General features: G+C 73.7%; 100 protein-coding genes and 1 pseudogene (2 of these 101 only partly in view). 49 read left to right on the top strand and 52 right to left on the bottom strand.

Translation table 11 applies throughout. The annotated features are described in order from the left end of the window. From ACZ4VT_RS01410 to ACZ4VT_RS01400, 3 genes are all read left to right on the top strand, one after another. Positions 1-68, top strand: partial view of a Tm-1-like ATP-binding domain-containing protein gene (locus tag ACZ4VT_RS01410; RefSeq protein ID WP_467945549.1) — the end only. Its footprint begins 1,186 nt before the window's first position; the window shows 68 of its 1,254 coding nt (coding positions 1,187-1,254); its start codon lies off the left edge, out of view; the stop codon is at positions 66-68. Between the two features lie 136 nt (positions 69-204). Beyond that, entirely contained in the window at positions 205-1,821 is a 1,617-nt protein-coding gene (locus ACZ4VT_RS01405; RefSeq protein ID WP_467945547.1) for a serine/threonine-protein kinase, read from the top strand. Continuing rightward, positions 1,818-2,420 (top strand): hypothetical protein, encoded by a 603-nt coding sequence (locus ACZ4VT_RS01400; protein WP_467945545.1) that lies wholly within the window; start codon positions 1,818-1,820, stop codon positions 2,418-2,420. The genes ACZ4VT_RS01405 and ACZ4VT_RS01400 overlap by 4 nt, the downstream gene beginning before the upstream one ends. 226 nt (positions 2,421-2,646) lie before the next feature. Here the strand turns inward: ACZ4VT_RS01400 and ACZ4VT_RS01395 are convergent, their stop codons facing one another. Further along, positions 2,647-3,936: an ATP-binding protein gene (locus ACZ4VT_RS01395; protein ID WP_351286772.1), complete on the bottom strand. Its 1,290-nt coding sequence runs from the start codon at positions 3,934-3,936 to the stop codon at positions 2,647-2,649. 160 nt (positions 3,937-4,096) lie between these two features. Here ACZ4VT_RS01395 and ACZ4VT_RS01390 point away from each other — a divergent pair, with 160 nt between their 5' ends. Then, positions 4,097-5,551 (top strand): glycosyltransferase family 39 protein, encoded by a 1,455-nt coding sequence (locus ACZ4VT_RS01390; RefSeq protein ID WP_467945543.1) that lies wholly within the window; start codon positions 4,097-4,099, stop codon positions 5,549-5,551. Positions 5,552-5,778: 227 nt separating this feature from the next. Continuing rightward, a complete protein-coding gene (locus tag ACZ4VT_RS01385) occupies positions 5,779-6,555 on the top strand; it encodes a trypsin-like serine peptidase (protein ID WP_467945541.1) in 777 nt (258 codons plus the stop codon). Between the two features lie 16 nt (positions 6,556-6,571). On the opposite strand, the gene ACZ4VT_RS01380 is transcribed toward ACZ4VT_RS01385, so the two are convergent. The 3 genes from ACZ4VT_RS01380 to lnt form a co-directional block, all read right to left on the bottom strand. Continuing rightward, positions 6,572-7,789, bottom strand: a complete 1,218-nt coding sequence (locus ACZ4VT_RS01380; protein ID WP_467945539.1) for an acyltransferase family protein — start codon at positions 7,787-7,789, stop codon at positions 6,572-6,574. Between the two features lie 128 nt (positions 7,790-7,917). Then, on the bottom strand, positions 7,918-8,403 hold the full coding sequence (locus ACZ4VT_RS01375) for an NUDIX hydrolase (protein ID WP_467945537.1): 486 nt from the start codon (positions 8,401-8,403) through the stop codon (positions 7,918-7,920). A 37-nt stretch (positions 8,404-8,440) separates the two neighbouring features. Next, positions 8,441-10,087, bottom strand: coding sequence for an apolipoprotein N-acyltransferase (gene lnt / locus ACZ4VT_RS01370; protein ID WP_467945535.1), 1,647 nt, complete (start codon positions 10,085-10,087; stop codon positions 8,441-8,443). Positions 10,088-10,362: 275 nt separating this feature from the next. On the opposite strand from lnt, the gene ACZ4VT_RS01365 reads away from it, so the two are divergent. Then, complete coding sequence (locus tag ACZ4VT_RS01365) at positions 10,363-12,468, top strand: PIG-L family deacetylase (protein ID WP_467945534.1); 2,106 nt, start codon at positions 10,363-10,365, stop codon at positions 12,466-12,468. A 242-nt stretch (positions 12,469-12,710) separates the two neighbouring features. Continuing rightward, complete coding sequence (locus ACZ4VT_RS01360) at positions 12,711-13,199, top strand: hypothetical protein (RefSeq protein WP_467945532.1); 489 nt, start codon at positions 12,711-12,713, stop codon at positions 13,197-13,199. A gap of 7 nt (positions 13,200-13,206) precedes the next feature. Here ACZ4VT_RS01360 and ACZ4VT_RS01355 read toward each other — a convergent pair whose 3' ends face one another. Then, positions 13,207-14,595, bottom strand: coding sequence for a glycoside hydrolase family 15 protein (locus tag ACZ4VT_RS01355; RefSeq protein WP_467945530.1), 1,389 nt, complete (start codon positions 14,593-14,595; stop codon positions 13,207-13,209). A 211-nt stretch (positions 14,596-14,806) separates the two neighbouring features. On the opposite strand from ACZ4VT_RS01355, the gene ACZ4VT_RS01350 reads away from it, so the two are divergent. Beyond that, entirely contained in the window at positions 14,807-16,345 is a 1,539-nt protein-coding gene (locus ACZ4VT_RS01350) for a hypothetical protein (RefSeq protein ID WP_467945528.1), read from the top strand. Between the two features lie 22 nt (positions 16,346-16,367). Here ACZ4VT_RS01350 and ACZ4VT_RS01345 read toward each other — a convergent pair whose 3' ends face one another. Both ACZ4VT_RS01345 and ACZ4VT_RS01340 read right to left on the bottom strand, forming a co-directional pair. Then, positions 16,368-16,883, bottom strand: coding sequence for a hypothetical protein (locus ACZ4VT_RS01345; RefSeq protein ID WP_467945526.1), 516 nt, complete (start codon positions 16,881-16,883; stop codon positions 16,368-16,370). A 76-nt stretch (positions 16,884-16,959) separates the two neighbouring features. Then, positions 16,960-18,009, bottom strand: a complete 1,050-nt coding sequence (locus ACZ4VT_RS01340) for an FAD-dependent oxidoreductase (RefSeq protein WP_467945911.1) — start codon at positions 18,007-18,009, stop codon at positions 16,960-16,962. A gap of 212 nt (positions 18,010-18,221) precedes the next feature. On the opposite strand from ACZ4VT_RS01340, the gene ACZ4VT_RS01335 reads away from it, so the two are divergent. Then, the gene (locus tag ACZ4VT_RS01335) at positions 18,222-18,812 is read left to right on the top strand and encodes a TetR/AcrR family transcriptional regulator (protein ID WP_467945524.1); all 591 of its coding nucleotides are present in this window, start codon (positions 18,222-18,224) and stop codon (positions 18,810-18,812) included. Continuing rightward, on the top strand, positions 18,809-19,753 hold the full coding sequence (locus tag ACZ4VT_RS01330) for an ADP-ribosylglycohydrolase family protein (RefSeq protein ID WP_467945523.1): 945 nt from the start codon (positions 18,809-18,811) through the stop codon (positions 19,751-19,753). The genes ACZ4VT_RS01335 and ACZ4VT_RS01330 overlap by 4 nt, the downstream gene beginning before the upstream one ends. Here the strand turns inward: ACZ4VT_RS01330 and ACZ4VT_RS01325 are convergent. Further along, complete coding sequence (locus tag ACZ4VT_RS01325) at positions 19,705-21,333, bottom strand: ABC-F family ATP-binding cassette domain-containing protein (protein ID WP_467945521.1); 1,629 nt, start codon at positions 21,331-21,333, stop codon at positions 19,705-19,707. The genes ACZ4VT_RS01330 and ACZ4VT_RS01325 overlap by 49 nt on opposite strands. A gap of 148 nt (positions 21,334-21,481) precedes the next feature. Continuing rightward, entirely contained in the window at positions 21,482-22,273 is a 792-nt protein-coding gene (locus ACZ4VT_RS01320; protein WP_467945520.1) for a glutamate racemase, read from the bottom strand. 362 nt (positions 22,274-22,635) lie between these two features. On the opposite strand from ACZ4VT_RS01320, the gene ACZ4VT_RS01315 reads away from it, so the two are divergent. The 5 genes from ACZ4VT_RS01315 to ACZ4VT_RS01295 all read left to right on the top strand — a co-directional run bounded on the left by ACZ4VT_RS01315 (position 22,636) and on the right by ACZ4VT_RS01295 (position 28,836). Next, a complete protein-coding gene (locus tag ACZ4VT_RS01315; RefSeq protein WP_467945518.1) occupies positions 22,636-23,814 on the top strand; it encodes a glycosyltransferase in 1,179 nt (392 codons plus the stop codon). 246 nt (positions 23,815-24,060) lie between these two features. Further along, entirely contained in the window at positions 24,061-24,570 is a 510-nt protein-coding gene (locus ACZ4VT_RS01310; RefSeq protein WP_467945516.1) for a DUF6643 family protein, read from the top strand. Between the two features lie 51 nt (positions 24,571-24,621). Then, positions 24,622-25,449: an MOSC domain-containing protein gene (locus tag ACZ4VT_RS01305; protein ID WP_467945514.1), complete on the top strand. Its 828-nt coding sequence runs from the start codon at positions 24,622-24,624 to the stop codon at positions 25,447-25,449. 186 nt (positions 25,450-25,635) lie between these two features. After that, entirely contained in the window at positions 25,636-26,250 is a 615-nt protein-coding gene (locus tag ACZ4VT_RS01300; protein WP_467945512.1) for an Rv1733c family protein, read from the top strand. Positions 26,251-26,370: 120 nt separating this feature from the next. Continuing rightward, positions 26,371-28,836, top strand: a complete 2,466-nt coding sequence (locus ACZ4VT_RS01295) for a right-handed parallel beta-helix repeat-containing protein (RefSeq protein WP_467945510.1) — start codon at positions 26,371-26,373, stop codon at positions 28,834-28,836. On the opposite strand, the gene ACZ4VT_RS01290 is transcribed toward ACZ4VT_RS01295, so the two are convergent. Beyond that, a complete protein-coding gene (locus ACZ4VT_RS01290; protein ID WP_467945508.1) occupies positions 28,778-31,177 on the bottom strand; it encodes a hypothetical protein in 2,400 nt (799 codons plus the stop codon). The genes ACZ4VT_RS01295 and ACZ4VT_RS01290 overlap by 59 nt on opposite strands. Before the next feature lie 243 nt (positions 31,178-31,420). Here ACZ4VT_RS01290 and ACZ4VT_RS01285 point away from each other — a divergent pair, with 243 nt between their 5' ends. Then, positions 31,421-31,909, top strand: a complete 489-nt coding sequence (locus ACZ4VT_RS01285; protein ID WP_467945507.1) for an SRPBCC family protein — start codon at positions 31,421-31,423, stop codon at positions 31,907-31,909. Positions 31,910-32,174: 265 nt separating this feature from the next. Here ACZ4VT_RS01285 and ACZ4VT_RS01280 read toward each other — a convergent pair whose 3' ends face one another. Beyond that, the gene (locus ACZ4VT_RS01280) at positions 32,175-33,320 is read right to left on the bottom strand and encodes a PLP-dependent cysteine synthase family protein (RefSeq protein WP_467945505.1); all 1,146 of its coding nucleotides are present in this window, start codon (positions 33,318-33,320) and stop codon (positions 32,175-32,177) included. A 199-nt stretch (positions 33,321-33,519) separates the two neighbouring features. Between ACZ4VT_RS01280 and ACZ4VT_RS01275 the strand changes: the two genes are divergently transcribed. Next, positions 33,520-34,083: an ATP-binding protein gene (locus ACZ4VT_RS01275; protein WP_467945503.1), complete on the top strand. Its 564-nt coding sequence runs from the start codon at positions 33,520-33,522 to the stop codon at positions 34,081-34,083. Between the two features lie 100 nt (positions 34,084-34,183). On the opposite strand, the gene ACZ4VT_RS01270 is transcribed toward ACZ4VT_RS01275, so the two are convergent. Together ACZ4VT_RS01270 and ACZ4VT_RS01265 are read right to left on the bottom strand one after the other, a co-directional pair. Further along, on the bottom strand, positions 34,184-35,443 hold the full coding sequence (locus tag ACZ4VT_RS01270; RefSeq protein WP_467945502.1) for an ROK family protein: 1,260 nt from the start codon (positions 35,441-35,443) through the stop codon (positions 34,184-34,186). Positions 35,444-35,486: 43 nt separating this feature from the next. Then, entirely contained in the window at positions 35,487-36,167 is a 681-nt protein-coding gene (locus ACZ4VT_RS01265) for an alpha-ketoglutarate-dependent dioxygenase AlkB family protein (RefSeq protein WP_467945500.1), read from the bottom strand. A gap of 38 nt (positions 36,168-36,205) precedes the next feature. On the opposite strand from ACZ4VT_RS01265, the gene ACZ4VT_RS01260 reads away from it, so the two are divergent. Together ACZ4VT_RS01260 and ACZ4VT_RS01255 are read left to right on the top strand one after the other, a co-directional pair. Beyond that, positions 36,206-36,949 (top strand): maleylpyruvate isomerase family mycothiol-dependent enzyme, encoded by a 744-nt coding sequence (locus ACZ4VT_RS01260; RefSeq protein WP_467945498.1) that lies wholly within the window; start codon positions 36,206-36,208, stop codon positions 36,947-36,949. Between the two features lie 97 nt (positions 36,950-37,046). Continuing rightward, on the top strand, positions 37,047-37,298 hold the full coding sequence (locus tag ACZ4VT_RS01255; RefSeq protein WP_467945496.1) for a DUF6332 family protein: 252 nt from the start codon (positions 37,047-37,049) through the stop codon (positions 37,296-37,298). Between the two features lie 28 nt (positions 37,299-37,326). Here ACZ4VT_RS01255 and ACZ4VT_RS01250 read toward each other — a convergent pair whose 3' ends face one another. Further along, the gene (locus ACZ4VT_RS01250) at positions 37,327-37,608 is read right to left on the bottom strand and encodes a hypothetical protein (protein WP_467945494.1); all 282 of its coding nucleotides are present in this window, start codon (positions 37,606-37,608) and stop codon (positions 37,327-37,329) included. 77 nt (positions 37,609-37,685) lie between these two features. Between ACZ4VT_RS01250 and ACZ4VT_RS01245 the strand changes: the two genes are divergently transcribed. Continuing rightward, the gene (locus ACZ4VT_RS01245; protein WP_467945492.1) at positions 37,686-38,054 is read left to right on the top strand and encodes a VOC family protein; all 369 of its coding nucleotides are present in this window, start codon (positions 37,686-37,688) and stop codon (positions 38,052-38,054) included. Positions 38,055-38,067: 13 nt separating this feature from the next. On the opposite strand, the gene ACZ4VT_RS01240 is transcribed toward ACZ4VT_RS01245, so the two are convergent. Both ACZ4VT_RS01240 and ACZ4VT_RS01235 read right to left on the bottom strand, forming a co-directional pair. After that, positions 38,068-39,018 (bottom strand): spherulation-specific family 4 protein, encoded by a 951-nt coding sequence (locus ACZ4VT_RS01240; protein ID WP_467945490.1) that lies wholly within the window; start codon positions 39,016-39,018, stop codon positions 38,068-38,070. 179 nt (positions 39,019-39,197) lie between these two features. Next, complete coding sequence (locus ACZ4VT_RS01235) at positions 39,198-39,896, bottom strand: TetR/AcrR family transcriptional regulator (protein WP_467945488.1); 699 nt, start codon at positions 39,894-39,896, stop codon at positions 39,198-39,200. A gap of 158 nt (positions 39,897-40,054) precedes the next feature. Here ACZ4VT_RS01235 and ACZ4VT_RS01230 point away from each other — a divergent pair, with 158 nt between their 5' ends. Beyond that, entirely contained in the window at positions 40,055-40,513 is a 459-nt protein-coding gene (locus tag ACZ4VT_RS01230; RefSeq protein ID WP_467945486.1) for a nitroreductase/quinone reductase family protein, read from the top strand. 63 nt (positions 40,514-40,576) lie between these two features. On the opposite strand, the gene ACZ4VT_RS01225 is transcribed toward ACZ4VT_RS01230, so the two are convergent. Further along, positions 40,577-40,948 carry a hypothetical protein gene (locus ACZ4VT_RS01225; RefSeq protein WP_467945485.1) on the bottom strand — a complete coding sequence of 124 codons (372 nt, stop codon included), beginning with the start codon at positions 40,946-40,948 and terminating at the stop codon, positions 40,577-40,579. An 87-nt stretch (positions 40,949-41,035) separates the two neighbouring features. Beyond that, positions 41,036-42,271, bottom strand: a complete 1,236-nt coding sequence (locus ACZ4VT_RS01220) for a geranylgeranyl reductase family protein (RefSeq protein ID WP_467945909.1) — start codon at positions 42,269-42,271, stop codon at positions 41,036-41,038. Between the two features lie 315 nt (positions 42,272-42,586). Between ACZ4VT_RS01220 and ACZ4VT_RS01215 the strand changes: the two genes are divergently transcribed. After that, entirely contained in the window at positions 42,587-43,951 is a 1,365-nt protein-coding gene (locus ACZ4VT_RS01215; protein ID WP_467945483.1) for a M20/M25/M40 family metallo-hydrolase, read from the top strand. A 106-nt stretch (positions 43,952-44,057) separates the two neighbouring features. Further along, complete coding sequence (locus ACZ4VT_RS01210) at positions 44,058-44,756, top strand: MBL fold metallo-hydrolase (protein WP_467945481.1); 699 nt, start codon at positions 44,058-44,060, stop codon at positions 44,754-44,756. 63 nt (positions 44,757-44,819) lie between these two features. On the opposite strand, the gene ACZ4VT_RS01205 is transcribed toward ACZ4VT_RS01210, so the two are convergent. Beyond that, entirely contained in the window at positions 44,820-45,875 is a 1,056-nt protein-coding gene (locus ACZ4VT_RS01205; RefSeq protein WP_467945480.1) for an NUDIX hydrolase, read from the bottom strand. A 170-nt stretch (positions 45,876-46,045) separates the two neighbouring features. Here ACZ4VT_RS01205 and ACZ4VT_RS01200 point away from each other — a divergent pair, with 170 nt between their 5' ends. Beyond that, the gene (locus ACZ4VT_RS01200; protein ID WP_467945908.1) at positions 46,046-47,035 is read left to right on the top strand and encodes a LacI family DNA-binding transcriptional regulator; all 990 of its coding nucleotides are present in this window, start codon (positions 46,046-46,048) and stop codon (positions 47,033-47,035) included. On the opposite strand, the gene ACZ4VT_RS01195 is transcribed toward ACZ4VT_RS01200, so the two are convergent. Beyond that, a complete protein-coding gene (locus tag ACZ4VT_RS01195) occupies positions 47,025-47,225 on the bottom strand; it encodes a hypothetical protein (protein ID WP_467945478.1) in 201 nt (66 codons plus the stop codon). The two genes, ACZ4VT_RS01200 and ACZ4VT_RS01195, sit on opposite strands and share 11 nt — an antisense overlap. A gap of 179 nt (positions 47,226-47,404) precedes the next feature. On the opposite strand from ACZ4VT_RS01195, the gene ACZ4VT_RS01190 reads away from it, so the two are divergent. Continuing rightward, the gene (locus ACZ4VT_RS01190; protein ID WP_467945476.1) at positions 47,405-49,699 is read left to right on the top strand and encodes a hypothetical protein; all 2,295 of its coding nucleotides are present in this window, start codon (positions 47,405-47,407) and stop codon (positions 49,697-49,699) included. 31 nt (positions 49,700-49,730) lie between these two features. On the opposite strand, the gene ACZ4VT_RS01185 is transcribed toward ACZ4VT_RS01190, so the two are convergent. The 5 genes from ACZ4VT_RS01185 to ACZ4VT_RS01165 all read right to left on the bottom strand — a co-directional run bounded on the left by ACZ4VT_RS01185 (position 49,731) and on the right by ACZ4VT_RS01165 (position 54,419). Further along, entirely contained in the window at positions 49,731-51,029 is a 1,299-nt protein-coding gene (locus ACZ4VT_RS01185) for a DUF6986 family protein (protein ID WP_467945475.1), read from the bottom strand. 182 nt (positions 51,030-51,211) lie between these two features. Beyond that, on the bottom strand, positions 51,212-52,174 hold the full coding sequence (locus tag ACZ4VT_RS01180) for an electron transfer flavoprotein subunit alpha/FixB family protein (RefSeq protein ID WP_467945474.1): 963 nt from the start codon (positions 52,172-52,174) through the stop codon (positions 51,212-51,214). A gap of 58 nt (positions 52,175-52,232) precedes the next feature. After that, positions 52,233-53,018 carry an electron transfer flavoprotein subunit beta/FixA family protein gene (locus ACZ4VT_RS01175; RefSeq protein WP_257557862.1) on the bottom strand — a complete coding sequence of 262 codons (786 nt, stop codon included), beginning with the start codon at positions 53,016-53,018 and terminating at the stop codon, positions 52,233-52,235. A gap of 200 nt (positions 53,019-53,218) precedes the next feature. Beyond that, the gene (locus tag ACZ4VT_RS01170; protein ID WP_467945473.1) at positions 53,219-53,830 is read right to left on the bottom strand and encodes a flavin reductase family protein; all 612 of its coding nucleotides are present in this window, start codon (positions 53,828-53,830) and stop codon (positions 53,219-53,221) included. Positions 53,831-54,119: 289 nt separating this feature from the next. Beyond that, complete coding sequence (locus ACZ4VT_RS01165; RefSeq protein WP_467945906.1) at positions 54,120-54,419, bottom strand: TlpA family protein disulfide reductase; 300 nt, start codon at positions 54,417-54,419, stop codon at positions 54,120-54,122. A gap of 368 nt (positions 54,420-54,787) precedes the next feature. Here ACZ4VT_RS01165 and ACZ4VT_RS01160 point away from each other — a divergent pair, with 368 nt between their 5' ends. Continuing rightward, entirely contained in the window at positions 54,788-55,510 is a 723-nt protein-coding gene (locus tag ACZ4VT_RS01160) for a lysophospholipid acyltransferase family protein (protein ID WP_467945471.1), read from the top strand. 158 nt (positions 55,511-55,668) lie between these two features. Here the strand turns inward: ACZ4VT_RS01160 and ACZ4VT_RS01155 are convergent, their stop codons facing one another. From ACZ4VT_RS01155 to ACZ4VT_RS01130, 6 genes are all read right to left on the bottom strand, one after another. Continuing rightward, positions 55,669-56,868 carry an alginate lyase family protein gene (locus ACZ4VT_RS01155; protein WP_467945470.1) on the bottom strand — a complete coding sequence of 400 codons (1,200 nt, stop codon included), beginning with the start codon at positions 56,866-56,868 and terminating at the stop codon, positions 55,669-55,671. A 136-nt stretch (positions 56,869-57,004) separates the two neighbouring features. After that, entirely contained in the window at positions 57,005-57,604 is a 600-nt protein-coding gene (locus ACZ4VT_RS01150; protein ID WP_467945468.1) for a transglutaminase-like domain-containing protein, read from the bottom strand. Positions 57,605-57,702: 98 nt separating this feature from the next. Continuing rightward, complete coding sequence (locus tag ACZ4VT_RS01145; protein WP_376616905.1) at positions 57,703-58,797, bottom strand: threonine aldolase family protein; 1,095 nt, start codon at positions 58,795-58,797, stop codon at positions 57,703-57,705. Continuing rightward, positions 58,776-59,537, bottom strand: a complete 762-nt coding sequence (locus ACZ4VT_RS01140; RefSeq protein ID WP_467945466.1) for an SDR family NAD(P)-dependent oxidoreductase — start codon at positions 59,535-59,537, stop codon at positions 58,776-58,778. The genes ACZ4VT_RS01145 and ACZ4VT_RS01140 overlap by 22 nt, the downstream gene beginning before the upstream one ends. Positions 59,538-59,563: 26 nt before the next feature. Further along, the gene (locus tag ACZ4VT_RS01135; protein ID WP_467945464.1) at positions 59,564-60,970 is read right to left on the bottom strand and encodes a DUF6421 family protein; all 1,407 of its coding nucleotides are present in this window, start codon (positions 60,968-60,970) and stop codon (positions 59,564-59,566) included. Positions 60,971-61,205: 235 nt separating this feature from the next. Next, entirely contained in the window at positions 61,206-62,327 is a 1,122-nt protein-coding gene (locus ACZ4VT_RS01130) for an LLM class flavin-dependent oxidoreductase (protein ID WP_467945462.1), read from the bottom strand. Between the two features lie 49 nt (positions 62,328-62,376). On the opposite strand from ACZ4VT_RS01130, the gene ACZ4VT_RS01125 reads away from it, so the two are divergent. After that, the gene (locus ACZ4VT_RS01125) at positions 62,377-63,072 is read left to right on the top strand and encodes a PadR family transcriptional regulator (RefSeq protein WP_467945460.1); all 696 of its coding nucleotides are present in this window, start codon (positions 62,377-62,379) and stop codon (positions 63,070-63,072) included. Positions 63,073-63,262: 190 nt separating this feature from the next. Continuing rightward, on the top strand, positions 63,263-63,949 hold the full coding sequence (locus tag ACZ4VT_RS01120; RefSeq protein ID WP_467945458.1) for a glycerophosphodiester phosphodiesterase: 687 nt from the start codon (positions 63,263-63,265) through the stop codon (positions 63,947-63,949). Between the two features lie 23 nt (positions 63,950-63,972). Here ACZ4VT_RS01120 and ACZ4VT_RS01115 read toward each other — a convergent pair whose 3' ends face one another. After that, positions 63,973-64,512 (bottom strand): GNAT family N-acetyltransferase, encoded by a 540-nt coding sequence (locus ACZ4VT_RS01115; protein ID WP_467945456.1) that lies wholly within the window; start codon positions 64,510-64,512, stop codon positions 63,973-63,975. 176 nt (positions 64,513-64,688) lie between these two features. Between ACZ4VT_RS01115 and ACZ4VT_RS01110 the strand changes: the two genes are divergently transcribed. The 4 genes from ACZ4VT_RS01110 (at position 64,689) to ACZ4VT_RS01095 (ending at position 67,765) form a co-directional block, all read left to right on the top strand. After that, positions 64,689-65,219 (top strand): DUF5134 domain-containing protein, encoded by a 531-nt coding sequence (locus ACZ4VT_RS01110; protein ID WP_467945904.1) that lies wholly within the window; start codon positions 64,689-64,691, stop codon positions 65,217-65,219. Positions 65,220-65,300: 81 nt separating this feature from the next. Continuing rightward, positions 65,301-66,236: a M56 family metallopeptidase gene (locus tag ACZ4VT_RS01105; protein WP_362809965.1), complete on the top strand. Its 936-nt coding sequence runs from the start codon at positions 65,301-65,303 to the stop codon at positions 66,234-66,236. A gap of 115 nt (positions 66,237-66,351) precedes the next feature. Beyond that, complete coding sequence (locus tag ACZ4VT_RS01100) at positions 66,352-67,032, top strand: phosphatase PAP2 family protein (protein ID WP_467945454.1); 681 nt, start codon at positions 66,352-66,354, stop codon at positions 67,030-67,032. Between the two features lie 103 nt (positions 67,033-67,135). After that, positions 67,136-67,765, top strand: a complete 630-nt coding sequence (locus tag ACZ4VT_RS01095) for a TetR/AcrR family transcriptional regulator (RefSeq protein WP_467945453.1) — start codon at positions 67,136-67,138, stop codon at positions 67,763-67,765. Between the two features lie 11 nt (positions 67,766-67,776). Here the strand turns inward: ACZ4VT_RS01095 and ACZ4VT_RS01090 are convergent, their stop codons facing one another. Further along, positions 67,777-69,261 carry an LVIVD repeat-containing protein gene (locus ACZ4VT_RS01090; protein WP_467945451.1) on the bottom strand — a complete coding sequence of 495 codons (1,485 nt, stop codon included), beginning with the start codon at positions 69,259-69,261 and terminating at the stop codon, positions 67,777-67,779. Positions 69,262-69,343: 82 nt separating this feature from the next. Between ACZ4VT_RS01090 and ACZ4VT_RS01085 the strand changes: the two genes are divergently transcribed. Genes ACZ4VT_RS01085 through ACZ4VT_RS01075 form a run of 3 tightly spaced genes read left to right on the top strand, consistent with a single transcriptional unit; the run spans position 69,344 to position 71,875 of the window. Further along, positions 69,344-70,027, top strand: a complete 684-nt coding sequence (locus ACZ4VT_RS01085) for a DUF305 domain-containing protein (RefSeq protein ID WP_467945902.1) — start codon at positions 69,344-69,346, stop codon at positions 70,025-70,027. A gap of 52 nt (positions 70,028-70,079) precedes the next feature. Next, positions 70,080-71,438 carry an FAD-dependent oxidoreductase gene (locus tag ACZ4VT_RS01080; protein WP_467945450.1) on the top strand — a complete coding sequence of 453 codons (1,359 nt, stop codon included), beginning with the start codon at positions 70,080-70,082 and terminating at the stop codon, positions 71,436-71,438. Positions 71,439-71,467: 29 nt separating this feature from the next. Then, positions 71,468-71,875 carry a hypothetical protein gene (locus ACZ4VT_RS01075; protein ID WP_467945448.1) on the top strand — a complete coding sequence of 136 codons (408 nt, stop codon included), beginning with the start codon at positions 71,468-71,470 and terminating at the stop codon, positions 71,873-71,875. Here ACZ4VT_RS01075 and ACZ4VT_RS01070 read toward each other — a convergent pair. The 3 genes from ACZ4VT_RS01070 to ACZ4VT_RS01060 all read right to left on the bottom strand — a co-directional run bounded on the left by ACZ4VT_RS01070 (position 71,872) and on the right by ACZ4VT_RS01060 (position 74,888). Next, positions 71,872-72,228 carry an ArsR/SmtB family transcription factor gene (locus ACZ4VT_RS01070; RefSeq protein WP_467945446.1) on the bottom strand — a complete coding sequence of 119 codons (357 nt, stop codon included), beginning with the start codon at positions 72,226-72,228 and terminating at the stop codon, positions 71,872-71,874. The genes ACZ4VT_RS01075 and ACZ4VT_RS01070 overlap by 4 nt on opposite strands. Before the next feature lie 149 nt (positions 72,229-72,377). Then, positions 72,378-73,487, bottom strand: coding sequence for an NADH:flavin oxidoreductase/NADH oxidase (locus ACZ4VT_RS01065; protein ID WP_467945445.1), 1,110 nt, complete (start codon positions 73,485-73,487; stop codon positions 72,378-72,380). Positions 73,488-73,565: 78 nt separating this feature from the next. Further along, positions 73,566-74,888: a wax ester/triacylglycerol synthase family O-acyltransferase gene (locus tag ACZ4VT_RS01060; protein ID WP_467945443.1), complete on the bottom strand. Its 1,323-nt coding sequence runs from the start codon at positions 74,886-74,888 to the stop codon at positions 73,566-73,568. Between the two features lie 235 nt (positions 74,889-75,123). Between ACZ4VT_RS01060 and ACZ4VT_RS01055 the strand changes: the two genes are divergently transcribed. Together ACZ4VT_RS01055 and ACZ4VT_RS01050 are read left to right on the top strand one after the other, a co-directional pair. Then, a complete protein-coding gene (locus ACZ4VT_RS01055; RefSeq protein WP_467945441.1) occupies positions 75,124-76,215 on the top strand; it encodes a WD40/YVTN/BNR-like repeat-containing protein in 1,092 nt (363 codons plus the stop codon). A gap of 47 nt (positions 76,216-76,262) precedes the next feature. Further along, positions 76,263-77,273, top strand: coding sequence for a MerR family transcriptional regulator (locus tag ACZ4VT_RS01050; RefSeq protein ID WP_467945439.1), 1,011 nt, complete (start codon positions 76,263-76,265; stop codon positions 77,271-77,273). Here ACZ4VT_RS01050 and ACZ4VT_RS01045 read toward each other — a convergent pair. From ACZ4VT_RS01045 to ACZ4VT_RS01030, 4 genes and pseudogenes are all read right to left on the bottom strand, one after another. Beyond that, a pseudogene (locus ACZ4VT_RS01045) lies at positions 77,271-77,882 on the bottom strand (sigma-70 family RNA polymerase sigma factor); the annotation flags it as partial. The gene ACZ4VT_RS01050 and the pseudogene ACZ4VT_RS01045 sit on opposite strands and share 3 nt — an antisense overlap. A 138-nt stretch (positions 77,883-78,020) precedes the next feature. Further along, the gene (locus tag ACZ4VT_RS01040; protein ID WP_467945437.1) at positions 78,021-79,391 is read right to left on the bottom strand and encodes a cryptochrome/photolyase family protein; all 1,371 of its coding nucleotides are present in this window, start codon (positions 79,389-79,391) and stop codon (positions 78,021-78,023) included. A 76-nt stretch (positions 79,392-79,467) separates the two neighbouring features. Next, a complete protein-coding gene (locus ACZ4VT_RS01035; RefSeq protein WP_467945435.1) occupies positions 79,468-81,057 on the bottom strand; it encodes an SDR family oxidoreductase in 1,590 nt (529 codons plus the stop codon). Positions 81,058-81,204: 147 nt separating this feature from the next. After that, a complete protein-coding gene (locus tag ACZ4VT_RS01030; RefSeq protein ID WP_467945433.1) occupies positions 81,205-81,882 on the bottom strand; it encodes a uracil-DNA glycosylase in 678 nt (225 codons plus the stop codon). 153 nt (positions 81,883-82,035) lie between these two features. Here ACZ4VT_RS01030 and ACZ4VT_RS01025 point away from each other — a divergent pair, with 153 nt between their 5' ends. Next, complete coding sequence (locus tag ACZ4VT_RS01025) at positions 82,036-82,950, top strand: sirohydrochlorin chelatase (RefSeq protein WP_467945432.1); 915 nt, start codon at positions 82,036-82,038, stop codon at positions 82,948-82,950. A 172-nt stretch (positions 82,951-83,122) separates the two neighbouring features. Here the strand turns inward: ACZ4VT_RS01025 and ACZ4VT_RS01020 are convergent, their stop codons facing one another. The 4 genes from ACZ4VT_RS01020 to ACZ4VT_RS01005 all read right to left on the bottom strand — a co-directional run bounded on the left by ACZ4VT_RS01020 (position 83,123) and on the right by ACZ4VT_RS01005 (position 86,546). After that, positions 83,123-84,187, bottom strand: coding sequence for a lactonase family protein (locus ACZ4VT_RS01020; RefSeq protein ID WP_467945430.1), 1,065 nt, complete (start codon positions 84,185-84,187; stop codon positions 83,123-83,125). A gap of 55 nt (positions 84,188-84,242) precedes the next feature. Then, complete coding sequence (locus ACZ4VT_RS01015) at positions 84,243-85,379, bottom strand: nitric oxide synthase oxygenase (protein ID WP_467945428.1); 1,137 nt, start codon at positions 85,377-85,379, stop codon at positions 84,243-84,245. Between the two features lie 196 nt (positions 85,380-85,575). Beyond that, a complete protein-coding gene (locus tag ACZ4VT_RS01010) occupies positions 85,576-86,157 on the bottom strand; it encodes a GNAT family N-acetyltransferase (protein WP_467945426.1) in 582 nt (193 codons plus the stop codon). 143 nt (positions 86,158-86,300) lie between these two features. Then, positions 86,301-86,546 (bottom strand): hypothetical protein, encoded by a 246-nt coding sequence (locus ACZ4VT_RS01005; RefSeq protein WP_467945424.1) that lies wholly within the window; start codon positions 86,544-86,546, stop codon positions 86,301-86,303. Positions 86,547-86,594: 48 nt separating this feature from the next. Between ACZ4VT_RS01005 and ACZ4VT_RS01000 the strand changes: the two genes are divergently transcribed. Next, the gene (locus tag ACZ4VT_RS01000) at positions 86,595-88,595 is read left to right on the top strand and encodes a HelD family protein (protein WP_467945423.1); all 2,001 of its coding nucleotides are present in this window, start codon (positions 86,595-86,597) and stop codon (positions 88,593-88,595) included. On the opposite strand, the gene ACZ4VT_RS00995 is transcribed toward ACZ4VT_RS01000, so the two are convergent. The 4 genes from ACZ4VT_RS00995 to ACZ4VT_RS00980 form a co-directional block, all read right to left on the bottom strand. Further along, complete coding sequence (locus tag ACZ4VT_RS00995; protein WP_467945901.1) at positions 88,585-90,087, bottom strand: FUSC family protein; 1,503 nt, start codon at positions 90,085-90,087, stop codon at positions 88,585-88,587. The two genes, ACZ4VT_RS01000 and ACZ4VT_RS00995, sit on opposite strands and share 11 nt — an antisense overlap. 298 nt (positions 90,088-90,385) lie before the next feature. After that, complete coding sequence (locus ACZ4VT_RS00990) at positions 90,386-90,814, bottom strand: universal stress protein (RefSeq protein ID WP_467945421.1); 429 nt, start codon at positions 90,812-90,814, stop codon at positions 90,386-90,388. A 9-nt stretch (positions 90,815-90,823) separates the two neighbouring features. Continuing rightward, entirely contained in the window at positions 90,824-92,332 is a 1,509-nt protein-coding gene (locus ACZ4VT_RS00985) for an APC family permease (protein WP_467945419.1), read from the bottom strand. A 50-nt stretch (positions 92,333-92,382) separates the two neighbouring features. Beyond that, entirely contained in the window at positions 92,383-92,976 is a 594-nt protein-coding gene (locus tag ACZ4VT_RS00980) for a histidine phosphatase family protein (RefSeq protein WP_467945418.1), read from the bottom strand. A gap of 70 nt (positions 92,977-93,046) precedes the next feature. Between ACZ4VT_RS00980 and ACZ4VT_RS00975 the strand changes: the two genes are divergently transcribed. The 5 genes from ACZ4VT_RS00975 to ACZ4VT_RS00955 all read left to right on the top strand — a co-directional run bounded on the left by ACZ4VT_RS00975 (position 93,047) and on the right by ACZ4VT_RS00955 (position 97,842). After that, the gene (locus ACZ4VT_RS00975; RefSeq protein WP_467945416.1) at positions 93,047-93,805 is read left to right on the top strand and encodes a YoaK family protein; all 759 of its coding nucleotides are present in this window, start codon (positions 93,047-93,049) and stop codon (positions 93,803-93,805) included. A 25-nt stretch (positions 93,806-93,830) separates the two neighbouring features. Beyond that, positions 93,831-94,310 (top strand): Lrp/AsnC family transcriptional regulator, encoded by a 480-nt coding sequence (locus ACZ4VT_RS00970; RefSeq protein WP_467945414.1) that lies wholly within the window; start codon positions 93,831-93,833, stop codon positions 94,308-94,310. 45 nt (positions 94,311-94,355) lie between these two features. Continuing rightward, positions 94,356-95,033 (top strand): HAD family hydrolase, encoded by a 678-nt coding sequence (locus tag ACZ4VT_RS00965; protein WP_467945413.1) that lies wholly within the window; start codon positions 94,356-94,358, stop codon positions 95,031-95,033. 119 nt (positions 95,034-95,152) lie between these two features. After that, positions 95,153-96,541, top strand: a complete 1,389-nt coding sequence (locus ACZ4VT_RS00960) for a cytochrome P450 (RefSeq protein ID WP_467945412.1) — start codon at positions 95,153-95,155, stop codon at positions 96,539-96,541. A 206-nt stretch (positions 96,542-96,747) separates the two neighbouring features. Continuing rightward, on the top strand, positions 96,748-97,842 hold the full coding sequence (locus ACZ4VT_RS00955; protein ID WP_467945410.1) for an FAD-dependent oxidoreductase: 1,095 nt from the start codon (positions 96,748-96,750) through the stop codon (positions 97,840-97,842). Positions 97,843-97,878: 36 nt separating this feature from the next. Here the strand turns inward: ACZ4VT_RS00955 and mltG are convergent, their stop codons facing one another. Together mltG and ACZ4VT_RS00945 are read right to left on the bottom strand one after the other, a co-directional pair. Beyond that, positions 97,879-98,742, bottom strand: a complete 864-nt coding sequence (gene mltG, locus ACZ4VT_RS00950; protein ID WP_467945408.1) for an endolytic transglycosylase MltG — start codon at positions 98,740-98,742, stop codon at positions 97,879-97,881. Positions 98,743-98,805: 63 nt separating this feature from the next. Further along, on the bottom strand, positions 98,806-100,668 hold the full coding sequence (locus tag ACZ4VT_RS00945) for an ABC transporter ATP-binding protein (protein ID WP_467945407.1): 1,863 nt from the start codon (positions 100,666-100,668) through the stop codon (positions 98,806-98,808). A gap of 157 nt (positions 100,669-100,825) precedes the next feature. Between ACZ4VT_RS00945 and ACZ4VT_RS00940 the strand changes: the two genes are divergently transcribed. The 4 genes from ACZ4VT_RS00940 (at position 100,826) to ACZ4VT_RS00925 (ending at position 108,058) form a co-directional block, all read left to right on the top strand. Then, positions 100,826-101,278, top strand: coding sequence for a MarR family winged helix-turn-helix transcriptional regulator (locus tag ACZ4VT_RS00940; protein WP_362810640.1), 453 nt, complete (start codon positions 100,826-100,828; stop codon positions 101,276-101,278). A gap of 40 nt (positions 101,279-101,318) precedes the next feature. Then, positions 101,319-104,255, top strand: coding sequence for an FAD-binding and (Fe-S)-binding domain-containing protein (locus tag ACZ4VT_RS00935; protein ID WP_467945405.1), 2,937 nt, complete (start codon positions 101,319-101,321; stop codon positions 104,253-104,255). Positions 104,256-104,414: 159 nt separating this feature from the next. After that, positions 104,415-106,280: an ABC transporter transmembrane domain-containing protein gene (locus ACZ4VT_RS00930; RefSeq protein WP_467945403.1), complete on the top strand. Its 1,866-nt coding sequence runs from the start codon at positions 104,415-104,417 to the stop codon at positions 106,278-106,280. Further along, positions 106,277-108,058 carry an ABC transporter ATP-binding protein gene (locus ACZ4VT_RS00925; RefSeq protein ID WP_467945402.1) on the top strand — a complete coding sequence of 594 codons (1,782 nt, stop codon included), beginning with the start codon at positions 106,277-106,279 and terminating at the stop codon, positions 108,056-108,058. Before ACZ4VT_RS00930 ends, ACZ4VT_RS00925 begins: the two co-directional genes overlap by 4 nt. Positions 108,059-108,091: 33 nt before the next feature. Here ACZ4VT_RS00925 and ACZ4VT_RS00920 read toward each other — a convergent pair whose 3' ends face one another. After that, complete coding sequence (locus ACZ4VT_RS00920) at positions 108,092-109,480, bottom strand: (2,3-dihydroxybenzoyl)adenylate synthase (protein WP_467945400.1); 1,389 nt, start codon at positions 109,478-109,480, stop codon at positions 108,092-108,094. Between the two features lie 582 nt (positions 109,481-110,062). Then, the gene (locus tag ACZ4VT_RS00915; RefSeq protein WP_467945398.1) at positions 110,063-110,854 is read right to left on the bottom strand and encodes a metal-dependent hydrolase; all 792 of its coding nucleotides are present in this window, start codon (positions 110,852-110,854) and stop codon (positions 110,063-110,065) included. Between the two features lie 145 nt (positions 110,855-110,999). Between ACZ4VT_RS00915 and ACZ4VT_RS00910 the strand changes: the two genes are divergently transcribed. Continuing rightward, on the top strand, positions 111,000-111,259 hold the start of the coding sequence (locus ACZ4VT_RS00910; RefSeq protein ID WP_467945396.1) for a DEAD/DEAH box helicase. The gene runs 2,263 nt beyond the window's last position; 260 of the gene's 2,523 nt are visible here — the first part of the coding sequence; the start codon lies at positions 111,000-111,002; its stop codon lies off the right edge, out of view.

Below are 111,259 nucleotides of genomic sequence, written 5' to 3'. Positions count from 1 at the left end.
CGGCCTTCGGACGGGCGGCCGCCGACCGGTTGCACGACATGATCGGTGCGATGGCGGCCGCGGCCTGAGAGCCGCGGCCCGAGACACCCCGCACGGCTCGGAACCGGCCGTGCCGGAAACCGTGTCCCAGGGGGTGGCCGGTCACCGGCCGGCCACGGGGACACGGTGCGGCACGGCGGACAGCCGGACAGGGGGGCGGGAACGGTGAAGGACACACGGACGGCATGGTCGGTCCCCGGTTACACGGAGGTCCGGGAGCTCGGCGCGGGCGGCAGCGGCCGCGTGGTGCTCGCCGTCCACGACGCCACGGGCACGGCGGTCGCGGTGAAGTACCTCAGCGACCGGCTGCGCGAGGACCCGGCGTTCGTCGGGGAGTTCCGGGCCGAGGCCCGCCTCCTGGGCGGGCTCGGGACCCCGTACGTGGTGAGGCTGTACGAGTACGTGGAGTCGCCCGCCGGCGCGGCCATCGTGATGGAGCTCGTCGACGGCATCTCCCTGCGCGCGCTGCTCAAGCGGTCCGGGCAGGCCGACGCCGAGGCCGCGCTGGTGGTCCTCAAGGGATCGCTGCTCGGGCTCGCGGCGGCGCACCGGGCCGGCGTCGTCCACCGGGACTACAAGCCGGAGAACGTGCTGGTCGCGGCCGACGGCTCCTCGAAACTGGTGGACTTCGGGATCGCGGCGAACCGCGGCACCACGCCCGGTGTGGCCGGAACCCCCGCCTACATGGCCCCCGAACAGTGGCAGGGCCGGCCGGCCTCGCCCGCGGCCGACGTGTACGCGGCGACGGCGACCTTCTTCGAGTGCCTCACCGGCCGCAAGCCGTACGACGGGGAGAACTTCGCGGAGCTCGCCGTCCAGCACATGGAGGCGCCGGTCCCGGAGACCGAGGCCCCGGAGACTGTACGACCGCTGATCCGGCGCGGCCTGGCCAAGCAGCCCGAGCAGCGCCCGGAGAACGCCGAGGCGTTCGTGGCGGAGCTGGAGGGCGTGGCCCTGGCCGCGTACGGGCCCGAGTGGGAGGAGCGCGGGCAGCGCAAGCTGGCGGCGCTGGCCGCGCTGCTGCCCCTGCTGTTCCCCTCGGCGGGCGCCCCGGCGGCGGGCACCACGGCGGTGGCCACCACCACCCTGAGCAGTGGCTCGGGCTGGGCACCCGGCCGCAGCGGCTGGCTCGCGGCGGGGGTGGCGCTGGTCCTGGGCGCGGTCGTGATGCTGACCACGGACGCGATCGGCGCGTCCCCCGGCGGGGCCTCCGCGGTGAGTGCCTTCGCCACGACGAGCGCGGCCCCGCCCGGATCGGCGTCCCCGACCCCGGCTGCCACGCTCTCTCCTTCCGCCTCGCCGAGTCCCAGCGCCTCGGCGTCCCCGAGCCCTTCGCCGTCCACCTCCGCGTCCGCGTCCGCATCGCCGTCCGCGTCGCCGTCCGCGTCGCCGTCGTACTCGCCGAGCCCCACCCCGAAGCCGACGGTGAGCTGGTCGCCCACGCCGACGCCGACCCTGGTGGTCACGAAGGTCGACGTGTCGCTGAAGACGGGCGTGTACCGGGGCGACGCGACGGTCTCCGTCGCCGCCCAGGGCACCGGGCCGGTCACCGTGGTGCTGGAGTGGTTCCTCGGCGGTGCGCAGGGCTCCTACTCCGTCGCCGACGGCACGGAGTCGTTCACGGTCCAGGCCGGCTCGCCGGTCACCGTGGTCAGGTCCCACACCTTCACCCGCGACCGCGGCTGCTACGGAGGCGTCCGGGTGACCACGAAGCCGGCCGCCGGGAACAAGTCGGCGTCGGCCTCCCAGTACCTGCTGCGCTGCCAGGACGTGCCCCGATGACCGATCCCCGCGCCCCCGAGGGCGAGGACTACAGCGCCACCGTCCTCGGGAGCCACTGGTTCTCCGGTCCCCAGGCGGCCCCGGAGGTGACCCCGGACCGGGTCGAGGGATCCGTGCTCCGGTTCGGGCCCGGGGTGACCGCGGCCATGCCCGCGCCGTTCCCCGTGGTGGTGGCCTCCGTCGCCGCGCCGCGGCGCCGCCGCCTCGTCGGCCTGCGGCGGTACGCCCTGGCCGCGGTGGTGCTGGCCGCCGTCCTCGCGTACCTCGGGTGGCAGCGGTTCGGGCCCGGCATCGAGGCCCGGGACGTGGCCGTGAGCACCGATCCCCAGGGCCCGCCCTGTGACGCGACGGCCGACGTGGTCGCCGTCGTCGGGACCAACGGGCGCCCGGGGACCCTCACCTACCGCTGGGTCCGCAGCGACGGCACGCAGTCGGAGGAACTGACCGAACGGGTGCCGCGCGGACAGCGCGAGGCCCGACTGCACCTGCTGTGGACCTTCCAGGGCACGGGGAACTACCCCGCGCGGGCCGAACTGCGCCTGCTGTCCCCGCAGCAGCGCACGGCCGCGGTGGACTTCACGTACCGCTGCTCGCCGTAGCGGGCGGCCGCGGGCGCTCTGCCGAAGCCCCTGGCCCGGATGCCCTCAGGCACCGCTGCGTGTCACGTTCCAGCCGGCGACACCCCAAACCGGAATGTGGCCGTCCCGCGCGGATGCCACGTCCGCGCGGGAGGCCCGCGGCCGCTTTGGGAAGTGGCCGCGGGCCGTTCCGCGTTCCCTCCCCCGCCGCAACCGGGGGACGGAAGTCATGGGGGCAGGGCGCCGGTCAGAACCGGGCGTGCGCCGTGATGTCCGCCTCGAACTCGCCCGTCATCGCCGGGGTCACCGTCGGCCGGCACTGCCGGACCGCCGCCAGGTAGTCCTCCGTCGTCGCGCCCAGCTGCGCGGCGGCCGCGCCCCGCGCGCCCACGGCCTCCAGGTCCCGCTCGAAGGACACCTGCGCCGCGATCCGGGCCGCGTGCTCGATGTCGGCCGGTGTGAACAGCTCGGTCGCCGCCACCAGGGCCGCCACGTCGACGTCCGCGCGCCCCGCCGTGTAGCGGGACCAGATCGCGGCGCGCGCCCCGGCGTCCGGGGTGCCGATCGGGATCAGGTAGTCGAAGCGCCCGGGCCGCAGGAAGGCCGGGTCGAGGGAGCGGATGGAGTTGGTTGCGCACACCAGCAGCCGTTCGTCGCCCTCCCGGAAGCCCGGTATCAGCTTGAGCAGCTCGTTCGTCACGCCGTGGATCCCGCCGGGCTGCGCCGGCTCGGTGCGCACCGGTGCGATCTCCTCGACCTCGTCGATGAAGACGAGCACGCGCTCCAGCTCGGCTATCCGGGCGAAGGCGTCGCGCAGCGCGGCGGCCAGGTTGCCCTCGTCGGCGAGGCGGGAGGGCAGCAGTTCCACGAAGGGCCAGCCGAGCCGGGAGGCGATGGCCCGGGCGAAGGTGGTCTTGCCGGTGCCGGGCGGGCCGAAGAGGGTGATCGCGCGCGGCGGCCGCACCCCGTGCGAGGCGGCCCGCTCGGGCTCGGCGAGCGGCAGCACCACGCGCCGCTCGATGAGGTCCTTCTCCTTCTCCATCCCGGCGACCTTGGCCCACAGGTCGTTGGGGAGGAAGCGGCCGCCGAGGTCGTCGAGGAGGCCGGCGGCCGGTCCGTGCAGGGGCTCCGTCTTCTCGAAGTAGGCGACGGCGGGCTGCCGCGTGTAGCCGGCGTTGAGCAATCCCTCGCCGAGCAGGTCCTCTTCGGGCAGGACATAGGCGATGCGGCCGACGCGCGCGGCGATGAGCCGTCGTTCCAGCTCGACGAGCAGGGCGCTGGCCAGGCCGCGGCCGCGCCAGCCGGCGGCGATCGCGATGCGCATCACCCAGGCCCGCTCCCCGGTGACGCAGGCCAGTGCCGCGCCGATCGGGACTCCCTGGTGGACGGCGACCACGCAGGGCTGGCGGTCGGTCAGCGCGCTGATGCACTCGGCGAGCGAGAAGACGGACTCCTGGCCGAGTTCGGCCGTGGTGTCGATCAGGTGGACCACCGCTGCGAGATCGCTCTCGCGGTAGTCGTGGATGAGCCAGTTCACCGGGTACCGCCCCTCGTTCGTGCTCCTGCGGCGAGGCTAGGGGCGGCAGCGCCGGGCGATCACGCTCCTTCGTGCACAACAGGCGGTCCGGAAACCGTCCGTGTCGTCCATAGACTGGTGTCTTCCGCCCGAACATCAGACCGAGGATCCCAGCGCCTTCATGCTTTGCCACATATCCGCGGCCCGACGCGGGCTCCTCCTCTGGCTCGTTCCGTTCCTGTGGACCGTGGCGTTCGGTCTGTGGGGGCTGTCGCGGCAGGACAGCGTATGGCGGGACGAGGCGGCGACCTGGCAGGTGGCGGGCCGGCCTGTCGGCGAGATAGGGCGCATGCTCGGGAACGTCGACGCCGTGCACGGGCTCTACTACCTGCTGATGCACGGGCTCTTCGAGGTCTTCGGCGCGAGTACGACGACCCTGCGGCTGCCGTCGGTGCTGGCGGTCGCCGCCGCCGCGGCCTGCGTGGCGCTGATCGGGAGCCGGCTGGCGGGCTTCTGGGCCGGGCTCGGCGGCGGGCTGGCCCTCGGGCTGCTGCCGGCCGTCCAGTTCTACCTGCAGGAGGGCCGGCCGTACGCGCTGGTCGCGGCCGGGGCCGGGCTGTCGACCCTGCTGCTGGTCTCGCTCGTGGAGGGCGGGCCCGGGCGGCGGGCCTGGCCGCGCTGGACGGCGTACGGGGTCACGGTGCTGGCGTGCGCCCTGCTCAACTGGCTGTCGCTGCTGGTCCTGCCGGCGCACGCGGCGACCCTGTGGTGGGTACGGGCCGGGCGCGGGATCCTGCTGCGCTGGGCCGCGTACGGTTCGGCCGCGGCGGCGGGGGCGCTGCCGCTGATCCTGTTCAGCCGGGACCAGTCGGACCAGGTGTCCTGGATTCCGCCGCTGACGTGGCACATGCTGATCGGCCCTGGGATCCTCCTCGCCGTCGGCGGGCTCGGCGCGTGGGCGGACCGGCCCGACCGCAAGGGCCTCTCGGCGGCGGCGGTGGGACTGCCGCTGCTGGCGGTGCCGCAGCTCGGGCTGATCGGTCTGTCGCTGGCCCAGCCGCTGTTCCTGGACCGGTACGTGCTGTTCTCGATGGTGGGTCTGGCGCTGCTGATCGGCGCCGCGCTGGGCGCGGCCGTACGGGCGTGCGCGCCCCGGTTCCCGCGGGCGGCGGGCCTCCTCGTGCCGGGTGTGGTCGGGGTCGCGGTGGTGGCGCTGCTGCCGGTGGAGCTGGGCAAGCGGGCTCCGGCCAGCCGGGTCGACGACGTCCTGGCGGTGGCGGGCGAGGTGGAACAGCTGAAGCGGGACGGGGACGCGGTGCTGTTCGTGCCGGCCGCACGGCGGGACACCGCACTGGTCTCCCCCGGCGCCTTCACCGGCCTGACCGACCTGGCGCTGGCCCGGACGCCGGTCGATTCGGCCACGCTCAAGGGCGAGGAGGCGGAACCGGAGCGGATCCGGGCGGCGCTGCTCGGGCAGCGGCGGGTGCTGCTGGTGACGGACTCGGCGAAGGTCGCGAAGCCCCCGTCGGCGGAGCGGGACAAGGCGAAGGCCGCGGTCCTGCGGGAGCACTTCGCGGTGGTGGAGGACCGGCAGGTGCGGGGACGCCGCGTGACGGTCTACGAGCGCCGGGGCTAGGCCGCGCCTGAGTACGCCCTTCGCGTAGCAGGCCGAAGCCTGTGCGGACGGGCCGGGTCCCTGTTGCGCGTTCTGATCAGACACGTTCAGGACGCCCATCGTGCTCCGGCGGGCCGCCGGCGGGCCGGGCCCGCGGGTCCGGGTTTCACACCGGGCCCACGGGATTCACAGCAGATTCATACGGAACACCGGGCTCCGGACATAGGTTCGGCGGGCAGGGTGGAAGCATGATCCACCGCATGCTCCCCCGGCCGGCCCGGCGCATCCGTGCGCGGCGGGCGTCACGGATCCTGCTCGCGCTGACCGCGATGGCGGCGCTGCTCGGCGTGGACGTGCCCGACGCCGCGGCCGGACCGCCGCTCGGGATCACCGCGCGGGCGGTGCCGGACGCCACGGCGGACCGGGTGGGCGCGCTCTTCGCGGACGGGCTCGACGGCGGGCACTTCTGCACCGCCGCCGTCGTGCGCAGCGACGACCGCGATGTGATCGCCACCGCCGCGCACTGCCTGGAGAGCCCGTACACCACCGTCTTCGCACCGGGCTACCGGGACGGCGAGGCCCCGTACGGCCTCTGGAAGCTCACCGGGGTGTACCTCGCCCCGGGCTGGACCGAGGGCCAGGACCCGGACGACGACATCGCCTTCGCGACGGTGGCCCCGGTGGACGGCGGGCAGAGCGGGGCCGTCGAGGACCTCGTGGGCGGCTTCCGGGTCGCCGCCGAGCAGCCGGACGACGCCGCGGTGACGGTCATCGGGTACCCGCGGACCCTGGAGGCCCCGCTGCGCTGCGCCAACACCACCGACCTGTTCTCCGAGACCCAGCGGCGGATCGGCTGCCCGGAGCTCAGCGGCGGCACCAGTGGCAGCCCCTGGCTGGTGGACGGCGCGCTGGCCGGGGTGCTCGGCGGCCACGAGGGCGGCGGGGCCGTGCCGGAGATCTCGTACAGCGCGGTGATGGGCGACCAGGCGGTGGAGCTGTACCGCGAGGCGGCCGACGCGGGTTAGGTGGTCGGACGCGCATCTAGCGGACGGCCGGGAGGCGTTCCGCCTCGGGCGCGGAAGGCTGCGCGGGCAGCCCTCGGAGCGGGGGCGTGGCCGGGGTGCCCGAGCGGATGTCCTGGATGCCGCGCCGCAGCCGGTCGCGCAGGAACCGGCCCAGCGGGCGCTCGACGAACCGGTGGATGAGCCAGGCGAGCAGCGCCATGAGGACGGTGACGCCGATGGCCAGGGGTACGGGAGCCACCTCGTGGCGGAAGTGGTGGATGAGCGTCAGCCCGGCCAGCATGTGGATCAGGTAGAGCGGGTACGTGATCGCTCCGGCGTGCGCGAGCCAGCGCCACCGGATGCCGTCGAGGGCGCCCAGGGCTATCGCCGCCATGAGGAGGAAGCCGAGCAGGATGATCAGGTGGGCGGGCCAGACGGGCGTCTGCTGGGTGACGCCCGGGCCCAGGCTGGCGGTCATGCGGTCGTGCACGTGGTGCTGCGCGAGGAGGAACTGGAGGCCGACGACGGCCCACAGGACGGCGTTCGGGCCGAAGCGCCGCATCAGGTGGAAGGCGATGCCGGCGATGAAGTACGGGGAGGCGGACGACGCCGCGAAGAAGGACAGCACGCCGCTGTCGACGGCGGGGGCCACCACGCCCGCGAGGGTCCAGGCCCCGCAGAAGAGGACGCAGTTGCGGTAGGTCACGCCGCGCATGACGACGACGGCGAACAGGACGTAGAACTTGAGCTCGACGAAGAGGGTCCAGTACACGTCGTCGATGTGGGGGACCCCGATGCCGCCCTGCATCATCGACAGGTTCACCACCACGTCAGCGGCCCTGATCCGCCTCACCTCGGGCCAGTTGAACAGCACGAGGGAGGTGAAGGCCACGGCCGCCCAGTAGGCGGGGAACAGCCTGGATATCCGGGACACCGCGAAGTCGCCCACGGTCCGGCCCCAGGCGCTCATGCAGATGACGAACCCGCTGACCAGGAAGAAGATCTCGACGCCGAGCCAGCCGTACACGGCGAACCCGTGGGCGGCCGGGAAGACCCCCTCGGTCGGTTCGCCCCAGGCGCTGTCGAGGACCACGTAGTGGTAGAAGAGCACGGAGAGAGCGGCGAGGACCCGGACGCCGTCGAGGACCGCCAGGCGTCCGCCCGCGGCTCCCGTGCGCGTACCGCCGTCACGTGCGGCACCGGCCCGCGTGACGCCGCTCGTTCGCGGCCCTCCGGCTGAACTGCCCGCGCCCATCCCTCGGCCACCCCTTGTAAAACGTACGACTGTCCGATGACCGCCGTTGGATCTGCGGAACCTTACAGCGCACTACCGGCGATCCCCAGGTGAGCCGGGCCACACCCGACCGGTTTGCCGGACGCGTCCTATTCCGGGAGCTCCGCGGGCGCCGCGAACCAGGTGGGCTCGTCGCGCAGGGCCCGGTGGATCCGGTCCAGGGCGAAGGGCTCCAGCGGCGGCAGCGCGTCCACCTCGAACCAGGCCACTTCGAGGGACTCGTGGTCATTGGCCCGCGCCTCGCCGCCGGTCGCACGGCAGCGGAAGGTGATGTCCTGGAACTGGCAGACGTCGCCGTTGGGGTAGGTGATCGGCTCCAGCATCTGGACGAGCACGACCCGCTCCGGGACGCAGCGCACCGCCGTCTCCTCGTACACCTCGCGCACGGCGGTCTCGGCGGGCTGCTCCCCCGGTTCGGCGATCCCGCCGACCACGGACCAGCGCCCGGTGTCGGTGCGCCGGCCGAGCAGCACCCGGCCCAGGTCGTCGAGGACGATGGCCGTGACCCCGGGGAGCAGGAGCAGCTGGTGCCCGGCGGTGGCTCGGATGGCGCGGATGAAATCGGGTGTGGTCATCCCCCGACCCTACGAGGCCGGGGCGCCGGCTCCGGTCTCAGGCCGCCTGGCGTGCGCGGATCCTTCGGGTCAGGAGCAGGCCGAAGCCGCCGGCGGCGAGGAGGAGGAGCGCGTACTCGGGCAGCGGTCCGAGGACGGTGGCCGGGGTACGGGTGGAGCGCAGCGGGATCTCGGCGACCAGGGCGTCCGCGGTGAACATCTTGGTCTCCGCGGTGATCCTGCCGTCGGGGCGGATGACCGCGCTGACTCCGCTGGTGACGGGGACGAGGACGGTCCGGCTGTGTTCGACGGCGCGGATCCGGTCCATGGCCAGCTGCTGGTAGGTCATCTGGGTCCGGCCGAAGGTGGCGTTGTTGCTCGGCACGGCGATCACCTGGGCACCGTCCTGGACGGTGGAGCGGACGGCGTCGTCGAAGGCGGCCTCGAAGCAGGTGACCATGCCCACGCCGCTGCCGGCCATGTCGAAGACGCCGGGGTCCTTGCCGGGGCCGAAGTCGCGGCGCACCCGGTCCACGTCGGAGCTGAAGAGCCGGACGAAGGAGCGCATCGGGATGCGCTCGCCGAAGGGCTGGATCTTGCGCTTGTCGTAGGTCGCGGTGGGGCCGGCGACCGGGTCCCAGAGGATCATCGTGTTGCGCAGCGGGCCCGTTTCCGGAGACACGACGGCGCCGATCGCCACGGGCACGCCGATGGCCTTGACCGCCTGGTCGATGACGGCGCGGGCGTCGGGTTCGGCGTACGGGTCGAGGTCGGAGGAGTTCTCCGGCCAGACGACGAAGTCGGGCTTCGGGACGCGGCCGACCTTGACGTCCTCGGCGAGCTGGAGGGTGCGCTTGGCGTGGTTGTCGAGGACGGCGCGGCGCTGGGAGTTGAAGTCGAGGCCGAGGCGCGGCACGTTGCCCTGGATGACGGCGGCCACGACGGTGCCGTCCTCGGCCGCGTCGGAGACCAGCGGGCGCGCGGCGAGTCCGGCGCCGATCGGCGCGGCGATGGTGAGCGCGGCCAGCGCGGCGGTGGCGCGGGTGGGGTGGCGGCGGGCGATGCGCACGGCTTCGTAGAGGCCGAATCCGCAGAGGGCGACGCCGAAGGAGAGCAGGGGGGTGCCGCCGAGGGCGGCGAGCGGGGTGAGGACGCTGTCGGCCTGCCCGAAGGCGAGCTTGCCCCAGGGGAACCCGCCGAAGGGCGCCCGGGCGCGCAGGGCCTCGCCCGCGACCCAGACGACGGCGGCGAACAGCGGCCAGGCCGGGAGGCGGCTGACGAGGGCGATGCCGAGCCCGGTGAGGCCGATCAGGAGGGCTTCGAGACTGACCAGCGCCAGCCAGGGTACCGGGCCGACCTCCTCCCCGGTCCATACGAGGAGCGGCAGCAGGAAGCCGAGGCCGGCGAGGAAGCCGAGGCCGAAGCCGGCCCGGGCGCGGCGGCCGTGGAGGCAGCCGGCGAGCAGGGCGATGCCGAAGGGGGCCAGCCACCACAGGGGGCGGGGCGGGAAGCTGAGGTAGAGCAGCACGCCGGAGACGACGGCGAGCAGGGAGCGCACCAGCCAGGCTCCCTTGCGCGGCGCGGGGGCGGGGGCCGCGGCGGCGTTGCCGCGGGCCGTGGCGTGGGGCGGCGCGGCCTCGGCCGGGGCTCCGCCGGCGGGCTGCGGGGGCTCGTTCCCGGCCGCGCGGGTGACACTGCTGCTCATCTGGCGGAGTGTACGTCCCCCCGCCTCGGACACAGGTAAGCGCCCGGGCTGATCCCGGCCCGTCACGACCGCCACCCAAGTAATGACAAATGGGATATGCGGCACATACGCCGCATTCAACTCTACTTATTCCATATGCCGTTTGAGGGTGTGTCAGTCGCAAACGCGCGGGGCATAATCGGGGCCGGTCGTCTCCGGAAGCGGTGGAGCCATCGGGACACCGACTCACCCCCTCGGCGGAATTCCGCACCGGACCGATCCTCAAGGCGTCGTACATGTCCCTGGCCAGCCGCACCCGCCTCGCGGCCCTGCTCACCGCGCTCACCATCGGCGCCGCCGGCGTGACCACCTGGGCCTACGGATACGGGAACGCACCGGAGCCGGCGGCTCCCGGGGCGGTCGTCCGCCCGAGTGTGACGGAAGGCACGGTCCTCCACGTCGTCGCGCACCCCGACGACGACCTCTTCTTCATGAACCCCGACCTGAGCCGCTCCATATCCACGGGCGTGAAGGTCGCCACGGTGTACCTGACCTCGGGCGAGTCCGACGGCAGGAACGAGGCCCACAGCCCGCACCTGGAGGACCCGGCGCGCCCCGCCGACCACGCCGCCTACGCGGAGGCCCGGCAGAACGGCATCCGGGCCGCCTACGCGCAGATGGCCACCGGCAACCGCACCAGTGCCTGGCAGCGCACGTCCATACCCACCGCCGGCGGCGGGAGCGCCGAAATCGACGTGCTCGTCGCCCGGCCCGAGGTCAGCCTCATATGGATGCAGCTCCGTGAGGCCCGCAGCATCTCCGGCGACAACCCGGACAGCCTGCGCGGCCTCTGGGACGGCAAGGTGCCCGCCCTGGGCTCCCAGCTGACCTCCGGGACACCGGTCAAGAGCGGGTTCTCGTACACGAAGGACCAGGCCGTCGAGGCCATCGCGGACGTCTTCGCGCGGTTCCGGCCGACCACGATACGGACGCAGGACCCCACACCCGGCCGGGCGCAGGGCGGCGGGGCCTTCCTCGACCACCAGGACCACATGTACGGGGCCCGCTTCGTACAGGCCGCGGCCGAACGCTACGCGCGGTCCGCGGACCGGCCGCACTTCTCGGTGCAGAACTACGTGAGCTACCCCAACAGCTCCCTGCCCCCGACGCTCGACCCGCAGGCCGCCGAGGAGAAGCTCGGCTACCTCAAGACCTACGCCTGGACGGACCACCAGGACTGGTGCGGCAGCGCCGCCGGCTGCGGCGACCGCAAGACCGCGACCCGGCCCACCGGCGCCGGCTGGAACCAGACCATCCGCTACAGCCGGGGCGACGGCACCTCCTGGATGACCGAGGGCGCCTCGGGCCGGCTGTGGGCCTTCGCCGTCCTGGACGGCCGGATGGCGTACTGGTCGCGCAGCGGCCCCAAGGCCCCCTGGCAGGGCCCCGAGTTCCTCCCCGGCACCGGGATCGACGCGGGCGCGACCTCCGTCCGGCTCCCCGACGGCAGGATCGCGGTCTTCGGCACCCGCACCACCCTGGGCACCGCACCCCAGGAGTACGGACGCGACCTCGTGTACGCCGTCCAGAGCGCGCCCGGCGGCGCGTTCGGCCCGTGGCAGTCGCTGGGCACCCCGGACACGGATGACATATCCGGCACCTCGGCGATCAGCGCACCGGCCGTGGCCGTGGACCGCACGGGCCGGATGACCGTGTACGTACGCGACTCCCGGCGCACGCTGCGTGCCCGTGCGCAGGACACCCCCGGCGGCGCCTTCGGCGCGTGGCGGTCCATGGGGGGCGCCGCCCTGCAGGGCGACCCGGTCACCGCGACCGACGCGGCGGGACGGCGCCACGTGTACGCGGCCACCGCCCAGTCCGTACTGGCCTGGGTCCAGCCGGCGCCGGACGCCCCGTTCGGCGGCCCCCTCCCGACCGGCCTGCCGGCGACCACCGGTCCGCTCTCCGCGAGCCCGCAGGGCAACGGCGTCCGCCTGTGGTTCCGCCGCCCCGGCACGGGCACCGTCGGTACGAGCCTGGCCACCGCGGGCGGTCCCGCGCCGGTGTTCTCCCCGGTCACCGAGGCGGGCGGCGAGGGCGGCTACGGCGCCGTCGGTGTCACGGGCGGCCTGCTCGCCGGCCGGGCGGGCACGGGCACGATCGGCGTGTCGGGCCCGGGCGGCGCACCGTCCTGGTACGAGTCCCGGATGCTCTACACGGGCGCACCGGCGGCCGTGGCCGAGCCGGACGGCACGGCCCTCGCCGCGGCCCTCGGCCTGGACGCCGGTCTCCACGTGACGACGGCTCCCCCGGCCGGATCCGAAGCCGCCGGCAGCCGCCCGCCCTCCTCCCCGTGGCACCGCGCGGTCCAGCCCTCGACGGTGGTGCAGGCCGGGCGCTAGGCAGGCCGTCCCCTTCGAATCCCGCTCCCCCGGCTACCGCTGGGAGGTGCCCCCAGACCCGCGCCGCCTGGCACCGCACTTCGCCGCGTTGTCGGGGCACCCGAGTACCTCCGGTACTCGGCTCCGGGTGGCAGCGCCGACCGGTGCGGGCGACGATGGCGGGCACCACGTCGGGAGGCGGCCGGGCCGGATCCCGACGGGCTGACCGGCCGACCGGCCCAGGGCCGGTGATCGGAGCTCCCATGACCGCTTGCTCCACCGCGCGCGGGAGCGCGGGACCGGGAAGGGTCCGCGCCGTGGCCTGCGCCGCCGTACTGGTGGCCCTCGCCACCGGGTGTCGGGCCGACACAGCACCGGCCTGGGGGTACCCGGAGCTCGGCGCGACCCTCGGATCGCTGTCCCGGGCCCTCGACGAAGGCTGCGTCGGGCAGGCCCCCGCGAGCTGCGGTGACGACCTCGACCGGCTCGACGCCCTGGCGGAGCGCGCCTTCGCCGAGGTCCTCGACCACCGGCTCCTCGACGACGCGTACCTCGCGGCCAGGAACGAGGTGGACCGGGCGAGGGCGCTCCGGCTCGCGGCCGCGGCGCGGGCCCGGTCGCTGCGCGATCCGCACCACCCGCCGCTCGGCCGGGCGGTGGCGGCCGAACGGCTCGCCTACCGGCACCTGCTGGCCGCGCTGGAGCGGCTCCGCACCGCACCGCCGCCGGGTGACGGGACGGACCCGGTCTGATCCGGCCTCAGGACCTCAGCGGCGGGGTGGGGAGCACCGTGCCGTCGAGCGCCAGGAGGGCAAGGAGCGCGATCGATCCCGTCCACGCGAGCGGCGCGACCGAGGCGGGCCTGCCCTCCTTGTCCACCTTCTCCGGCAGTTCACCGAGCGCGTTCCGCTTGGCCAGCACCCAGTCGAGCACCGGTCCGGCCTTCGCCGGGCTCCCGGTGGCGGCCCAGGCGAGCGCGAAGAGCGCCGTACTGGGCGTCCAGGCGTTCCCGCCCCAGGGCGCCGTGGCGTCGTTTCCGGGGGTCAGGCCCCCGTTGGGCAGGAGCAGTGCCCGGTACGTGGTGTCCAGCGCCCCGGGCAGGCCGGCGGGGGCAGCGTTGAAGGGCGGCGCCATGAACGTCACCGCGCTGTCGCGTCCGTGCCGTCCGTCGACGGTGCGCTGGTACCCCAGGGGAGCGAACCGCGCCGAGATCCCGGCCGAGAGCCGCCGCGCCGCCCGGGCCCAGCGCGCCGCGTCGTCCGGCCGGCCCGCCTCCCGGGCGAGGTCGGCGGAGGCGTTGAGCCCGGCGAGCAGCGGCGCGGCCGTACCGATGTTCGTGGTGGCCGTCATCAGCTCCCAGTAGTCGGGGGAGGCCGGCGGCAGCCCGTCCGCCCGCAGGGAGGCCGCCGCGCGGTCGGCCGCCTTGCGGATCATCGGATAGAGGGGGGCCAGCCGGAGGTGGCGGGTGTCCGAGGGCGCCGTCCGGTACCACTGCCAGGTGGCCCACGGAACCCAGCCGTTGGCGTCGAGCTGCCACCACCTGCCGTCGGGCGGGCCGGAGGCGTCGAGCTTCGTCCGCGCCTCCCACGTGCCGTCCGTGCGCTGGGTCGCGGCGCTGTAGCGCAGGATCCGGTAGGCCTCCGCGTCGTGGCCGGTGTGCGCGAACGCGGCGGAGGCGAAGCTGGAGTCGCGCGGCCAGGAGTACTGCCAGCCGGGGCTCCAGCCCGCAGCCACGGCGCCGTTGGGCCGCAGCAGGGCGCGCAGGGCGAGGAGGGCCCGCTCGGCCGCCGCGCGCTGGGCCGGCGACCTGCCCGGGACCCGGCCGGAGGCCAGCCAGGCGCGGCTCTGCGCGATCTGCCGCACGGCCGGCGGATGGCCGTCGGCGACCACGAGCGACGCCTTCCGGCCTGCGGGCAGGTACTTCCACCGGCCTGACGCCAGCCGCAGGACGTTGCTCCCCTCGACGTACCGCGCGCCCTCGGCGACGGCCGGCGGAACCCCTTCGGCGGCGGTCGTGTTGGAGAGGAGGCCGACGGTGGGCGCGACGAGGGCCGACAGGGGCGCGTGACTGCCCGCGGGACACAGGGGGACGCCGAAGCTCGCGAAGGCAGCCGTGGCGACCGCCCAGCAGCCGAGGACACCGGGCATGGCCACTCCCTCCGCCCCAGGCCCGTGCGGACCCGGCTTCCCCATCCTGGGAGAACCGGGCGGAGGCTGCCACGGAACGCCCGCCGCCCGGGTGAGCGCGGGACGCGAGGAGCCTCGTGGGTCCCCACCCGTCCTGGCGCACCCGGGATGCAGGGGGCGGCGGGCCGTGCACACGATGGGTGCTCGCGGGCCCGCTGCGAAGAGGTGGTCGATGAGCACTGCTGCGATGGAGGACGAGGACGTCCGCGCCCCCGGTCACGCGGCTGGCGGGCGAAGGGGCGGCCGCCCCCTCCTGCGCGGGCTCCTCCCCGCGGCCGGGGCCACGCTCGTCGCGGCGGCCGGAGGCCTGATCGCCGTCGGATGCTTCCTCGGTCTCTACGTGCGGCCCGCGTCCGACGACTGGTGCGCCGCGTGGAAGGCCCGTGACCTGGGAGTCCTCGGCATCACATCCGATTTCTACCTGACCCAGAACGGCCGGGTCACCAACGCCTTCCTCAGCGGTGTCGTCTACGGCGACGGCCTCGCCGGGATCAAGATCCTGCCGACGGTGATCGTCGTCTGCTTCACCGCCGGGCTGGTCCTGCTGGGGCGTGAACGCGTCCGCCTCCTCGGCGGCCGGCCCAGGCCGCTGGTCCTGACCGCCTGCGCCCTGGTCGTCCAGGCGCTGGTCTACTTCGCGGGCACGCGCAGCTACCAGGTGCTGTTGTGGGCGCCTGCCACGATCTCGCACACCGTGCCGAGCGTCATCGGCGTGTGGGCGCTCCTGTTGGCCCTGTGGACGGTCCGAGGGCCGCGGTCCCCCGTCCGCGCGGCCGGTTTCGTCTCGGCGTTCCTCATCGGCTTCGCGCTCGGCACCCTGAGCGAACCGTTCGCGCTCGTCAGCGGGCTGCTGGCCGGCCTGGTCGGGCTGCTCTGCGTCCCCCGGTTCGGCCTGGCGCGGAACTGGCGTCCGTTCACCTGGTGCCTGCTCTGGTGCTCCGGCCTCGTCTGCGGTCTGGTCGTGCTCTACACCTCGCCCGGCGCCCGGTGGCGGCGGGCCCAGCAGCCGGACAAGGAGTCCCTGCTGTCCCCGGGTGAACTCCGGGGCACCGTCGCGGACTGGCTGCGCGTGTGGGACTCCGTCACCGGCCAGTGGGCCTACCTCGGAGCCGCCGCCGTCGGGGTCCTCCTGGGGCTGGCGTGCGGGCTGCGCGGACGGGCGTCCGGGAAGCGGGAGCCCCGGCGGGCGATCCCGCGCCCGACACTGATCGCCGCGCTGCTGCTGCCGGTGCCCGTGGTGCTGCTGGGGTCGTTCGCGGTGGTGGTGGGCCTGCGCAGCGGCTACGGCCCGAGCGGGTGGACGTACGCCCGTACGTGGACGAACTTCCTCGTACCGATGGAACTCGCGCTCTGCGGCTACGGCGCCCTGCTGGGAGCCCGGGGCGGCCGGCGGCTCGCGGGCCGCCGCTCCGCCGACGCGTCCCTCGCGACCGCCGCCGTCGCGGCGGGCTGCCTGGCCCTGGCCTCGGTGGCCGCGCTCGTCCCGGGCGTCCGCCAGCTCACCACCACCACGGTCGCCCGCTCCGTCGCCTGGGACGCCCAGAACGCCCGCATCCGCGCCGAGGCCGCCCGGGGCGCCGCGGACGTCGGCTACCGGCCCCTCTACATCGGCGCCCTCGCCGAGCCCTTCTTCACGGCGGACTACGACCGGGACTGGGTCGCCACCTGCGTCTCGAACTGGTACGGCGTCCCCCGCATCCACCCCCGCTGACGCCCGGGCAACCGGACAGGGGCTAGCGGGCGAGGGCGCGCAGGTGGGTGCGGATGACGCGGACGGCGTCTTCCGCGTCGTCGACGGTGACCGTGAAGAGCTTGCCGTCGCCGAGGCGCAGTTCGACGCCCTCGCCTCGGCGGACGATCACCGCGGTGCCCTTCTCGGGGCGCCAGCGGTAGCCCCAGCCGCCCCACTGCTGCGGGGTGATCCACGGGAGGAACTCGGCGGAGGTCACCTCGGTGAGCCGGATGGTGCGGCGCGGCAGCCCTATGTGGCCGCAGCGCACGATGAGGGCCTCGGAGTCGATGGTGACGGCGACGTGCACGAAGGCGAGCGTGCCGTAGAGGATGAGCAGCCCGGCGGCGAGGCAGCCGGCCACGGCCATGAGGAGCGGGACGAAGCCGGAGGTCCAGGCGTTGTCCACGGCGAGCTCGATGCCGAGCGCCAGACAGGCCGCGCCGGCCGCTGCGAGCAGCCACTGCGCGCGGTTGGAGGCCCGGCCCGTCCAGAACGGACCCGGGGGGTGAGCCGTCATGTGTAGCAGCGTACTCACGTTGCGCTGGTGCGCCACTGCCCCCGCCCGGTCGGATCAGCGCGCCCGCGGTGGTTCCTCAGCCGGGGAGCAGGCCGACGAGCGCGTCGCGCAGAGCGGGCCGGCGGGCGGTCATGAAACGGTGCAGGTTCCGGGAGCCGAAGGCCACGCGCTGGGCGCTGCGGCGGCGCTCGGTGTCGTACGCGCGCAGGGCGCCGGGCAGCCCGGCCGGTCCGCCGGCCGCGCCTGTGGCGCCGATGGCGGCGACGGCGCGGGTCAGCGCCTCGGCGTCGAGGAGGGCGGTGCAGGCGCCCTGTCCGAGGTTGGGTGTCATGGCGTGGGCGGCGTCGCCGACGAGGGCGATCCGGCCGTCGGCGACGAAGGTCGGGAGCGCCGGGTGGAGGTGGCGCATCTCGTACCGGATCCAGGTCGCCGGGTCGGTCTCGGCCAGGACGCGCGGGACGGGGTCGTGCCAGTCGGCGAAGGCGTCCCGTAGCTCGCGGGCGGTGGTGGCCTCGGGGACGGTGGCGTACCAGTTGGTGCGGCCGGGCTCGACGGGGGTCATGCCGAAGAAGCGGCCGGTGCCCCAGGTCTCGCCGTACACGCCGGTCTCGAAGCCGGCGATGCCGATCCAGGCGACCGTGCCGATCGGGCGCGGCCCGCTGCGGTGCCCGAAGTACGCCGTACGGACCACGCTGTTGATGCCGTCGGCGCCGACGACCAGGTGGTCCGGGTCGGCGGCGAGTGCCGCCGCGTCGGTGAGGCGGTGCCCGTACTCGATCCGTACGCCGCCGAGCCGGTCGAGCTCGGCGAGCAGCGCGTCGATCAGGTAGGGGCGGGAAATGAGCAGCTCGGGCCTGCCCGCCTTGCGTTCGATCCGTTCGAGCGGGAGGGCGGCCAGCACCGTGCCGTCGGGGCGCCGGACATGGGCGTCGCGGTACGGGACCGCCCGCGCCCGCAGCGCGTCGCCGAGGCCGAGGCGGTCGAGGGCGGCCTGGGCGGTGGGGTGGATGCCGAAGGCGGTGCCGTAGCGGTCGGGCGCGGTCCGGCGCTCCAGGACGGTCACCGTCCAGCCCGCGCGGCGCAGGCCGATGGCGGTGGCGAGCCCGCCGACCCCCGCCCCGACCACGACGGCCGTGCCCCCGCCGGGCCCCCGGCCGCCCCCGGCTCCCGCCTCGGTCCCGGGGTCAGCCCCGATGCCGGCCCCGGTCTTGGCCCCGGCGTCGGCCCCGGTCTTGGTCTCGCTGCCCATGGCGCGTCCCCTCACCTCTGCCCCAGCCCTCTGCTACCACATCCGTGGTACTACATCTGTGGTACCACGGATGTAGTTAGGGTGGCAAGGTGAATCAGGACCGGAGGGACCGGCTGCGGGACGCGGCCATCGCCGTACTGGCGGAAGCGGGCGGGCGCGGGCTCACGCACCGGGCCGTCGACGCGGCCGCCGCCGTGCCCACGGGCACGGCCAAGAACTACTTCCCGACCCGGGACGCCCTGCTGCGGGCCGTGGCCGAACGCTGCGTGGAGCAGTACCGGGCCCTGGCCGCCTCCCTCGCCGGGGCCGGGCCGGGGCCCGCCGACGCGCAGCAGCTCGCGGCCCTGCTCGCCGGGCTGCTGCGGAACGTCGCCGGGCCCGGCCGGCCGCGCGTCCTCGCGTACCTGGAGCTCCAGACCGAGGGGACGCGACGGCCGTGGCTGGCCGCGCTGCTGGACCCGATCGCCGCGGCGGACTTCGCCGCGCACGCGCACCTGCTGCGCGCGGCCGGGCTGCCGGCCGGACCGGAGCGGGCCCGCGCCCTCACCCTGGCCCTGCACGGCGCCATCCCCCACCTGCTGTCGGGCGCTCCGGCCACCCTGGCGGCGGCCGGCCTGGACGACCTCGACCGCTTCGCCGGCACCCTGCTGGCCGCCGTCTGCCCCGAGGAGACTCCGTGACCACCCGTCTCGACCGCGCCGTGGGCGCCGTCCTCGGCTCGGCGGCGGGCGACGCGCTCGGCGCGCCGTACGAGTTCGGCCCGGCCGGACAACTGACCGCCCGCGGGGAGGAGATGCGCGGGGGCGGCGGCTGGGATCCGGGCGAGGCGACCGACGACACGCAGATGGCCGTGCTGGTCGGCGAGTCCCTGCTGGAGCGGGGCGGTCTCGAACTCCCGGACGTCTTCGGCCGGTTCCAGCGGTGGGCGGCCGGGCACCCCAAGGACATCGGCCTCCAGACCGAGGACGTACTGACGAACGGCGAGCCGTGGGACCTCGCGGCCGCCCTGCACTTCCAGGTCAACACCCGGGCGGCGGGCAACGGTTCCCTGATGCGGGCCGCCACCTCGGCGGTGTATTTCGCCGCCGCCGGGCGGGAAGGGACCATGGACGCCGCGCGGCGGATCGCGGCGCTGACGCACGGCGACCGGGCCGCCTGGGAGGGGACGGCGGTCCTCCACGAGCTGGTGCGCGTCGCTCTGGACGGAGCCGATCCGCTCGCCGCCCTCCCGGCGACGCTCGCCGCGGTGCACCCGGCCCACCGCGAGCGCTACGGCCGCGTACTCGCCCCCGACTGGCACCCCGGCCTGGCCACCGAGTTCAACGGGGCGGTGTGGCCCTGCCTGGGCTCCGCGGTGTGGGCCCTGCGGACCACCACGGGGTTCGCTGAGGCCGTACGGGCCGCGGTGGACCTGGGCGGGGACACCGACACGGTGGCCGCGGTGACGGGGACCCTGGCCGGGGCCCGGTACGGCCAGGAAGCGGTCCCGGAGTCCTGGACGGCCGCGCTCCACGTGCCGCTGCCCGGGTTCGGGGAGCGGATCCTGGACGCGGACGACCTGCGGGCGCTGGCTCAGCGGCTGGCGGCGGCCGGCCGGATCACGGCCGCCGGCTCCCGCTGAAGCTCCAGGCGGCGGCCCCGGAAGGCCGCGCGCAGCCGCCGGTCGTGCGTGACCAGAACCAGGGTCCCGCCGAAGTGGGCCAGGGCCGCCTCCAGTTCCTCCACCACGGCCGGGGCCAGGTGGTTCGTCGGCTCGTCCAGGAGCAGCAGGTCGAGCGGGCGGGCCACCAGCCGGGCCAGGTCCAGCTTGCGCCGCTGACCGGCCGAGAGGGCGCGTACCGGCCGGTTGAGGTCGTCCGGGGCGAGCAGGCCGTGCCGGGCCGCCTGCTCGGCGCACTCCTCGCCGAACGTCTCCACCGCTGACCGGGGTTCGCGGCCCCACCGGTCGTCCTGCCGCAGCAGTCCCACGCGCGGAGGTGTCCGTACGAGGCCTTGGGCGGGCTCCAGTTCACCGGCCAGCAGGTGCAACAGGGTGGACTTCCCGGTGCCGTTGGGCCCGGTCACCAGGAGCCGCTCCCCGGGCGCGAGCGTGAGCGAGAGGGGGTCGAGCCGTCCCGGCACGGCCGCACCGGCCAACTCCACCACCCCGGCGGCGCCTTCGGTGAACCGGCCGGTGAAGACGAGGGGCCGCGGGGGCGGCGGTACGGGGTTTCCGGTCAGCCGGTGCAGCCGTTCGCGGGCCGTACGGATGCGGCCGGCGGCGCCATGGGTCCGGGAGCGGGCACGGAAGGCGCCGGCTCCGCTGAAGCCGCGGGGCAGCTTGCGCGGGATGGCGGCGAACCGCCCGATGTTGGTGTCGGCCAGCCGCTCGGCGCTGCGCACCTCCTCGCGCCAGTCCTCGTACTCCCGTTCCCAGCGGGCCCGTTCGGCGGCGCGGGCGGTCAGGAACCCGGCGTAGCCGTTGCCGTAGCGGCGGACCGTCCGGCGACCCTGGTCCACCTCCAGGACCGCGGTCGTGACGCGGTCGAGGAACACCCGGTCGTGGGTGACGGCGACGACGGTTCCGCGGTGGGTGCGCAGGCGGTCCTCCAGCCAGCCGACCGCTTCGTCGTCGAGGTCGTTGGTCGGCTCGTCGAGCAGGAGCAGCTCCGGCTCGGCGGCGAGGGCCGCCGCGAGGGCGAGGCGGGAGCGCTGGCCGCCGGACAGGCTGCCGAGCCGGCGGGCCGGGTCGAGCGCGTGGCGTTCGCCGAGGTGGCGCAGGGTGGTCGCGACACGGCGTTCGGCATCGCGGCCGCCGCGCGCCTCGTAGGCGGTGAGGAGGTCCCCGTACGCGATCAGTTCCTCGGGACCGGCCCGGTGCAGGCGGGACTCGGCGGCGCGGATCCGGCGTTCGAGGGCGCGCAGGTCGGCGAGGGCGAGGTCGACCGCGTCGCCGACGCGCGCGGAGGGCGGGAGGTCGAGGGTCTGGGCGAGGTGCCCGAGGCCGCCGGGGGCGGTGACGGTGACCTCGCCGTGGTCGGGGCGCTCCCGTCCCGCGAGGAGCCGGAGCAGGGTGGACTTGCCGGAGCCGTTGTCGCCGACGACGCCCACCCGCTCGCCGGGCCGGACCGTACAGCTCACGCGGTCCAGGACGACGCGGGTGTCGTAGCTCTTGGTGACCTCGGACAGGACGATCTGGGTGGAGGCGAGTGGAGCACGCAAGGGCGATCCCTTCGGGGGCGACGAGAAGTGCCGTAAGGAGACGAAGCGTTTCGTCTCGCGACGCGATCAATCGTAATCGACGTCCGCGCCTCACGCAAGACGGTCCGTCTCGTTACGCTCTTGTCAGTCCCTCACCAGTCGGCGACCGTCAGCCGACGGGCGCGCCCTGGCCCGCGAGCAGCCGGCCCTCGGCGTAGGCGAGCGCCGCGGCGGGCAGGGAACCCTCACGTCCGCTGCGCAGCACGGTCAGTCCACCCGTGCGGGGCAGAGCGGGCTCCGGCCCGGCTCCGAGGCGGCGCAGCGCCTGGACGGCGACGGGCTCGGCGGAACCGTGGAAGACCAGCTCGGCTCCCCCCGTCCGCGCGGCGAGCGCGGTCCGGATGGCGCTCTCGACGAGCTCGTAGTGCGTGCAGCCGAGCACCACGTCGGTGACGTCGGCCGGGGTCAGCGCGGCCGCCGCGGCCACGGTGGCCGCCACGGCGGCGTCGTCGGCGCCTTCCACGGCGTCGGCCAGCCCGGGGCACGGCACCTCCGTGACCCGGGCCCCGTCGGCGAAGTCACGGATCAGCCCGCGCTGGTAGGCGCTGCCGGTGGTGGCGGGGGTGGCCCAGATCGCGACGCGTCCGCCGGCGACCGCGGCGGGCTTGATCGCCGGCACGGTCCCGATGACCGGGATGGCGGGCTCCAGCTCCGCGCGCAGGGTGTCCAGGGCGTGCACGGTGGCGGTGTTGCAGGCCACGATCAGCGCGTCCGGGCGCCGCTCGGCGGCGGCCCGGGCGACGGCGAGCGCGCGCCCGGTGAGGTCGGCGGGGGTCCGCGGCCCCCAGGGCATCCCGTCGGGGTCCGAGGACAGGACCAGGTCCGCGTCCGGCCGCAGCCGGCGCACCGCCGCGGCCGCCGCGAGGAGGCCGATTCCGGAGTCCATGAGCGCGATCTTCACCGGGCCACCTTAGTCGACCCCCACCCCACCCGAGCCCTCCACCGCCGACACCCATCCCGCGCAGCGACCCCCGGCCCGCCGCACGGGACCACCCGGCACGGCGGCCCGGCCGCCCTGATCACCCCGCTCACTCCGCCACCGAGCCGACAGCCGGGCCGCCCGACCAGCCCGGTCACGGGGAGCGTCCAGCCCGGCCCGGCCGCATGGCCACGCGGGCACGCGCCCCGCGGGTCACCGGCCGGCTGGGGCGGGGGCGGGGGCCGTTCGCCCGCCCGGCGAGGGCCGCCGCACCCGGCGGGGGCCGCCGCACCCGGCGCGGGAGGATGCGCGACACGTCCGCCCGGGCCCGGCACACTGCCGCCATGGGCCTCTTCACCGCCGCCTGCGCGGCCTACGCCTCCCTCGCCGCCTGGCTCTGGCTCACCTTCGCCCAGGGCATGTTCTGGCGGACCGACGTCCGCCTCCCCCGGCGCACCGCCCCCACCCACTGGCCGTCCGTCGCGATCGTCGTCCCCGCCCGGGACGAGGCCGAGGTGCTGCCCCGCACTCTGCCCTCGCTCCTCGCCCAGGACTATCCCGGCGAGGCCGAGGTCATCCTCGTCGACGACGGCAGCACCGACGGCACCGGCGCCCTCGCGCTCCGGCTCGCCGCCGCGCAGCCCGGGCTCCCGCTCACCGTCTCCTCCCCCGGCGACCCGGCCCCCGGCTGGACCGGCAAGCTCTGGGCACTGCGCCACGGCATCTTCCTCGCCCGCACCGCGCACGCCACCGAGCCCGAGTTCCTGCTCCTCACCGACGCCGACATCGCGCACGAGCCCGACAGCCTGCGCGAACTCGTCGCCGCCGCGACCTCCGCCGACCTCGACCTCGTCTCGCAGATGGCCCGCCTGCGCGTAGCCGGCCTCTGGGAACGGCTCGTCGTACCCGCCTTCGTGTACTTCTTCGCCCAGCTCTACCCGTTCCGCCGGATCAACCGGCCCTCCGCCCGCACCGCGGCGGCCGCCGGGGGCTGCGTGCTGCTGCGCACCGAGGCCGCCGTGCGCGCCGGGGTCCCCGACGGCATCCGCCAGGCCGTCATCGACGACGTCTCCCTCGCCCGCGCGGTCCACCGCTCCGGCGGCCGGATCTGGCTCGGACTGGCGGAGCGGGTGGACAGCGTGCGCCCGTACCCGGAGCTCGCCGACCTGTGGCGGATGGTCTCGCGCAGCGCCTACGCCCAACTGCGCCACCAGCCCCTCCTGCTGGCCGGGACGGTCGCCGGGCTGGTGCTCGTCTACCTCGTGCCCCCGGCGGCCCTGCTGACGGGACTCGCGGCCGGACAGCCCGCGACCGCCTGGGCCGGGGGCCTCGCCTGGCTCCTGATGACGGGCACGTACCTGCCGATGCTGCGCTACTACGGGCAGCCCGCCGCCCTCGCTCCGCTGCTTCCGTTCACGGCCCTGCTGTACCTCCTGATGACCGTCGACTCGGCCGTTCAGCACTACCGGGGCCGCGGCGCCTCCTGGAAGGGCCGTACCTATGCCCGTCCCAGCGACGCCTGAAACGGCGAACTGCTGCCCGACAGGGCGTCATCCGAGGTCACCGCGTTGTGACGATGCGTCAGCACGAAGTCGGTGCAACACCCAACCGGTGAGTACGAGTAGGAACAAGGTGGGGTGGAAGTGGCGAATCGTGCACGTGAACGTCAAGTGAAAGGTGAGGCTCTGACCTGGGAAGATGCAGGTCAGGGCGGTGTTGACGGCACCTCGCTATGGACCCCGTGAAGTCGTGGGCTTAACTTAGGTCCCATGACCTCCCCCCGCTCCACTTATGGCGGCGGTTACTACTCCGCGCCCTCCTTCCCGGACACCCCCATCTACGACTCCCTCGTCGCCGAACGCGGCACTCCGCAGATCGCCCCGATCCGCGTTCCGGCTGCCTACGAGTCCCCGAGTGCCGGCTATTCGAGCGGTGGGTACCTGCCGGCCCTGGCGTCGGCGCTGCCCGCGCTGCCGCCCGCGGCTCCCCAGCACCAGAACGCACCCGCGTACGGGTATCCGTACCAGCAGCAGGCCGCTCCGCAGCCGATGCCGCTGCAGCACGCGCCCGCCCCGTACATCCCCCAGCAGCAGCCGGTTCCGGCGCGTACCGGATACGTGCCGCAGCCCCAGCCGCAGCAGCCCCGCCCGGCCGCCATGGCCACCGGGTACGAGGCCATGCGCCCGGCCGCGCCGCGGCCGATGCAGGTGCCCGCGCCGGTGCCGGCGGCCTCCTACGAGGACCCGTACGGCCGTCAGTACCAGGGGCGTGGTTACTGACCGGGCCACCGGGAGGCGCCGGGGCAGCGGAGGGGCTGGCAGTATTCCCCCATGTCGAACTTGCACGTCCAGGCGCTCCACATCCATCCCGTCAAGTCGGTAGCGGGGACCGCTCCCGACGAGGTGGCCGTGGAGCCCTGGGGTCTGTCCGGGGACCGGCGCTGGGCGCTGGTCGACACCGAGGGCACCGTCCTCACCCAACGCCGCCATCCGCAGCTGGCCTTGGCGGCGGCCCGCCCGTTGCCCGGCGGCGGCCGGATCGCGGTGACCGCGCCGGGCATGGCGGAGCTGGTCGTGGAGGTGCCCGAGCCGGGTCCGCTGGAGCCGGTCGTCCTGTTCGGGAAGAAGGTCGAGACCGTGGTCGCGGCGAGTACCGCGGCCGACTGGTTCAGCGCGTATCTCGAAGAGCCGGTCCGTCTGGTGCATCTGGACGACCCGGCCGTACGGCGTCCCGTGGATCCGGACTACGCACAGCCCGGCGAGACGGTGAGCCTCGCCGACGGCTATCCGCTCTTGATCACCACCCTCGCCTCGCTGGACGCGCTCAACTCGCTGATCGCACAGGGGGACCATCCCGAGGAGGGTCCCCTTCCGATGAACCGTTTCCGCCCCAATGTGGTGGTATCGGGGGCGGAGGCGTGGGCGGAGGACGGCTGGCAGCGCATCGCGATCGGCGACGCCGTCTTCCGCGGGGCCCGCGAATGCGGCCGGTGCGTCGTCACCACCACCGACCAGGGGACGGCGCGGCGGGGCAAGGAACCCCTGAAGACCCTGGGGAAGCACCGGCGGATCGGCAAGTCGCTGGCGTTCGGGCGGCTCCTGGTGCCGGTGCGGCTGGGCACGGTGCGCGTCGGCGACGAGGTCCGCGTCCTCGCATGACCGCACGGCACGCATTGACACGCGCGGCGCGGATGACACGGATGCCCCGGCACTGACCAGCCGGCCCTGAATGACACCTTCGGGGGGCTCCGCGTCCGCGCTGGAACCAACAGGCACGACCGCGCCGTTGGATCAGTCAGGACACATGGGCAGAGGGAGACTGGCACAAGTTGGGGGAGCCGGACCGTGCGGACAGCAATGGGTGTGTGGCGTTGGCGGCGCAATCCGCTGCGCCGGCCGACCGATCTCTTCGAGGCGTGGGTGGCGTTCGCCGCGCTGGTGTGTGTGCTGGTGGTGGCTCCGGCCACCGGCTGGGCCGCGGGCGTCCGGGTGGACGGCACACTGCAGCGGGCCGCGCAGAAGCAGCGGCAGGAGCGTCATCTCGTACCGGCGGTGGTGGTCCGGCCCGCGCCGGTGCCGGCGCAGGAGGTGTCCGCCGCCGGCTCGTCGGCCCAGCGGACCGCCCCGCACCGTACGCAGATCGTGGCCTCGTGGACCGCGCCGGACGGCACCAGCCACGAGGGGACCGTGCCGGCCGCGGAGGAACCGCCGCGCGCCGGCGACCGGTTCCGGATATGGACCGATGCGCACGGCCGGCTGGTCGGGCAGCCGCTCGACCCGTCCGCGGCCGCCTTCCACGCGGGGATGGCCGGCCTGGCCGCCGCGATCGGGGTGGCCGCGCTGGGCGAGACGGTCCGGCGCCTGGTCGTACGACGGCTCGTGCATCGGCGGTACATACGTCTGGACCGGGCCTGGGCGGCCGCCGGACCGGACTGGGGTCGAGCGGGCGCGGGCAGTTGACCTGGCACCCCTTCGGCTCCGCGCGCGCTACGGTGACTCCAGTGGTTCCGGTGGCTTCCGACTTCAGTGGCTTCGGTCGCATCGGCAGCGCGAGTACGAGGGTGGGGGCACGACAGCACCATGGTTCAGGGCACGGTCCAGGTGACGCACGGCGGGTCTTCGCGGTGGCGGCGCCGCTCCGGTGAGTATCCGACGCTGACCGCCGCGCTCGCCGCCGCGGGCGACGGGGACGTGCTGACCGTCGCCCCCGGCACCTACCGGGAGAACCTGGTGCTGCACCACGCCGTCACCCTGCGCGGACCCGAGGGCGGGCTGGGGTCGGTGCGGATCGCCCCGCTCGACGGGGTCGCGCTGACCGTGCGCGCCTCGGCCGTGGTCCAGGACCTGTACCTGGAGGGCCAGGACCGGGCGGCGCCCGCGCTGCTGGTGGAGGACGGCTTCCCCGAGCTCACGGATCTGCGGGTCAGCACCCACTCGGCGGCCGGCATCGAGGTGCGCGGCCCCGGGGCCCGGCCCCTGGTGCGGCGGTGCACGGTGGAGAATCCGGCCGGCGTCGGGATCTCCGTGCTGGACGGCGGCGGCGGGGTGTTCGAGGAGTGCGAGGTCGTCGCCGCCGGGCAGACCGGTGTCTCGGTGCGCGGCGGGGGCCGGCCCCGGCTGGAGCGCTGCCGCATCCACCACGCCACGGGCGCCGGCATCGGGGTCACGGGCGAGGGTTCGGGCCTGGAGGCGCTGGGATGCGAGGTGTACGAGGTCAAGGGCGCCGGGGTGCAGATCGCCGCCCGTGCCACGGCCCGGCTCACCGACTGCGCGGTGCACCGCACCTCGGCCGACGGGGTCACCCTCGACACCGACGCGGTCCTCACCCTGGCCGGCTGCGACATCCACGACATCCCGGAGAACGCCGTCGACCTGCGGTCCCGTTCGGTGCTCACCCTCAGCCGCACCACGGTCCGCCGCTTCGGCCGCAACGGTCTGTCCGTGTGGGACCCGGGCACCCGGGTGGACGCCGAGTCCTGCGAGATCCACGACAGCACGGGTGACTATCCGGCGGTGTGGATCAGCGACGGCGCCACCGTCGCCCTCGATTCCTGCCGGGTGCACGACGTGCCGGACGCACTGTTCGTGCTGGACCGGGGCTCGCGCGTCGACGTGGTCGACAGCGACCTGTCCCAGGTCCGCAACACCGCCGTCTCGGTGAGCGACGGGGCCACCGCGCAGCTCGACGACTGCCGGATCCGCGAGGCGGCCACGGGGGCCTGGTTCCGCGACCACGGCAGCGGCGGCACCCTCGCCAACTGCACCATCGACGCCGTGCAGACCGGTGTGATCGTCACCAAGGGCGCCGACCCGACGCTGGAGCGGTGCACGGTCACCTCCCCGGCCGAGGCCGGGTACTACGTGTCGGCGGGCGGCCGCGGCACCTTCACGGCCTGCCGGGTGACGGGCAGTTCCGGTTTCGGCTTCCACGTCATCGACGGCTGCCGCACCACGCTGACCCGCTGCCACACCGAGCGATGCGCACGCGGGGGCTACGAGTTCGCGGAGGACGGCCCGCTCGCCGAGGAGTGCACGAGCGACGAGTCGGGCCCGCGCCTGGTCGCCCAGTCGGCCTCGGGCGGCGGGTACGCGGGGGCGCAGGCGGGGATCCGTACGGTCACGGCGGCGCAGAGTTCCGTACCGCAGCCGGCCCAGGCGCCCTCGGCCGTACCGGGGCCCGCGTCGGAGCGGCCGGAGGACGGCGCGGCGGCGGCCGCGCGGGGTTCGGGCGAGGTGCTGGGCCAGCTCGACGCGCTGGTGGGCCTGGACAGCGTCAAACGCGAGGTGCGGGCGCTCACCGACATGATCGAGGTGGGCCGGCGGCGGCAGCGGGCGGGCCTCAAGGCCGCCTCGGTGCGCCGGCACCTCGTCTTCACCGGCTCCCCCGGCACGGGCAAGACCACGGTCGCCCGGCTGTACGGGGAGATCCTCGCCTCCCTCGGGGTGCTGGAGCGCGGTCACCTGGTCGAGGTGTCCCGCGTGGACCTGGTCGGCGAGCACATCGGCTCCACGGCCATCCGTACGCAAGAGGCCTTCGAGCGGGCGCGCGGCGGGGTGCTGTTCATCGACGAGGCGTACGCGCTGGCCCCGGAGGACTCGGGCCGGGACTTCGGGCGCGAGGCGATCGACACCCTGGTGAAGCTGATGGAGGACCACCGGGACGCGGTGGTGGTGATCGTCGCCGGGTACACGGCGGAGATGGACCGCTTCCTGACCGTCAACCCCGGTGTGGCCTCGCGGTTCTCCCGGACCATCACCTTCGGCGACTACGGGCCCGGGGAACTGCTGCGGATCGTCGAGCAGCAGGCGGAGGAGCACGAGTACCGGCTCGGGGAGGGCACCTCCGAGGCCCTGCTGACGTACTTCACGGAGCTGCCGAAGGGGCCGGCCTTCGGCAACGGCCGCACCGCGCGCCAGACCTTCGAGTCGATGGTGGAGCGGCACGCGGGCCGGGTGGCCCAGCTGTCGGAGCCCAGTACGGACGAGCTCACCCTGCTGTTCCCGGCGGACCTCCCGACCCTGCCGGCCCTGCCCGCTCCTTGCTGACACGGGCCTGCTGAGCGGGTAGGGCCCCGGCTCCCCCGGCTGCGGCCGGGCGGGGCTCCCCGCCGCGGGCGGCCGCGTCCAACCGGGCGAGCAGGGCGTCGCGTTCGGCGGCGAAGGCCGGATCGGCCTGGTAGTCGGAGTGGCCCAGGATCGGCGCGGGCAGCGGATGGCGGACGCTGCGCCCGTAGGCGACCGGGTCGGCGAGCGGGCCGCGGTCCACGTCCTGACCCGCACCGGGCAGAGCCGGGCCGCCGATGGGGTCGGTGGCCCGCCACAGGTTGCGCCAGCAGTCGACCTCGTCGTGCAGGGCGGCGAGCGGCCCGGGGCCGAAGTAGCCGGGGAACCAGCGGCCGTAGAGCCGGCCGAGCGGGGATCCGTACGTGAGCAGGGCGACCCGGCGGCGGGCGGGCGGCGGGAGCTGCCAGACGGCCGCCGCGGCGAGCACGCTGCCCTGGGAGTGGCCGGAGATCACCAGGCGGCCGCCGGTGCGGCCGGTCCAGCCGGCCATCCGCCAGGTCAGGTCGGGGACGGCGCGCTCGGCGTAGCAGGGCGGCGCGAAGGGGTGGGCGGCGCGCGGCCAGAAGGTGCCGACGTCCCACAGGATGCCGATGGTCCGGCGGGCGGAGGGGTCCCGGTAGGCGCGGCGGCCCCAGGTGACGAAGACGGCGATGCCGAGGCCGATGAGCCAGGACCCGGCGTCCTGCGCGGCGCGGGCGGCGCCTTCCAGCAGCGGCTGGGTCCCCCGGGCCGCCTCGCCCGGGACCTTCCCGCTGAGCCAGGCCCCGGCGAGCGCGCCCGCGCCGAGCACCAGGGTGATCCCGGAGACCGCCGCGACGAACCAGGGCGCGGAGTCGGTGAGCGCGGCCGCGGTCCGCGCCCCGGCGATCCGGCGGCTGCGGGCCCCGTCCGGCGCCTCCCCCGGGTATTCGGCGGCCACGGTCTCGGCCAGGCGGCCCCGGGCACGAGCTCCGCGCACCGCGAACCAGACACCGAGCAGGGCCAGTACGAGGAGCATCGGCGGTAATACGGCGGCCTGCCACGACAGCAGCACGGGAGGCCCGGCCAGCGGGGTGCCGGCCATCCCGGGCTTGGCCCCGCCGTCCAGCCAGTCGGCGACCCGCTGGGCGACCCCGCCGGACATCACCCCGCCGAGCGCGCAGCCCAGCATGGCGACGGCGGGTCCGCCGAGACCGTGCAGGGCGGCCGACGGATCGGGGGCCCGCCGGTGCAGGGACCGGGCGACGGCGGCGAGGGCGAGCACGCAGCAGCCCTGGCCCAGCATGAGCACCCCGAAGGCGAAGTCCCCGGGGAGCCGCCCGGTGGAGGCCCAGCCGGGGCGCGACCAGCAGGCGTGGACGACGACGGCGGCGAGCAGGGCGAGGGCCGCGCCGGGCAGCAGCGTGACGGCGGCCCGGTCGAGCCGGTGGTCCGCGCGGACCTCGGAGCGGCCGCGCCGGCAGACGACCCAGACCACGGAGGCGGCCCCGGCGGCGAGCAGGGCCAGGATGACCCAGCCGAGCGCTTCGAGTACGGGGACGACGGCCCGCCGGTCGTGGCGGGCGGTGGGGACGGCGACGGCCACCGCCACGGTGAGCAGCCCGGCGGCGGTGTGTGCGGCGCGCAGCCGGGCCACGATCCGGCGGCCGTACCAGAATCCCGGGCGGCCGAGCGCGGGCGCCGTCCCGGAGGCGGCGTCCGGGTCGGCGGAGCCGGCGGGCGGCGGCTGGGACTCGTAGGCGCTCCAGGTGCGGTTCGACAGGAACCAGAGCAGCCCGGTCAGCGCGGCGGGGACCAGCGCTCCGAGGGCGAGGCGGCGCCCCGGCTGGGCCCACCAGCCGCCGCCGGGCGCGAGGAAGCCGAGCCAGGAGCGGGAGCCGGTACAGGTGCCGGATCCCGCGCACTGCCAGGCGAACAGGTCGAGCGCGACCTCGCAGGCGGCCGCGATCAGCAGCACGGTCAGGCTCAGCGCGAGGATCCGTACGAGCACCCCGTACGTGCGCACCGCGCGCGGGGCGGGGTCGGCGGCGGGCGTGGCCGGCCGGGCCCAGTGGGCGAGGTTCGCAACCATGAAGGGCAGGAGCAGCAGCCACAGGGCGCGGGCGCCGTTGCCGGAGGTGAGCCGGGACCAGCAGTAGGCCTCGGGGACGGGCCGGCCGGCGTACCGCTCGGGGTGCGCTTCGGCGTCGGCGTCCTCGGTGCGGCGGAAGACGGCGGCGGTGGAGTCGCCGGTGACGCGGACGGTGCGCGGGTCGCCGAGCAGTTCGGCGGGGGCGGCGCCGGCGACTCCGTGGACGAGGAGTTCGAGGGCGAGGGGAGGGCCGGGGGTGGGACGGTCGGGCACAGCGGCCTCCGCTCGCGGTGCGGGATCGGCGCGACTCCAGCATCCCGCGCGCCGCCTCGCGTGCCCAGGCCCCGCGCCGGGGAATCCCCCACGCGGGGCGAATCCACAGAGAGCGGAACGGGGCCGGGAATCCGTCCGGGAATCCGTTCGGGAATCCGTTCGAGATGGCGGCGGACTTCTCGGGGCCGCCCGGCTATGGTGACGCCCACGCAGATCCCGCACCTCGTCCCAGGGGGTACCGCCATGGCTCGCCGACTCCGTCCGGTGGGGCTGGACTTCATCGACGACGCACCGATCCGGCTGGTCTTCGCCACCGAGGCGGCGGCGCCGCCCGAGGCCGTGTACCAGGCGCTCGCCGAGGAAGTGGCGGGCTGGCCGAGCTGGTTCAAGGCGGTGACCCTGGCCCGGCCCACGCACGGCGGCGCGGGCCGCGAGGTCAGGTTGATGGGCGGGGTGCGCTTCCAGGAGACGATCATGGCCGCGGATCCCGAGCAGCGCTACGCGTACCGGGTCGACACCACCAACGCCCCCGGTATGCGGGCCCTGTTGGAGGAGTGGCGGCTGACACCGGCCGGCTCCGGCACGCACGTCCGCTGGACCTTCGCCGCGGACGGCTCGGCTCCGTTCCGTCTCGGCCTGACCGCCGCCCGCGCCGGCCTGGGCCACTCCTTCCGCACGGCCGTCCGCACGCTGGACGGGCGGCTCACCGCCCGGCGCGCGGCGGATCAGTAGCCGGATCCGCCACCATGCCGGTCTTGCGGTGCACTTCGGCCAGTTCCTCGTAGCCGCCCGCACCCCAGACGGCCGCGCGTCCCGTTCCGGTCCGTTGTACCCGATGCCCGCCACGGCTCCCCCGATGTGCCGGCCCGCGCGAAAGTCCGCACGGCGTAGCCAGCCGACTCGGCTGCGCCCAGGGCGTTTTCGTCCCCGGACCGTCACCGTCGCGCCACGGATCCGGTCAGGCAGGTCAGGCCACCGGCCTCGTGCCTCGGGCCGGTCAGGCCACCGGCTCGCGCCAGACCCCGGTCGTCAGCAGGGTGTCGATGGTCTTCGCGTACGGGGCGATGTCGAGCCGCTGCGCCGCCAGCCACTCGTCGGAGTAGTACTTGTCCAGGTAGCGCTCGCCCGGGTCGCACAGCAGGGTGACGACGCTGCCGGTACGGCCCTCCGCCACCATCTCCGAGATGATCTTCAGGGCGCTCCACACGCCGGTGCCGGTCGAGCCGCCCGCCTTGCGCCCTATGGCCGTTTCCAGCGCGCGGCAGGCGGCGATGCTCGCCGCGTCCGGGACCTTCATCATGCGGTCGATGGCACCGGGTACGAAGCTCGGTTCCATCCGCGGCCGGCCGATGCCCTCGATGCGCGAGCCGCAATCGCTGCTCGCGTTCGGGTCGTTGTTGGTCCAGCCGTCGAAGAAGCAGGAGTTCTCCGGGTCCGGGACACAGATGCGGGTGTCGTGCTGCATGTAGTGCACGTAGCGCGCGATGGTCGCCGAGGTGCCGCCGGTGCCGGCGGTCGCCACGATCCAGGCGGGCTCGGGGAAACGTTCCAGCTTGAGCTGCTGGTACATCGATTCGGCGATGTTGTTGTTGCCGCGCCAGTCGGTGGCCCGCTCGGCGTACGTGAACTGGTCCATGTAGTGCCCGCCCGTACGGGCGGCGAGCCGCGCCGACTCCTCGTACATCTTCATCGAGTCGTCCACGAAGTGGCATGCGCCGCCGTGGAATTCGATGAGCCGGCACTTCTCCGGGCTGGTCGTGCGCGGCATGACGGCGATGAAGGGGACGCCGATCAGCTTGGCGAAGTACGCCTCGGAGACGGCGGTGGAGCCGGACGAGGCCTCGATCACCGGGCGGCCGGGGCGGATCCAGCCGTTGCAGAGCGCGTAAAGGAACAGCGAGCGCGCGAGGCGGTGCTTGAGGGAGCCCGTCGGGTGGGTGGACTCGTCCTTGAGGTAGAGGTCGATGCCCCACTCCTCGGGGAGCGGGAAGCGCAGGAGGTGGGTGTCCGCGGAGCGGTTCGCGTCGGCCTGGACCTTGCGGACGGCTTCCTTCAGCCAGGCGCGGTACTCCGCGTCGCTGCGGTCGACGTCGATGGTGGTAGCCGTCGTACCGGTGCTGTTGGTGGTGCCGGTGGTGCTCATGCGCCGCGCTCCTTCATGGGTGCAATTCGCCCCCTCCTTTCGCAATGTACCTCGCCCACCTGCACAAACGTTCGCTTTGGGTTTCCATGCACATCGCTTTCGATGGCGTTCGGTTGCACTGCGCGGCACCGTGGGTGACCCTGGTGGAGCATTACCGAGGGTGCAGCACCCGTAACACTCATGTCGGGGAGTCGCAGCCGTGATCAGTCATTCCCGCAGGCACTGCGTCGTCGAACTGCAGGCCTTGCCGTCGCGGATCGGCCAAATCCGCAGAATCGTTTCTGCACAGCTGCGCCACTGGCAGCTCGATCCGCTCATCGACCGGGCTGCGCTCGGCGTGACGGAACTGCTCACGAACGTCCACCGCCACGCGCAGCCGGACAAGACCTGCATCGTCGAGATCGAACTCCGCCTCGGGCGCCTCACCGTCTCGGTGATCGACAGCGATCCCCGGCTCCCGGTGCTCCACGAGACACAGGCCGGCGCGCTGGAGACCTGCGGACGCGGCCTCGCCCTCGTGGCGGCGCTCAGCGAGTCCTGGGGCGCGCGGCAGCGGCCCGACGGGCCGGGCAAGGCGGTGTGGTTCTCGCTCGCGGCGGCCCCCGCCCAGGCGGCGCCCGCGCAGCCGGTACGGATCGAGACCAGGCCCGTACGGGAACCCGCACGGACGGTGGTCGTCTCCGTCGACCCGGGAGTCCTCGACCCGAGCACGGCCGGGACGGGCGTGCCGGTGGCCTCGCCGGTGGGCGCCGGGCCGGGATGACCCCGGCCGCCGACGCCCCGCCCCGGGCCCCCGAAGTCCCGCGCGGGTCTGGGGGCACCTCCCAGCGGTAGCCGGGGGAGCAGGATCCGAAGGAGACGGCCTAGACCAGGGCCCCCAGCGGGTCGTCGAGCACCGGCTGCCAGGCCAGCTCCGCCGCGCCGACCAGGCTGTTGTGGTCCAGGGTGCACGGCAGGATCGGCACGCCGCCGCTGCGCCCCCAGAGGCTGCGGTCGGCGACCACCGCACGCAGCCGTTCCGGGTCGGCGTGCAGCAGTTCCCGGTGCAGGCCGCCCAGGATGATCCGGTCCGGGTTCAGGATGTTCACCAGCCCGGCGAGGCCGAGCCCGAGCCGGTCGATCAGTTCCTCGGTGGCGGCCCGTACCGCCGGCTCCGCGGGTTCGTCGCGCAGCAGGTCGCGGGCCTGCTGGAGCAGGGACACCTCGGGGCCGGGGCTGCGGCCCGCCGCGGTGAGGAAGGCCAGCGGGTCCGCCTCGACGTCCAGGCAGCCGCGGCCGCCGCAGTGGCAGGCCCGCCCCTCGGGGTTCACGGTGAGGTGACCGACCTCCAGGGCCAGGCCCGAACTGCCGCTGTGCAGGCGGCCGTCCAGCACCAGCGCCCCGCCGACGCCCCGGTGCCCGGTGGCCACGCACAGCAGGTGCTGCGCGCTGCGCCCCGCGCCGTGCCGGTGCTCGGCCAGGGCCGCGAGGTTGACGTCGTTCCCGGTCAGGGCCGGGCCGTCGATACCGGCCTCCTTCACGCACTCCGCGAAGATGGCCCGTACGGGAGAACCTGCCGGCCAGGCCAGGTGCAGCGGATTCAGCGCGGTGCCCTCCGGCTCGGCGACGGCCGAGGGGACCGCGAGGCCCGCGCCGACGCAGCGGCGGCCGCTGTCCGCGAGCAGTTCGGCGCCGGCCTCCACGACCGCGCCGAGCACCTGGGCCGGGTCGGCGGAAACGGTGACCTTGCCGGGGGCGGTGGCCACGATGCGGCCGCCGAGGCCGACCAGGGCCGCCCGGAAGCCGTCCGAGTGCACCTGGGCCGCGAGCGCCACCGGGCCGTCCTCGGCCACGGAGAGACGGTGCGAGGGGCGGCCCTGGGCTCCGCCGGCCCCGCCCGGGCGGGAGTCCACGCGGATCAGCCCGAGCGCCTCCAGCTCGGCGGCGACGGCTCCGGCGGTGGCGCGGGTGACCCCGAGCTCGGCCGTCAGCACCGCGCGGGTCGGGGCGCGGCCGGTGTGCACGAGCTCCAGCGCCGGCCCGAGCGCGCCGCGACCGCGTTCCAGTCTGGTCCGCGTGGCGCTGGTGGACGCGGAGGGCGTGGTCACATCCCCCACCCGCGGCGGGGCCCCGTTGCCGTTCATGCCATCGATCCTCGCATGATCGGAGGGTGCCGGACGCCGCCGCTCAGCCCAGCCCGCCGACCCGCAGTGTGATGTTCAGCCGCCCGGTCAGCCCGAGGTCCCGCGGACCCGTGCCCGGCAGGACCTTCGGCACGCCGTGGTAGGCCGGCCGGCTCTCGCCCCCGAAGACGAAGAGATCCCCGCTGCGCAGCTCCACGTCCCGGTACGGGCGCCCGCGCGAGGCGGTGTTCCCGAAGCGGAAGACACAGGTGTCGCCGAGGCTGAGCGAGACCACCGGGGCCGTGGACTTCTCCTCGGCGTCGCGGTGCATGCCCATGCGGGAGTCGCCGTCGTAGAAGTTGATCAGCGCGATGTCGTAGGCCGCGGCCGGGTCGGACGGGTCGGGCAGGCCGGGCGGATCCGGCACGTCCGCGTACGCGGCGGCCACCGCCTCCCGCCCCAGCTCTGCGAGCCACCCCGGCATCGGCTTGACCGGCGCCCCGTCCCCGTCGACGACGGTGCGGGCGTACCCGTACGGATACCAGTGCAGCCCGAGGCACACCTGCCGGGCGGTCATCACCCCGCCGCCCGGGGTCCGCACGGTGCGCAGGCCGGCCGGCGGGCGGGCCCACGCACGGCAGGCCGCCAGCAACTCGCCCTGCCGCCCGGCCCCGAGCCAGTCGGGCACGTGCACGGCGCCGGGAGCGATCAGGGTCCGCTCGCGCGGGAAGAGTTCCCCATCCATGTCCCCATTGTCGCGGGCGGGCTGATAAGACTCCCGGTATGGAGATCACCGAACTTGTGAAGACCCTGGCACGAGAGGGCGAGCTGCTCGCCGACGTGGCCGAACAGGCCGGGACGAACGCCCCGGTCCCCACCTGCCCGGGCTGGCACGTCACCGATCTGCTGCGCCACACCGGGTCGGTGCACCGCTGGGCGGCCGGGTACGTGGCGGAGCGGCGGCTGGAGCGGGTGGGCTTCCCGGACGCGCCGGAACTGGCCGACGGCGAGTTGCTGGCGTGGTTCCGCCAGGGCCACGCGGACCTGGTGCGCACCCTGACCGAGGCCCCGGCCGACGTGCAGTGCTGGACCTTCCTCCCGACGGCCCCGCCGTCGCCGCTGGCGTTCTGGGCGCGGCGGCAGGCCCACGAGACGACCGTGCACCGGATGGACGCGGAAGCCGCTCGGGGCGTGGCGTTCTCCCCGGTGGAGCCGGAGTTCGCGGAGGACGGGGTGGACGAGCTGCTGACCGGCTTCCACGCGCGGCCGCGCAGCCGGGTGCGTACCCCGGAGCCGCGGGTGGTGCGGGTCCGGGCCGCCGACACGGGCGCGGTGTGGACCGTGCACCTGTCGGCGGAGCCGGCCCGCACGGTCCTGGGTGACACGGGCGAGCCGGCCGACTGCGAACTGACCGGGGAGGCGGCCTGGCTGTACGCGGCCCTGTGGAACCGGCTCCCGCTGGCAGGTCCGGGCGTGACGGGCGACGTGGCGCTGGCCCGGCTGTGGAGCGAGACGGCCGGAATCTGAACCGGGCGGCGGACGCGGGGTCGGGCGGCGGGCGCGGGGTCGGGCGGCGGGCGCGGGCCTCCTTGTGGCACGCGGCGGGCGCTGTGAGACTGCACGCATGGAGCGGCGTACGCAGGCGGACCGGGACGCGATCACGATCGAGATCGGCTATGCCCTCGTCAGCGGCTGCTTCGCGGCCGCCCTCGTCTTCGGCGCGGCGTACGGGCCCGCGCTGGCGTTCTCCCTCTCCCCCGCGGCCGACCGCGCCCTGGCGGTGGCCGGAGGAATCGCGGCGGGCGCGGTCTTCCTCCTCCGGATCGCCCACGTCCTGTGGCGCTTCGCCCGCCGCCCGGAGAACGACGGCCGCTGAATGGCCAGGCCGCCAGGCCGCCGGACCTCTAGGCCGCCGGGCCCACGGCGGCCCACCAGGCGACCAGCCTGTCGGCCATCGCGTCGGTCCGGTGGTCGACGGGATCCAGACCGAAGTGGTCCTCCAGCTCGTACCAGAGGAACTCACCGATCTCCGCCCGGGTGGTGCCGCGCTGGAGACGCCGGAACAAGGGGACGAGCATGCAGTCGTACTCGTCCTGCGAAAGATCGGCCACGCCGATCGGATCCCACTCGTTGAGCAGGTACCGCAGGTTGTCGAACAGCACCGGCGACGGGGTCCAGGTAGACATCGGGCCAGCCTGCCACCCGCCGCCCCGTGCCGCCGCCGAATATCGCGGGTACGGCTGCAGGCACCATACTCAGTGGGATGATCGGAAAACTGTGCACCATCGTCATCGACTGCCCCCATCCATCCGAGCTCGCCGACTTCTACGGGAAACTGCTGTCACTCCCACGGCTGGAGGACACTCCGGAGTACGTCGTGCTCGGCACCACGGCAGGTACCGCATTCGTGGCATTCCAAAGGGTCGACGACTTCCGGCCGCCGCAGTGGACCGTCCCCGACCACCCTCAGCAGATGCACATCGACGTGAGCGTCGCGGATCTCGACGTGGCCGAGCCACAAGTCCTGGCCTTGGGCGCGACCTTGCTCGAAGGGTCGGACAAGCCCATCGGGTACCGGGTGTACGCCGACCCCGTCGGCCACCCCTTCTGCCTCGTCACGCCACTGGAGTGAACGGCGGAGCGCGTCAGCCGAGGGTGGCCGCGTAGGTGGTCTGGGCGCGGTACTTCCATGTCGGGCCCGTGTTCCAGGGGTTGGGCATGACCGTGCTGGTGGCGTAGGCGTAGCCCGCGCCGCGGTCGAAGGCGGTGCGCAGGGTGGCGCGCATGGCTTCGGCGTCGGGGACGTCGTGGACCAGGTGCCAGAACGCCGTGCCGCTCGGGTCGAGTTCGGCCCCGGAGCGGTAGCCGGCGAGGGGGCCGAAGACGTTGCCGCCGAGCCAGCCGGCGCCGGTGTACGCGGCGTACGTGTCCTCGAAGGTGACGAAGACGTCCGCGGTGCGGCGGCCCGGTTCCAGGTAGCAGTCGGCCATGGCGGTGCCGGGGTTGTTGACGACGAGGTCGGGGGCGGCCGGGTCGGCGGCGTTCATGGTGTCCTGGACGTACCGGCGCAGTTCCGCGTAGTGGTCGCGGGTGGCGTTGGCGGGGCCGCAGTCGCGGCTGACCACGTCGAAGAAGATGCCGTCGACGTGGAGGCGGCCGTCGGGACTCTTGAGGTAGTTGTCGACGGAGGCCTTGACGGCGGCGATGTCGCGGTTGCCGTGGTCGGTGTGGACGTAGCCGAGCACCTTGGTCTTCTCGCCGGTGGAGGTGGTGCGTTTGCGCAATGCGTCGGCGCGGGTCCGCCAGGGGGCGTCGAACGGGGCGTCGCCGTTGCCCGGGTTCAGCACCACCACCGAGGCGGCCGGACCGGTGGCGGTGAGGTCGGTCAGCATGCGGTCGTTCGCCGAGACGTACGCGGGAACGCCGATCTCCAGGCCCCGTACGCCGGGCATCCGGGGCATGGGGGGTGGGCTGGGCGTCGGGGCGTCGGCCGCTGCCACGGGCGCGTCGCGCGCCGAGGCGGTGACGGCCGGCGCCGGCGCGGCCAGTAAGAGGATGGCCAGGACGGCATACAAGGCCTTTGCGGCGCGAGGCATGAACGTTCCTCCGGCGGCGGCAGGGGGGGCGACCTCAGGAACACTAGACGGGCGGCCCCTCGTTCAAGGGTGAACCGCCCGCATTGGTGTGAGGAACAGAAGAGCGAGTCATCGCCTCAGCATGTGAATCTCCGGAACCGGCCGTGCCCCGCCCCCACCCTTCCCTCGCCGCCCTCCCGTCACACGGCAGGCAGGCCGACCCCGTGCGCCAGTTGGTCGGCGGCGTGCGCGAAGAAGGCGGCCCGGTCCTCGACGACCCGGTTGAACTGGCCGAACAGCTCGAAAGAGACGAGGCCGACCAACTGGGCCCATGCGGCGACCAGGGCGGCGGTGACCTGCGGGGGCAGGCCCTCGGCGAAATCGGCGGTCATCCGGTCGGCCTCGGGGCGCAGGGCCGCGGGCAGCGGCGGGAGGGCGAGGCCCCGCCCCTCGTGGGCGGCGCGGAGGATGGCGATGAAGGCGTTGCCGACCCGGGAGGCGGGGCCGACGGTGTCCATGGGGGCGCTGTAGCCGGGCACCGGGGAGCCGTAGATGAGGGCGTACTCGTGCGGGTGCTCCAGCGCCCAGGCGCGGACGGCCCCGCAGACCGCGGTCCAGCGGGTGCGGGGCGGCGATCCGGCGGCGAGGGCGCGGACGTCGGCCTCCTCGGCGGCGGCGCCGATGCTGTCGTACGCGTCGATGATCAGCGCGGTGAGCAGCTCGTCGCGGCTGGGGAAGTAGCGGTAGAGGGCGGAGGAGACCATGCCCAGCTCGCGGGCGACGGCGCGCAGCGAGAGCTTGGCGGCGCCCTCGGCCGCGAGCATGCGGCGCGCCTCGTCCTTGATGGCGGCGGTGACCTCGATGCGGGCCCGTTCCCTGGCCCCTCGCACGGTGTTCATGCGGGTCAGTGTGCCACGCGTCTGGAGCAGTGCCCAGAAAGAGGGGCACCGCTCTGTTTCGAGAGCAGTGCTCTTGCTTTGGTGCACCGATCCGTGCACACTGGTCTCAAGGGAGAGCAGTGCTCTCTCAGCAGCGGAAAACGACCCCGGAGGTCACCATGAACGCGCCCACCCCGTACTACGTCCAGGCAGGCCCGCTCGCCACCCGCTTCAACTCCTTCTTCGGCAAGCTGGCCCGCTTCGGCATCAGCCTGGCCGGCAGCGCCGAGATGTCGGTGCGCGGGCGCACGTCCGGCAAGATGCAGCGGATCCCGGTCAACCCGCACACGTACGAGGGCGCCCAGTACCTGGTCTCGGCCCGCGGCCACTCCCAGTGGGTCCGCAACATGCGGGTGGCGGGCGGCGGCGAGCTGCGCGTGGGCCGCAAGGTGCGTACGTTCACCGCCACCGAACTGACCGACCCGGTCCAGCAGGCCGCCGTCCTGCGCACCTACCTGGAGAAGTGGGGCTGGGAGGTCGACCGGTTCTTCCAGGGCGTCTCCGCGAAGTCCTCCGACGCGGAACTCCAGGCGGCCGCCGCCGACCACCCGGTCTTCCGGATCACGGTGTCGAACTGACCCCGCGGACTCGGCCGCCGCGACGGGGGAGACCGTCGATACCGCCCATCCCGCCCATACCACTCAGCCGAACGGCCGGCGCAGCCGCTCGACCAGCCGTTCCCGCAGGTGGTGCCGCCACAGCCAGAGCGGCAGCTCCCGGTGCGGCACGAACGACCACAGGTCGTCGTCGGCCTCGTTGCCGCGGGGGCGACGGCGCAGCAGTTCCAGACAGCGCCGGTCCACCGTCCGGTGGAGCCGCGCGACGTGTGCCAGGGCCACCACTCCCTGTCGCTCCCGGTCCGCCGACTCCAGCGCCCTGGCGACCACGGGCAGCACGGCCGCGGGATCGGCGTGGTTGAGCGCCAGGGCGATCACCGCGACGCCGACCCACCGCTCGCCGCGTTCGAAGGCCGCGAGGACCTGTTCCGGCCGCTCGACCTCGTTCAGGTTCACGCCGCCCCACCAGTGCGGGCCGGGCGGCCCGCATCCCGCCGAGCACCGCCCGCACCCATGCCCCGACCACACGCCCGGGCCCACGCCCTAGTCCTTGTCCGGGCCCCGGCCGCCGTTCCCGGCCGCCGCCGCCTGCCTGGCGTCCAGCATCTGCAGCGCCTTGCGGGCCAGCGGGTACGTTCGCACCATGTCGGCCAGGGTCGTCGAACCGCGGGTGATACGGGCGAAGGCCCGCCACGCCGGGCGGAAACCGGTGATCGCCGCGTGCAGCATCCGCGGCCGGGCCTCGAACACGGTCAGCATCCGCTTGCCGACGCCCATCTCCACGCCCAGCCCGGCCTTCACCGCGAAGGCGTAGTTGAGGGCCTGCCGGCGCGCGTCCACCGCGTCCTGCGCCTCGGAGATCTTCACCGCCCACTCCCCCGCCAGCCGCCCCGAGCGCAGCGCGAAGGAGATGCCCTCCCGGGTCCACGGCTCCAGCAGCCCGGCCGCGTCGCCGGCCACCAGGACCCGGCCGCGCGAGAGCGGCGAATCGGGCTTGCGGCAGCGGGTCAGGTGCCCGGAGGAGATGGCCGGTTCGAAGCCGGCGAGGCCGAGCCGGGCGATGAAGTCGTCCAGGTAGCGCTTGGTCGCGGCGCCCTCGCCCTTGGCCGAGATGACCCCGACGGTGAGGGTGTCGCCCTTGGGGAAGACCCAGCCGTAACTGCCGGGCAGCGGGCCCCAGTCGATCAGCACCCGCCCCTTCCAGTCCTCCGCGACCGTCTCGGGCACCGGGATCTCCGCCTCCAGGCCGAGGTCCACCTGGTCCATCTCGACGCCGACGTGCGCGCCGATCCGGCTCGCGCTGCCGTCCGCGCCGACCACCGCCCGGGCCAGGACGGTCTCCCCGTCGGCGAGCACGACGGCGACGGTGCGCCGGTCGGGCACGGCGGTCCCGTGCTGTTCGACGCGGGCCACGGCGGTGCCCGTACGGACGGTGGCGCCGGCCTTCTCGGCGGCGGCGACCAGGCCGGCATCGAACTCGGGCCGGTTGACGAGCCCGAACAGCATCTGCTTCGAGCGCCGGGTGCGGGTCAGCTTCCCGTCCATCGAAAAGGTGACCGCGTGGATGCGGTCCTTGAGGGGCAGCACGAAGCCCGGGGGCAGGGCGTCGCGCGAGGGGCCGATGATGCCGCCACCGCAGGTCTTGTAGCGGGGCAGTTCGGCCTTCTCCAGCAGCAGGACGCGCCGCCCGGCCGTCGCCGCCGCGTGCGCCGCCGCGGACCCGGCCGGTCCGGCCCCGACCACGACCACGTCCCACACTTCGCCGCTCTCCCCGGCCACCTCGCCGCCCGCCCCCTGCGCGTCCTGCCCCGCGCCCGTGCCCGTGCCCACGCCTGCGTCTGCACCCGCGTCCGCACCTCCGTCCGCACCTGCGTCTGCACCTGCGTCGCGTACGTCGTCGTCGCTGCTCACGATGTGTTGCCGCTCCTGATCACCCGGTTGCTCCGATGCCGGGGAAATCCTACGGCGAGACGACGCGCCGCCCCGCTGTGCGAGGATCGGAACTGTCCTTTTCGCCGTACCCGGCATACGCACACTCCGCGGATGCGGGCGGCGTACACGGAGAACAACGTCGCACCCAAAAGGAGCGTGCCCATGTCCCAGAATCCGATCGCCGAGACCATCGCCTCGCTGATGCCCCGCGCCAAGCAGGAGCTGACCGAGCTGGTGGCCTTCCAGTCGGTCGCGGACTGGGCACAGTTCCCCAAGAGCGAGAGCGAGGCCGCCGCGAACTGGGTGGCCGGCGCCCTGCGCGTCGAGGGTTTCCAGGACGTGGCGCTGCTCGACACCCCAGACGGCACCCAGTCCGTCTACGGCTACCTGCCCGGCCCCGAGGGCGCGCCGACCGTGCTGCTGTACGCGCACTACGACGTCCAGCCGCCGCTGGACGACGCGGCCTGGATCTCCCCCGCCTTCGAGCTGACCGAGCGCGACGGCCGCTGGTACGGGCGCGGTTCGGCCGACTGCAAGGGCGGGTTCATCATGCACCTGCTGGCGCTGCGCGCACTGAAGGCCAACGGCGGTGTCCCGGTGGCCGTGAAGGTGATCGTCGAGGGCTCCGAGGAGCAGGGCACCGGCGGTCTCCAGCAGTACGCCGAGGCGCACCCGGAGCTGCTGACCGCCGACACCATCGTCATCGGCGACGCGGGCAACTTCCGGCTCGGCCTGCCGACGGTGACGGCCACGCTGCGCGGCATGTGCCTGCTCAAGGTGAAGATCGACACGCTGGGCGGCAACCTGCACTCCGGGATGTTCGGCGGCGCCGCCCCGGACGCGCTGGCCGCGCTGATCCGCGTCCTGGACTCGCTGCGCGCGGCGGACGGTTCGACGACCGTGGACGGGCTCGCCTCGGACGCGGTGTGGGACGGTCTGCAGTACCCGGAGGCGGACTTCCGCGCCGACGCGAAGGTCCTCGACGGGGTCGAGCTGATCGGTGAGGGCTCGGTCGCGGACCGGCTGTGGGCCCGTCCGGCGGTGACGGTGCTCGGCATCGACTGCCCGCCCGTGGTCGGGGCGACGCCCTCGGTGCACGCGAGCGCCGGCGCGCTGATCAGCCTGCGCGTGCCGCCGGGCGCGGACACCGCGGAGGCCATCAAGCTGCTGCAGGCACACCTGGAGGCGCACACGCCGTGGAAGGCGCGCCTCGAACTCGAGGTGGTCGGCCAGGGCCAGCCGTTCCAGGCGGACACCGACAGCCCGGCGTACGCGTCGATGCGGTCGGCGCTCGAGGCCGCGTACCCCGGCCAGGAGATGCAGATCAGCGGCATGGGCGGGTCGATCCCCCTGTGCAACACGCTGACGTCGCTGTACCCGAAGGCGGAGATGCTGCTGATCGGGCTGAGCGAGCCGGAGGCGCAGATCCACGCGGTCAACGAGAGCGTGTCGCCGGAGGAACTGGAGCGCCTGTCGGTGGCGGAGGCCCTCTTCCTCGTCAACTACGCGGAGTCCAAGCGCGTCTGACCCCCGTACGCGTGCGGGTTCGCCCAGGGCCGAGTGCGCCCTGGGCGTACTTCGCTCCCGGTGAAGTCGCCTGCCGGGGCCGGGCTGCCGTGCGTACGGTCGCCTCATGGATCTTGTAGAGGTAGTTCCGGACCGGCTTCACATGCTCCGCTTCCCGATCGGCCAGGCGTACCTCTGGCGGGACGGCGAGGCGCTCACCCTGATCGACGCCGGCAACGCCGGGTCCGCCGCCGAGATCGAGGGGGCGATACGTTCCCTCGGGCTGCTGCCCGAGCGGCTGGAGCGGATCGTCCTCACCCACTGCCACGGCGACCACGTCGGTGCGGCCGGTGAGCTCGCCGCCCGCTGGGGCGCGCAGGTGCTCGCGCACCGTCTGGACGCGCCGGTGATCCGGGGCGAGCGGCCCGTTCCCGAACCGGTGCTGCTCGACTGGGAGATCCCGCTGTACACGCACGCCCTGAGCGTCGTCCCCGAGGCCCCGCCCACCCCTGTCGACCGCGAGCTGGAGGACGGGGACGCGCTGGGTTTCGGGGACGGGGCGTACGTCGTCCACGCCCCGGGGCACACGGACGGCAGCATCGGGATCCACCTTCCGCACCACGGCGTGCTGTTCGCCGGCGACTGTGTCGCCGCCGTCGGCCCGCTGATGCTGGGCGTCTTCAATGTGGACCGGGGCCGGGCGATCGACTCCTTCCACCGCCTGGCCGGGCTCTCCCCGTCGATCGCCTGCTTCGGCCACGGCGATCCGCTGACGGCGGACACGGCGGTCGCGCTGGTCAAGGCGGCGGCCGGAACTCCCGCCTGACGGCTCGGTTCCCGTTCTCGGGCGCCGGGCCTCCCGGCGCCGGGAGCCCGGCCGTCGGCGGGCTCAGCCGACCGGGGTGCCCGCCTCCAGGTAGAGGGGGCGGCCGCGTTCCCGGGCGCGCAGGGCCCAGCGCAGGCGTTCGTGGCGGTGCGGCGGGAGGAGGCCGGCGGCCTCGGCCTCCGTGACGAAGCGCCAGGCCCGCAGTTCGGGGCCCGGAAGGCGGAGCCGGGCCGTCGCCTCCGGGGAGAGGCGGCCGCCGTCGAAGAGCAGGCGCAGCCCCCCGTACCCGGGCGGCTGCGGGGGCTCCCAGTCGACGACGAGCAGGCCGGGCGCCCGGTCCAGTACGAGGCCCAGCTCCTCCGCGACCTCCCGTACGCCCGCGCGGGCGGGGGCCTCGCCCGCTTCGACGACGCCGCCCGGGAACTCCCAGCCGGCCTTGTACGTCGGATCCACCAGCAGCACCCGGTCCTGCTCGTCGAAGAGCAGCACCCCGGCCGCCACGGTCTCCCGCGTGGGCTCCGGGGTCTGCACGATGTCGCAGACCGGGGCGGTCTCCGAGCGGACGGCCTCGGTGATCCGCTGCGCCGTCTCGCGCGGGGTCAGGCTGCTGTTGTCGATGACGTGCGCGTCGCCGGTGAGCCAGCCGAGGGCCTGCTGATAGACGGGGATGTGGTCGTAGGCCCACTGGCGGACGCGGAGGTCGACCTGGTCGGGGTCCCCCGGCTCCTCCCGGGTCGCGATCCGCTCGCGAAGGATCGTTTCCGCAGGGGCGAGCAGCACATGCCGAACCGCTATCCGGCGCGCCGCCAGCCCGCCGAAGATCTCGTCCCGGTACTCCTGGCGCAGCAGCGTCATCGGTACGACGAGCACCCCGCCCAGCTCCGCGAGCATCGCCGCCGCCGTGTCCACCACCAGCCGCCGCCAGCTCGGCAGGTCCTGGTAGTCGGTGACCTCCGCGAGCCGCTTGGCCGGCAGCAGCACGCGCAGCGCGTCGCCGATGAACTCCGGGTCGAACAGGGTGCTGTCCGGCAGGATTCCGGCCAGTTCGCGGGCCGTGCTGGTCTTTCCCGCGCTGAATGTGCCGTTGATCCAGACAATCACGTCTACCCCTCTCCCCATGGCTCGTCCGGAGCCCCCAGTGGCTTGCCCGCACCAGCCTGCCACGGAAACCTCACTATCGGCCGAGTGCTTATCCTCAAGGTCACAGCCCTGCCCGAGACTCCGGAGGATTCACGACCGTGCCCCACAACCGCCGCCCGTTCGATCCCCGCTACGGCAACCGGCCGACCATGAAGGACGTGGCGGCCCAGGCGGGCGTCGGCCTGAAGACGGTGTCGCGGGTGGTCAACGGCGAGCCGGGCGTCACCCCCGAGACCGAGAAGCGGGTCCAAGAGGCCATCGACGCCCTGGGCTTCCGCCGCAACGACAGCGCGCGCGTCCTGCGCAAGGGGCGCACCGCCACCGTGGGCCTGATCCTGGAGGACCTCGCCGACCCCTTCTACGGTCCGCTGAACCGGGCCGTGGAGGAGGTGGCCCGCGCGCACGGTGCGCTGCTCATCAACGGCTCCAGCGCCGAGGACCCGGACCGGGAACGGGAGTTGGCGCTCGCCCTGTGCGCGCGCCGGGTGGACGGCCTGATCGTGATCCCGGCCGGCGACGACCACCGCTACCTGGAGCCGGAGATGCGGGCCGGTGTGGCCACGGTGTTCGTGGACCGCCCGGCGGGCCGGATCGACGCGGACGTCGTCCTCTCGGACAGCTTCGGCGGCGCCCGCGACGGCGTCGCCCACCTGATCGCGGGCGGCCACCGCCGGATCGGCTTCATCGGCGACCACCCCCGCATCCACACGGCGGCCGAACGCCTGCGCGGCTATCGTGCGGCCATGGCCGACGCGGGCCTTCCGGTGGCCGATTCCTGGGTCTCCCTCGGCTCCACGGCCCCCGACCGGGTGGCGACGGCGACGAGGTCGATGCTCGCGGGCCAGGATCCGGTGACGGCCGTCTTCGCGGGCAACAACCGCGTGACGGTCACGGTGGTACGGGTCCTCGCGGCCCGGGAGCACCCGGTGGCCCTGGTCGGCTTCGACGACTTCGAACTGGCCGACCTGCTCCGCCCGGGCATCACGGTGGTGGCCCAGGACCCGGCCACCCTCGGCCGCGTGGCCACGGACCGCCTCTTCCAGCGCCTCTCAGGAGCCGCCCTCCCCACGATCCGCACCGAACTCCCGACCCACCTGATCCCCCGCGGCTCGGGCGAACTCCCGCCGTTCACCGGATGAGGGTCCGCAGCACGGGAACGGCCCCACCGGCGGCGGTCAGTCCGGCGAGCACGCAGAGCGCGGCGCCGGAGCCGCCGAGGAAGGTCAGGCCGCCGGCGGTGAGGCCGATCAGGATCGCGGCGAGCAGCACGACGGCGGTGTGCAGGGACAGAAACGGCTCGGGGTCCGTCGGGTTCTGAGGTGTGGTCATGGCCCGATTCCAGCGGACGGGCCGGACCGTTCCCGCACGGACGGAACGGATCGGCGGCCATCGCGATCACTGCCGAACTCGTGCGGACATCCGGGGTGTTCGGTGCTGTTCCGTAAAGTCCGGGACCGTTCGGCGGGCCGCACTCTAGCCTGGTCCTCCGCACGGTCCAGGGGGCGCAGGTGGGTTCGGTAAGCGACTTCGAGGAGGAACTGAGCCGCCTCGCGGGTGACTTGCGTCGACTCCGCATCGAACGCGGCAATCCCTCCTACCGGAAGCTGGAGACCCGTGCGGCGAGGTCCCGGACCGGGCTGAGGCTGCCGGTGGCCACGCAGAGCGATGCGTTCCGGGGGAAGCGGCTGCTGGGCCTCGACACGCTGATGGCCCTGGTGCGGATCCTGTACGCGTACGACGAGTACGGCCGGGAAGTCGCCGTTCCGCCGCACAACTCCTCACAGCTTGAGCCCTGGCGCACGCGCTGGCGCACCCTGGCGGCCCTCCAGCCTCCGGCCCCGGACCGGATCCGGGACCTTTCGCCCCCGGGGAACCTTCCGCCCCCGGGGAACCTTGCGGCCCTCCTGAGATCTGCCCCGCCACCGCCCGCGCCCACCGGCGCGCACGGCTTCGCCCTGGCCCATACGCTGACCGCCGGCGCACTCGACAACTGGGGAGCGGTGTTCTCGCCCGACGGACGGCTCGTCGCCACCACCCGCCGGGGCGGAGTGGTGCAGCTGTGGGAACCCGTCCACGGCCGGGCCGTGGGCGCTCTCGACGCCGGACCGGAGAGCGTCCTCGCCATGGCCTTCTCGCCCGACAGCCGCACGCTGGCCACCGTGGGCGTCGACAGCACGCCGAGGCTGTGGGACCCGGTGGCCCTCACCCAGGTCGGGCCGCCGATGGTCGGGCACGAGGAGGCCGTCCGCGCGGTGGCCTTCTCGGCCGACGGCCGTGTACTGATCACCGCCTCCGACGACGAGACCGTACGGCGCTGGGACACGGCCACGGGCGAGCCGGCCGGAACGCCTCTCATCGGGCACTTCGGCGAGGTCGGGAGTGTGGCCTGCCTGCCCGACGGCGGACTGATGGCCGCGCTCAAGGGCAGGCACGTGATCCGGCTGTGGGACCTCGTGGCTGGTGCGAGCGTCGGCGATCCGCTCGCCGGGCACGTCGGCGAGGTCCTCGGGATGGCCTTCTCCCAGGACGGCCGGCTCCTCGCCACCGCCGGTCAGGACGGGACGCGGCTCTGGAACACCACCACCGGCACGGCCGTCGGCGGTCCGCTCCAGGGGCCGGACCCCGCGACCTGGGGCGCGGCCTTCTCCCGCGACGGCCGGCTGCTGGCCACGGCCTGTGACGACGGCACCGTGCGGCTGTGGGACCCCGCCACCGGCGGCCCCGTCGGTGGACCGCTGGTGGGGAACGACTGGTCGCTCCACGACGTCGCATTCTCGTTCGACGGCCGGATGCTGGCCGCCTGTGGTGAGGGCGACACCGTGGTGATCTACCACCGGGACCCGGCCGAGGCGGGCCCCGTACCGTCCCTCGGAGCCCGGTCCGTGGCCGCGGCGCTGCGCCGGGGGCACGCCGTGCCGCTCCCCGCCGTGTCGAGCACGAACGGGGCGCCGCTGCGCCGGCTCGCGTTCGCGCCCGACGGCGGCCGGCTCCTCGTCCACACCGCGGACCGGAGGGTCCTGACCTGGGATGCGGAGACCCACGACCCGCTGCCCGAGACTCTGGCGCTGCCCGCCGTCGGCCCGTGGGGGCTGGAGTTCCCGGACGAGGGCGGTCCGGCGCGGCTGTGGAGCCGTGACACCGCGGGGCCCGAGCCGCTCCGCCGTCCCCTGTCCCTGGTCCAGCACGTGGCGTTCACTCCCGACGGGCGGCGGGTGGTCATGACCGGCGGACGGGGCAACTGGGCGATCAGCCGGACCGCGGCCGGCGGTTCCGAGGCGATCGCCGACCCGGTGCCGGAGCGTCTCGCCGTGGCCGTCTCCCCCGACGGGCGGAGTCTTGCCGTCGCCGAACGCGAGACCGTGAACGTGTTCGACCTGGCCACGCTGGTTCCCGTCGAGCGCGACCTGGGCAGCCACGCGGCGGAAGTCCGCGCCATGGCCTTCTCCCCCGACGGCCGCCTGCTGGCCACCGGCGACGTCGCCGGCATCGTCCGGGTGTGGGACCTCGCTGCCCGGCCCCCGCACAGCCGGCAGGTCCTCGCGCACACCGGGGCGGTCCACGACCTGGCGTTCTCCCCCGACGGCAGGCTCCTCGCCGGAGCGGCGTCGGACGGTACCGCGCAGCTGTGGGACGCCCACACCGCCGAGTCCGCGGCCGGGCTGCCGCTGACGGGACACTCCGGCGCCGTCCGGGGGGTGGCCTTCTCCCCCGACGGGAGCCTGGTCGCCACCGCCGGCGACGACGGCACCGTGCGCCGGTGGGTGCTGCCCGACCCGTACACGCCGACGGCTCGGGCCCGGTGAAGCCGGGGCCGGGCCGGGCGCGTGGGTGGGGTCAGGCGGTGGCCGTCAGGGTGGCCGAGCGGCGGGGGATGGCGAAGGCGTCCAGTTCCGCGCGGGTCAGGCCGGTGAGGGCGGTGACCTCCTCGGTGCCGACCGCGCCGCAGTCGAGGCCGCGGACCAGGTAGCCGGCGAGGGCCTTCGCCGTGGCGGGCTCGTCCATCACGTCGCCCTCGATCTTGGCGACGTACGCCTTCAGCCGTGCGGCGGCGGCCTCCAGCCCCTCGCGGTAGAAGGTGAAGACGGCCGCGTACCGGGTCGGCAGGTGCGCGGGGTGCATGTCCCAGCCCTGGTAGTAGGCGCGGGCCAGGGCGCGCCGGGTCAGGCCGTAGTGCAGCTTCCAGGCCTCGTGGACGTGCTCGGTGGTGCCGATGGGCAGCACGTTCGTGGAGCCGTCGGAGACGCGTACACCGGTGCCGGCGGCCGCGACCTGCATGATCGCCTTCGCGTGGTCGGCGGCGGGGTGGTCGCTCGACTGGTACGCGGCGGAGACGCCGACGCAGGCGCTGTAGTCGAAGGTGCCGTAGTGCAGGCCGGTGGCACGGCCCTGGGAGGCCTCGATCATGCGGGCGACGGTGGCGGTGCCGTCGGAGGCCAGGATGGACTGGCTGGTCTCGATCTGGATCTCGAAGCCGATCCGGCCCGGGCGCAGGCCGCGGGCCGTCTCGAAGGCCTCCAGCAGCTTGACGAAGGCGGTGACCTGCTCGGCGTACGTGACCTTGGGCAGGGTCAGGACCAGGTTGTCCGGGAGGCCGCCGTGGGCGAGCAGGCCGGACAGGAAGATGTCGGTGGTGCGGATGCCGCGGTCGCGGACGTTGGACTCCATGCACTTCATGCGGATGCCCATGTACGGGGCGTTGGTGCCGTTGGAGTACGCCTCGGAGATCAGGCGGGCGGCGCGGGCCGCGGCCTGGTCCTCCTCCTCGTCGGAGCGGACGCCGAAGCCGTCCTCGAAGTCGACTCGGAGGTCCTCGATGGGCTCGTCGGCCAGCTTGGCGCGGACGCGGTCGTAGACCGGTGCGGCCAGCTCGTCGGAGATGCCGAGTACCTTGGCGAAGGTGGCGGCGTCCGGGGCGTGCTCGTCGAGCGCGGCGAGGGCCTGGTCGCCCCAGGAGCGGATGGTGTCCGCGGCGAAGACGTCACCGGGGACGTAGACCGTGTGGATCGGCTGACGGGTGCCGGGGTCGCCCGGGTAGTGGCGCGCGAGCTCCGCGTCCACCGGCGCGAGGGAGGCGCTGATGCCCTCGCTGACCGCGCCTGCGAGGCTCGTCGCCACCTTCTCCTGCTGACCCATCGTGCACTCTCCTCTTTTCCGCTTCACGGAAGCTTAGATCCGCATAGCAGAATTTAGCCACGCGGTTCCGCTCCGTCAATGGTCCCTCCGACGCGTGGGACGAACGACTCGGGGCCGCGCGGTGAGAATCACCACACGGCCCCGAAGAAGCGATGCTACGAAGAGAAGCGCAGGTCAGGCTGTCAGCCCTTGCGCGCCTTGATCTCGCCGGTCAGCTGCGGGACGACCGTGAAGAGGTCGCCGACCACGCCGTAGTCGACGAGGTCGAAGATCGGGGCCTCGGCGTCCTTGTTGATGGCGACGATGGTCTTCGAGGTCTGCATGCCGGCCCGGTGCTGGATCGCGCCCGAGATGCCGGAGGCGATGTAGAGCTGCGGGGAGACCGACTTGCCGGTCTGGCCGACCTGGTTGGTGTGCGGGTACCAGCCGGCGTCGACGGCGGCACGCGAGGCGCCGACGGCCGCGCCGAGGGAGTCCGCGAGCTCCTCGATGATGGAGAAGTTCTCGGCGCCGTTGACGCCACGGCCGCCGGAGACGACGATCGCGGCCTCGGTCAGCTCGGGGCGGCCGGTCGACTCCCGCGCGGTGCGGGCGGTGACCTTGGTGCCGGTGGCCAGGGCGCCGAAGGTGACGGCGAGCGCCTCGACGGTGCCGGCGGCCGGAGCGGCCTCGACCGGGGCCGAGTTCGGCTTCACGGTGATGACCGGGGTGCCCTTGGAGACGCGGGACTTGGTGGTGAACGACGCGGCGAAGGCGGACTGCGTCGCGACCGGGCCCTCGTCACCCGCCTCCAGGTCGATGGCGTCGGTGATGATGCCCGAACCGATGCGGACGGCCAGGCGCGCGGCGATCTCCTTGCCCTCGGCGGAGGACGGGACGAGCACGGCGGCCGGGGAAACCGCCTCGTACGCGGCCTGGAGCGCGTCCACCTTCGGTACGACGAGGTACTCGGTGAACTCGGGGGCGTCGGCGGTGAGGACCTTGACCGCGCCGTGCTCGGCGAGCACGGCGGCGGTGGCGTCGGCACCGGCGCCCAGGGCGACGGCGACGGGCTCGCCGATGCGGCGGGCCAGCGTCAGCAGCTCGAGGGTGGGCTTGCGGACGGCGCCGTCCACGTGGTCGACGTAGACGAGAACTTCAGCCATGGGACTGCTCTCCTGCGATTGCGAAGTGTCTGGGGGCTAAGAGGGGTGGCCGAGGTTCTTAGATGAACTTCTGGCCGGCCAGGAACTCGGCCAGCTGCTTGCCGCCCTCGCCCTCGTCCTTGACGATCGTGCCGGCGGTGCGGGCCGGGCGCTGCGCCGCAGAGTCGACCGCGGTCCAGGATCCCTCGAGGCCGACCTCGTCGGACTCCAGGTCCAGGTCGGACAGGTCCCAGGACTCCACCGGCTTCTTCTTGGCGGCCATGATGCCCTTGAAGGACGGGTAGCGGGCCTCGCCCGACTGGTCCGTCACCGAGACGAGCGCGGGGAGGGAGGCCTCCAGCTGCTCGCTCGCGGTGTCGCCGTCACGGCGGCCGGTCACGGTGCCGTCCTCGACCTTGACCTCGGAGAGCAGGGTGACCTGCGGGACGCCCAGGCGCTCGGCCAGGATCGCCGGCAGCACGCCCATGGTGCCGTCGGTCGACGCCATGCCCGTGATGACCAGGTCGTAGCCGGCCTTCTCGATGGCCTTGGCGAGCACCAGCGAGGTGCCCATGACGTCGGAGCCGTGCAGGTCGTCGTCCTCGACGTGGATGGCCTTGTCGGCGCCCATCGACAGCGCCTTGCGCAGCGCGTCCTTGGCGTCCTCGGGGCCCACCGTCAGAACGGTGATCTCGGCGTCGTCGGCCTCTTCGGCGATCTGCAGCGCCTGCTCGACGGCGTACTCGTCGAGCTCCGACAGCAGGCCGTCGACGTCGTCACGGTTGACGGTCAAGTCCTCGGTGAACTGCCGGTCGCCAGTGGCGTCGGGCACGTACTTCACACAGACAACGATCCTCAGGCTCACGCCGGCTCTCCTACCGCATCGTCTTTTCTGGTACCGCCTTATGCAGGCAGCATAGGCGCCTTGTCGGGCGGATCCCGGTCGGGGCGGCCCGCGCTCCGAAGGGAATGTTACTCGTCAGTACACAGTGGGTGCCGCCAAGTCGCAAGGCTGGTGAACTGTGATCTGCCCAACGCCGCCCGACCCTCCCAAGCAGGGACGATTCAGTCGCGCAACGCGTTGAAGCGCCCCTGGTGGTACAGCAACGGCCGGCCTTCGCCCGCGGGGTCCCCCGCGACCGCCTCAGCGATGATCACACGGTGTTCGCCGGCGGGCACCCGTGCCACCACGCGGCAGACCAGCCAGGCCAGTACGCCGTCGAGCACCGGGACCCCGTGCGGCCCCGGGTTCCAGCCGGTGGCGCCGCCGAAACGGTCGGCTCCGCTCCGGGCGAACAGCCCGGCCAGCTCCCGTTGGTGCTCGCCGAGTATGTGGACGCCGAGGTACTCGCTGTCGCGCACCCCGGGCCAACTGGAGGCCCCCGTGCCGATCGTGAAGGACAGCAGCGGCGGGTCGGCGGAGACCGAGTTGAGCGAGGTCGCGGTGAAGCCCACCGGCCGCGGGCCGTCCTGGGCGGTGATCACGGCGACTCCGGCGGCGTGCTGCCGGAAGACCGAGCGCAGGAGGTCGGGCGAGCCGGGACGGCCGTCACCGGAACGCGGGGAACCCGGGGAGCCGGAGGAGGCCGGGGAGCCGAAGGAGGCCGGGGAACCGGCGGAACGGGGAGAGCGGGGGGACGGAGCGGTCTGGACCGTCGGGGCCGTCGGAGCAGTCATCAGGGTTCTGCCTTCTGCCGCGGGACACGCGGGCGCTGTCGGAGATCGGGGGCCTGGGGCGTTCAGCCATTCCGACAGCGCGCGCTCGCGTGGCGGACGAGGTCCACATGGACCCGTCCGTAGAGCAGGAGTTCATACCGCATGCCGCCAGCCTGGCGATCTCCCGTGGACACAGTCAAGCGGGATCGGGCAGATGTCAGGCGCGTCACGCTGCGTGCGGGCGCGCGCACCGGCGCGCCCGGTGCCGCCGCACCGGATCCGGCCACCGGGCCGGACCGCGCGCCACCCGTCATACCGCGGCCCCCAGCGCGGCGATCACGTCCACCTTGCGCGGCATCCCGGCCGCCCGCCGGACGATCCGGCCCGCCGCGTCGAGGACGAGCACGGTCGGGGTCTTCTCGATCCCGAGGGCCCGGACCAGGTCCAGCCGTTCCTCGGCGTCGATCTCGACGTGCGCGACCCCCTCGACCATCGCCGCGACCTCGGTGAGGATCCGCCGCGTGGCCCGGCAGGGCTGGCAGAAGGCGCTGGAGAACTGCACCAGCGTGGCCCGCTCCCCCGGCTCCGCCCCCAGCTCCGCGGCCCCCAGCCGGTCCCCCGGCCGGTCCCCCGCACCGCCCGGCCCGAGGTCCGGTACGCCCGCGGGTACGCCGCCGGGTCCGGGGTCCGGTACGCCGCCCGGCCGGCCGTCCCGACCGTCCCGGCCGTCTTCCTGCCCGAACACCCGCGCTCCCGTCGCCGTCTCGTCCGCGTACGTCATGCTCGTACGCGCGTACGTGGATCGGAGCACCCCGGAGACCTGCGACATTCCCGGCGTGATGAGAATCTCCCCGGGCACGGGCCTCTGGGCTGGCCAGCAGCCCTCGTATGGGGCACGATCCCCATGGTCGCGTACCTACGCTTCCGTAACTTCCGGCCGGGAGCACCTCCCCAGGCAGAAAGCGGGGTCTCCCCACCATGGCTGAGCTCGTCTACCCTCCCGTGATCGGCGCCGCGCACGGACTCTTCCGTGCCCTTGACATCCGGATCGACATGAAGGGCACCGAGAACATCCCCCGCAAGGGCGGTGCGGTCCTCGTGTCCAACCACATCGGATACCTCGACTTCATCTTCGCCGGCCTGACGGCGCGGCCGCAGAAGCGCCTGGTCCGCTTCATGGCCAAGGAGTCGGTGTTCCGGCACAGGGTGTCCGGCCCTCTGATGCGCGCGATGAAGCACATCCCCGTCGACCGCAAGCAGGGTGAGGACGCCTACCAGCACGCCCTGGACTCGCTGCGGTCCGGCGAGATCATCGGGGTCTTCCCGGAAGCCACGATCTCCCAGTCCTTCACGCTCAAGAGCTTCAAGTCGGGCGCGGCACGCATGGCGCAGGAGGCCGGGGTCCCGCTGATCCCGGTGGCGCTCTGGGGCACCCAGCGGCTGTGGACCAAGGGCCGCCCGAAGAACCTCAAGCGCAGCCACATCCCCGTGACGATGCGCGTGGGCGAGCCGATGGAGGCCCCCGCCGACCAGTACGCCGGCGCCATCACGCGCCGGCTGCGCGAGCGCGTGCAGGAGCTGCTGGACGCCGCCCAGCGCGCCTACCCGGCCAAGCCCAGCGGCCCCGAGGACTCCTGGTGGCTGCCGGCCCACCTGGGCGGCACCGCCCCGACCCCGGCCCAGGTTCGCGAAGCGGGCTGACCCGCGGGCGCACTCCCCGTACGGCGATGGCCGCCGGGACCCCGGCCGGGTCCCGGCGGCCGTCGCCGTTGCCGCGTCCGGTCAGCGCAGCTCCTCCCAGGCCGGTCTCCGCCACGTCATACGGTCGGCATGGCTCACCGCCCGGTGGCGAAACCCGGTCAGTTGGGGTTGTCGGCGTGGGTCAGGGTCTCCCAGGCCTCGAAGTGGTTCTCGGTGCCCGCGGGGCGCCGTCCCTCGGTGAGCCTGCGGGTGTTCTCCATGGTGACGCCGAGCCGGGTGTGCAGGGCGTTGTAGCCGACCTCGGTGGCCGGGCCGAGGCCCTTGGTCAGGCTGCCGCCGCAGAGCCAGGAGGGCACCGCCGCGCCGAGTTCGTACGTGGCGTGGAAGCCCAGCGCGTGCCGGAACCGGTCCTTGAACTGCGGGTAGAGGTCGCGGCCCTGGATCCGTGAGGTCTCGGCGACGTGCATCGCCGCGGCGATCCCCATGCCGGTGTGGCCGAAGTCCCGGCAGGTCTCCTGCGCGAGGCCGTCCACGAAGGTGCTCTGGCCGTGCCAGTAGTCGATCAGCTCGGCGCGGGTGTCGACGGACGAGCGCGGCGGGTACGCGGGCTGCGCGCCGTCGGAGGCCAGGTAGAAGTAGGCGGGGACGCGGCCGAGGTAGATGCTCATCGCCTTGTCGTAGCTCGCGCGGTCGTCGAGGTGGACGGCGATCCCGACGGCCGCGTCCATCATGATCAGTTCCCAGTTGCCGTTGCTGTTCGGCCGCCCGTTGATCACCTCGGGCAGGTAGACGTCCCGCAGCATGGTCGCGAAGCGCCCCTGGTTCGGCCAGCCGCCCGTGTACGTGTGCTTGACGATCTCGGCGGCGCGCGGCCAGGTCGAGCCCGCCCAGCCGCTCTGCAGCGGTGCGTTGCTGTTGGTGTGGTCCTTGATCTTCGCGGACCAGGCGTCCATCAACTCGATGGACTTGCGGGCGTACTTGGCGTCCCGGGTCACGTACCAGGCGAGGGCGTGGCTGTACGCGGCGATGGCGTCCTCGCGCTCGTCGGAGCAGCCGATGTCCGGGTTCGAGTACGAGCCGCACTCGACGACCTCGCGCGGCTTGGGGGTGCGTGACAGCGAGCCGTACTTGCTCGCCAGCATCTGGCCGTAGGCGGCCTTCCACGGCTGCCGGCCGGCCTGCACCTGCGTGCGTACGAAGTCCAGCTGGGCACGGCTGTTGAGGACTCCGGGGTGGGCGAACTGCCCGGGTGCGGCCGCGGTTCGGGGTGTTCCGGCGACTGCGGCGGGGGCGGGAGCGAGGGTTGCGGCCAGGCCGAGGGCAAGGGCGGCCAGCCCGGCGGGAACTCCGTAACGCATGAAGCGCCTTCCGTTCGGAGGATGGCGGATTCCGGGATTCCGGGGGTCTCCGTGGGGGGATTCCGCAACCGAACCTCTCATGCCCATGCCAATCTGACAACGGTGTCAGACAGGAAACCTTCCTATCAGCCACACATCAGAGAGCCGTCGGCAGCTTCGTCCACAACTCCGGCCGGTCGGAGGACCCCTGAAGGGCACCCAGCGCGGCCGGGTGCGGGGCGGCATACAGCTCGGGGTAGTCGATCTCGCCCAGCTCCGGCCGCACAGGGAAGGCCAGCCGCTCACCCTCCAGGCTGAACTGCGCGTCCACGCCGGGCTTGTTGCCGCGCGGGTCCAGCCGGGACCACCGGGCACCGCCGGGCAGGCGGACGGCCACCAGGCCGTGGACGACCGGGTGCGATCCGTCGTCGTCGGTCAGCCGCTGGTAGCAGAGGGCCGCCGGGATGCCCTGCGCGCGCAGCAGGGCGGCGAGGGCATGGGACTTCGCGAAGCAGATGCCGTTGCGCGTGGCGAGGACGTCGGAGGCGCGCCAGGAGACCCGCACGTCCCCGGAATCGGCCGAGTGGGGGATCTCGTCGCGGACGAACTCGAAGGCCGCTTTGGCGTATGAGTATGCGTCGCCTGTGATGGACCAGAGGGCCTCGGCGGTTTCCTGCACGAGGGGATCCCAGTGATCGACCGCCTCATCGGACGCCAGATAAGCGTGAATGTCAGGGTTCTGCTGGATCAGCTGCATGCCCCGGAGCATAGACAGACCCCCGACCGTGAATCAATAGATTTACAGTCGAGAGTATATCTATGCGTTTCTTTTGATGTCAGCGCGCGGGCTCGACGCTAGCGGGCCATCTCTTCCTTCAGGGCCTGCAGGAAGCCGTCCACGTCCTCTTCCTGGGTGTCGAAACCGCACATCCAGCGGACGTCGCCCGCGGCCTCGTCCCAGAAGTAGAAGCGGTAGCGCTTCTGCAGTCGCCGCGACACCTCGTGCGGCAGCCGCGCGAACACCGCGTTCGCCTGCACCGGGTAGAGGATCTCCACCCCGTCCGTCTCGCGCACGCCGGCGGCCAGCCGCTGCGCCATCGCGTTGGCGTGCCGGGCGTTGCGCAGCCACAGGTCCTTGGCGAGCAACGCCTCCAGCTGCACCGACACGAACCGCATCTTGGACGCGAGCTGCATCGACATCTTGCGGATGTGCTTCATCTGCCGGACCGCGTCCGGGTTGAGCACGACCACGGCCTCGCCGAACATCATGCCGTTCTTGGTGCCGCCGTACGACAGCACGTCGACGCCGACGGTGTTCGTGAAGGTGCGCATCGGCACGTCCAGCGAGGCCGCGGCGTTGGCTATCCGGGCACCGTCGAGGTGCACCTTCATGCCCAGGCCGTGCGCGTGCTCACAGATGGCACGGATCTCGTCCGGCGTGTAGACCGTGCCGAGCTCGGTGTTCTGCGTGATGGAGACGACCTGCGGCATCGCCCGGTGCTCGTCCTCGAAGCCCCAGGCCTCCTGGTCGATCAGCTCGGGGGTGAGCTTGCCGTCCGGAGTGGGGACGGCGAGCAGCTTGATGCCCGCCATGCGCTCCGGCGCGCCGCCCTCGTCCACGTTGATGTGGGCGGTCTTGGCGCAGATCACGGCGCCCCACCGGTCCGTCATCGCCTGCAGGGCGACGACGTTGGCACCCGTGCCGTTGAAGACCGGGAAGGCCTCCGCGTACGGACCGAAGTGGCTGCGGAAGATCTTCTGCAGGTGTTCGGTGTACTCGTCCTCGCCGTACGAGACCTGGTGGCCGCCGTTCGCCAGGGCGACGGCGGCGAGCACCTCGGGGTGCACGCCCGCGTAGTTGTCGCTCGCGAAACCGCGCACCGCCGGATCGTGGTGGCGCCGGGCGTCGGTCTTGCCGGCATCGGTTCTCACGGTTGCGGAGTGAGCCACAGACGCTGTCCGTTCACATCGGTGGCGGGCCGCTCCCAGACGCCGGCGATGGCCTCGGCCAGCTCCGTCACGTCGGTGAAACCCGCGAACTTCGCATTGGGACGCTCGGCGCGCATCGCGTCGTGCACCAGTGCCTTGATGACCAGGATCGCAGCTGCCGCACCCGGGCCCTCGTCGCCCCCCACCTTGCGGAAGGAGTCCGCCATGGCCAGGGTCCAGGCCTCGGCCGCCGCCTTGCCCGCGTTGTACGCGGCGTTGTTGGCGACAGGCTTGTGCGCGCCGGACTGGCTGACCAGGACGTAGCGACCGCGGTCGCTGCGCAGCAGTCCGTCGTGGAAGGCCAGCGAGGTGTGCTGGACGGTGCGGATGAGGAGCTTCTCCAGGAAGTCCCAGTCCGCGAGGTCCACGTCGGTGAAGGTCTTGCTGCCTCGCCAGCCGCCGACGAGGTGGACCAGCCCGTCGATCCGGCCGAACTCCTTCTCGGTCTGCTCGGCCCAGGCCTTGGTGGCGGCCAGGTCGAGCAGGTCCACGGTGTCACCGGTGATGGTGGCGCCGCCGTGGGCGTAGCGTGCCGCGTCCACGGCCTCCGCGAGCCGCGCCGGATTGGCGTCGGACGCGACGACCACGGCACCCGCCTCGGCGAGGCGGAGCAGGGTGGCGCGGCCGGCGGGCCCGCCGGCCCCGGCCACCGCCACCACCGCTCCGTGCAGCTTTCCGTTGCCGTTCCCGGAGCCGTTCATCTGTGCAGCCTCCTGTGGGCGAGCGCTCACGCGGCGACTCGCTCGGCCTGATCCGCGTTCAGGGCGGTGATGCCCTTGGTTGAGGCGATCACTCCCTTGAGCTTCTTGGCGAGCGCCTCAAAGAACATGCTCAGCGGAAACTCGTCCGGAAGCACGTCGTCCACGAGCTTGCGCGGCGGCTGCGTCATGTCGAGGGCGTCGGGACCCTTGGCCCACTTGGAGCCCGGGTGCGGGGCGAGGTACGTCGAGACCAGCTCGTAGGCCTTGAACCAGTGCACCAGCTTCGGGCGGTCGATGCCGGCCCGGTAGAGGTCCTCGATCTCGGCGCACAGCTGGTTGGTGACCTGCGGGGCACGCATCCAGTCGATCTTCAGCTTGTTGTCCGTCCAGCGCACGACGTCGTGCTTGTGGAGGTACGCGAAGAGCAGCTGGCCGCCGAGGCCGTCGTAGTTGCGGGTGCGGTCGCCGGAGACCGGGAAGCGGAACATCCGGTCGAAGAGGACGGCGTACTGCACGTCACGGCCGTGCTCGTTGCCCTCGGACTCCAGCTTCACGGCCTCCTTGAAGGCGGTGAGGTCGCAGCGCAGCTCCTCCAGGCCGTACATCCAGAACGGCTGGCGCTGCTTGATCATGAAGGGGTCGAACGGCAGGTCGCCGTGGCTGTGGGTGCGGTCGTGGACCATGTCCCACAGGACGAAGGCCTTCTCGCAGCGCTCCTGATCGGTGACCATGGCGGCGATGTCGGCGGGCAGCTCGACGCCGAGGATGTCGACGGCGGCCGAGGTGACCTTGCGGAAGCGCGCGGCCTCGCGGTCACAGAAGATGCCGCCCCAGGTGAAGCGCTCGGGGGCCTCGCGCACGGCGATGGTCTCCGGGAAGAGCACGGCGGAGTGGGTGTCGTAGCCCGCGGTGAAGTCCTCGAAGGTGATGCCGAGGAAGAGCGGGTTGTCGTACCGGGTGCGCTCCAGCTCGGCGAGCCACTCGGGCCACACCATCTTCAGCGCGACGGCCTCCAGATTGCGGTCCGGGTTGCCGTTCTGCGTGTACATCGGGAAGACGACGAGGTGCTGGAGCCCGTCGGCACGCTCGGCGGCCGGGTGGAAGGCCAGCAGCGAGTCGAGGAAGTCCGGCACCCGGAAGTCGTCGGCGGCCCACTTGCGCAGGTCGGCGACGAGCGCCTCGTGGTACGCGGTGGCGTGCGGCAGGAGCGGGGAGAGCGTCTCGACGGCGCGGATCACGCGACCGACCGCGGCCTCGGCGGTGTGCCGGGTGGGGGCGCCCTCGGCCTCGAAATCGATGGACCCGTCCTTGGACTGCCACGGGCGGATCTCCTCCACGGCGGCCTTGAGCTCGGGCCACGCCGGGTGGTCGACCACCCGCGCCTCGGCGGTTATCACGGCCCCGCCGGTACCCGGCACAAGAGTTTCCGTCATGTCACTTCCTCCACAGGAGAACCTCACGTCAAGGCAGCGTATGCGCGTGAGGCTCTTCCGTTCAAGAGGGAGTTCGGGAAATTATCCTGCGCTACCCCCTGCTTCACCGGAAGTCTTCCCGTTCGTCAGCCTGGAATTGACCACTCCGCCCAGTCGCGCCAAGGGTTTCCGGCCGGTCGGCCGCTCTCCGGCGGGGCAGCGGCCGACGGGCCGGGGCGCACGGTGGAGGGCCACGTCACACGCCCCGGAAGTGCGGAATGACCTTCTCCCCCCACTGCCTCAGGGTCTCCAGGCAGGCCTCCTGCCCCACCGTGCCCATCTGGATCAGGCACATGATCTCGTCGGCGCCGGCCTCCCTGAGCCGTTCCACGTACGCGATGGCGTCGTCGGCGCTCCCGTAGGCGTGGTCGGCGTTGAAGGTGGCCGTCGAGGCCGGCCGGACCGGGATCTCCAGCTCGTGCAGCCGGGCCACCACCTGCTCGGCGGCCCTGCGCATCTCCTCGGCCTCGTCGGCGCCCGCGACCACGGCCTCGTCCGGGACGCCCGCCCCGCCGTACCAGTGGCCGATGGACTGGGCGAAGAAGCGCTGGCCGCGGACGCCGATCCGGCGCGCCTCCTCCCGGTCGTCGAGCACGATGGTCGGGCAGAGCACGGAGAAGTGGTCGTTGACCACGGTGGACACGAACCGGCTGCCGTCCCGGCCGGCGATCGCGGCATCGTAGACGGAGCGCATCCCCGCGATGGACTCCGGTCCGGCGAAGCCCATCACCAGTGCCCCGATCCCCAGCTCGGCGGCCTGGACCAGCGTCTCGCCGCGGCTGCACGCCAGGAACAGCGGCGGATGCGGGGTCTGCTCCGGCCGCGGCAGGATCGGGTGCGGGTCGATGTCGATCAGCTCGCCGTGATACTCCAGCTCCTCCTCCTGCCAGGCCCTGCCGATGATCCGCAGGGCCTCCTCCACCTCCGCCGTGGTGCGGTCCCGGTCCACCCCGCACAGCGAGGTCTCCTGCTCGGTGCCGCCGCGCCCGGCTCCCAGGTCGAGCCGCCCGCCCGAGAGCAGGTCGAGCATGGCGGCCCGCTCGGCGACCCGCACCGGGTGGTTGAAGTTGAAGGGCATGCACACGACGCCGTGCCCGATGCGTATGGTGTTCGTCCTGGCCGCGACCCAGGTCAGGAAGATCTCGGGAGCACTCATATGGGCGTACCACTTCAAGGAGTGGTGCTCCACGGCCCAGATCCGGTCGAAGCCCACGCGTTCGGCGAGCACCGCCTGCTCGACGCAGTCGCGGATGACCTGGTGCTCCCGTTCCACCGTCGGGTCGGCAAGCTGTGCTTCGAAGATCACGGAGAATTTCACTGTGCCCCCAGGGTTGCGTCGCGTGCCCGGTCTCACTTCAATTAGTAATATGACTAGTAGTCAGGAAGCGAAGAAGCAAGAGCTTCCACCGACCGCGTGGGCCGTGCTCGGCCTGCTCTCCTTCCCCGGGGAGCGGACCGGCTACGAGCTGAAGAAGTGGGCGGACTCCTCCCTGCGCTTCTTCTACTGGTCGCCGGCCATCAGCCAGATCTACGCGGAGCTGCGCCGTCTGGAGGAACTGGGCTACGCGGCCTCCGCGCGCTCGGGACCCGAGGAGGCGCGCGCCAAGCGGCGGTACGCCATCACGGCCGCGGGCCGCGAGGCCCTGGCGGGCTGGGCCGCCGACACCGCCGAGGCGGGGCCGCCGGTGCTGAAGCACGGGCTGCTGCTGCGGATCTGGCTCGGCCATCTGGCCGAGCCGGAGCGGCTGCGCGCGATGGTCGGCGAGCACGTGGAGCGCACCCGGGACGAGCTGGCCGCCGTACGGGAGGCCGTGGAGCAGGCGAGCGGCGTACCGGAATGGGCCTTCCCCGCCCTCGCGCTGCGCTGGAGCGAACGGCAGCACCTGGCCGAACTGGAGCTGGCCGAGGCCCTGCTCGACGACCTGGCGGGGCTCGCGGAGGCCGGGGCGGCCGGCAGCCCGCGGACCGGCTCCGAAACCGGTTCCGAAACCGGTTCCGAGCCTGGTCCGGAGGCCGGCGCCGCGGGTCGTCAAGGTGACGGGGACGCGCCCACGCCCGGGTGACGCGGTGGGCCCGGCGACGGCCGCCGGGAGGCCCACAACCCTGGCGGGAAGCGGCCTGAACGCCCTTTCGGGGCAGTGCACGCACGGTCCCTTCGCACCCTCGGCGCACTAGCATGCGACCTCATCGCGCGCGGCCGGTAGGGACACCGCGACCGCGCGGGGAGCCGCCGTCGACGGAAGCGAGAGAACCTTGACTTTCCTCACCATCGGTCACCGCGGGGTCATGGGTGTCGAACCGGAGAACACCTTGCGGTCGTTCGTTCGAGCGGAACGTTCCGGCATGGACGTCATCGCCCTGGATCTCCGGCTGAGCAAGGACGGCGCCCTCGTCGCCGTGCACGACCCCGACGTGGACCGGACCACCGACGGCTCGGGGGCCGTCGCCGATCTGACCCTGGCCGAGCTGCGCGAACTGGACGCCGGTCAGGGCGAGCGCGTGCCGGTCCTCGGGGAGGTCCTGGACGCGGTCCGGGTGCCGCTCCAGGTCTCCGTACGGGACCGGGCCACGGCCGGTGTGCTGGCGGAGCTGATCCTGCGGCGCGACCTGACCGGCCGGGTGGAGGTGGCCTCGGCCGAAGAGGCGGTGCTCGCCGAGGTGGCCCGGCTGGTGCCCGGCGTACGGACCACCCTGTACGCGACCCCCGGCGGCGCCGGGGGCATCGTGGAACGGGCGCTGGCCGCGGGTGCCACGACCGTCGCCGCGGACATCCACCTGCTCTCCCTGGAGACGGTGGAGTCGGCCCACGCGGCCGGGTTGCGGGTGACCGCCCGGGCGGTCAACACCCTGGATCAGCTGCGGCTGGCGCGGGCGCTCGGGCTGGACGGCGCGGCCACGGACCTCCCGGAGATCCGCAGCACGGGCCGGTTCACCGCCTGACGGTCAGCCGCCCTGAGGAGGCGTCAGAGCGGCTTGACGAGCAGCTCGAAGGCGAGGTCGTCGCGGAGCGGGACGCCGAAGCGCTCGTCACCGTAGGGGAAGGGGCTCAGCTCGCCGGTGCGCAGGTAGCCGCGGCGCACGTAGTAGGCGATGAGCTCCTCCCGTACGTTCACCACCGTCATCCGCATCTCCTTCGCACCCCACGTCTCGCGGGCGCGGCGCTCGGCCTCGGCCAGGATCTCCTTGCCGAGACCGGCGCCCTGGAGTCCGGGGCGGACGGCGAACATGCCGAAGTAGGCGTGGTCCCCGCGGTGTTCGAGCTGGCAGCAGGCGACGAGCTCGCCCGCGCGCTCGACGACGAGCAGGACGCTGTCGGGGCTTTCGATGACGGCGCGCACTCCGGCCGGGTCCGTGCGCTGGCCGTCCAGGTAGTCGGCCTCGGTGGTCCAGCCGGCCCGGCTGGCGTCCCCGCGGTACGCGGACTCGACGAGCACCACCAGTTCCGGTACGTCCGCCTCCACGGCGCTGCGGAAACTGAGGGCGGCGGACTGGGCGGTCGACATCGGGCGCTCCGTTCGATGCGGTGGCATATGACATGCCTGGTGCGGCAGGGAGAGCGTAACCCGGGTCCGCGTGAGCGCCGTGTGAGAGGGGCATCTCTCCCCGTGACGCCGACGAACCGGGAGGTTCCGCCGTGCACGGTTCCGCCACCTCCGTTTCCGACTCCGTTTCCGTGTCCGTGTCCGTGTCCGTGTCCGTGTCCGCCTGGCTGCTCGTCCTGTTGTGCGCGGTGAGCGGTGCGTACTGCCTCCGGCGGGTGCGCACGTCGGGCGGCGCGGCCGCCGCGGAGGCGGTGATGGGGTTCGGCATGGCGCTGATGGCGGTGCCCCTCGCGCGGGGCGACGCGTGGCGGGCGCCCGTCCTGGCGGTGGTCTTCTGCGGCGCGGCCCTGCACGCCCTGTGGCTGCTGCGGGGCGGCGCGCACCACACGCACCACCTGGTGGGCTCCCTGACGATGGTCTACATGACCCTGACGGCCGGCTCCGGAGGCGGCCACGCGCACGGGCAGGGCGCCGGGCTGCCGCTGCTGACCGGGGCGCTCCTCCTCTACTACTCCGGGTACGTGGTGCTCGGCGGCACCCGGCTGGTCACCGCGGGCGGACCGGCCGGGCAGCAGGTCGCCGTGGGCGGGGGCGGACCGGCCGAGCTGATCCGCGCCTGCCGACTGGCCATGGGCATCGGCATGTTGGCCATGCTGCTGACGATGTGACGGGGCTCGCGGACGTGTCCTGCGTCACCAATGTCCCGAGGCCGTACCCGCAGGTAGTCCCGCGCTCATAGGCTGGCGGACATGATGGTCCCCGCCGCTCTCCTGATGCTCGGCGCCCTGACCGCGGTGCTCGCCCCCCGTCTGCTGGCCCGGGCCCGATGGCCCGAGCGAGAACCCGTCGTGGCGTTGTGGGCGTGGCAGTGCGTGGTCGGCGCGGTGCTCCTGTGCTTCGGGCTGTCGATGCTGCTGAGCGCGGCGGCCGCCTGGCAGGCGGTCCGGGGCCGGCTGTTCGCCGCCGCCCCGCACGGGGTGGTCGACGCGTACGCCCTGGGTGCGTCGGGCGGGGCCTGGGCCGCGGTGACCGCGCTCGGGCTGGCGGCCGGTGCGCTGTGGACCGGGGCGATGCTGACCGGTGAGGTGCTGCGGGCGCGGGCCCGGCGGCGCGCGCAGGGCAGCGAACTGCTGGTGCGGGCTCCACTGCTGCCCGGGGAGGACCCCTCGGGTGCGCGGCTCGTCGTCCTGGAGGGCCGGCGGCCGGACGCCTGGTGGCTGCCGGGAGCCGCCCCGCAGCTGGTGGTCACCACGGCCGCGCTGGGCCGCCTGAAGGGCAGCCAGCTGGACGCCGTCATGGCGCACGAACAGGGGCACGCGGCGGCCCGGCACGACTGGCTGCTGCACTGTTCGCGGGCGCTGGCCCGGGGCTTCCCGCAGGTGCCGGTCTTCGCGGCCTTCGAGGCGGAGATGCACCGGCTGGTGGAGATGGCCGCCGACGACGTGGCCTCGCGGCGGTTCGGCCGGCTGACGATCGCGCTGGCGCTGGTCGGACTCAACGAGGACCGGGGGGTGTTCGCGGCCTCCACCCAGCAGGCGCACGTCCCGCAGCGGGTGCGGCGACTGCTCGCGGCCGCGCCCCGGCTGTCGACGGGCCGCCGGCTGCGCCTGACGGCGCTGGCCACGCTGGTCCCGGCGATCCCGCTGCTGGTGGCCTTCGTGCCCGGGCTGAGCGCACTGGCGTAGCGCGCCCGTGCGCTGGGGCCGCGTAGGCGCCCTCGGAGTGCGGCCCCGTAGTGGGCCTCCGCGGTGCGCCCGTGCCGCGGCCCGGCGATCCGTGCGCCGGTGCGAGGATCCACTCATGCGGAACAACCCCCTTCGGTGGGCGGGCATCCTCGCCGCGCTGCTCGCGTCCGTCCTGACGGCGCTGGTGGTGGCCCGGTGGCGGCCGCCGCTCTCCTTCGACGTCCGGGTCTCCGGGGACCTGCACGCCCACGCCGTCGCCCACCCCGGGGTCACCCATGTCATACGGGTGCTCTCCGACTGGGTGTGGGACCCCTGGACCATGCGGGCGCTGGCCGCCGTCGCCTGTGTCCTCCTGTGGTGGCGCGGCGATCGCGAGCGGGCCCTTCGGGTGGCGCTGGCCGCCGTGGTGGCCACGGCGGTGCAGCAGGGGCTGAAGGCGCTGGTGGGCCGGGAGCGTCCGGTGTGGCCCGACCCGGTGGACTCGGCGCAGTATGCGGCCTACCCGTCGGGGCACGCCATGACGGCGACGGTGGTGTGCGGGATGCTCCTGTGGCTGCTCCCCCGGCCAGGCTCCCGCCTCCTTCCGCCGATCGACCGGCCGCTGCCGGCGTGGGCGCCGACCGCCGTCTGGGCGGTGGCCGCGGTATCGGTGCTCGGGGTCGGCTTCACCCGCGTCTACCTCGGGGTGCACTGGCCGTCCGACGTACTGGCGGGGTGGCTGCTGGGCGTGGCCATGGTGGCCCTCGCCACGGCCGGATCCGGCCGTCGCCACGGGTCCCGCGCGGTGAACCGGTGAGGGGTTCGGGGTACCTGCTCTGGGCGATCCCCCGTTTCACCCAGAGCAGGCGACCCCGTGCGCTGAGTATATTGGCTCTGAGCCAGTCAACGCAGGAGTAAGCATGGTCCCGCGCAGCGCATCGGTCAATGAAGAATTGCGCAGACGTTCCCGGGAGCGGCTGCTGCAGGCCACGGTCGAACTCGTGGCCGAGCGCGGCTACGAGGCCACGACCCTCGGCGACATCGCCGACCGGGCGGGCGCCGCCCGCGGCCTGGTCTCGTACTACTTTCCGGGCAAACGGCAGTTGCTGCAGTCCGCGGTGCACCGGCTGATGCACCTCACCCTGCACGCGGCGCTGGAGCGGGAGCCCCGTACCGACGACGGGCGGGAGCGGCTCGCGCGCGCCATCGACGCGATCCTCGGGCTCGCCCGCGACGAGCCGCTGCTGATGCGGACCCACATGGCGGGCATCCTCGCGGCCGAGGGCTTCGTGCAGTGTCCGGAGCAGCAGCGGCTGGCGGAGCTGCTGCGGGACACCGTCGCCCGCTACGGCTCGGCGGACGTGGACGCGGACTATCCGCTGTTGCGGGCGCTGCTGATGGGGGCGGTCGTGGCGATCCTGCTGCCGGGCGCGCCGATGCCGCGGGCCCGGCTGCGGGCCGAGCTGTTCCAGCGCTACGGGCTGGACTGGGAGCTCGGCGTTCCGCCGGACGGCGGACCGCCCGGCGGAACGTTTCCCTCACACCCGTAGCGACCAGGATGTCAGCGGTACCCGGGCTGGCTCTGCACGTTGAGCCGGTCCATCCACACCCACTTGGCACTGTCGGTGCGCCAGTCGTCGAGCCGCAGCACGTCGAGGCCCTTGGCGATGTCGTTCGAGTAGATGTGCCCGTTGTAGTAGTACGCCGACCAGGACCCGCCCAGTCCCAGCCGGTCCGTGGTCAGCGGTCCGCGCTCGAAGTACGCGATCTCCCTGGGCTTGGCCGAGTCGGTGAACTCCCATACGGACACGCCGCCCTGGTACCAGGCCTGCACCATGATGTCGCGGCCGCCGCCGACCGGGACCAGCGAGCCGTTGTGGGCCACACAGTTCTCGGTGTCGGCCTGGTGGCGCGGGATCTTGAAGTAGCTGCGGAAGACGAGCTTGCGCTGGTCACCGCGGCCGGTGATGTCGTAGACCCCGTCGGCGCCCCGGTCGGGGCCGGTGGCCGCGTTGCAGGTGGCCCCGGAACCGCCGCCGAGCTCGTCGGTGAACACCACCTTGTTCGCCCGCTCGTTGAAGGTGGCCGAGTGCCAGAACGCGAAGTTCACGTTGTCCTGCACCCGGTCGATGACCTTCGGCTGCTCGGGTTTGCTGATGTCGAAGAGGATGCCGTCGCCCATGCAGGCGCCGGCGGCGAGCTTCTTCGACGGCAGCACGGTGATGTCGTGGCAGCCGGTGGTCTTGGAGACGCCGGGGTTGGTGGGCCCGCCCGGGTTGCCGCCGTCCGGGAAGAGGATCGGGAAGGCGACGACCGCGGCCTTCGTCGGCGCCTTCTTCGGGACCTTCACCACGGAGATGCCGTCGTGCGGCGGCTTGCAGTCGGGGAAGGCCTCGTTCGGGGAGTACGAGGCGACGTAGAGGAAGACGTCCTTGTCACCCGGCACCAGGGTGTGGGTGTGGGAACCGCAGGCGGTCTCGACGGACTTGATGTACTTGGGGTTCTTCTTGTCCTTGATGTCGAAGATCTTGATGCCCTCCCACGAGGACTTCTCCGTCGCGGGCTGCGAGACGCTGTTGCAGGAGTCGTCGCTGCGCGAGGAGTCGGTGGAGAGGAAGAGCAGGTCCCCGTGGACGGAGACGTCGTTCTGGCCACCGGGGCAGAGCACCTGGGAGACGGTCTTCGGTGCCTTCGGATTGGCGATGTCGTAGATCGTGAAGCCGCTGTAGCTGCCCGCGTAGGCGTACCTGCCCTGGAAGGCCAGGTCGGAGTTGATGTTCGCGGGATCCGCGCTGGGGATGTTGGCCAGGTGCTTGATGTTGCGGCTGTGCACGATCTCGTCCTGGCCGGGGATGTCGCCGGGCGCCAGTTCCCTGCCTTCGGCGGAGTTCGCGCTCTGCCGGCTGCCGCTGCCCGGTGCCAAGTCACCCGGGTCGGGGGTGGCCGATGCCGGTCCGGCTGTCAGGAGCGTGGTGAGGAGCCCGGCCGCCGCGACGGCCACCCCCACCCTCCTGTTCCGCCCTCTCCTGCTGTGTAGCGAGGTCACTGTGCCCTCCGATGGGAGCCAGATCGGTTCCGCTCACGAGGGAACGGAACCAGGACCCCGGCAGTATCTTCCCTTCATGGACATGGCAAAAGACCTCCGGAGCCGCGAGGCGTTACGCGCGCTGGTCCGTCGCTCCGCCGCGGCGGTGGCGAGCGCCGGCCTCCTGCTGGCGCTCGCCGGCTGCCAGGGCGAGGACGACGGAGCGGACCGGGCCGCGGACGGAGGGGCCGTGGTCGTCGCCCCGGGCCGGCCCGGCGAGAAGGCGCGCACGCTCACCCCCGAGCAGGCCGCGAAGGCGAAGCCCGACGACAGCCCGAACGCCGCCGACCGCGCCTACGTGCAGCGGATGACCGAACACCACCGGCAGGCGCTGACGATGAGCGCGCTGGCCCCGGAGCGGGCCGGGGCGGACGGGGTCAAACGGCTGGCGGACCGGATCTCGGCCGCCCAGCGGCCCGAAATCGGGGCGATGGAGAAGTGGCTGACCCTCCATCCGGCCCCGTCGGGGGGCTCCGGCGGGCAGGACCACGACCATGCCGCCATGCCGGGCATGGCGACGGAGCAGCAGCTCAAGGAGCTGACCGGGGCGAGGGGCGCCGATTTCGACCGGCTCTTCCTGACCCTGATGACCGCCCACCACGAGGGCGCCGTGAAGATGGCCGGCGAGGTGCTGGCCGCCGGCAACAACGTGGCGGTCGAGGAGATGGCCACCGAGGTGGTGGCCACGCAGAGCGCCGAGATCCACCGGATGCGCGCGATGGGCTGACGGCGGAGGGACCCGGTGTCATGCTGGGACCACCTGCGGGAGGAGCTCCGCCGTGCTTCGTGTCGCCGTCGTCGGATCGGGCCCCAGCGGGGTCTACGCGGCCCAGACGCTGGTCCAGCAGCGCGAGGTGCCCGGGGTGCGGGTGGACGTACTGGACCGGCTGCCCGCCCCGTACGGACTCGTTCGGTACGGGGTCGCCCCGGACCACGAGAAGATCAAGTCGCTGCAGGGCAGCCTGCGCACCGTCCTGGAGGACGAGCGGATCCGCTTCCTCGGGAACGTCGAGGTCGGCGGGGCGGAGCTGGCCACGGAGCGGCTCCTGGAGCTGTACCACGCGGTGGTGTACTGCGTGGGCGCGGCGCGGGACCGGCTGCTGGGGATCCCCGGCGAGGAGCTGGCCGGGGTGCACTCCGCGACGGCCTTCGTGTCCTGGTACAGCGGCCACCCGGACGCCGTCGACGAGGTCTTCGACCTGCCCGGAGTGGATTCGGCGGTGGTCGTCGGAGCGGGCAACGTCGCGGTGGACGTGACCCGGATCCTGGCCCGCGGCACGGCGGAACTGGCGCCGACGGACATGCCGCAGCCGGCGCTCGGCGCGCTCGCGGACAGCGGGCTGCGCAGGGTGGCGATGGTGGCCCGGCGCGGCCCTTCGCAGGGCAGGTTCACCACCAAGGAGCTGCGCGAACTGGGCACCCTGCCGGGGGTGGACGCCCGGGCTGACCGTGCCGAGCTGGCGCTCGACCCCATGTACACCGATCCGGGCGCGGCCGCGGCGCTGCCGGCGGTGGCCCGGCGGAACCTGGAGGTGCTGCGCGGCTGGGCGGAGGCGGACCCGGGCGTGGAGCGGCGCCGCATCGCACTGCGGTTCTACCTGCGTCCGGTGGAGATCCTCGGCGGGCCCGACGGGCGGGTCACGGGGATGCGCTTCGAGAGGACCGCCCCGGACGGGCGCGGCGGGGTGACCGGGACGGGCGTCCACGAGGACATCGAGGCGCAGTTGGTGCTGCGTTCGGTGGGGTACAAGGGCGTCCCGCTGGCCGGGCTGCCGTTCGACCCCGCCAAGGGGACGGTCCCGCACGCGGCGGGCCGGGTGATCCGTGCGGGCCGGGCCTCGGTCGGCGAGTACGTGGCGGGCTGGATCAAGCGCGGCCCGACCGGGGTGATCGGCACGAACCGGCCGTGCGCGAAGGAGACCGTGTCCTCCCTGCTCCAGGACGCGGCGGTGCTGGCCCGGCGGGAGCTGCCCGGGGACCCGCTGGACGCCCTGCGGGCGGCGGGTCTGCATCCGGTGGAGTGGCCGGGCTGGCAGGCCATCGAGACGGCCGAGTCCGATCTGGGCCGCTCCCTGGGCCGCCGTTCCGTCAAGATCCCGGACTGGGCGGGGCTGTTGGGCGCCGCGGGGCTCGCGTAGCCGAGGTCGCGCAGTAGAGTGCTGCGGTGATGCGCGGAAGAACGCTGGTACTCGCGGTGACCGTGGCGGCCTGTGCCGTCCTGTCGGGGTGTTCGGACGAGGGCGCCGGCCGGGCCGCCGCACCCGCACCGGGCCCCACCGTGACGAGTACGGTCGCTCCCCCGGCCGCGGCGGCCCTCGCCGAGCGCTACCGGCAGGCGGGCGGGGACCCCGACGTGTACGGCATCGAGCAGGTGCCCGGGCCGGACGGGTCATCGCCCCTGTTCGTCGTCCACACCCACAACCCGGACACGGACGACGCCCGGTTCAAGCGGCAGGCGGCGTCCGTCACCGCGTACCTGACGCTCAGCGAGGGCGTCACGCTGCCGCACGGCTACCGCATGGATGTCTTCGGCCCGGACGGCGTGCTGCTCCACCGCTGGGACGCCACGGCCTAGGAGAGCGTCCGGGAGAGCCGCGCCGACTCGGCCCCGGCCGCCGTGAGGACGCTGTCGAGGAGGCCGGGGAAGAGTGTCTCCAGGTCATCGCGGCGCAGGGCGTTGAGCTTGGTGGTGCCCCGGTAGGTCTGGCGCACGACTCCGCTCTCCCGCAGGACGCGGAAGTGGTGGGTCGTCGTGGACTTGGTGACCGGCAGGTCGAAGTACGAGCAGGCCAGGTCCGCGGCCGAGGCTGCCAGGTCGAGGACGATGGAGAGCCGGACCGGGTCGGAGAGCGCGTGCAGCACGCCCTCCAGCCGGATCTCGGCCGCTTCGGGGTGGGCGAGGGTACGGCCGGCGTCCCGTTCCGTCATGTCCCTGCTCCACTCACTCGGCTTCCTGCGGGCCCCCATCGTACGAGAGTCGTCGAAGGAGGCGGCGCACTCGCGGAAATCGGCGGGAACGGGGTGCGGCTCCGCCCTGGGCCCTGGGCCGTGGGCCGGGCGCCGGAGCCGCACCGCCGTCACCAGGAGCGGTGGTACGGCTCGGGCGTACGGATCTCCGCGCCCAGCTCGGCGGCCGCGCGACGGGCCCAGTACGGGTCGCGCAGCAGCTCCCGGGCGAGCAGGACCGCGTCGGCCTCGCCGTTGGCCAGGATCTTCTCGGCCTGCTCCGGTTCCGTGATCAGGCCGACGGCGGCGACGGGGAGGTTCGTCTCCTCCTTGACCCGGGCGGCGAAGGGCACCTGGTAGCCCGGGCCGACCGGGATCGACACGCCGGGGGCGAGGCCGCCGGTGGAGACGTCGAGGAGGTCCACGCCGTGCTCCTGGAGCAGCCGGGCCAGCCGTACCGTCTCGTCTGCGGTCCAGCCGTCCTCCTCCAGCCAGTCGGTGGCGGAGATCCGGAAGAGCAGCGGGAGCTCCGCGGGCCACACGGCCCGTACGGCGTCCACGACCTCGAGGGCGAAGCGGGTCCGGTTCTCGAAGGAGCCGCCGTAGGCGTCGGTGCGCTTGTTGCTGTGCGGGGAGAGGAACTCCCCGATGAGGTAGCCGTGGGCGCCGTGGACCTCCACGACCTCGTAGCCCGCCTCGAGCGCGCGTTCGGTGGCGGCCGCGAACCGGGCGGTGATCCCGGCGATCTCATCGGCCGTCAGCTCGTGCGGGACATGGCTGCCCTCGGCGAACGGGACGGCGCTCGGGGCGACGGGCTGCCAGCCGTGCGCCTCGGGTCCGACCGCCCCGCCGCCCTTCCAGGTGCGGTCGGTGGAGGCCTTGCGGCCGGCATGCGCGATCTGGATGCCGGGGACGGCCCCCTGGGCCTTGAGGAAGGAGGTGATCCGGCGCAGCGCCTCGACCTGGGTGTCGTTCCAGATACCGAGGTCGTAGGGGGTGATCCGGCCTTCCGGGGAGACGGCGGTGGCCTCCTGGATGATCAGGCCGGTGCCGCCGACGGCGCGGGCGGCGTAGTGCGCGAAGTGCCAGTCGTTCGCCACGCCCGCGTTCGGGCCGGACGCCTCGGCGCGGTACTGGCACATGGCCGCCATCCACACGCGGTTCGGGACGGTGACCGAGCGAAGGCCGTACGGGGTGAACAGGGCGGCGAAAGCGGCGGGGGCGGCGGGGGCAGCACTCATCAGGGCTCCAGGGGTCACCGGGCGCGCCGGGGATCGGCGGCTGAGTTCGAGACTCACCGTACTACGAATTCCGTCGTACTACGAGACCTCTCGTACAAGCGCGTCGAGCTCGGCGCGGAGCGCTCCCGCCAGGGCTCCCAGGTCCGGGACGGCCGCCGCGTCGGCGACCAGCCCGTAGTGGACGGTCCCCTTGTACGTCGACACCGCGACGGCCAGCGACTGGCCGCGGGCCAGGGGGGCGAGAGGGTAGACCTCGCGGACCCGGCTGCCGCCGAGGCTGAAGGTGAATCCGGGCAGCGGAACGCTGGTGACCAGGATGTCGAAGAGCAGCCGGGCGGCCTGCGCCACCAGCGGGCCGCCGAGCCGGTGGCCCAGCGGGTGGACGTGGTCGGCGAGCAGGGCGACGGCCCCGGCACCGCGCGCGGGCCCGGCGTCCTTGTTGCGGTCCATCGCCGCGCGGACCCGGTCCAGGCGCAGCAGCGGGTCGCGCTCGGCCAGGGGCAGGCGCAGCAGGTAGCCGGAGAGCCGGTTCCCGCCGCCGGCCCCGGGCCGGCCCCGGCGGGACACGGGAATCAGCGCGCGCGGGCCGGGCCCGGTCGGCGCCGGATCGCCCCGCTCCTCCAGCCAGCGTCGCAGCGCCCCCGCGACCATGGAGATCAGCACGTCGTTGACGGTGCCGCCGGCGGCCTTGCGGACCAGGTTCACCTCGTCCAGGTCGAGGGCGAGGCCCGCGACGGCCCGGGTCCCTCCCGGACCGGCCGGGTCCGCGGTGAGGGCCGCGGGGACGCCGAGCGGCAGCCCGGCGCGGGCCACTGCTGCCCCGATCTCCAGGGCCTGGCCGACGTCCTGGACCCGGGCGGCCAGGGTGCCGGGGAGCCGGCGCAGGGCCGAGCCGGCCCGCTGCTCGGGCACCGGGCGTACGGGGGCCCGCGGCGCCGGCCCCTCGTCGAAGAGCGCCGCCGCCAGGGCCAGCGCGCCCAGGCCGTCGGCGAGGGCGTGGTGGAACTTGAAGAGCACCGCGAAGGAGTCCGGGTCCGGCCCGGCCAGCACGTGGGCCTCCCAGGGCGGCAGCTCCCGGTCCAGCGGCCGGGCCATCAGGGGGCCGGCGGCGGTGTGCGGGTCCGACTCTTCGGTACGGACGAGGAAGACGTGCCGCGCCGGGTCGAAACCGGGGTCCGGGGACCAGGCGGCCGCGCCGACGGGCAGCAGCACGTCGCGGATGCGGCGGCGCAGGCCCGGCACGGTGGTGCAGCGGGCGGATAGCAGTGCGGCGGCGCGCTCGGCGGCGCCGGGTCCGCCGGCGGCGGAGAAGACGGCGAGGGCGCCGAGGTGCATGGGGTGGTCGGCGGATTCGATCCGCCAGAAGGCGAGGTCGAGCGGTGACAGGTGCTCGGTGGCCACGTAGGTCCTCTCGCGTGGGGCGACGGCAGCGGTGCAGTGGCTTGAAGTCAACCCATACCGAGCGCCCACGTTCAAGTAGCAACGAATTCCGGAGAGTAAATGATCGGTATCGATCAGCTCTGGAGGGGCCCGGTGCCTCCGCCGGGCCGCTGTCAGAGGGTGGGTGCAGACTGGCCGGAAAGATGCTTCATGAGGAAACGCCCTGCAAGAACGACGAGGTCCGGAGGTACCGGCCATGCCTGATGTGCTGCTGCTCGTGGGAACCCGGAAGGGACTCTTCATCGGCCGTCGGCGAGGGGAGGGGCCGTGGGAGTTCGACGGGCCGCATTTCAACGTCCAGGCCGTCTACGCGGTCGCCGTCGACCGGCGGGGGCCGGCACCCCGGCTGCTGGTCGGCGGGGACAGCACGCACTGGGGGCCGTCCGTCTTCAGCTCCGACGACCTCGGGGCCACCTGGCACGAACCCGCCACGGCCGCCGTGAAGTTCCCCAAGGACACGGGCGCCTCGCTGGAGCGGGTCTGGCAGCTTCAGCCGGCCGGGCCCGAGGCCCCGGACGTGGTGTACGCGGGGACGGAGCCGGCCGCGCTGTTCCGCTCGACGGACCGGGGCGAGTCCTTCGAGCTCGTCCGTCCGCTGTGGGAGCACCCGACCCGCGGCGACTGGGTCCCGGGCGGCGGCGGTGAGGGCCTGCACACGGTGATCACGCATCCCCGCGACCCGGACGCGGTGACGGTGGCCGTCTCCACGGCCGGCGTGTTCCGCACGAAGGACGGCGGGGCCAGCTGGACCCCGTCCAACGACGGAGTCTCCGCGGTGTTCCTGCCGGACCCGCACCCCGAGTACGGCCAGTGCGTGCACAAGATCGCCCAGGACGCCGGGGACACCGACCGGCTCTACCTGCAGAACCACTGGGGCGTCTACCGCAGCGACGACGCGGGGGCCCGGTGGACCGACATCGGCGGCGGGCTCCCCTCCGACTTCGGCTTCGCGGTGGCCGCGCACCCGCACCGGCCGGACACCGCCTACGTCTTCCCGCTCAACGCCGACTCCGACCGCGTCCCGGCCGAGCACCGGTGCCGGGTCTTCCGCACCCGGGACGCGGGCGAGAGCTGGGAGCCGCTCTCGAAGGGACTGCCGTCCGGGGACCACTACGGCACGGTCCTGCGGGACGCGCTGTGCACGGACGACGCGGACCCCGCGGGCATCTACTTCGGCAACCGCAACGGTGAGCTGTACGCCAGCCACGACGACGGCGAGAGCTGGAAGCTGCTGGCCGAGCACCTGCCGGACGTACTGTGCGTACGGGCGGCGACCGTCGGCGGGTAGGTCGTCCAGCAGCGACCCGCATCGTTCGTGCGTCGTACGGTGAGGACATGTCCGAGACGACGCTTGGCATCACCACGGGCGCGGTGGCACGCCACCTGGGCGTGTCGCCGACCACGCTGCGGTCCTGGGACCAGCGCTACGGCGTCGGCCCCGCGGCGCGCGAGGACGGGCGCCACCGCCGCTGGACCTCCGGCGACATCGCGATGCTGGAGGAGATGTGCCGGCTCACCGCCTCCGGCGTGCCTCCCGCCGAGGCGGCGCGGGCGGCCCGGGCGGACCGGGGCGGGCGCTCCGGCGCGGTCGCGGATCGGGGGCCGGGGGCGCGCCCGGTGGGCCGGCCCGGGCCGGCCCACCCGCCGGAACCGGCCGCCGGGCCCGTGCGCCCCGGAGCCGTACAGGACGGGCCGGACGAGCGGGACGTGCTCCGGGAGAGCCGGGGGCTGGCCCGCGCCGCCGTACGCCTCGACGGCCCGGCCCTGGACGCGCTGCTCGGCGACCTCATGGCGGGCCACGGGCTCGTCACCGTCTGGGAGGAGGTGATGGTGCCGACCCTGCACGCCGTGGGACGCAAGTGGCAGTCCTCCGGCGACCGTTACGTCGAGGTGGAGCACCTGCTGTCCTGGCACGTCTCCACCGCCCTGCGGCGCGTGCCGCCCGCCCCGGTACGGCGGACCGCCGCTCCCCCGGCGCTGCTGGCCTGCGTTCCGGCCGAGCAGCACACCCTGCCCCTGGAGGCGCTGGCGGCGGGGCTCGGCGAACGCGGCCTGCCGGCCCGGATGTTCGGTGCGGCCGTCCCCGCCGAGGCACTGGACGCCGCCGTTCGGCGCACCGGACCGGCCGCCGTCGTGCTCTGGTCCCAGGCCCGCTCCACCGCCGACCACGCACTGGCCCGGTACGTCGCCGAGAGCACCTTCGGGGTCAAGGGCGCGCGGACCCACCCCGTGATGCTGCTCGCCGGCCCGGGCTGGGCCGGCCGCGCCCCCGGCCCCGGCGCGCTGCGCCCCGGTGGTCTGCGGGAGGCACTCGACCTCATCTCCCGGCTCTACGACACCCCCTAGGGCCCGGCGCAGCCGCTGGAGGCCGCGCCGCGCATGGCTCTTGACCGTGCCCAGCGGCAGGCCCGTGCGGTGGGCGATCTGCGCCTGGGTCAGGTCGGCGTAGAAGGCGAGGGCCAGTACCTCGCGCTGGACGCGGGGAAGGCGCGCGAGTTCACGGGTGACGAGGAGGCGGTCGAGGGCCCGCTCGCACCCGTCGGGCGCCGGGGCGGCCAGTGGCGGGGCAGCCCCGGCCGCGGCGGCCAGGTCCAGCCGGCGCGTCCGGGCGGTGAGCGCGTCGGCGATCTTCCGGCGGGCGATGCCGACCAGCCAGGCCGGGACGGGCCCGCGCTCGGGGCGGTAGCCGGCGCGCCCGGCCCACGCCGCGAGGAAGACCTGCTGGGTGACGTCCTCGGCCTCCCGGGCGTCGCCGAGGGTGCGGGCGGCCAGGTGGTGCACGAGGCGGCCCCAGCGCCGGTGGGCCAGGGCGAAGCAGTCCGCGTCGCCCCGCCCGATCCCACGGCCGACCTCCTCGTCCGAGAGCAGGTCCCGGAGCGCGCCCGAACCCTCGGCCGACACCCCGGCCGGGACCTCGCCCGGGACCACCTCGGTCGTGCCGGCTGCTGCGCCCATGACGACTCCGCCTCCTCGCCGCTGCCGGGAGCTCGGCCGCTCCCGCCCCCTCAGGCTCCGGCGGGGGAAGGAGGCGCTTCAACTCGCATCGTTCGTGCGTCGTCCTGCGCTCCGGAGCGGTCCGTAGGCGGGGGTGGGTCAGTCCCGGCCCCGGGCGTGGCGGAAGCGGGCCAGGCCGTCGGCGAGGGCCACGATCGGGTCGGGGTAGTCGCAGGCGTCCCGCTCCGGGCCGGTGAGCTTCCACGGCTCGTGGATCGTACCGGCGGGCAGGCCCGCGAGCTCGGGGACCCAGCGGCGGACGTAGGCCCCGTGGGGGTCGTACCGCCGGCCCTGGAGGACGGGATTGAGGACCCGGTTGGGCCGTGTGTCGGTCCCGGTCCCCGCCACCCACTGCCAGTTGAGCTGGTTGTTCGCCACGTCGCCGTCCACGAGGAGGTCCAGGAAGTGGCGGGCGCCCTCGCGCCAGTCGACGTACAGCGTCTTCGTCAGGAAGGAGGCGGCGATCAGGCGTCCCCGGTTGTGCATCCAGCCCTCGTGGGCCAGTTGCCGCATGGCGGCGTCCACCACCGGGTAGCCGGTCCGCCCCTCCCGCCAGGCCCGGAGGTCCGCCTCCGCCTCGGCGCCCCGCCGCCAGTGGTCCTGCCGGGGCCGGTAGTCCGCGGCGGCCGTCTCCGGCCGGGCGGCGAGCACCTGGTGGTGGAAGTCCCGCCAGCACAGCTGCCGTACGAAGGCGCCGGCGCCCGCGCCGCCGCGGGCCTTGGCCCGGTGGACGGCCTCGGTGGCCGATACGGCGCCGAAGTGGAGGTACGCGGACAGGTGGGAGGTGGTGTCGCCCGCGAGGTCGTCGTGGCGTTCCTCGTAGGTGTCGGCGAGCCGGGACAGCCAGCTGCCGAGCCGGCGACGGCCCTCCCGCTCCCCGCCCGTGGGGAGGCCCTCGGACACGTCCCCCGCGGAGGCCCGCGACGGCAGCGCCTCGGAGCGCACCCCGCGGACCACGCGAACGGCCCGGGGGGCGGCGAGAGGCGTACGCAGCGGCTCGGCGGCCCAGCGCCTGAAGTACGGGGTGAAGACGGCGAAGTGGTCGGATCCCTGCGGGGTGACGGCGCCGGGCGGCACGGCCGTGGTCACCCCGTCGTGTACGTAGAGGCGGCGCCCGTCGGACTCCAGGGCGTGCCTCAGCCGTGCCTCGCGGTCGCGGGCGAAGCGGGAGCACCCGGCCGCCATGTGCACCTCGTCCGCATCGGCCTGCCGGGCCACTGCGTGCAGCTCGCTGACCGTGTCCCCGGTGCGCACGACGAGCCGGCCGCCGCGGTCGTGCAGGCCGGCGTCGAGATCGGCCAGGCAGTCGGCGAGGAAGGCGAGCCGGTTGGGCGCCGCGAACCCCGAACGGTCCACGGCGGGGTCACGGACGAACAGCGGCACCACGTCGTGCGCCGCCGCCAGGGCGGCGCGCAGGGCCGGGTGGTCGTGCAGGCGGAGGTCGGAGGTGAAAAGGACGACGGAGTTCATGGCGCCACTCCCGGCGATCGGCCACCCGGCGGGCGCCTCGGCGGCGGCGGGTGGGCTGCGTGCGGACTTGCCGCCCTCACTTCCGCCCGCCGTCGCCTCCCGGATGCACCACGGGCCCCGCCGTGCCCACGGCGCTCTCCCGCGCGGGTTCCTCCGCCGTCTTCTCGGCCGTGCGTGCGATGTTTCGCGCCATGCCGCCGAAGACGACGGCGTGGAACGGCGCCACGCTCCACCAGTACAGTTGTCCGGCCAGGCCGCGCGGGTGGAAGAGGGCCCGCTGGCGGTAGAGCGTGCGGCCCGTGGCGTCGCGTTCGACGCGCATTTCCAGCCAGGCGAGTCCGGGGAGCCGCATCTCCGCGCGCAGCCGCAGGAGGTGTCCCCGTTCGATCTCCTCGACCCGCCAGAAGTCGAGCGTGTCGCCGACCCTCAGCCGGTCTGCGTCGCGGCGGCCACGGCGCAGCCCCACGCCGCCGACGAGCCGGTCGAGCTGGCCCCGTACCGCCCAGGCCAGCGGGAAGGAGTACCAGCCGTTCGTCCCGCCCACCCCTTCGATGACCCGCCACAGCTGGTGCGGGGTCGCCGGGACGGACTGCTCGCGCTCGTCGGTGTAGAGGCTGCCGCCCGCCCAGTCGGGGTCGGTGGGCAGGGGGTCGCTCGGGGCGCCGGGCAGTGAGGCGTTGGACCAGCGGGTGGTGACGCGTGCCTCCTTGACCCGTTCCAGGGCGAGCGTGAGGGCGCGGTCGAAGGGGACGGGCGTCCCCGGCGCGTCGGGCACGTACTGGCGGATGTCGTGTTCCGCGCAGACGACCTCGTACTTCAGCGACTCGGCGAGCGGTCGCGCGAGCGCGGCCGGCACGGGCGTGACCAGGCCGATCCAGTGGCTGGACAGGCGCGGGGTGAGCATGGGGACGGGCAGGATGAGCCGCCGGGGCAGTCCGGCGACGGCCGCGTAGCGCATCATCATGTCCCGGTAGGTGAGGAGGTCGGGGCCGCCGATGTCGAAGACCCGGCTGACGTCCTGCGGCATCCGGGCGCTGCCGACGAGGTAGCGCAGCACGTCCCGTACGGCGATGGGCTGGACGCGGGTGCCGACCCAGCTCGGCGTCACCATCACGGGGAGCCGTTCGGTGAGGTAGCGGAGCATCTCGAACGAGGCCGATCCGGAGCCGATGACGACGGCCGCGCGCAGTACGGTCGTGGGCACGCCGGAGTCGAGCAGGATCCGGCCGACCTCGGCCCGGGAGCGCAGGTGCGGGGAGAGTTCCCCTTCGGGTACGCCGCGCGGGGTGAGACCGCCGAGGTAGACGATGCGGCCGACTCCGGCGGCGCGGGCCTCGGTGGCGAAGGTCGTGGCCGCGCGCCGGTCGGTCTCCTCGAAGTCGCGCCCGGCTCCCAGGGAGTGCACCAGGTAGTAGGCGACGTCCACATCGCGCAGGGCGGGACGCAGGCTCTCCGCGTCGGTGACGTCACCGCGCACCACCTCGGCCCGGCCGGCCCAGGGGTGGTCCCTGAGGTGGGCCGGGGTGCGGGCCAGGCAGCGCACGCGGTGTCCGGCGTCGAGCAGCTCGGGGACGAGCCGGCCGCCGATGTAGCCGCCCGCGCCGGTGACCAGGCACCGCAGTCCGGTGGCCGGGGCGGGGGTCGGGTTCCGGGTCTGCGTGCTCACGGGCTGTGCTCCGATCGTTGCTCCCGGGACGGCGTCCGGCGGGCGCCGGACGGGTCCCCTTGTCCCATCCTTCCCCGTTCCCGCCCGGAACGGATGCGGACAGGGCCGGAGCGGCGCGGGACACGGCCGGAGCGGGCCGGACCCTCCCTAGGGGAGCCGCCAGTCGACCGGCTGGGTGCCCTGGCGCGCGAGCAGGTCGTTCGCCCGGCTGAAGGGGCGCGAGCCGAAGAAGCCGCGGTCCGCCGACATCGGCGAGGGGTGCGCCGACTCGACGGCGGGCAGGTCTCCGAGCAGCGGCCGCAGGTTGCGCGCGTCGCGGCCCCACAGGATCGACACCAGGGGCGTGCCCCGGGCGGCGAGTGCCCGGATCGCCTGCTCGGTCACTTCCTCCCAGCCCTTGCCGCGGTGCGCGGCCGGCTTTCCGGGTGCCGTCGTCAGGGCCCGGTTGAGCAGCAGCACGCCCTGCCGGGTCCACGGGGTGAGGTCCCCGTTGGACGGCCGGGGAAGTCCCAGGTCGGTGTTCATCTCCCGGAAGATGTTCTCCAGGCTGCCGGGCAGTCTGCGCACCTCGGGCGCGACGGCGAAGCTCAGGCCGATGGCCATCCCCGGTGTGGGGTAGGGGTCCTGTCCGACGATCAGGACGCGGACGTCGTCGAACGGCTGCTGGAAGGCGCGCAGTACGTTCGCGCCCGCCGGCAGGTAGGTCCGGCCCGCGGTGATCTCGCCGCGGAGGAAGTTCCCCATGGCCGCGATGTGTCCGGACACGGGCTCCAGGGCCTTCGCCCAGCCTGCTTCAACGAGTTCATTCAAAGGTCGTGGTGCCACGCTGTGTCACTCTACTGGTCCAACCGGGTGGCCGGGCGCCTACCGTCGGTCAGTTGACGGTATCTGCTCTTCATCGGATAAATGCGGACAGATGCCGCCTGAGAAGGCCCTGCCCGAACACCTTGTTCCGATAAGCCAGTAGCATGCGGCGCCATGAGCTCCCCCACTGGGCCCGCAAATGGCCTGCCCGTACGAATGCCGCGACCCCGCCAGACCGGACGGCACCGCCGGCCCGAGCCCGCGGCGGCGCCCGAGGGCGCGCCCGCGCTGGTGCTCGCCGTGCCCGGTGCCCCCTCGGCCGCCTCGCGGCAGCTGGCGGAAGAGATCATCAGCATCGGCCGCTCCGAGCTGCCGGGCCTCGACGCCCGCGTCGGTTTCCTCGACGGTGACGACGCCTCCGAGTTCCCGTCCCTGTCCGGCGTGCTGACCGCCGTCGCGACCGAGCGTGCCGCGCGCGCGGAGTTCGCCCGCGCAGCCGGCCACGAGGTGCCCGCGCCGACCGGCCCGGACGCCGTGGTCGTGCCGCTGCTCGCCGGCCCGGACGGAGATCTGCTCCGCCGGATCCGCCAGGCGCTGATGGACTCCTCGGCCGCCGCCGAGCTGGCCGACGTGCTCGGCCCGCACCCGCTGCTCGCCGAGGGCCTGCACGTGCGGCTGTCCGAGGCCGGCCTCGCCCGCGCCGACCGCGCCCGGCTCTTCACCGTGACCACCGCCGCCGACGGCATCGTCCTGGCCACCACCGGTGGCGAGGAGGCCGTGCAGGCCGCCGGGATCACGGGCATGCTGCTCGCCGCCCGGCTCGCCGTGCCCGTGAAGGCGGCCGCGCTGGACCAGGAGGGCTCGGTGGCCGCCGTCGCCGAGCAGCTGCGCGGCGAGGGCTCCACGCAGCTCGCGCTCGCCCCGTACCTGATCGGCCCGGAGGCGGCCGACGGACTGCTGGACACCGCTTGCAAGGAGGCCGAGTGCGCCACCGCCGAGGTGCTCGGGGCCTACCCGGCGCTCGGCAAGCTGGCCGTCGCCCAGTACTCCGCGGCCCTCGGGATCACCCAGGGCGCCGCTGCCCACTGACCCGTCCGTTCGTGACGGGGAAGGCCCCCGCCGACCCTGGCCTCCAGGGCTCGCCGGGGGCCTTCCCCGTGGCCCGGACGGACGAACCTTACGGATGTCCCGTGCGGAGGCCCGTGCGGATGTCCCGCGCGGAGGCCCGTGCGGATGTCCCGTACGCAGGCCCGTACGGGTGTCAGCCGAGGACCACGCAGGTGGCCGCGGGGACGGCGACCGAGCCGGCCCGGTGCGGCCTTCCGGTCAGCGGGTCCACGTCGAACCAGGTGACGTCGCCGGAGCGCTCGTTGGCCGCGTAGAGCCGGCGTCCCGAGGGGTCGACGGCGAGATCGCGCGGCCAGTCGCCGCCGCAGTCCACGGCGCCGGTGAGCCGCGGGTCCTCGGGGCCGTCGGCCAGGGAGAACGTGGCGATGACATCGGCGCCGCGGACGGCCACCCAGAGGAACCGTCCGTCCGGTGAGGCGACGACCGCCGAGGGATAGGCCCGTACGGCCCCTGAAGGGCCCGTAGGGGCGATCGGAACCTCGCGGACCGGTTCCAGTTGCCCGGACGCCCCGTTCCAACGGCAGACGGTCACCTGCGGCTCCAGCTCGTGCAGGACGTAGACCGCGGTGCCCTCCGGATGGAAGACGAGGTGGCGGGGGCCGGTCCCGGCGCACAGCGCGGTTTCGGCGTGCACCCGGAGCGCGCCGGTGGCCGGGTCCGGCGCGCAGATCCGCACCGAGTCGGTGCCGAGGTCCACGCTGAGCACCCAGCGGCCGGTCGGGTCGGGCAGCACCTGGTGGGCATGCGGCCGCTCCTGGCGGTCGGCGTCGGGGCCGCTCCCCTCGTGCGGCAGGACGTGGGCGGGCCCGGCCGGACTGCCGTCGACGGCGAGCGGGAGGCTGCTGACGCTGCCGGAGGTGTAGTTGGCGGTGAGCAGCCGGCCTCCGCTGACGCTGAGGTGGGTGGGGCCGGAGCCGCCGACGGGGAAGGCCGCGCCGAGGGGGGCGAGGCCGTCGGCGGTCGTCCTGAAGGCGGTCACCGCACCCTGCTCGGTCTCGTTCACCGCGTAGAGCACACCGGCGTCCCGGGCGAGAGCGAGGTACGAGGGGTCGTCCGTGGCGGTGACCGAGAGCGTGGTCAGCGCCCCGGTCACCGGATCCACGGCCGCGGTGGTGACACCGCGGCCGCCCCCCGAGGTGAACGAGCCGATGTAGGCCCGGTGTTCGCCGCGATGGTCCGTACTGTCAGCGCCGCCCACACGAGGCCCCTCTCACCGCTCTCGGATCCGTTCGGAGCCGACGGTAACAGAAGGTCTAGACCAAATCCCGCCCCTGGGCCCGTTCCCGCGCGCCCGGGTGGTGGACGTACGCGGTGCTGCTCGGGCTGTCCGCGTAGGTGCGGTGGAAGACCGGGGTGGCGGAGCCGGAGATCGGCGGCACGATCCAGGACCAGTCCGCACCCACCTCGCGCCCCTTGTGCTCCTCCCGCTCCATGTGGGACAGGAACCGCCGGGACTCGGAGTGGTGGTCGGCGATGGCGACGCCGACGCGGTCGAAGGAGTGCAGGACCGCCCGGTTGAGCTCGACGAGCGCGCGGTCCTTCCACAGGGAGCGCTCGCTGGAGGTGTCCAGACCGAGGCGGCGGGCGACGGCCGGGAGGAGGTTGTACCGGTCGGTGTCGGCGAGGTTGCGCGCGCCGATCTCGGTGCCCATGTACCAGCCGTTGAAGGGCGCGGCCGGGTAGTGGATGCCGCCGATCTCCAGGCACATGTTGGAGATCGCGGGTACGGCGTGCCAGCGCAGTCCCCAGTCCGCCCAGCCGTCGCCGTCGGGGTGGTCGATCGGCACCTCCAGTACGGCGTCCGGGGGCATGTCGAACCAGCGCGGTTTGTCGTCGACGCCCTGGACCACCAGCGGAAGGAGGTCGAAGGGGCTGCCGGAGCCGCCGGCCCAGCCGAGTTGGAGCAGGGCCTCGGTGAGCGGGGCGTTGCGGGCGTCGCCGACGGTTATCGAGGGGTGGTCGCCGTACCCGGCGTATCTGATGAGCTGCTCGCTCCAGATCAGCGGGCCGGGGCGGCCGGGGGCGTCGGGGGCGAAGACCGTGATCGTGGGTCTGATCCTGCCGCCGTTGGTGGCCTCGCGCAGGTGGTCGAAGCACTGGGCGGCGATGTCGTCGGCGTCGGTGAGCCCGCGGCGGTCGCGGACCCGCAGCGAGTTCCAGTAGAGCCTGCCTATGCAGCGGTTGCTGTTGCGCCAGGCCACGCGCGCCCCGTGGGCCAGCTCCTCGGGGGTGTGCACGTAGGTGCCGGTCCCGGCCAGTTCGGCCCTGACGGCGGCGAGCCGGGCGCGCGGATCGCCCGCCCCCTTGGTCTCCCGGTGGAAGAGTTGGATGAACTCCTCGGCCGCTTCCCACACCTGAGCGGTGGTGGAGCGCTGTTGAAGAATTTCCATTCCGGGCGGTTACCCCCTGTCCGACCAGATCCACCCTGTACGTGCCGGATGAATGTGCAGTAAACAATTACCCGTTGTACATGCCGCAGGTCAGCGTTGCGCGGGAGGAACGGCCGGAACACTCCTCCGAGTGATCTTCGACGATCGGCCTGCGGGCAGGGGGAGTTGGGGCGTACGATCCGGCGCAGGCGCGGGTTCAGCGGCAGGGCCGGCTCATGTAGAGCGCCTGCTCGCCGGCGGCGGGGGTGCCTTCGTACAGCGTGGTGTCGAGGCCGCAGAAACCGAAACCCATCCGCCGGTAGGCGTGCACGGCAGGGGCGTTGACCGAACTGACCTCCAACCACAGGTGCTCCGCGCCCCGTTCACGGGCGTACTCCGCCGCGCACTCCATGAGCGCGCGGCCGATGCCGCGGCCCCGGCGGCCGGGCGCGACCTCGATGTCCTCGATCGTGAGGCGCCGGTTCCACGCGGCGTAGCCGACGGCCGCGAAGCCGCACACCTCGCCACCGTCGAGGGCCACGTAGGTGCGCCCGTCCGCGTCCCGGCCCGCGGCGCCGCCGAAGCCCTGCTCGTCGTGCTCCTCGGGCGGAAACACCTTGTGCACGGGCGGGTCCACGGGGACTTCGCGGAGCCGGAAGCCGAAGCCGTCCTCGGCGGCGGCCACCTCGAAGACCGTGGCGGTGGTGAAGGAGCTGTCCAGGGCCTCGATGGCGCCCGCGTCCTCGGGGCGGGCGAGGCGGTAGACGATTCCGTCGGCGGAGCCGTGTGCGGTGGTCATGGGATCCACCGTACGCAAAAAATCCCCCGGCCGAATTCGCTGCCGAGGGATGCAAGAGAGTATATTTGTTGGTTCGTGACTTCATGGAAAACGAAGCCACAAATAACTTACGAGGACACTGTATCGCGGTGGGAGTGCAATTGTCAACCGAGGAATTCCGAAAAGAGCAGCAATTCGTCACCGATCTCTATCGGCGCCTCGACGACCTGCGCGACCAGGCCGAACGTGCGGTCGAAGGGGCATTGCGCGACGTGGGGAGCGGGTTTCAGGCGCGCCTTGAGCGTGATGTCCTGGTCGCCGAGCAGTCCGGTCTGCTTTCCGCACTGAATGCGGGCGAGAACGGCCTCTGTTTCGGCCGTCTGGAGTTCTCCGACGGCCGTGACCACCACATCGGCCGGATCGGTATCCGCGCGGACGACACAGAACGCACGCCGCTGGTGCTGGACTGGCGCGCCGAGGTGGCCCGCCCGTTCTACCTCGCCACCGGCCACACCCCCATGGGGCTGCGCCGCCGCCGGCACATCAGCAGCCGGGGACGTGAGGTCACCGCGCTGCACGACGAGATCCTCGACCTGACCGACGCGGAGCGCACCGGGCACGAGGGCGCCGACGCGGACGCCGTGCTGCTCGCCGCGCTCGACGCCGCCCGGACCGGCCGCATGCACGACATCGTGCGCACCATCCAGGCCGAGCAGGACCGGATCATCCGTTCCCCGCACCGGGGGGTGCTGGTCGTCGAGGGCGGTCCCGGCACCGGGAAGACCGCGGTCGCGCTGCACCGCGCCGCGTACCTGCTGTACGCCCACCGGGAACTGCTCGCCAAGCGCGGGGTGCTGATCGTCGGACCGGGGCCGGCCTTCCTCGGATACATCGGCGAGGTGCTGCCGGCCCTCGGCGAGACGGGCGTACTGCTCGCCACGCCCGGAGAGCTCTTCCCGGGCGTGCACGCCACCGGCACCGACCGGCCCGGGGCCGCCGCGGTGAAGGGGCGGGCGGCGATGGCGGAGGTCCTCGCCCGGGTCGTGGCCGACCGGCAGGCCCTGCCGGAGGCCGTGCCGGCCGGCACGGGGGAGGAGTACGACACGGTTCCCGAGCCCGCGCTGGAGATCGACCACGACGACTACGGGACCCTGCTGCTGGACCGCACGATGGCGTACGAGGCGCGGGACCGGGCACGGGCTGCCGGGCTGCCGCACAACCAGGCGCGCCCCTTCTTCGCCTTCCGGATCATCGACGCGCTCACCGCGCAGCTCGCCGACCGGCTGGGCGCCGATCCGTACGGCGGGCCGAACCTGCTCGGCTCGGACGACGTGGCCCAGCTCGGCAAGGAGATCGCGATGAGCCCCGCCGTGCACGCGGCGATCGACTCGCTGTGGCCCTCCCTCACCCCCGAGCAGCTGGTCGCCGACTTCCTGGCGGATCCCACCCACCTGTCCGCGCACGACGCCGGGCTGATCCGGCGCGCGCCCTCGGCCCGGCCGGACTGGACCCCGGCCGACGTGCCGCTCCTTGACGAGGCGGCCGAGCTGCTCGGTGAGGACGACAGCGCCCGGCGCGCCGCCGAGGAACGGGAGCGGCAGCGGCGCATCGCCTACGCGCAGGGGGTGCTGGACCTGTCGGAGGGCTCGCAGTCGTACGAGTTCGAGGACCAGGAGAACGAGTTCCTCGCGGCCCACGACATCATCGACGCCGAGCGGATGGCCGAGCGCCAGGAGGAGGCCGACCACCGCAGCGCCGCCGAGCGGGCGGCGGCCGACCGCACCTGGGCCTTCGGGCACGTGATCGTGGACGAGGCGCAGGAGCTGTCGGAGATGGCGTGGCGGCTGCTGATGCGGCGCTGCCCCACCCGGTCGATGACGCTGGTCGGCGACCCCGCGCAGACCGCCGACGAGGCGGGCTGCGGCTCCTGGGAGCGGATCCTCTCCCCGTACGTGGGCGCACGCTGGGAGCTGGTCCGGCTCGGGGTGAACTACCGCACGCCGGCCGAGATCATGGAGGTTGCGGCGGCCGTGCTGCGGGAACGCGATCCCGGCTTCGAACCGCCGCGTTCGGTACGGACGACCGGGGTGCGGCCGTGGGCGCGCGCGACCGGGGACCCGGCGCGGGCGGTCGCGGAGGCCGTGGAGCGGGAACGGCCGGCGGAGGGGCGGCTCGCGGTGATCGCGCCGCGGGCGCTGCACGCCGCGCTGGCCGCCGTACTGCCCGGGGTACGGGAGGGCGCGGAGCCGGATCTGACCCGGGAGGTCGTCCTGCTGGATCCGCGCCAGGCCAAGGGGCTGGAGTTCGACACGGTGGTCGTGGTGGAGCCGGCCGACTTCCAGCCCAGCGACCTGTACGTGGCACTGACCCGGGCCACCCAGACCCTCGGGGTGGTGCACTCCGCCGGCCGGCTGCCGGCGGGGCTGGCGCTGTCGGCGCGGGGGCTGGTCAGGCGCTGACGACGAACGGCGCCCGCGGGTCGCTGCCCAGCGGGGCGGCGAGTTCGGCGAGGGCCCGCTCCAGGCCGTGCAGGTGGGCGAGCGCGGGCCCGGAGGCCGCGGTGTGCGTCACGGTCTCGCGGGTCGTGGCGGGCCCGCTCGCGTCACGCTCCCCGGCGGTCAGCGCCTGCACCGCCGCCTCGACGCGCCAGCAGGCCGCGGCGAGGCGGGCGTCGTGGCTCGCGTCCGGGTCGGCGGCGACGGCCACCAGGCCGCGCACCTCGCGGGCGCAGTCGTCCAGCAGCGCGATGACCTGGCCGGCGCGGGCCTTGCGCGCGCGGAACGGGCTGAGCGGGTGGACCAGCGGCGCGAGCGCCATCCGGACCCGCGCCAGCAGGGTCTCCAGTTCGGCGGCGTGGGGCGCCGGGTCGGCCGTCGGGGAGCCGGCCAGGCGGGCGGCGGCCTGGGCGGTGGCCGCGTGCACGCAGTGCAGGGCGCGCTGGATCCAGGCGTCGTTCGTGGCGTGGGTGGTGACCGGCAGCACGAGGACCACGGCCAGGGCGGCGCACACGGCGCCGACGGCCGTCTCCTCCAGGCGCAGCACGAGCAGGCCGGGATCCAGGACGCCCAGGAGGCCGTACAGCAGTCCCGCCATGAGGGTGACGGCCAGGATCATCCAGCTGTAGGAGACGGCGGCCGTGTAGAAGATCGCGAAGACGCAGGCGGCGACCAGGACGGCGGTGGGCGCGGGTGCGCCGTTCAGCGGGATGGCGATCAGTACGCCGGCGGCCACGCCGATGACGGTGCCGAGCACCCGGCGGAAGCCCCGGACGAGCGTCTCGCCGCGCGAGGCGGTGTTGACGAAGATCCACCAGGCGGTGCCGACGGCCCAGTACCAGCGGTCCTCGGAGAGCAGCTGGCCGATGGCGAGGGCGACGGCGCAGGCGGCGGTGGCCTGGAAGGCCTGGCGGGTGGTGGGCCGGGCCAGGCCCCGGCGGGGCAGCAGTGCGGGGGCGGCGGGCGGGGGGGTGCGCCGCTCGATGGGCCAGAGCAGGAACCGTACGGCGCCGGCGGCGGCCAGGGCCAGGCCCACGGCGGCGAACAGCTCCGGGAGCTGGGCGGGGAGGGCGTGCAGGAACTGCGTGATGAAGAAGTTCATGAACGCGAAGATCCCGAGCGCGTGTCCGCGCGGGCCCCAGCGGCGGGCGTAGACCCCGCAGAAGACGACGAGCACGAAGGCCGCGTCGCGGGCGGGGGTCAGCCCGTGCAGGGCGGTGGCGACGGCGAGGACCGGGAATCCGGCGGCGGGCAGCAGGGCGGTGGTGACGGCCTGGCGGCGCACGGTGGCGTCGGTGACGGTGAAGAGGGCGAGCAGGGCCGCCAGTCCTCCGGTGATGGAGGCGCTCAGGGAGAGACCGCACAGCTCGGCGAGGGCGACGGCGGCGACGACGCCGATCACCGCGCGGGCCGCGTTCCTGAGTCTCATACGCCCCGGATCCGGAGCCACGAACATCCTCTTCACGGCGGTGTGCCGCCCCCCTCGTGTGGTGCGCGCCGGCCCGGTGCCGCCCGGGGGTGGTGGGCGGTCGACGGGCACGGCGAAGGCGCCGCGCTCCGGAACCGGCCTCGTTGCCGTCCGGCGCTGCGCGGCGCCGTAAGTACATGGATACGCCACAGATAAGCATCCGCAGGGGCAATGGCTCAAGTGGGCCCCGGCCGACTGGACCAATGGCACAGTTACCCGTGGGGATCCTCGGCCATCGCGAGACCAACGGACCGGCTTTCCGGGTGCGGCGGTGAGCCGCCCGGGATCACAGCGCCGGGCCGCCTTCGGTCGGTACGCACAGGACGGGCACCGGCGACAGGTGCAGGAGCTTGTGCGGGGTGGAGCCGAGCAGGGCGCCGCGGATCGGGCTGTCGCCCCAGCTGCCGACGATGATGACGCGGGCGTGGTGGCGCTCGGCGGCCTCCAGCAGGGCCTGCGCCGGCTTCTCGTCGACCACCTCGACCGTGGAGGGCACCCCGGCGGCGTCGGCCTCCTCGACGGCGCGGGCGAGAGCGCTGCGGCCCACTTGGCGCACGGCCTCCCGGTGGGCGCGGTACTCCTCGCCGGCGGCGCCCGGCGCGGCCGCGCCGTAGACGAGGACGAGCGGCTCGCCGAAGGCGGAGGCCACCTCCAGCGCCACGTGCAGGGCCCGTTCGGCGCCGGGCGACTCGTCGTATCCAAGGACCACGGACATCGGGGCTCCTCAGCGCTTCCCGGTGTGGACGAGTGCCGGGTCGACCACGCCCCGCCGCTCCTGCCAGAACCTGCCGTCCCGTACCCGCCAGAAGCACATGACGAGCACGCCGACCACGGCGATGGCGATCCCGATGACCAGCGGCGGGCCGAGGCCGAACCAGGACACGCCGCTGGCGGAGTTCTCCGGGTCGGACATGTCGCCGATCGACTCCACCAGCAGCCAGATCAGCAGTCCGGCGCCGACCACCGGGCCGACCCCGATGAGCAGGAGGTTGTGCGCGTTCTCCGTGAGGTGGCGGCGGTAGTAGACGGCGCAGGCGAGGCCCGTGAGCGCGTAGTAGAAGGCGATCAGCAGGGAGAGAGCGGTGAGGGAGTCCAGGAGCGCGTTCTCGCTGATCTGGTTGACGACGAGGTACCAGCCGATGGCGATGCCGGCCACCCACCAGGTGCTCACGTCCGGGGTCCGGAACCGGTGGTGGATGTGCGCGAGCGGCGGCGGCAGCGCGTGCCGGCGGGCCATGGACAGGGCGGTGCGGGAGGCCGGGATGATCGTGGTCTGTGTGGAGGCGAGCGCGGAGGTGCAGACGGCGAGGAGCACCACCCAGTCCCAGCCGCCCATGACCTCGTGGGCGAGCACGGCGAAGATGGCCTCCTCCTCGGCCGCGTTCTCGGCCAGGAAGGTGGTGCCCGCGTACCCGACGACGGCGAAGCACACCGACAGGTAGGTGACGAGGAGGATCACCGTCGACCAGATTCCGGCCTTGCCGGGCGCGGTGGCGGAGTTCTCGACCTCCTCGGTCAGGTTGACCGCGGACTCCCAGCCCCAGTACATGAACACGCCGAGCAGCAGTCCGCCGGTGAGGGCGGCGCCGCCCGCGCCGAAGGGGTTGAGCCAGGTGAGGGACGGCTCGATCTCCTCCAGGGTGCTGGTGCCGGCGTAGATCCGGTAGATGGCGACCACCGCGAAGGCCAGCAGGAAGAAGACCTGGGCGAGGATGAGGACGTCCTGGAGGTGGGCCGAGAGCTCGGTGCCGATGACGCAGATGGCGGTCATGGCCAGGATCACGGCGACGGTGAGGGACTGCCGGATCCAGGGGTTGGCGGCCCAGTCGTCGAGTCCGAAGGCGAGCAGGCCGAAGTTGACGGCGACGTCCGCCAGCGAGCCGATGACCAGCACGCCCGTCATGGCGATCGCCCAGCCGCCGAGCCAGCCGGCCCAGGGGCCCATGGCCCGGGTGACCCACGAGAAAGTCGTCCCGCAGTCCTGGTCCACCTTGTTCAGGTAGTAGAAGGCGGCGGCGATGAGCAGCATGGGCACGAAGGAGGCCAGCATCACGCCCGGCGCGTAGAGCCCGACCAGGGCCACGATCGGCCCGAGGACGGCGGCCAGGGAGTAGGCGGGCGAGGTGGAGTTCAGGCCGATGACGAGCGCGTCGAGGAAGCCGATCGCGTTGGCTTTGAGCCCCTCTTCCCCGCGGTCCGGCTCGTGTTCGACATCCGTTCGGTCCTGACCCATGTACGAATGGTCACGCACCCGGCACCGGCGCGCGAGGCGGGACGGGCCGGTCAGGGGCGGATGTTCCAGCCCGCGATGACCGGGAGCCCGTGTTCCGTGGAGAGCGCGCTGACCGTGCCGGTGCGCAGCAGGAACAGCCGGCCGTCCGCGGGCTCCAGGCCCAGGTAGCGGGCGGTGAGGACGCGCAGGAAGTGTCCGTGGGCGACGAGCACGACGTCGCCGCCGTCCGCGCGGAGCACGGGGGCGACCCGGGCGAGGGCGCGGTCCGCGCGGGCGCCGACCTGGGCGGCGCTCTCGCCGGGGTGGGCCGGGTCGCCGGGCGGGACGCCGTGGGTCCACAGGGACCAGTCCGGGGTGGTCCGGCGGATCTCCTGGGTGGTGATGCCCTCGTAGCCGCCGTAGTCCCATTCGTACAGGTCGGGGTCGGTGACCGCACCGGTGAGTCCGGCGAGTTCGGCGGTGGCGACGGCGCGGTGCAGCGGGCTGGTCAGCACGAGGGCCGGGTGGCGGTCCCGGAAGCAGGGGGCCAGCGAGAGGGCCTCCTCGATCCCGCCCTCGTTCAGTGGGACGTCGGTGCGTCCGGTGTGCCGTCCGCCGGCGCTCCAGGATGTTTCTCCGTGCCTCACCAGCAACAGGTCGCTCATCCCCCGGACCCTATGCCTTCCGGCATGTCGGTGCCGGGGGAGGCGGGCGGGCGTGTCACTGTCGGGCGTCATGGACGAGAAGCGGAGGGCCGCGCGGAGGGCCGGTTCGCAGCTCCCGCCGCACATGCCGGCGCTGATGGTCGCCCTGACCGCGGTGACCGGGGTGGTCGAGGCGGTGAGCCTGCTCGCGCTCGGGCCCGCCTTCACGGCGATGCAGACCGGCAACGTGCTGTTCCTGGCCTTCGGTGCCGCGCGGGCGGGCAACCTGCCGACGCTGCCCGCCGGGATCTCGCTGGCCGCGTTCGTCCTCGGGGTGGTCTGCGGCTCCCACTTGGAGGCCGTGACGGAGGCCCGCGGGCGGCGCTGGTTCGTCATGGGCCTCATGGTCGAGGCCGGGGTGATCCTGGCGGCCGCGGCCGCGGCCTGGGGGCTGGTGCCGCGGTACGGATCGCCGACCCCTCGGCACCTGGCGGTGACGGCGGTCCTGGCGCTGGCGATGGGCATGCGCAACACGACGATCATGCGGGCGAACGTGCCGGGTGTGCCGACGACGCTGGTCACCCGGTCCATGACCGCCTTCCTCGGCGGCTCCGCCATGGGGCGCGATGCCGTCTACGGATACGGGACGGCCGGCTGGAAGCTGCGCGGCCTGTCCGTCCTCGCCATGTTCGCCGGCGGGGCCCTCGGGGCGCTGCTGATCCGGGCCGGCTGCACGGTGGGCTGGCTCCTGCTGCCGGCCGCCGCCGCGGTACTGGTGGTGGGCCTGGCTTACCGGGGGCAGCCTCCGCTGCACACCGGGCCCGCCCCTGGCCGGGAACGATCGCCCTGAACTGGGCCATTGGTACAGTCGGGGCATGGCGGTGGACGAGCTCGACACCCGAATCCTGCGTCTGCTGATCGAGCAGCCGCGCACCAGCGTCCGCGAGTACGCCCGGATCCTCGGCGTCGCGCGCGGGACCCTGCAGGCCCGGCTGGACCGGCTGGAGCGCACCGGCGTGATCACGGGGACCGGGCCGGTCCTCTCCCCCGCCGCGCTGGGCCATCCGGTGCTGGCCTTCGTCCACATCGAGGTCACCCAGGGACATCTGGACGACGTCGGGGACGCGCTGGCCGCCGTACCGGAGATCATCGAGGCCTTCTCGATCACCGGCGGCGGGGACCTGCTGACCCGCGTGGCGGCCCGCGACAACGCGCACCTCGAGGACGTGATCCAGCGGCTAATCCAGCTGCCCGGCGTGGTCCGCACGCGGACGGAGGTGGCGCTGCGCGAGCGGGTCGCGCACCGGCTGCTGCCTCTGGTCGAATCCGTGGGGAGGAACGCCCGCAAGACCTGACAGGATGACCAAGACAGGACATAAGCGGCAGGACGGGCACAGCGGATGATTTCCGTCATATTCGATCTCGACGGCACCCTCGTGGACAGCGAACCGAACTACTACGAATCCGGGCGCCGCACCTTGGAGCGGTACGGAGTCCCCGATTTCACGTGGGAACAGCACGCGCGTTTCATCGGCATCGGCACCCTGGAGACGCTGGAGATCCTCAAGGAGCGGTACGGGATCCGGGCGCCGGTCGAACAGCTGCTCGCCGAGCAGAACGCCGCCTACCTGGACCTGGCCCGCACCCGGACCGAGGTCTTCCCGCAGATGCGGAAGTTCGTCGAGCGGCTGTACGCCGAAGGGGTGCCGATGGCGGTGGCCTCCGGTTCGTCGCTCGAGGCGATCGACGCCGTCCTGGCGGGCACCGGGCTGGACGCGCTGCTGACCACGGTCGTCTCCGCCGAGGAGGTCGCGCACGGCAAGCCCGCTCCGGACGTGTTCCTGGAGGCGGCCCGCCGGCTGGGCGCTCGGCCCGCCGACTGCGTGGTCGTCGAGGACGCGACGCCGGGAGCGCTGGCCGCCCACGCCGCGGGCATGGGCTGCATCGTGATCCCGTACGCGACGGACATCGCGGACGACCCGGCCTTCGCCTCGGCCGGACTCCTCTTCCGGGGCGGACGGCCTCAGTTCACCGCGGACGCGGCGCACGACTGGCTGACTGCGCGCCGGACGATCTGACGGCCCCACAGGCACGGGCGGCGCGGAGGCGCGGGCGGGAGCGAGGCCGGGAGCGAGGGCGGACGAACGGCGGGCTCCCGCCTCTGGTGCCCCACGGAGGCTGCTGGCACCATGCCTGCGTGACCGCGACCCTGCCCCCGGGCACCCGGAACGGCGGACCCCGCCGGTGGCCCCTGCTCGGGAACCTGCCCGCCTTCGCCCGCGATCCACTGGCCTTCTTCGAGTCCCTGCGCGACGACCACGGCGACTGGGTGCCGTGGGCCCTCGGCCCGCAGCGCAACGTGCTGGTCTCCCGGCCCGAGCACGCCGGTGAACTGCTGGCCGCCGTCGAGTCCAGCTTCAAACCGATGGAACTGGGCTGGGCCTTCCACCAGTTGCTGGGCGACGGGGTGGTCGTGGCCACCGGGGACGACTGGCGGCGCAAGCGGGCACTGGTCCAGCCCGCCGTGCGGCCGCGCCAGGTGCGCTCGTACGCCGCCACGATGGTGGAGTGCGCCGACGCGCTGGCCGGCGGCTGGCGCGAGGGCGAACGCATCGACGTGCACCGGGAGATGGCCGGGCTCACCCAGCGGATCGCGGTGCGCACGCTGTTCGGGAGCGACGCGGCCGGCCGGGAGGCGCCCATCAGCGCGGCGATGGCCACGGCACAGCGGGAGCTGGGCGCGGAGTTCCGGGGGCTGACGCTGTTCCTGCCGCCGTGGGTGCGCACGCCCGGGCGGCGCCGGATGCGGGCAGCCGTGGCGGTCCTCGACCGGGAGATCGAGCACGTCATACGGGAACACGAGGCGGCATCGGCCGCCGGCACGGAGCGGGACGACCTGCTGAGCCGGCTGCTCGCGGCCCGCGACGAGCACGGCCGGCCGCTCTCCCGCAAGGAGCTGCGGGACGAGTCGATCACCCTCTACATCGGCGGCCACGAGACCACGTCGACCACCTTGACCTGGGCCTGGCAGCTGCTGTCGGGAGCCCCCGAGGCGCGGGCCCGGCTGACGGAGGAGCTGGACCGGGTGCTCGGCGGACGGCTGCCGACGTACGACGACTACGCGCGGCTGCCCTGGACGCGGCAAGTGGTCAAGGAGGCGCTGCGGATCTATCCGCCGATCTGGCTGATCTCGGCGGTGGCCACCGAGGGCGCGAGCATCGGCGGGCGGGCGGTGCCGGCGGGAACGGCGGTGTGGACCAGCCCCTGGTCGATGCACCGCGACGCGCGGTGGTTCCCGGACCCGGAGGCCTTCCGCCCCGAGCGGTGGGACGCGGACGCCCCTCATCCGGTGCCCGAACACGCCTGGTTCCCCTTCGGCGGGGGCCCGCGCGCCTGCCTGGGGGCGCGGTTCGCGCTGGTGGAGGCCGCGCTCGTACTGGCCGTGCTGGGGCAGCGGTTCCACCTGGACAGCGGGAGCGCGCGGGCCGGGGTGTTCCCCGGCCTCACCCTCCAGCCGGTCGGACCGGTCCTGGCGACGCTGCGCGGAACCGGCCCCGGCGCGGGCCGCGGACCGGCCGGCAGCTGACGGACCCGCACACCGGTGTCCCGATATCGGAGACGGCGAGTCCAGCCGGCGAGACCCCATCGACCCCCGCCCGGCCGGGGTGGCACGCGCGGTCACATCGACCTGCTGCGGGTGGCCTCCGCCGCGTGTCGCCGCGGCTGCTGACGCCCTTTTCCCGGCGACGGCCGGCGGGGAAGATCCCGCGACCCCCGCCAGTTAGTAGAACCGTGAACGATGTGACGCGGGACGTGGACACGGTGAACGTGGCGGACGTGGTGGTCGTCGGCGCCGGGCAGGCCGGCCTGTCCAGCGCCTACCACCTGACGCGGGCGGGGCTCGGCCACGTGGTCCTGGACCACGCGCCGCGCCCGGGCGGGGCCTGGCAGTTCCGCTGGCCCTCGCTCACCTACGGCAGGGTCCACGGGATGCACGCGCTGCCCGGCATGGAGCTGGTCGGCGCCGACCCGCTGAGGCCCTCGTCCGAGGTGATCGGGGAGTACTTCGCCTCCTACGAGAACCGCTTCGGCCTGCGCGTACGGCGTCCCGTGGACGTCTCGGCCGTACGCGAGGGCGACGGCGGCCGGCTGCGCGTCGAGACCTCGGCCGGCGTCTGGTCGGCCCGGGCCCTGATCAACGCCACGGGGACCTGGGACCGGCCGTTCTGGCCGCGCTACCCCGGCCAGGAGACCTTCCGGGGCCGGCAGCTGCACACGGCGAACTATCCGGGGCCGCAGGAGTTCGCGGCGGCGCGGGTGATCGTCGTGGGCGGCGGCACCTCGGCCGTGCAGCACCTCCTGGAGATCTCCGAGGTGGCGGCGGAGACCACCTGGGTGACCCGGCGGCCCCCGGTCTTCCGCGACGGCGGCTTCGGCGAGGCCGAGGGCCGGGCCGCGGTGGCCCGGGTGGACGAGCGGGTGCGCCGGGGGCTGCCGCCACAGAGCGTGGTCAGCGTGACCGGGCTCCCGCTGAACGAGGCCGTCCGGGCGGGCCTGGCCTCGGGGGTCCTGGACCGCCGGCCCGTCTTCCAGCGGATCACCGCCGGCGGCGCCGTGTGGGCGGACGGGAGCCGCGTGGACGCGGACGTCATCCTGTGGGCGACCGGATTCCGCGCGGCCGTCGACCACCTGGCCCCGCTGCGCCTGCGCGAGCCGGGCGGCGGCATCCGGGTCGAGGGGACCAGGGCCGTGCGCGACGAGCGGATCCATCTGGTCGGCTACGGCCCCTCGGCGTCGACCATCGGCGCCAACCGCGCGGGCGGGGCGGCGGTCCGCGAGATCCGCCGGCTGCTTGCCCGCGAACGGGTGGGCTCGCCCGCGGCCTGACCGGCCGCCCCCGTCCGGTCCGGGGTCGCTCCCGGGTCACCTCCCGGTGGCACCCCCCTGACGTGCGCGGGAACCCGCGTGGGCGCGGATCCGGTGGAACTCCGCCACGTGCTTCCCGTGCTCGTCGTAGGTCGCCGAGAAGCGGGTGTCCCCCGGCTTCACGGTGACGAAGAACAGCCAGTCGCCGGGCGTCGGCGCGACCGCGGCCGCCAGGGCCGCCAGGCCCGGACTGCCGATCGGGGTGGGCGGCAGGCCCTGGCGTTCGTAGGTGTTGAAGGGGCTGTCGATGCGGGTGTCGCTCAGCTTGGTGTCCACGGTGCTGCGGTTCAGCGCGTAGTCGATGGTGGAGTCCATCTGCAGCGGCATCGACTTCGCCAGCCGGTTGTGCACCACCCGTGCGACCTTGCCCATGTCGGCGCGGCCCTCCGCCTCCGCCTCGATGGTGCTGGCCAGGGTGGCCGTCTGGTACGGGGTCATCCCGTGGGCCTGGCCGCCGTCCGCGACGGCCCTGGTGGCGAGCTTCTCGTTCGCCGTCCGCACCATGTACGCGAGGAGCGTGGCGGGGGTGGACTTCGAGGTCACCGGGTAGGTCGCCGGGAAGAGGTAGCCCTCCGGGTTGCCCTTCGCCTCCGCGGGCAGGGCCAGTCCGGCGGTGGCCACCGCCGACTTCGCGGAGCCCGGCGGGAGCTTCAGCGCGCGGTCGATGGCGGCGTACACCTGCGGGGCGCGCCACCCTTCGGGGATCAGCAACTGGCGTGGCTTCTCCGGTGCTTCCCCCTCCCTGAAGAACGGGATCAGGACTACCGCACCGATGGCCAGCAGCGTGCCGAGGAAGAGCGCCAGCCGGCCCCGGCGGGTGAGCCGGGAACGGCGCTGCGGCGGCAGGTACTCATGACGCATGCGGCAACGCTAACCCGCGAATCATCACATGTCCGGCACCCCGCCTGTGTGCTGGTCATACGGTCACACATTCACCGGAGCCAGTTGGAGGCCCTCGGGCGGCTCGGGCGTCAGCGCGGCATCCCGGTCCCGGCGGACCAGGGCGGCGTACCGGCCGTCCGCCTTCAGCAGCTCCTCGTGCGTACCGCGCTCGGCGATGCGGCCCCCGTCGAGGACCACGATCTGGTCGGCGTCGCGGACGGTGGAGAGGCGGTGCGCGATGGTGATGGTGGTGCGGCCGGCCGAGAGGTGGTCGATGGCCTGCTGGACGGCATGCTCGGTACGGGTGTCCAGGGCACTGGTGGCCTCGTCGAGGATCAGCACCGGCGGGTCGCGCAGGATGGTGCGGGCGATGGCCAGCCGCTGCTTCTCGCCTCCGGAGAACCGGTATCCGCGCTCGCCGACCAGGGTGTCGTACCCGTCGGGCAGCGACGAGATGTGGTCGTGGATCTGTGCCGCCCGGGCCGCTTCGGTGATCTCCTCGTCCGTGGCGTCCGGCTTGGCGAAGCGCAGGTTGTCCGCGACCGAGGCGTGGAAGAGGTACGTCTCCTGGGAGACCACGCCGATGGAGCGGGCGAGCGAGTCGAAGTCGAGGTCGCGCACGTCCACCCCGTCGAGGGCGACCCGTCCGCCGGTCACGTCGTAGAGCCGGGGGACGAGGTAGCTGAGGGTGCTCTTGCCGGATCCGGTCGGGCCGACCACGGCGAGGGAGCCGCCGGCCGGGACCGTGATCTCGATCCCCGTGAGGGTCGGTCCGCTCTCGGCGTCGTACGCGAAGTGCACGTCCTCCAGCGTGACCTCGCCCTTGGCGCGGTCCAGGCGCACCGGCTCGGCGCGCTCGGTGATGTCCACCGGCAGGTCGAGGTACTCGAAGATGCGGGCGAACAGCGCGAGCGAGGTCTGTATCTGCACACCGGTCGACAGCAGGCTCACGGCGGGCCGGAAGAGGCCCTGCTGGAGGGTGACGAAGGCGACGAGGGTGCCGACGGAGAGCGAGGGGGCACCCGTCTGGAGGGCCAGGCCGGCGGCCCAGTAGATGAGCGCGGGCATCGCGGCCATGACGATGCCTATCGTGGACATCCGCCAGCGGCCGGCCATGCTGGAACGCACTTCGAGGCCGACGAGCTTTTCTGACTCCTCGGCGAAGGCCGAGGTGAGCGACTCGGAACGGCCCATGGTCCGGCCCAGCAGGATGCCGCTCACCGAGAGCGACTCGGTGACCGTCGCGGCCATGGCGGCCATCTGCTTCTGCCGCTTCGTGGTGATCCTCTTGCGCTCACGGCCGACCCGCCGGCTGATCCACACGAAGACGGGGAGCAGGAGCAGCGAGACGAGGGTGAGCCGCCAGTCGAGTGCCAGCATGGCGACGACGGAGGCGATGACGGCCGTCAGGTTCGAGACGAGCGAGGTCGCGGTGGAGGTGACCGTGGCCTGCATGCCGCCGATGTCGTTGGCGATGCGGGACTGCACCTCACCGGTGCGGGTCCGGGTGAAGAAGGCCAGCGGCATCCGCTGCAGCTGCGCGTAGACGGCGGTGCGCAGGTCGTGCATGACGCGCTGGCCGACCGTGGTGGAGATCAGCGTCTGGAGCACGCCGAAGACGCTGGTGACGACGGCGGTGAGGATCATGCCGAGCGCGAGCAGGCTGAGCAGCCCGGTACGGCCCTGCGGGATCGCGACGTCGAGGATCTCCCGCAGCAGGAACGGCGAGGCGACGCCGACCAGCGAGGAGGCGCCGACGAGCAGGCCGACGACGGCGAGCCTGCCCCGGTAGGGCCGGAAGAGCGCCACGATGCGGCGCAGCTCCCGCGGCTGTTCCGCCGGGGCGGGGCGGGCCGGATCGAGGGGGTCTTTCGATGGGATCCACTTCGGTTCGTCGTGCGGCATGGGCGCCCTCTCAGGGGTCGGGAGTCAGGGGTCAAGTCGGTGGTCGAGGTCTTTCGCGGAGTCGGCTCGGCGCCGGGTTCGGCACTGTCGACGTCATTGGAGTATAGGTCATTGTTACCTATACTCACAATGAACATGGTGCTGATATTGTTCCCGCATGAGCTCCGCCTCCGACACCGATCGCCTCCTCGCCGAACAGCTCCTGCGCCTGACGCGCAGGCTCCACCGGATCCAGAAGCGCCACATGGAGCCGCTCGGGATCACTCCCGCCCAGAGTCGGCTGCTGCGCCTCGTCTCGCACTACGAGGGCGAGCAACCGCCCCGGATGGCGGACCTCGCCGCGCGCCTCGAAGTCGTCCCGCGCGCCGTGACCACCCTCGTCGACGGCCTGGAGGCGGCCGATTGCGTGCGCCGCGCGCCCGACCCCGCCAACCGGCGCGTCATCCGGATCGAGCTCACCGACACCGGCCGCGCCACGCTGCGCCGTCTGCGCAACGCGCGAACCGACGCGGCAGAGGAGATCCTGGCTCCGTTGACCGCCGACCAGCGCGACGTGCTCGGCGGCCTGCTGAACGCCCTGTCGGACGCGCCGGCGGAGCGCACCTGCTGAGTAGGCCACACGTGGGCCTCGACGAGGCGAGGGGTCGGACATGCCGCTGCTGGAACCGAAGCCGGGGACACTGCGCCCGCGCGGCACCGGCGGCCCCTCCCCCGACCGGGTCCCCGCGCACCGCGCCGGCGGCACCCCAGAGCCGCTGCGCGGCGAGCTGACCCGCCTGCTGGGCCCCGAGAAGGTGCTGTGGAAGGTCTCCGACCTGGTCCGCTACGCCTCCGACGCCTCCCCCTACCGGTTCGTGCCCCAGGTCGTGGTGATCGCCGAGGACATCGACGACGTCTGCGCGGTGCTCTCGTACGCCCACGGCCGCGGGCGCGAGGTCGTCTTCCGCGCCGCCGGCACCTCGCTCAACGGCCAGGCCCAGGGCGAGGACATCCTGGTCGACGTACGCCGCCACTGGGCCGGGATCGAGGTGCTGGAGGATGGCCGGCGGGCCCGGATCCGGCCCGGCACCACCGTGATGCGGGCCAACGCCGCCCTCGCCCGGCGCGGCCGCGTCCTCGGCCCCGACCCGGCCAGCGCCCTCGCCTGCACCCTCGGCGGGGTCGTCGCCAACAACGCCTCCGGCATGACCGCGGGCACCACGCGGAACTCGTACCGCACGCTCTCCTCCCTCACGTTCGTCCTGCCCGGCGGCACCGTCGTGGACACCGCCGACCCGCTGGCCGACGAGGAGCTGGCACGCGCCGAACCGGCCCTGTGCCAGGGGCTGATGGAGATCAAGCAGGAGATCGAGGCCGACCCCGCGCTGACCGCCCGGATCCGCGCCAAGTACGAGATCAAGAACACCACCGGTTACCGCCTCGACGCCTACCTCGACGGCAACACCCCCGTCGAGATCCTGCGGGGACTGATGGTCGGCTCGGAAGGCACCCTCGGCTTCATCTCCGAGGTCGTCTTCGACACCCTCCCCCTCGACCGCGAGGTCTGCTCCGCCCTGTTGTTCTTCCCCTCGCTGCCCGCCGCCGCCGCGGCCGTGCCCGTCTTCAACGAGGCGGGCGCCGTCGCCGTGGAGCTGATGGACGGCAACACCCTGCGCGCGTGCGTCAGCGTCGCGGGCGTTCCCGCCGACTGGGCGGACCTGCCCCAGGACACGACCGCCCTGCTCGTCGAGTTCCGGGCCCCCGACGAGGCCGGCCGGGCGGCCTGCGCGCTCCGGGCCACGCGAGCCCTCGCCGGACTCGACCTGATCGCCCCGGTGGCCTCGGTCACCAACGCCTTCACCAGTGACCCGAAGACCGTGGGCGGCTACTGGACGGCCCGCAAGGCCTTCGTCACGGCCGTCGGCGGGGCCCGCGCCCCCGGCACCACCCTGATCACCGAGGACTTCGCGGTACCGCCCTCCCGGCTGGCCGAGGCCTGCGAGGCGCTCCTCGCACTCCAGGCGGAGCACGGCTTCGACGCCGCCGTCGCCGGGCACGCCGCCCACGGGAACCTGCACTTCCTGCTCGCCTTCGACGCCGCCGACCCGGCCGACGTCGAGCGGTACGGGGCCTTCATGGAGGCCTTCTGCCGGCTCACCGTGGAGCGTTTCGACGGGTCCCTGAAGGCCGAGCACTCCACCGGGCGCAACATGGCCCCCTTCCTGGAACTGGAATGGGGCCCCCGGGCGGCCGGGCTGATGTGGCGCACCAAACGGGTCGTCGACCCGGACGGGGTGCTCGCCCCGCGCATCCTCCTCGACCGCGACCCGCGGGCCCATCTGCGCGGCCTGAAGACCATTCCGCGGGTGGAGGCGGTGGCCGACCCCTGCATCGAGTGCGGATTCTGCGAACCGACGTGCCCCAGCGAGGACCTGACGACCACTCCGCGCCAGCGGATCGTGCTGCGCCGCGAGATGGTGCGCCAGCAGCCCGGCTCCCCCGTGCTCGACGCACTGCTCGGCGCCTACGGCCACGACGCGGTGGACACCTGCGCGGGCGACTCCACCTGCAGGCTGGCCTGCCCTGTCGGCATCGACACCGGAGCGCTGATGAGGGACTTCCGCCACCGCCGGCACAGCGCGCGCGAGGAGGCCGTCGCCGCGCTGGCCGCCCGGCGGTTCCGGACCGTCGAGGCCGCCGCCCGGCTGACGGTGGCCGCCGCCGACCGCCTCTCCCGCCGGGTCGGGGACCGGGCCCTCGAAGCGGTCACGGAGGCCGCGCGGAAGGCCGTACGACCGGACCTGCTGCCGCGGTGGCTGCCGCAGATCCCCGGCGCCGCCGCGCGGAGCCTGCCCGCGACCCGCCGCGTGGGCGCCACGGCGGTGTACTACCCGGCCTGCGTCAACCGGATCCTCGGCGGATCCGGGGGCGGTCCCGGGCCCTCCCTGCCGGAGGCCGTGGTGGCCGTGTCGGAGCGCGCCGGCAAGCCCGTCTGGATCCCCCGCGACGTGAAGGGAACCTGCTGCGCGACCATCTGGCACTCCAAGGGCTACGACGCCGGGAACCGGGAGATGGCCAACCGGATCGTCGAGGCGGCCTGGGGCTGGACGGCCGGCGGACGGCTGCCGCTGGTCGTCGACGCCTCCTCCTGCACGCTGGGCATCGCGCACGAGGTGGTCCCGTACCTGACGCAGGACAACCGGGCGCTCCACGCGGAGCTGCGGATCCTCGACTCGGTCGTGTGGGCCGCGGAGGAACTGCTGCCGCACCTGGAGGTCCGGCGCACGGTCGCCTCGGCCGTGGTCCATCCCACCTGTTCGATGCGGCACTTGGGCGACGAGGCGCAGCTGCGGGCGGTGGCCGGGGCCTGCGCCGAGGAGGTGGTGGTCCCGGACGACGCGGGCTGCTGCGCCTTCGCGGGCGACCGGGGGATGCTGCACCCGGAACTGACGGCCTCGGCCACGGCGCGCGAGGCGGCGGAGGTGACGGCGCGGGCCTTCGACGCGCACCTGTCGGCGAACCGGATGTGCGAGGTGGGCATGGACCGGGCGACGGGGCGGAGTTACCGTTCGGCGCTGATCGAACTGGAGCACGCCACGCGCCCGTGAACGCCGGAGCGCGCGACCCCTCTGGGCAGGCACAACGCCGTCAACGGGTCCGCAGACCTCATCGCGGGAGGCCTCCGCCGACGGAAAATCGATTGCCCCGGGCCGGTCCGGAAGGCGAACCTTGCACGGTTTGGACCACTCGACCAGTCATGGGGCGTCATGCAGATCAGCGATCTTCCGTATCCGGATCCAGGGGTACCCGACGCTCGCTCAGGCCCCCGTTTCCTCCTGTGGCTGGGGCGCGGTCAGCTCGGCGGACAGCTCAAGAGCCTGTGCTGGGGAATCCTGCACTTCTCCGGCATCGCGGGGCTGCCGTACGCCGTGGGACTGGGCGTCGACGCGGTCATCGAACGCGACGCGAACCGGCTGCTGCTCGTCGGAGCGCTGCTCCTGCTGATCGGCGTCGCCATCTCGGTCGGCGACGCCATGCTGCACCGCACCGCCGTCACCAACTGGATCACCGCCGCCGCACGCGTGCAGCAGCTGCTCGCGCGCAAGACGGCCGAGCTGGGCTCGGCCCTGACCCGCCGGGTCGCCGCGGGCGAGGTCGTCGCGGTCTCCACGGGCGACGTCGAGAAGATCGGCTGGTTCGTCGAGGCGGTCTCCCGCTTCCTCGCGGCCGTCTTCGCCGTCGTGCTCGTCTGCGTCGGCCTGCTGTTCTACGCACCCGAGCTGGGCGTGGTCGTGGCCATCGGCGTACCGCTGATCGCCCTGGCCGCGCTGCCGCTGCTGCCGCGCGCCACCAAGCGCGCCGACATCCAGCGGGAGAAGGCGGGCAAGGCCACCGAGCTGGCCTCCGACACCGTGGCGGGGCTGCGCGTGCTGCGCGGCATCGGCGGTGAGGAGCTGTTCCTCGGCCGGTACCGCGAGGCCTCGCAGGAAGTCCGCAAGGCCGCCGTGAGCAGTGCCCGGATGTGGGCGCTGATCTCCGCGATCCAGGTGCTGCTCCCGGGCGCTCTGCTGATCACGGTGGTCTGGTACGGCGCCACGCTCGTCGTGGACGGGCGCATCGCGGTGGGTGAACTCGTCGCGGCGTTCAGCGCGGTGGCGACGCTGCTCTATCCCCTGCGGCACTTCGAGGAGATCGCCATGGCCTACTCCTTCTCGCGCCCCTCCGCCAAGCGGGCCGCCCGGGTGCTGTCGCTGACCCGTACGGACGCCGCCGAAGCCGCGGGCGAGGGCGGGACCGGGGCCGGGGCGGTGGAGGCACCGGCCGCCGGCGGGGGCCTGTACGACCCGCAGACCGGGCTGCTGGCCCCCGCGGGCCGGTTCACCGCCGTCGTGTGCGGGGACCCGGACCTGGCGGGCCGGCTCGCCGAACGCCTCGGCGGCCACCCCATGGACGACGAGGGGAAGGACGACGCGGCGGGCGATGGTCCGTCGGTGCTCCTCGGCGGCATCGCGCTGGACGAGCTCGCGCTGGACACCGCGCGCACGCTGGTCCTCGTACAGGACAAGGATCCGGTGCTGCTGTCCGGGACCCTGCGGGAGCTGTTCGACGTACCGGCCTCCGGCGCGGTCGACTCCGGCGCGGCCCTGGCGGCCGCCCAGTGCGCGGACGTGCTGGACGCACTGCTGCAGTCGGCGCCGGACGGCGTCGACGACCCGATGGACGCGCGGATCACGGAGCGCGGCCGCTCGCTGTCCGGCGGGCAACGTCAGCGTCTCGCGCTGGCCCGGTCCCTGGTCACCGACCCTGAGGTGCTGGTGCTGGACGAGCCGACCTCCGCGGTCGACTCGCACACCGAGGCGCGGATCGCGGACGGGGTCGCGACCCTGCGCACCGGCCGCACCACGGTGGTACTGGCCTCCTCGCCGCTGCTGCTGGACCGCGCGGACCGGGTCGTACTCATCGACGGGGGCACGGTGGCGGCGGTCGGCACGCACCGCGAACTGCTGCACCGCGAGCCGCTGTACCGGGCGGTGGTCACCCGTGAGACGGACGAGGAGCAGCAGCGGCCCCTCGCCCGGCTGGAACTGACAGACCTGGAAGAAGCACTCACAGAGATCGAGGAATCCGCATGATCGGCGTGGCGCCGCCGGAGTACGATCCGGCGGCCCCCCAGTCGGCCGCGACGCTGCCCGTGGGCAATGCGGCGACCGTACGGGGCTATGTGCGCGGCCTGTTCCGGCGCCACCGGCGGGCCTTCGTGGCGCTGGTGACGGTCAACGCGATCGCGGTGATCGCCTCCATGGTCGGCCCGTACCTGCTGGGCCGGGTCGTGGACGATCTCGCGCAGGGGGCGCGCGAGCTCCATCTGGGGCGCGTGGCCCTGCTGTTCGCGCTGGCGCTCGCCGTCCAGACGTTCTTCGTCCGGCTGGTCCGGCTGCGCGGGGCGATGCTGGGTGAGGAGATGCTGGCCGATCTGCGCGAGGACTTCCTCGTGCGGTCGGTGGGCCTGCCGCCCGGCGTGCTGGAGCGGGCCGGTACCGGTGACCTGCTGTCGCGGATCACCACCGACATCGACCGGCTGGCGAACGCCATGCGCGAGGCCGTCCCACAGCTCGCGATCGGCGTGGTGTGGGCCGGGTTGCTGTTCGGCGCGCTCGCGGTGACCGCGCCGCCGCTGGCGCTGGCCGCGCTGGTGGCGCTGCCGGTGCTGGTGATCGGCTGCCGTTGGTACTTCCGGCGCGCGCCGTCGGCGTACCGCTCGGAAGCGGCCGGCTACGCGGCGGTCGCGGCCGTGCTCACCGAGACGGTGGACGCGGGCCGCACGGTCGAGGCGCACCGCCTCGGGCCGGACCGGATCGCGCTGTCGGAGCGGCGGATCAAGGAGTGGACGGCCTGGGAGCGGTACACGCTGTTCCTGCGGACGGTCCTCTTCCCCGTCATCAACGTCACTTTCGTGACGATCCTCGGCTCGGTGCTGATGATCGGCGGTTACTGCGTGCTCCAGGGCTGGATGTCGGTGGGGCAGCTGACCACGGGCGCGCTGCTGGCGCAGATGCTCGTCGATCCGATCGGCCTGATCCTGCGCTGGTACGACGAACTGCAGGTCGCCCAGGTCTCCCTGGGCCGGCTGGTGGGCGTACGGGAGATCGAGCCGGACGCCGGGGACGCGAAGGTGGCTCCCGAGGGCCGGGACGTACGGGCCGAGGAGGTCCACTTCGGCTACCGGGAGGGCGTGGACGTCCTGCACCAGGTGTCGATGTCCGTACCGCCGGGCACCCGGATGGCGCTCGTCGGGCCCTCGGGCGCCGGCAAGTCCACCCTGGGACGGCTGCTCTCGGGCATCTACGCGCCCCGGACCGGCGAGGTCACCCTCGGCGGGGCGCGGCTGTCGCGGATGCCCGCGGAGCGGGTGCGCGAGCACGTGGCGCTGGTCAACCAGGAGCACCACGTGTTCGTGGGCTCGCTGCGCGACAACCTCCGCCTGGCCCGGACCGGTGCCGGGGACGCCGAACTGTGGGCGGCGCTCGGCGCGGTCGACGCGGACGGCTGGGCGCGGGCCCTGGAGGCCGGCCTGGACACCGAGGTCGGTTCCGGGGGCACGGCGCTGACCCCGGCGCAGGCGCAGCAGATCGCGCTGGCCCGGCTGGTGCTGGCGGACCCGCACACGCTGGTGCTGGACGAGGCCACCTCGCTGCTGGACCCTCGTGCGGCGCGGCACCTGGAGCGTTCGCTCGCCCGGGTGCTGGACGGGCGCACGGTCATCGCCATCGCCCACCGGCTGCACACGGCGCACGACGCGGACGTGATCGCGGTGGTCGAGGCCGGCCGGATCAGCGAACTCGGCTCGCACGACGAGCTGGTCGCGGCCGACGGGGCGTACGCGGCGCTGTGGCGGTCCTGGCACGGGTGACCCGGGCCGGCGGTTCCGCGGCCGTCCGGCCCGTCACGGGCCGGACGGCTCCTCGCGGTCGGCCCGCCGCCGGACATCCTGGAGGCGGCCGGTCACCACGAGGTTGCCGTCCTGGGTCCGCCGAGCGAGGTCGCCGGTGCGGAAGTAGCCGTCCGCGGTGAAGGAGCGCGCGTTGGGGCCGGGCGCCCGGTAGTAGCCCCGCGGGGTGTAAGGGCCCCGGGCGAGGAGTTCGCCGGGTTCCCCGTCAGGGACGTCCTTGCCCTCGGCGTCGACGAGGCGGATCTCGTCGTCGGGCGAGAGCGGGCGGCCCTGCGTGGTGAGCACGGTCTCGTCCGGATCGTCGGGCCGGGTGAGGAGGAGCGGCCCCTCGGCCTTGCCGAAGACCTGCTGGAGGCGACAGCCCAGTTCGGGGCCCAGCCGTTCGGCGGTGGCCCGGTCCAGGGGACCGTCGCCGATCTGCACGAGGCGCAGACTGCTCACGTCGGCCCGGACCGTGGGCAGCGCGTCGAGCCAGCACCGGACGACGGCGGGCACCAGCGAGGTGAGGGTGACCCGCTCCCGCTCGATGAGCGCAAGGCATTGCGCCGGTCCCGGGTCCTCGGCCAGTACGACGGTGCCGCCGGCGGAGAGGGTGCCGACGATGCCGGGGCAGCCGAAGGCGAAATGGGACGCGGTGGGCAGCGCGGCGAGGTACACGTCGTCCTCGGTGAGCGACACCAGTTCGGCGGCGGCCCGCGCCTGGTAGACGTAGTCGTTGTGGGTGCGCGCGATGAGCTCGGGCGCCTCGGTGGTACCGCCGGAGAGCAGGAACAACGCCACCTGGTCGGCGCTCTGCGCGAGCGGCCGGTCGGGCGGGGAGTCGAGGGAACCGAGCGGGAAGTAGTGGCAGCCAGACGGGTCGGTCGTGAAGCCGCCGTACGGGGAAGAGTCGCCCGGCGCCTCCAGGGGGAACACCCGCCGCAGGAAGGGCCCGCCGGCCGCGATGTCCGCGGCCATCGCCGTGTGGTCGAAGCCCTGGTAGGTCGAGGGACCGACGTAGCCGACGGCCTGGCTGACCCGCGCGACCGGGGACACCTCGGGCGCGCGGTGCGTCACCGGGCACAGGATGGGGAACGTGCCGGCGCGCATCAGCGCGAAGACCGTGATGACGAACTCGGGAACGTTCGGCAGCTGGACGACGACCCGCTGTCCGGGGCGGAGGCCGCGCAGCCGGAAGCCGGCGGCCATGCGGTCCACGCGCCGGTTCAGGTTCGCGTAGGTGATGCGGGTGGCCCCGTGCACGAGGGCGGTCCGCGGTCCGTACTGCAGGGCCCAGTCGCGCAGCAGGTTGTCCAGCGTGTTGCCACGCCAGTGCCCGGCCGCCCAGTAGCGGTCGACGAACTCCTCGGGCCAGGGTGTACAGCCGTCGAGCATGCCTGTCATTCGCTTCCTTCCCCGCCGTCCTGACCCTGGCAACCCAATCCGTCAACGCCCCTGCGCACAATGCGCTTTCCCGACCACGGGCGCTGAACTCGATCAGCTGAAAGACCAAGGCGCACCGCTGACCAGCAGGAACGCGCGCGGCCTCGCGGGCCGGCGGGCCGGGCGGGCCGGGCGGGCCGGAGGGCCAAGGGCCGAGCAGCGGCAGGGCGGGGAAGGTGTGGTCCTGCCAGATCCGGCGGGAGGCCTCCTCCGGGCAGGCGGCCGGGTCCGGCCGGGTGCCGAAGAGCCGCACGAGGCGCTGCTCGGTGTCGTACGCGGGCCGGCCGGGGTCGCCGTGGGCGGCGAAGGCCGTCCTGTCGGCCCGCATGCCGGCGGACAGCTCCTCCGCCTCCGGGAACGGGCTCTCGCCGATCAGCACCGCGGGGCGGCCGCGCTCCAGGTTGCCGAAGACCAGCGGCACGTCGAGGCCGTGGCAGGCGCCGAGGGCGCCGCCCGGACGTTCCGGATCATCCCGCTGCCGCCTCGAAGCGCGCCGGTGATTGAGGGAGCTGCGGGCCCCGGCCCGAGGGGAGCCAGAGGGGGCTAGATGAATCCGAGGGCCGAGGCGCCGCCGAAGCCGCCCAGCAGGACGAAGACCGGCATGAGGACCTTGAGCTCCACCCAGCTGCCGGCGCGGAAGCGCATCATCTTCGGCGGGCCGATCGGGTACCAGCGCTTGCCGGCGATCGGAAGCGGCCACAGGACCGGGCAGCCGGAGACGGTCAGCGCGTCGCCGATGTCGTGGACCAGGGCGCCGAGGACGATCGGCAGACCGAGCCAGAGGTACTCCTGGCCCGGGCCGGTGAACAGCCAGCCCGCGCCGTTGCCGGGCTGGTCGAGCACACCGGCCAGGATCCACGCGCTGGTCGCGCCGAGCAGCCAGACCAGGACGTCGCTGGACATCCGGGCCGCCCGCCACAGCAGACCTTCGACCGCCAGCACCAGGTGCACGAAGAGCAGGGCGAGCACGCCCCAGCGGTCGGCGGTGACGGCCAGCACCGAGGCTCCGCCGCCGATCAGGACGGCCCAGAGCCACGTGTGCGTCAGGGTGCGGTGGCCGCCGGTGCGGCGGGCGTCCTTCTTGGAGCGGGTCGACTTGTAGACGGCGTAGGAGATCTTGTCGACCACCTCGCACAGGCCCCGGGAGAGCGGACCGAAGGCGCGCGAGATCGTCGCCGACTTGTGGTCGAGGTCGGGGGCAAGGGCCGCCCCGGCGCAGATGAGCGCGCCGACGACGAGGACCGGCCACGGCATGGGGTGTCCGGCTGCCGCGGTCGCCGCTCCCACCCCCAGCCAGGCCGCTGCCCCGGACAGTGAGTGCGCCGGACCCATCATGGTCGTTTCCCGCCCCGGTGGTGTTGTGGTCGGGCCCCCTCGACTGCTTCGTTCGGGCCTCATCGACGGCACAGCGTACCGTCGATGATCTTCCTCCCGTCCGCCGGTTCCCTGATCCGGGGGGAAGCCAGGCAAGATGGGGGGTGTGACCCTCATTGATCAGCTCCCGCCGAACGCCGACCCCGACGCCCTCTTCGAGGCTTTCTCCTCGTGGGCGGAGGACCAGGGCATCACCCTGTACCCGGCTCAGGAGGAGGCGCTGATCGAGGTCGTCTCCGGGGCGAACGTGATCCTGTCCACCCCGACCGGCTCCGGCAAGAGCCTCGTCGCGGCCGGCGCGCACTTCACGGCCCTGGCCCAGGACAAGGTCACCTTCTACACCGCCCCGATCAAGGCTCTGGTGTC

Source organism: Streptomyces sp. NPDC029164 (assembly GCF_055563995.1).
The sequence above is the reverse complement of the archived record's forward strand: the minus strand, read 5'-3'. Positions and strand labels throughout refer to the sequence as shown.

What these genes read in the sequence shown, in the direction of transcription:
- ACZ4VT_RS01400 (WP_467945545.1), top strand. Translation starts at nt 1,818, where the DNA reads ATGACCGATCCCCGCGCCCCCGAGGGCGAGGACTACAGCGCCACCGTC.
- ACZ4VT_RS01390 (WP_467945543.1), top strand. Translation starts at nt 4,097, where the DNA reads ATGCTTTGCCACATATCCGCGGCCCGACGCGGGCTCCTCCTCTGGCTC.
- ACZ4VT_RS01385 (WP_467945541.1), top strand. Translation starts at nt 5,779, where the DNA reads ATGATCCACCGCATGCTCCCCCGGCCGGCCCGGCGCATCCGTGCGCGG.
- ACZ4VT_RS01380 (WP_467945539.1), bottom strand. Translation starts at nt 7,789, where the DNA reads ATGGGCGCGGGCAGTTCAGCCGGAGGGCCGCGAACGAGCGGCGTCACG.
- ACZ4VT_RS01375 (WP_467945537.1), bottom strand. Translation starts at nt 8,403, where the DNA reads ATGACCACACCCGATTTCATCCGCGCCATCCGAGCCACCGCCGGGCAC.
- lnt (WP_467945535.1), bottom strand. Translation starts at nt 10,087, where the DNA reads ATGAGCAGCAGTGTCACCCGCGCGGCCGGGAACGAGCCCCCGCAGCCC.
- ACZ4VT_RS01365 (WP_467945534.1), top strand. Translation starts at nt 10,363, where the DNA reads ATGTCCCTGGCCAGCCGCACCCGCCTCGCGGCCCTGCTCACCGCGCTC.
- ACZ4VT_RS01360 (WP_467945532.1), top strand. Translation starts at nt 12,711, where the DNA reads ATGACCGCTTGCTCCACCGCGCGCGGGAGCGCGGGACCGGGAAGGGTC.
- ACZ4VT_RS01355 (WP_467945530.1), bottom strand. Translation starts at nt 14,595, where the DNA reads ATGCCCGGTGTCCTCGGCTGCTGGGCGGTCGCCACGGCTGCCTTCGCG.
- ACZ4VT_RS01350 (WP_467945528.1), top strand. Translation starts at nt 14,807, where the DNA reads ATGAGCACTGCTGCGATGGAGGACGAGGACGTCCGCGCCCCCGGTCAC.
- ACZ4VT_RS01345 (WP_467945526.1), bottom strand. Translation starts at nt 16,883, where the DNA reads ATGACGGCTCACCCCCCGGGTCCGTTCTGGACGGGCCGGGCCTCCAAC.
- ACZ4VT_RS01315 (WP_467945518.1), top strand. Translation starts at nt 22,636, where the DNA reads ATGGGCCTCTTCACCGCCGCCTGCGCGGCCTACGCCTCCCTCGCCGCC.
- ACZ4VT_RS01310 (WP_467945516.1), top strand. Translation starts at nt 24,061, where the DNA reads ATGACCTCCCCCCGCTCCACTTATGGCGGCGGTTACTACTCCGCGCCC.
- ACZ4VT_RS01305 (WP_467945514.1), top strand. Translation starts at nt 24,622, where the DNA reads ATGTCGAACTTGCACGTCCAGGCGCTCCACATCCATCCCGTCAAGTCG.
- ACZ4VT_RS01295 (WP_467945510.1), top strand. Translation starts at nt 26,371, where the DNA reads ATGGTTCAGGGCACGGTCCAGGTGACGCACGGCGGGTCTTCGCGGTGG.
- ACZ4VT_RS01285 (WP_467945507.1), top strand. Translation starts at nt 31,421, where the DNA reads ATGGCTCGCCGACTCCGTCCGGTGGGGCTGGACTTCATCGACGACGCA.
- ACZ4VT_RS01280 (WP_467945505.1), bottom strand. Translation starts at nt 33,320, where the DNA reads ATGAGCACCACCGGCACCACCAACAGCACCGGTACGACGGCTACCACC.
- ACZ4VT_RS01270 (WP_467945502.1), bottom strand. Translation starts at nt 35,443, where the DNA reads ATGAACGGCAACGGGGCCCCGCCGCGGGTGGGGGATGTGACCACGCCC.
- ACZ4VT_RS01265 (WP_467945500.1), bottom strand. Translation starts at nt 36,167, where the DNA reads ATGGATGGGGAACTCTTCCCGCGCGAGCGGACCCTGATCGCTCCCGGC.
- ACZ4VT_RS01260 (WP_467945498.1), top strand. Translation starts at nt 36,206, where the DNA reads ATGGAGATCACCGAACTTGTGAAGACCCTGGCACGAGAGGGCGAGCTG.
- ACZ4VT_RS01255 (WP_467945496.1), top strand. Translation starts at nt 37,047, where the DNA reads ATGGAGCGGCGTACGCAGGCGGACCGGGACGCGATCACGATCGAGATC.
- ACZ4VT_RS01250 (WP_467945494.1), bottom strand. Translation starts at nt 37,608, where the DNA reads ATGTCTACCTGGACCCCGTCGCCGGTGCTGTTCGACAACCTGCGGTAC.
- ACZ4VT_RS01245 (WP_467945492.1), top strand. Translation starts at nt 37,686, where the DNA reads ATGATCGGAAAACTGTGCACCATCGTCATCGACTGCCCCCATCCATCC.
- ACZ4VT_RS01240 (WP_467945490.1), bottom strand. Translation starts at nt 39,018, where the DNA reads ATGCCTCGCGCCGCAAAGGCCTTGTATGCCGTCCTGGCCATCCTCTTA.
- ACZ4VT_RS01235 (WP_467945488.1), bottom strand. Translation starts at nt 39,896, where the DNA reads ATGAACACCGTGCGAGGGGCCAGGGAACGGGCCCGCATCGAGGTCACC.
- ACZ4VT_RS01230 (WP_467945486.1), top strand. Translation starts at nt 40,055, where the DNA reads ATGAACGCGCCCACCCCGTACTACGTCCAGGCAGGCCCGCTCGCCACC.
- ACZ4VT_RS01215 (WP_467945483.1), top strand. Translation starts at nt 42,587, where the DNA reads ATGTCCCAGAATCCGATCGCCGAGACCATCGCCTCGCTGATGCCCCGC.
- ACZ4VT_RS01210 (WP_467945481.1), top strand. Translation starts at nt 44,058, where the DNA reads ATGGATCTTGTAGAGGTAGTTCCGGACCGGCTTCACATGCTCCGCTTC.
- ACZ4VT_RS01205 (WP_467945480.1), bottom strand. Translation starts at nt 45,875, where the DNA reads ATGGGGAGAGGGGTAGACGTGATTGTCTGGATCAACGGCACATTCAGC.
- ACZ4VT_RS01200 (WP_467945908.1), top strand. Translation starts at nt 46,046, where the DNA reads ATGAAGGACGTGGCGGCCCAGGCGGGCGTCGGCCTGAAGACGGTGTCG.
- ACZ4VT_RS01195 (WP_467945478.1), bottom strand. Translation starts at nt 47,225, where the DNA reads ATGACCACACCTCAGAACCCGACGGACCCCGAGCCGTTTCTGTCCCTG.
- ACZ4VT_RS01185 (WP_467945475.1), bottom strand. Translation starts at nt 51,029, where the DNA reads ATGGGTCAGCAGGAGAAGGTGGCGACGAGCCTCGCAGGCGCGGTCAGC.
- ACZ4VT_RS01180 (WP_467945474.1), bottom strand. Translation starts at nt 52,174, where the DNA reads ATGGCTGAAGTTCTCGTCTACGTCGACCACGTGGACGGCGCCGTCCGC.
- ACZ4VT_RS01170 (WP_467945473.1), bottom strand. Translation starts at nt 53,830, where the DNA reads ATGACTGCTCCGACGGCCCCGACGGTCCAGACCGCTCCGTCCCCCCGC.
- ACZ4VT_RS01160 (WP_467945471.1), top strand. Translation starts at nt 54,788, where the DNA reads ATGGCTGAGCTCGTCTACCCTCCCGTGATCGGCGCCGCGCACGGACTC.
- ACZ4VT_RS01155 (WP_467945470.1), bottom strand. Translation starts at nt 56,868, where the DNA reads ATGCGTTACGGAGTTCCCGCCGGGCTGGCCGCCCTTGCCCTCGGCCTG.
- ACZ4VT_RS01150 (WP_467945468.1), bottom strand. Translation starts at nt 57,604, where the DNA reads ATGCAGCTGATCCAGCAGAACCCTGACATTCACGCTTATCTGGCGTCC.
- ACZ4VT_RS01140 (WP_467945466.1), bottom strand. Translation starts at nt 59,537, where the DNA reads ATGAACGGCTCCGGGAACGGCAACGGAAAGCTGCACGGAGCGGTGGTG.
- ACZ4VT_RS01135 (WP_467945464.1), bottom strand. Translation starts at nt 60,970, where the DNA reads ATGACGGAAACTCTTGTGCCGGGTACCGGCGGGGCCGTGATAACCGCC.
- ACZ4VT_RS01125 (WP_467945460.1), top strand. Translation starts at nt 62,377, where the DNA reads ATGACTAGTAGTCAGGAAGCGAAGAAGCAAGAGCTTCCACCGACCGCG.
- ACZ4VT_RS01115 (WP_467945456.1), bottom strand. Translation starts at nt 64,512, where the DNA reads ATGTCGACCGCCCAGTCCGCCGCCCTCAGTTTCCGCAGCGCCGTGGAG.
- ACZ4VT_RS01105 (WP_362809965.1), top strand. Translation starts at nt 65,301, where the DNA reads ATGATGGTCCCCGCCGCTCTCCTGATGCTCGGCGCCCTGACCGCGGTG.
- ACZ4VT_RS01100 (WP_467945454.1), top strand. Translation starts at nt 66,352, where the DNA reads ATGCGGAACAACCCCCTTCGGTGGGCGGGCATCCTCGCCGCGCTGCTC.
- ACZ4VT_RS01095 (WP_467945453.1), top strand. Translation starts at nt 67,136, where the DNA reads ATGGTCCCGCGCAGCGCATCGGTCAATGAAGAATTGCGCAGACGTTCC.
- ACZ4VT_RS01085 (WP_467945902.1), top strand. Translation starts at nt 69,344, where the DNA reads ATGGCAAAAGACCTCCGGAGCCGCGAGGCGTTACGCGCGCTGGTCCGT.
- ACZ4VT_RS01075 (WP_467945448.1), top strand. Translation starts at nt 71,468, where the DNA reads ATGCGCGGAAGAACGCTGGTACTCGCGGTGACCGTGGCGGCCTGTGCC.
- ACZ4VT_RS01070 (WP_467945446.1), bottom strand. Translation starts at nt 72,228, where the DNA reads ATGACGGAACGGGACGCCGGCCGTACCCTCGCCCACCCCGAAGCGGCC.
- ACZ4VT_RS01065 (WP_467945445.1), bottom strand. Translation starts at nt 73,487, where the DNA reads ATGAGTGCTGCCCCCGCCGCCCCCGCCGCTTTCGCCGCCCTGTTCACC.
- ACZ4VT_RS01055 (WP_467945441.1), top strand. Translation starts at nt 75,124, where the DNA reads ATGCCTGATGTGCTGCTGCTCGTGGGAACCCGGAAGGGACTCTTCATC.
- ACZ4VT_RS01050 (WP_467945439.1), top strand. Translation starts at nt 76,263, where the DNA reads ATGTCCGAGACGACGCTTGGCATCACCACGGGCGCGGTGGCACGCCAC.
- ACZ4VT_RS01040 (WP_467945437.1), bottom strand. Translation starts at nt 79,391, where the DNA reads ATGAACTCCGTCGTCCTTTTCACCTCCGACCTCCGCCTGCACGACCAC.
- ACZ4VT_RS01025 (WP_467945432.1), top strand. Translation starts at nt 82,036, where the DNA reads ATGAGCTCCCCCACTGGGCCCGCAAATGGCCTGCCCGTACGAATGCCG.
- ACZ4VT_RS01015 (WP_467945428.1), bottom strand. Translation starts at nt 85,379, where the DNA reads ATGGAAATTCTTCAACAGCGCTCCACCACCGCTCAGGTGTGGGAAGCG.
- ACZ4VT_RS01010 (WP_467945426.1), bottom strand. Translation starts at nt 86,157, where the DNA reads ATGACCACCGCACACGGCTCCGCCGACGGAATCGTCTACCGCCTCGCC.
- ACZ4VT_RS00995 (WP_467945901.1), bottom strand. Translation starts at nt 90,087, where the DNA reads ATGTTCGTGGCTCCGGATCCGGGGCGTATGAGACTCAGGAACGCGGCC.
- ACZ4VT_RS00990 (WP_467945421.1), bottom strand. Translation starts at nt 90,814, where the DNA reads ATGTCCGTGGTCCTTGGATACGACGAGTCGCCCGGCGCCGAACGGGCC.
- ACZ4VT_RS00985 (WP_467945419.1), bottom strand. Translation starts at nt 92,332, where the DNA reads ATGGGTCAGGACCGAACGGATGTCGAACACGAGCCGGACCGCGGGGAA.
- ACZ4VT_RS00980 (WP_467945418.1), bottom strand. Translation starts at nt 92,976, where the DNA reads ATGAGCGACCTGTTGCTGGTGAGGCACGGAGAAACATCCTGGAGCGCC.
- ACZ4VT_RS00975 (WP_467945416.1), top strand. Translation starts at nt 93,047, where the DNA reads ATGGACGAGAAGCGGAGGGCCGCGCGGAGGGCCGGTTCGCAGCTCCCG.
- ACZ4VT_RS00970 (WP_467945414.1), top strand. Translation starts at nt 93,831, where the DNA reads ATGGCGGTGGACGAGCTCGACACCCGAATCCTGCGTCTGCTGATCGAG.
- ACZ4VT_RS00965 (WP_467945413.1), top strand. Translation starts at nt 94,356, where the DNA reads ATGATTTCCGTCATATTCGATCTCGACGGCACCCTCGTGGACAGCGAA.
- mltG (WP_467945408.1), bottom strand. Translation starts at nt 98,742, where the DNA reads ATGCGTCATGAGTACCTGCCGCCGCAGCGCCGTTCCCGGCTCACCCGC.
- ACZ4VT_RS00945 (WP_467945407.1), bottom strand. Translation starts at nt 100,668, where the DNA reads ATGCCGCACGACGAACCGAAGTGGATCCCATCGAAAGACCCCCTCGAT.
- ACZ4VT_RS00940 (WP_362810640.1), top strand. Translation starts at nt 100,826, where the DNA reads ATGAGCTCCGCCTCCGACACCGATCGCCTCCTCGCCGAACAGCTCCTG.
- ACZ4VT_RS00935 (WP_467945405.1), top strand. Translation starts at nt 101,319, where the DNA reads ATGCCGCTGCTGGAACCGAAGCCGGGGACACTGCGCCCGCGCGGCACC.
- ACZ4VT_RS00930 (WP_467945403.1), top strand. Translation starts at nt 104,415, where the DNA reads ATGCAGATCAGCGATCTTCCGTATCCGGATCCAGGGGTACCCGACGCT.
- ACZ4VT_RS00925 (WP_467945402.1), top strand. Translation starts at nt 106,277, where the DNA reads ATGATCGGCGTGGCGCCGCCGGAGTACGATCCGGCGGCCCCCCAGTCG.
- ACZ4VT_RS00920 (WP_467945400.1), bottom strand. Translation starts at nt 109,480, where the DNA reads ATGACAGGCATGCTCGACGGCTGTACACCCTGGCCCGAGGAGTTCGTC.
- ACZ4VT_RS00915 (WP_467945398.1), bottom strand. Translation starts at nt 110,854, where the DNA reads ATGATGGGTCCGGCGCACTCACTGTCCGGGGCAGCGGCCTGGCTGGGG.